Source organism: Agarivorans aestuarii (assembly GCF_019670125.1).
Taxonomy (GTDB): domain Bacteria; phylum Pseudomonadota; class Gammaproteobacteria; order Enterobacterales; family Celerinatantimonadaceae; genus Agarivorans; species Agarivorans aestuarii.
Window position 1 is genome coordinate 4,545,343 of the sequence record NZ_AP023033.1, and the last position, 115,343, is coordinate 4,660,685.

At 44.6% G+C, this 115,343-nt stretch carries 102 protein-coding genes and 1 pseudogene (2 of these 103 only partly in view); 34 read left to right on the forward strand and 69 right to left on the reverse strand.

Translation table 11 applies throughout. The features are described 5' to 3' along the window. Nucleotides 1-171, reverse strand: partial view of a ribonuclease PH gene (gene rph / locus K5609_RS21035; protein ID WP_220719797.1) — the beginning only. The gene continues 546 nt to the left of window position 1, outside the view; only the first 171 of its 717 coding nucleotides appear in the window; it begins with the start codon at nucleotides 169-171; its stop codon lies off the left edge, out of view. 126 nt (nucleotides 172-297) lie between these two features. On the opposite strand from rph, the gene K5609_RS21040 reads away from it, so the two are divergent. Next, entirely contained in the window at nucleotides 298-1,158 is an 861-nt protein-coding gene (locus tag K5609_RS21040) for a YicC/YloC family endoribonuclease (RefSeq protein WP_221075336.1), read from the forward strand. A 168-nt stretch (nucleotides 1,159-1,326) separates the two neighbouring features. Then, nucleotides 1,327-1,686, forward strand: a complete 360-nt coding sequence (locus K5609_RS21045; RefSeq protein WP_221075337.1) for a DUF6172 family protein — start codon at nucleotides 1,327-1,329, stop codon at nucleotides 1,684-1,686. A 136-nt stretch (nucleotides 1,687-1,822) separates the two neighbouring features. On the opposite strand, the gene pulA is transcribed toward K5609_RS21045, so the two are convergent. Continuing rightward, complete coding sequence (gene pulA, locus K5609_RS21050; protein WP_221075338.1) at nucleotides 1,823-9,016, reverse strand: pullulanase-type alpha-1,6-glucosidase; 7,194 nt, start codon at nucleotides 9,014-9,016, stop codon at nucleotides 1,823-1,825. A gap of 365 nt (nucleotides 9,017-9,381) precedes the next feature. Here pulA and K5609_RS21055 point away from each other — a divergent pair, with 365 nt between their 5' ends. Further along, nucleotides 9,382-10,149, forward strand: a complete 768-nt coding sequence (locus tag K5609_RS21055; RefSeq protein ID WP_221075339.1) for an endonuclease — start codon at nucleotides 9,382-9,384, stop codon at nucleotides 10,147-10,149. A gap of 136 nt (nucleotides 10,150-10,285) precedes the next feature. Then, complete coding sequence (locus K5609_RS21060; protein WP_221075340.1) at nucleotides 10,286-11,551, forward strand: GGDEF domain-containing protein; 1,266 nt, start codon at nucleotides 10,286-10,288, stop codon at nucleotides 11,549-11,551. An 11-nt stretch (nucleotides 11,552-11,562) separates the two neighbouring features. On the opposite strand, the gene K5609_RS21065 is transcribed toward K5609_RS21060, so the two are convergent. Together K5609_RS21065 and K5609_RS21070 are read right to left on the reverse strand one after the other, a co-directional pair. After that, the gene (locus tag K5609_RS21065) at nucleotides 11,563-13,116 is read right to left on the reverse strand and encodes a M14 family zinc carboxypeptidase (protein ID WP_221075341.1); all 1,554 of its coding nucleotides are present in this window, start codon (nucleotides 13,114-13,116) and stop codon (nucleotides 11,563-11,565) included. Between the two features lie 151 nt (nucleotides 13,117-13,267). Further along, entirely contained in the window at nucleotides 13,268-14,095 is an 828-nt protein-coding gene (locus K5609_RS21070) for a mechanosensitive ion channel family protein (RefSeq protein WP_221075342.1), read from the reverse strand. A gap of 250 nt (nucleotides 14,096-14,345) precedes the next feature. Between K5609_RS21070 and K5609_RS21075 the strand changes: the two genes are divergently transcribed. Together K5609_RS21075 and K5609_RS21080 are read left to right on the forward strand one after the other, a co-directional pair. Continuing rightward, nucleotides 14,346-15,050, forward strand: a complete 705-nt coding sequence (locus tag K5609_RS21075; RefSeq protein ID WP_221075343.1) for a PEP-CTERM sorting domain-containing protein — start codon at nucleotides 14,346-14,348, stop codon at nucleotides 15,048-15,050. Nucleotides 15,051-15,150: 100 nt separating this feature from the next. After that, entirely contained in the window at nucleotides 15,151-15,696 is a 546-nt protein-coding gene (locus K5609_RS21080) for a phage tail protein (RefSeq protein WP_221075344.1), read from the forward strand. A gap of 91 nt (nucleotides 15,697-15,787) precedes the next feature. On the opposite strand, the gene K5609_RS21085 is transcribed toward K5609_RS21080, so the two are convergent. The 7 genes from K5609_RS21085 to K5609_RS21115 form a co-directional block, all read right to left on the reverse strand. After that, on the reverse strand, nucleotides 15,788-16,750 hold the full coding sequence (locus K5609_RS21085; protein WP_221075345.1) for an SMP-30/gluconolactonase/LRE family protein: 963 nt from the start codon (nucleotides 16,748-16,750) through the stop codon (nucleotides 15,788-15,790). Further along, nucleotides 16,750-17,781, reverse strand: a complete 1,032-nt coding sequence (locus K5609_RS21090) for a Gfo/Idh/MocA family protein (protein WP_221075346.1) — start codon at nucleotides 17,779-17,781, stop codon at nucleotides 16,750-16,752. Before K5609_RS21090 ends, K5609_RS21085 begins: the two co-directional genes overlap by 1 nt. A gap of 2 nt (nucleotides 17,782-17,783) precedes the next feature. Continuing rightward, the gene (locus K5609_RS21095; RefSeq protein ID WP_215426324.1) at nucleotides 17,784-19,313 is read right to left on the reverse strand and encodes a tripartite tricarboxylate transporter permease; all 1,530 of its coding nucleotides are present in this window, start codon (nucleotides 19,311-19,313) and stop codon (nucleotides 17,784-17,786) included. 31 nt (nucleotides 19,314-19,344) lie between these two features. After that, a complete protein-coding gene (locus K5609_RS21100) occupies nucleotides 19,345-20,127 on the reverse strand; it encodes a tripartite tricarboxylate transporter TctB family protein (protein ID WP_221075347.1) in 783 nt (260 codons plus the stop codon). A 104-nt stretch (nucleotides 20,128-20,231) separates the two neighbouring features. After that, nucleotides 20,232-21,260 carry a Bug family tripartite tricarboxylate transporter substrate binding protein gene (locus K5609_RS21105; RefSeq protein ID WP_221075348.1) on the reverse strand — a complete coding sequence of 343 codons (1,029 nt, stop codon included), beginning with the start codon at nucleotides 21,258-21,260 and terminating at the stop codon, nucleotides 20,232-20,234. A gap of 102 nt (nucleotides 21,261-21,362) precedes the next feature. Next, nucleotides 21,363-22,466 (reverse strand): isocitrate/isopropylmalate dehydrogenase family protein, encoded by a 1,104-nt coding sequence (locus tag K5609_RS21110; RefSeq protein ID WP_246611912.1) that lies wholly within the window; start codon nucleotides 22,464-22,466, stop codon nucleotides 21,363-21,365. Nucleotides 22,467-22,678: 212 nt separating this feature from the next. Then, nucleotides 22,679-23,359: a GntR family transcriptional regulator gene (locus tag K5609_RS21115; protein ID WP_016400179.1), complete on the reverse strand. Its 681-nt coding sequence runs from the start codon at nucleotides 23,357-23,359 to the stop codon at nucleotides 22,679-22,681. Nucleotides 23,360-23,496: 137 nt separating this feature from the next. On the opposite strand from K5609_RS21115, the gene otnK reads away from it, so the two are divergent. From otnK to K5609_RS21135, 4 genes are all read left to right on the forward strand, one after another. Next, nucleotides 23,497-24,771: a 3-oxo-tetronate kinase gene (otnK, locus tag K5609_RS21120; RefSeq protein WP_221075350.1), complete on the forward strand. Its 1,275-nt coding sequence runs from the start codon at nucleotides 23,497-23,499 to the stop codon at nucleotides 24,769-24,771. After that, on the forward strand, nucleotides 24,768-25,418 hold the full coding sequence (locus K5609_RS21125) for a class II aldolase/adducin family protein (RefSeq protein ID WP_221075351.1): 651 nt from the start codon (nucleotides 24,768-24,770) through the stop codon (nucleotides 25,416-25,418). The genes otnK and K5609_RS21125 overlap by 4 nt, the downstream gene beginning before the upstream one ends. A 22-nt stretch (nucleotides 25,419-25,440) precedes the next feature. Then, nucleotides 25,441-25,728 (forward strand): putative quinol monooxygenase, encoded by a 288-nt coding sequence (locus tag K5609_RS21130; protein WP_221075352.1) that lies wholly within the window; start codon nucleotides 25,441-25,443, stop codon nucleotides 25,726-25,728. Between the two features lie 84 nt (nucleotides 25,729-25,812). Next, nucleotides 25,813-27,018: a winged helix-turn-helix domain-containing protein gene (locus tag K5609_RS21135; protein ID WP_246611913.1), complete on the forward strand. Its 1,206-nt coding sequence runs from the start codon at nucleotides 25,813-25,815 to the stop codon at nucleotides 27,016-27,018. Here K5609_RS21135 and K5609_RS21140 read toward each other — a convergent pair. From K5609_RS21140 to K5609_RS21165, 6 genes are all read right to left on the reverse strand, one after another. Further along, on the reverse strand, nucleotides 27,001-28,485 hold the full coding sequence (locus K5609_RS21140; protein ID WP_221075353.1) for a porin family protein: 1,485 nt from the start codon (nucleotides 28,483-28,485) through the stop codon (nucleotides 27,001-27,003). The genes K5609_RS21135 and K5609_RS21140 overlap by 18 nt on opposite strands. Before the next feature lie 92 nt (nucleotides 28,486-28,577). Then, nucleotides 28,578-28,997: a DUF2141 domain-containing protein gene (locus K5609_RS21145; protein ID WP_221075354.1), complete on the reverse strand. Its 420-nt coding sequence runs from the start codon at nucleotides 28,995-28,997 to the stop codon at nucleotides 28,578-28,580. A gap of 275 nt (nucleotides 28,998-29,272) precedes the next feature. Next, the gene (gene glmS, locus K5609_RS21150) at nucleotides 29,273-31,105 is read right to left on the reverse strand and encodes a glutamine--fructose-6-phosphate transaminase (isomerizing) (protein WP_221075355.1); all 1,833 of its coding nucleotides are present in this window, start codon (nucleotides 31,103-31,105) and stop codon (nucleotides 29,273-29,275) included. Between the two features lie 22 nt (nucleotides 31,106-31,127). Next, complete coding sequence (locus K5609_RS21155; RefSeq protein ID WP_221075356.1) at nucleotides 31,128-31,892, reverse strand: DeoR/GlpR family DNA-binding transcription regulator; 765 nt, start codon at nucleotides 31,890-31,892, stop codon at nucleotides 31,128-31,130. 77 nt (nucleotides 31,893-31,969) lie between these two features. After that, the gene (locus tag K5609_RS21160; protein ID WP_221075357.1) at nucleotides 31,970-32,830 is read right to left on the reverse strand and encodes a sterol desaturase family protein; all 861 of its coding nucleotides are present in this window, start codon (nucleotides 32,828-32,830) and stop codon (nucleotides 31,970-31,972) included. An 18-nt stretch (nucleotides 32,831-32,848) separates the two neighbouring features. Continuing rightward, nucleotides 32,849-33,892, reverse strand: a complete 1,044-nt coding sequence (locus K5609_RS21165; RefSeq protein WP_221075358.1) for a DUF2804 domain-containing protein — start codon at nucleotides 33,890-33,892, stop codon at nucleotides 32,849-32,851. A 358-nt stretch (nucleotides 33,893-34,250) separates the two neighbouring features. On the opposite strand from K5609_RS21165, the gene K5609_RS21170 reads away from it, so the two are divergent. From K5609_RS21170 to K5609_RS21185, 4 genes are all read left to right on the forward strand, one after another. Further along, nucleotides 34,251-35,609 (forward strand): MFS transporter, encoded by a 1,359-nt coding sequence (locus K5609_RS21170; RefSeq protein ID WP_221075359.1) that lies wholly within the window; start codon nucleotides 34,251-34,253, stop codon nucleotides 35,607-35,609. Between the two features lie 132 nt (nucleotides 35,610-35,741). Beyond that, a complete protein-coding gene (locus K5609_RS21175) occupies nucleotides 35,742-35,936 on the forward strand; it encodes a hypothetical protein (RefSeq protein WP_221075360.1) in 195 nt (64 codons plus the stop codon). 126 nt (nucleotides 35,937-36,062) lie between these two features. Next, the gene (locus K5609_RS21180) at nucleotides 36,063-36,458 is read left to right on the forward strand and encodes an SET domain-containing protein (RefSeq protein WP_221075361.1); all 396 of its coding nucleotides are present in this window, start codon (nucleotides 36,063-36,065) and stop codon (nucleotides 36,456-36,458) included. Between the two features lie 32 nt (nucleotides 36,459-36,490). Further along, nucleotides 36,491-37,990, forward strand: coding sequence for a hypothetical protein (locus tag K5609_RS21185; protein WP_221075362.1), 1,500 nt, complete (start codon nucleotides 36,491-36,493; stop codon nucleotides 37,988-37,990). A 47-nt stretch (nucleotides 37,991-38,037) separates the two neighbouring features. Here K5609_RS21185 and K5609_RS21190 read toward each other — a convergent pair whose 3' ends face one another. From K5609_RS21190 to K5609_RS21215, 6 genes are all read right to left on the reverse strand, one after another. Continuing rightward, complete coding sequence (locus tag K5609_RS21190; protein ID WP_221075363.1) at nucleotides 38,038-38,535, reverse strand: YehS family protein; 498 nt, start codon at nucleotides 38,533-38,535, stop codon at nucleotides 38,038-38,040. A gap of 192 nt (nucleotides 38,536-38,727) precedes the next feature. After that, entirely contained in the window at nucleotides 38,728-41,445 is a 2,718-nt protein-coding gene (locus K5609_RS21195) for a hypothetical protein (protein ID WP_221075364.1), read from the reverse strand. A gap of 248 nt (nucleotides 41,446-41,693) precedes the next feature. After that, nucleotides 41,694-42,698 carry an ABC transporter substrate-binding protein gene (locus K5609_RS21200; protein ID WP_221075365.1) on the reverse strand — a complete coding sequence of 335 codons (1,005 nt, stop codon included), beginning with the start codon at nucleotides 42,696-42,698 and terminating at the stop codon, nucleotides 41,694-41,696. Nucleotides 42,699-42,769: 71 nt separating this feature from the next. Then, nucleotides 42,770-43,741 carry a glutathione S-transferase family protein gene (locus K5609_RS21205; protein WP_221075366.1) on the reverse strand — a complete coding sequence of 324 codons (972 nt, stop codon included), beginning with the start codon at nucleotides 43,739-43,741 and terminating at the stop codon, nucleotides 42,770-42,772. A gap of 10 nt (nucleotides 43,742-43,751) precedes the next feature. Further along, nucleotides 43,752-44,591, reverse strand: coding sequence for a pirin family protein (locus tag K5609_RS21210; protein ID WP_221075367.1), 840 nt, complete (start codon nucleotides 44,589-44,591; stop codon nucleotides 43,752-43,754). A gap of 8 nt (nucleotides 44,592-44,599) precedes the next feature. Next, nucleotides 44,600-44,986, reverse strand: coding sequence for a DoxX family protein (locus K5609_RS21215; RefSeq protein WP_343212498.1), 387 nt, complete (start codon nucleotides 44,984-44,986; stop codon nucleotides 44,600-44,602). 143 nt (nucleotides 44,987-45,129) lie between these two features. Between K5609_RS21215 and K5609_RS21220 the strand changes: the two genes are divergently transcribed. The 4 genes from K5609_RS21220 (at nucleotide 45,130) to K5609_RS21235 (ending at nucleotide 48,436) form a co-directional block, all read left to right on the forward strand. Then, entirely contained in the window at nucleotides 45,130-46,068 is a 939-nt protein-coding gene (locus tag K5609_RS21220; RefSeq protein ID WP_221077329.1) for a LysR family transcriptional regulator, read from the forward strand. A gap of 191 nt (nucleotides 46,069-46,259) precedes the next feature. Beyond that, nucleotides 46,260-47,195 carry an SPFH domain-containing protein gene (locus K5609_RS21225; protein WP_221075368.1) on the forward strand — a complete coding sequence of 312 codons (936 nt, stop codon included), beginning with the start codon at nucleotides 46,260-46,262 and terminating at the stop codon, nucleotides 47,193-47,195. 4 nt (nucleotides 47,196-47,199) lie between these two features. Further along, complete coding sequence (locus tag K5609_RS21230; protein WP_221075369.1) at nucleotides 47,200-47,670, forward strand: NfeD family protein; 471 nt, start codon at nucleotides 47,200-47,202, stop codon at nucleotides 47,668-47,670. Between the two features lie 271 nt (nucleotides 47,671-47,941). Next, on the forward strand, nucleotides 47,942-48,436 hold the full coding sequence (locus K5609_RS21235) for an LEA/WHy family protein (protein ID WP_221075370.1): 495 nt from the start codon (nucleotides 47,942-47,944) through the stop codon (nucleotides 48,434-48,436). Nucleotides 48,437-48,466: 30 nt separating this feature from the next. Here the strand turns inward: K5609_RS21235 and K5609_RS21240 are convergent, their stop codons facing one another. After that, nucleotides 48,467-48,754: a peptidylprolyl isomerase gene (locus tag K5609_RS21240; protein ID WP_016400208.1), complete on the reverse strand. Its 288-nt coding sequence runs from the start codon at nucleotides 48,752-48,754 to the stop codon at nucleotides 48,467-48,469. Nucleotides 48,755-48,939: 185 nt separating this feature from the next. Here K5609_RS21240 and K5609_RS21245 point away from each other — a divergent pair, with 185 nt between their 5' ends. Continuing rightward, nucleotides 48,940-50,241 (forward strand): GGDEF domain-containing protein, encoded by a 1,302-nt coding sequence (locus tag K5609_RS21245; RefSeq protein WP_221075371.1) that lies wholly within the window; start codon nucleotides 48,940-48,942, stop codon nucleotides 50,239-50,241. Here K5609_RS21245 and ung read toward each other — a convergent pair. Next, nucleotides 50,238-50,891, reverse strand: a complete 654-nt coding sequence (gene ung, locus K5609_RS21250; protein WP_221075372.1) for a uracil-DNA glycosylase — start codon at nucleotides 50,889-50,891, stop codon at nucleotides 50,238-50,240. The two genes, K5609_RS21245 and ung, sit on opposite strands and share 4 nt — an antisense overlap. A gap of 70 nt (nucleotides 50,892-50,961) precedes the next feature. Then, on the reverse strand, nucleotides 50,962-51,741 hold the full coding sequence (gene ppk2, locus K5609_RS21255) for a polyphosphate kinase 2 (protein ID WP_221075373.1): 780 nt from the start codon (nucleotides 51,739-51,741) through the stop codon (nucleotides 50,962-50,964). Nucleotides 51,742-51,995: 254 nt separating this feature from the next. Here ppk2 and gmk point away from each other — a divergent pair, with 254 nt between their 5' ends. The 5 genes from gmk to K5609_RS21280 all read left to right on the forward strand — a co-directional run bounded on the left by gmk (nucleotide 51,996) and on the right by K5609_RS21280 (nucleotide 57,657). Beyond that, entirely contained in the window at nucleotides 51,996-52,622 is a 627-nt protein-coding gene (gene gmk, locus K5609_RS21260; protein ID WP_221075374.1) for a guanylate kinase, read from the forward strand. Between the two features lie 73 nt (nucleotides 52,623-52,695). Then, nucleotides 52,696-52,971, forward strand: coding sequence for a DNA-directed RNA polymerase subunit omega (gene rpoZ / locus K5609_RS21265; RefSeq protein WP_137673491.1), 276 nt, complete (start codon nucleotides 52,696-52,698; stop codon nucleotides 52,969-52,971). Between the two features lie 105 nt (nucleotides 52,972-53,076). Next, complete coding sequence (spoT, locus tag K5609_RS21270; protein WP_221075375.1) at nucleotides 53,077-55,191, forward strand: bifunctional GTP diphosphokinase/guanosine-3',5'-bis pyrophosphate 3'-pyrophosphohydrolase; 2,115 nt, start codon at nucleotides 53,077-53,079, stop codon at nucleotides 55,189-55,191. A gap of 10 nt (nucleotides 55,192-55,201) precedes the next feature. After that, nucleotides 55,202-55,915, forward strand: coding sequence for a tRNA (guanosine(18)-2'-O)-methyltransferase TrmH (gene trmH, locus K5609_RS21275; RefSeq protein ID WP_221075376.1), 714 nt, complete (start codon nucleotides 55,202-55,204; stop codon nucleotides 55,913-55,915). A 122-nt stretch (nucleotides 55,916-56,037) separates the two neighbouring features. After that, entirely contained in the window at nucleotides 56,038-57,657 is a 1,620-nt protein-coding gene (locus K5609_RS21280; RefSeq protein WP_221075377.1) for a methyl-accepting chemotaxis protein, read from the forward strand. A gap of 5 nt (nucleotides 57,658-57,662) precedes the next feature. On the opposite strand, the gene K5609_RS21285 is transcribed toward K5609_RS21280, so the two are convergent. Both K5609_RS21285 and K5609_RS21290 read right to left on the reverse strand, forming a co-directional pair. Then, nucleotides 57,663-57,920 (reverse strand): hypothetical protein, encoded by a 258-nt coding sequence (locus K5609_RS21285; RefSeq protein WP_221075378.1) that lies wholly within the window; start codon nucleotides 57,918-57,920, stop codon nucleotides 57,663-57,665. A 38-nt stretch (nucleotides 57,921-57,958) separates the two neighbouring features. Further along, entirely contained in the window at nucleotides 57,959-58,393 is a 435-nt protein-coding gene (locus K5609_RS21290; RefSeq protein ID WP_221075379.1) for an HIT domain-containing protein, read from the reverse strand. Nucleotides 58,394-58,561: 168 nt separating this feature from the next. On the opposite strand from K5609_RS21290, the gene K5609_RS21295 reads away from it, so the two are divergent. From K5609_RS21295 to K5609_RS21305, 3 genes are all read left to right on the forward strand, one after another. Then, nucleotides 58,562-59,458: an acyltransferase gene (locus tag K5609_RS21295; RefSeq protein ID WP_221075380.1), complete on the forward strand. Its 897-nt coding sequence runs from the start codon at nucleotides 58,562-58,564 to the stop codon at nucleotides 59,456-59,458. Nucleotides 59,459-59,560: 102 nt separating this feature from the next. Continuing rightward, the gene (locus tag K5609_RS21300; RefSeq protein WP_221077330.1) at nucleotides 59,561-61,222 is read left to right on the forward strand and encodes an ABC transporter substrate-binding protein; all 1,662 of its coding nucleotides are present in this window, start codon (nucleotides 59,561-59,563) and stop codon (nucleotides 61,220-61,222) included. Continuing rightward, nucleotides 61,210-61,950, forward strand: a complete 741-nt coding sequence (locus K5609_RS21305) for a substrate-binding periplasmic protein (RefSeq protein WP_221075381.1) — start codon at nucleotides 61,210-61,212, stop codon at nucleotides 61,948-61,950. Before K5609_RS21300 ends, K5609_RS21305 begins: the two co-directional genes overlap by 13 nt. A gap of 47 nt (nucleotides 61,951-61,997) precedes the next feature. Here K5609_RS21305 and K5609_RS21310 read toward each other — a convergent pair whose 3' ends face one another. The 8 genes from K5609_RS21310 to K5609_RS21345 form a co-directional block, all read right to left on the reverse strand. Continuing rightward, nucleotides 61,998-62,603, reverse strand: a complete 606-nt coding sequence (locus tag K5609_RS21310) for a thiol:disulfide interchange protein DsbA/DsbL (RefSeq protein WP_221075382.1) — start codon at nucleotides 62,601-62,603, stop codon at nucleotides 61,998-62,000. 100 nt (nucleotides 62,604-62,703) lie between these two features. Beyond that, nucleotides 62,704-64,359 carry an AMP-binding protein gene (locus K5609_RS21315; RefSeq protein WP_221075383.1) on the reverse strand — a complete coding sequence of 552 codons (1,656 nt, stop codon included), beginning with the start codon at nucleotides 64,357-64,359 and terminating at the stop codon, nucleotides 62,704-62,706. A 113-nt stretch (nucleotides 64,360-64,472) separates the two neighbouring features. Continuing rightward, nucleotides 64,473-64,943, reverse strand: coding sequence for a CYTH domain-containing protein (locus K5609_RS21320; protein WP_221075384.1), 471 nt, complete (start codon nucleotides 64,941-64,943; stop codon nucleotides 64,473-64,475). A gap of 8 nt (nucleotides 64,944-64,951) precedes the next feature. Further along, the gene (locus K5609_RS21325; RefSeq protein ID WP_221075385.1) at nucleotides 64,952-65,923 is read right to left on the reverse strand and encodes a serine/threonine protein kinase; all 972 of its coding nucleotides are present in this window, start codon (nucleotides 65,921-65,923) and stop codon (nucleotides 64,952-64,954) included. A 65-nt stretch (nucleotides 65,924-65,988) separates the two neighbouring features. Next, a complete protein-coding gene (locus K5609_RS21330; RefSeq protein WP_221075386.1) occupies nucleotides 65,989-66,390 on the reverse strand; it encodes an MAPEG family protein in 402 nt (133 codons plus the stop codon). 21 nt (nucleotides 66,391-66,411) lie between these two features. Continuing rightward, on the reverse strand, nucleotides 66,412-67,821 hold the full coding sequence (gene ccoG, locus K5609_RS21335; RefSeq protein ID WP_221075387.1) for a cytochrome c oxidase accessory protein CcoG: 1,410 nt from the start codon (nucleotides 67,819-67,821) through the stop codon (nucleotides 66,412-66,414). 91 nt (nucleotides 67,822-67,912) lie between these two features. Further along, complete coding sequence (locus K5609_RS21340; RefSeq protein ID WP_040306803.1) at nucleotides 67,913-68,179, reverse strand: YihD family protein; 267 nt, start codon at nucleotides 68,177-68,179, stop codon at nucleotides 67,913-67,915. A gap of 5 nt (nucleotides 68,180-68,184) precedes the next feature. Continuing rightward, complete coding sequence (locus K5609_RS21345; protein ID WP_246612012.1) at nucleotides 68,185-69,321, reverse strand: GGDEF domain-containing protein; 1,137 nt, start codon at nucleotides 69,319-69,321, stop codon at nucleotides 68,185-68,187. A 297-nt stretch (nucleotides 69,322-69,618) separates the two neighbouring features. Between K5609_RS21345 and pgi the strand changes: the two genes are divergently transcribed. Next, complete coding sequence (gene pgi / locus K5609_RS21350; protein ID WP_221075389.1) at nucleotides 69,619-71,271, forward strand: glucose-6-phosphate isomerase; 1,653 nt, start codon at nucleotides 69,619-69,621, stop codon at nucleotides 71,269-71,271. A gap of 75 nt (nucleotides 71,272-71,346) precedes the next feature. On the opposite strand, the gene alr is transcribed toward pgi, so the two are convergent. Further along, nucleotides 71,347-72,462 carry an alanine racemase gene (gene alr / locus K5609_RS21355; protein ID WP_221075390.1) on the reverse strand — a complete coding sequence of 372 codons (1,116 nt, stop codon included), beginning with the start codon at nucleotides 72,460-72,462 and terminating at the stop codon, nucleotides 71,347-71,349. Between the two features lie 466 nt (nucleotides 72,463-72,928). Between alr and K5609_RS21360 the strand changes: the two genes are divergently transcribed. Continuing rightward, nucleotides 72,929-75,298 (forward strand): DNA polymerase II, encoded by a 2,370-nt coding sequence (locus K5609_RS21360; RefSeq protein WP_221075391.1) that lies wholly within the window; start codon nucleotides 72,929-72,931, stop codon nucleotides 75,296-75,298. Here K5609_RS21360 and K5609_RS21365 read toward each other — a convergent pair whose 3' ends face one another. The 4 genes from K5609_RS21365 to K5609_RS21380 all read right to left on the reverse strand — a co-directional run bounded on the left by K5609_RS21365 (nucleotide 75,299) and on the right by K5609_RS21380 (nucleotide 79,432). Beyond that, nucleotides 75,299-75,457 carry a hypothetical protein gene (locus K5609_RS21365; RefSeq protein WP_221075392.1) on the reverse strand — a complete coding sequence of 53 codons (159 nt, stop codon included), beginning with the start codon at nucleotides 75,455-75,457 and terminating at the stop codon, nucleotides 75,299-75,301. Nucleotides 75,458-75,846: 389 nt separating this feature from the next. Continuing rightward, complete coding sequence (gene glgX, locus K5609_RS21370; RefSeq protein WP_221075393.1) at nucleotides 75,847-77,931, reverse strand: glycogen debranching protein GlgX; 2,085 nt, start codon at nucleotides 77,929-77,931, stop codon at nucleotides 75,847-75,849. Nucleotides 77,932-78,047: 116 nt separating this feature from the next. Beyond that, nucleotides 78,048-78,230: a hypothetical protein gene (locus K5609_RS21375; protein WP_221075394.1), complete on the reverse strand. Its 183-nt coding sequence runs from the start codon at nucleotides 78,228-78,230 to the stop codon at nucleotides 78,048-78,050. 80 nt (nucleotides 78,231-78,310) lie between these two features. Beyond that, nucleotides 78,311-79,432: a 1-acyl-sn-glycerol-3-phosphate acyltransferase gene (locus K5609_RS21380; protein WP_221075395.1), complete on the reverse strand. Its 1,122-nt coding sequence runs from the start codon at nucleotides 79,430-79,432 to the stop codon at nucleotides 78,311-78,313. A gap of 170 nt (nucleotides 79,433-79,602) precedes the next feature. On the opposite strand from K5609_RS21380, the gene K5609_RS21385 reads away from it, so the two are divergent. Then, complete coding sequence (locus tag K5609_RS21385) at nucleotides 79,603-80,964, forward strand: MATE family efflux transporter (RefSeq protein ID WP_221075396.1); 1,362 nt, start codon at nucleotides 79,603-79,605, stop codon at nucleotides 80,962-80,964. 1,881 nt (nucleotides 80,965-82,845) lie between these two features. Here the strand turns inward: K5609_RS21385 and K5609_RS21390 are convergent. Both K5609_RS21390 and nadE read right to left on the reverse strand, forming a co-directional pair. After that, entirely contained in the window at nucleotides 82,846-83,466 is a 621-nt protein-coding gene (locus K5609_RS21390) for a trimeric intracellular cation channel family protein (RefSeq protein ID WP_221075397.1), read from the reverse strand. Between the two features lie 119 nt (nucleotides 83,467-83,585). After that, nucleotides 83,586-84,416, reverse strand: a complete 831-nt coding sequence (gene nadE / locus K5609_RS21395; RefSeq protein WP_221075398.1) for an ammonia-dependent NAD(+) synthetase — start codon at nucleotides 84,414-84,416, stop codon at nucleotides 83,586-83,588. Nucleotides 84,417-84,562: 146 nt separating this feature from the next. On the opposite strand from nadE, the gene pyk reads away from it, so the two are divergent. Continuing rightward, on the forward strand, nucleotides 84,563-85,999 hold the full coding sequence (pyk, locus tag K5609_RS21400; RefSeq protein ID WP_221075399.1) for a pyruvate kinase: 1,437 nt from the start codon (nucleotides 84,563-84,565) through the stop codon (nucleotides 85,997-85,999). 11 nt (nucleotides 86,000-86,010) lie between these two features. Here the strand turns inward: pyk and K5609_RS21405 are convergent, their stop codons facing one another. Both K5609_RS21405 and K5609_RS21410 read right to left on the reverse strand, forming a co-directional pair. Next, nucleotides 86,011-86,691: a DUF2786 domain-containing protein gene (locus tag K5609_RS21405; RefSeq protein WP_221075400.1), complete on the reverse strand. Its 681-nt coding sequence runs from the start codon at nucleotides 86,689-86,691 to the stop codon at nucleotides 86,011-86,013. A gap of 412 nt (nucleotides 86,692-87,103) precedes the next feature. Continuing rightward, nucleotides 87,104-88,795: a mechanosensitive ion channel family protein gene (locus tag K5609_RS21410; protein ID WP_221075401.1), complete on the reverse strand. Its 1,692-nt coding sequence runs from the start codon at nucleotides 88,793-88,795 to the stop codon at nucleotides 87,104-87,106. Nucleotides 88,796-89,010: 215 nt separating this feature from the next. On the opposite strand from K5609_RS21410, the gene K5609_RS21415 reads away from it, so the two are divergent. Then, nucleotides 89,011-89,838, forward strand: a complete 828-nt coding sequence (locus K5609_RS21415) for a porin family protein (RefSeq protein ID WP_221075402.1) — start codon at nucleotides 89,011-89,013, stop codon at nucleotides 89,836-89,838. 71 nt (nucleotides 89,839-89,909) lie between these two features. Here K5609_RS21415 and trpB read toward each other — a convergent pair whose 3' ends face one another. The 19 genes from trpB to K5609_RS21510 form a co-directional block, all read right to left on the reverse strand. Continuing rightward, nucleotides 89,910-91,133, reverse strand: coding sequence for a tryptophan synthase subunit beta (gene trpB, locus K5609_RS21420; protein WP_221075403.1), 1,224 nt, complete (start codon nucleotides 91,131-91,133; stop codon nucleotides 89,910-89,912). Nucleotides 91,134-91,250: 117 nt separating this feature from the next. Beyond that, nucleotides 91,251-92,612 (reverse strand): bifunctional UDP-N-acetylglucosamine diphosphorylase/glucosamine-1-phosphate N-acetyltransferase GlmU, encoded by a 1,362-nt coding sequence (glmU, locus tag K5609_RS21425; RefSeq protein ID WP_221075404.1) that lies wholly within the window; start codon nucleotides 92,610-92,612, stop codon nucleotides 91,251-91,253. 92 nt (nucleotides 92,613-92,704) lie between these two features. Beyond that, nucleotides 92,705-94,144, reverse strand: a complete 1,440-nt coding sequence (gene viaA, locus K5609_RS21430) for an ATPase RavA stimulator ViaA (protein WP_221075405.1) — start codon at nucleotides 94,142-94,144, stop codon at nucleotides 92,705-92,707. 9 nt (nucleotides 94,145-94,153) lie between these two features. Continuing rightward, nucleotides 94,154-95,803 carry an ATPase RavA domain-containing protein gene (locus K5609_RS21435; protein WP_221075406.1) on the reverse strand — a complete coding sequence of 550 codons (1,650 nt, stop codon included), beginning with the start codon at nucleotides 95,801-95,803 and terminating at the stop codon, nucleotides 94,154-94,156. Nucleotides 95,804-95,963: 160 nt separating this feature from the next. Continuing rightward, a complete protein-coding gene (locus K5609_RS21440; RefSeq protein ID WP_163134288.1) occupies nucleotides 95,964-96,389 on the reverse strand; it encodes a F0F1 ATP synthase subunit epsilon in 426 nt (141 codons plus the stop codon). A 31-nt stretch (nucleotides 96,390-96,420) separates the two neighbouring features. Then, complete coding sequence (gene atpD / locus K5609_RS21445) at nucleotides 96,421-97,797, reverse strand: F0F1 ATP synthase subunit beta (protein ID WP_137673525.1); 1,377 nt, start codon at nucleotides 97,795-97,797, stop codon at nucleotides 96,421-96,423. 37 nt (nucleotides 97,798-97,834) lie between these two features. After that, nucleotides 97,835-98,698 carry a F0F1 ATP synthase subunit gamma gene (atpG, locus tag K5609_RS21450; protein WP_137673526.1) on the reverse strand — a complete coding sequence of 288 codons (864 nt, stop codon included), beginning with the start codon at nucleotides 98,696-98,698 and terminating at the stop codon, nucleotides 97,835-97,837. Between the two features lie 29 nt (nucleotides 98,699-98,727). After that, entirely contained in the window at nucleotides 98,728-100,269 is a 1,542-nt protein-coding gene (atpA, locus tag K5609_RS21455) for a F0F1 ATP synthase subunit alpha (protein WP_221075407.1), read from the reverse strand. 14 nt (nucleotides 100,270-100,283) lie between these two features. Beyond that, nucleotides 100,284-100,814 (reverse strand): F0F1 ATP synthase subunit delta, encoded by a 531-nt coding sequence (atpH, locus tag K5609_RS21460; RefSeq protein ID WP_221075408.1) that lies wholly within the window; start codon nucleotides 100,812-100,814, stop codon nucleotides 100,284-100,286. Between the two features lie 19 nt (nucleotides 100,815-100,833). Beyond that, nucleotides 100,834-101,307: a F0F1 ATP synthase subunit B gene (gene atpF / locus K5609_RS21465; protein WP_163134293.1), complete on the reverse strand. Its 474-nt coding sequence runs from the start codon at nucleotides 101,305-101,307 to the stop codon at nucleotides 100,834-100,836. 34 nt (nucleotides 101,308-101,341) lie between these two features. Continuing rightward, nucleotides 101,342-101,596 carry a F0F1 ATP synthase subunit C gene (gene atpE, locus K5609_RS21470; RefSeq protein ID WP_137673530.1) on the reverse strand — a complete coding sequence of 85 codons (255 nt, stop codon included), beginning with the start codon at nucleotides 101,594-101,596 and terminating at the stop codon, nucleotides 101,342-101,344. Nucleotides 101,597-101,647: 51 nt separating this feature from the next. Continuing rightward, complete coding sequence (atpB, locus tag K5609_RS21475; RefSeq protein ID WP_163134294.1) at nucleotides 101,648-102,460, reverse strand: F0F1 ATP synthase subunit A; 813 nt, start codon at nucleotides 102,458-102,460, stop codon at nucleotides 101,648-101,650. Further along, the gene (locus K5609_RS21480; RefSeq protein WP_163134295.1) at nucleotides 102,450-102,854 is read right to left on the reverse strand and encodes an ATP synthase subunit I; all 405 of its coding nucleotides are present in this window, start codon (nucleotides 102,852-102,854) and stop codon (nucleotides 102,450-102,452) included. The genes atpB and K5609_RS21480 overlap by 11 nt, the downstream gene beginning before the upstream one ends. Before the next feature lie 262 nt (nucleotides 102,855-103,116). Then, entirely contained in the window at nucleotides 103,117-104,037 is a 921-nt protein-coding gene (locus tag K5609_RS21485) for a ParB/RepB/Spo0J family partition protein (protein ID WP_221075409.1), read from the reverse strand. A 17-nt stretch (nucleotides 104,038-104,054) separates the two neighbouring features. Continuing rightward, nucleotides 104,055-104,846 carry a ParA family protein gene (locus tag K5609_RS21490; RefSeq protein WP_221075410.1) on the reverse strand — a complete coding sequence of 264 codons (792 nt, stop codon included), beginning with the start codon at nucleotides 104,844-104,846 and terminating at the stop codon, nucleotides 104,055-104,057. 11 nt (nucleotides 104,847-104,857) lie between these two features. Continuing rightward, the gene (gene rsmG / locus K5609_RS21495; protein WP_221075411.1) at nucleotides 104,858-105,484 is read right to left on the reverse strand and encodes a 16S rRNA (guanine(527)-N(7))-methyltransferase RsmG; all 627 of its coding nucleotides are present in this window, start codon (nucleotides 105,482-105,484) and stop codon (nucleotides 104,858-104,860) included. A 9-nt stretch (nucleotides 105,485-105,493) separates the two neighbouring features. Next, the gene (mnmG, locus tag K5609_RS21500) at nucleotides 105,494-107,383 is read right to left on the reverse strand and encodes a tRNA uridine-5-carboxymethylaminomethyl(34) synthesis enzyme MnmG (RefSeq protein ID WP_221075412.1); all 1,890 of its coding nucleotides are present in this window, start codon (nucleotides 107,381-107,383) and stop codon (nucleotides 105,494-105,496) included. 367 nt (nucleotides 107,384-107,750) lie between these two features. Beyond that, nucleotides 107,751-108,194, reverse strand: a complete 444-nt coding sequence (mioC, locus tag K5609_RS21505; RefSeq protein ID WP_221075413.1) for an FMN-binding protein MioC — start codon at nucleotides 108,192-108,194, stop codon at nucleotides 107,751-107,753. Between the two features lie 196 nt (nucleotides 108,195-108,390). Then, a complete protein-coding gene (locus K5609_RS21510; protein WP_221075414.1) occupies nucleotides 108,391-109,269 on the reverse strand; it encodes a LysR family transcriptional regulator in 879 nt (292 codons plus the stop codon). A gap of 155 nt (nucleotides 109,270-109,424) precedes the next feature. Here K5609_RS21510 and K5609_RS21515 point away from each other — a divergent pair, with 155 nt between their 5' ends. Further along, nucleotides 109,425-110,147 carry an oligogalacturonate-specific porin KdgM family protein gene (locus K5609_RS21515; RefSeq protein WP_221075415.1) on the forward strand — a complete coding sequence of 241 codons (723 nt, stop codon included), beginning with the start codon at nucleotides 109,425-109,427 and terminating at the stop codon, nucleotides 110,145-110,147. Nucleotides 110,148-110,206: 59 nt separating this feature from the next. Here K5609_RS21515 and K5609_RS21520 read toward each other — a convergent pair whose 3' ends face one another. From K5609_RS21520 to pdxY, 4 genes are all read right to left on the reverse strand, one after another. Further along, complete coding sequence (locus K5609_RS21520; RefSeq protein ID WP_221075416.1) at nucleotides 110,207-111,211, reverse strand: cytochrome d ubiquinol oxidase subunit II; 1,005 nt, start codon at nucleotides 111,209-111,211, stop codon at nucleotides 110,207-110,209. Continuing rightward, nucleotides 111,208-112,599, reverse strand: a complete 1,392-nt coding sequence (locus K5609_RS21525) for a cytochrome ubiquinol oxidase subunit I (RefSeq protein WP_221075417.1) — start codon at nucleotides 112,597-112,599, stop codon at nucleotides 111,208-111,210. The genes K5609_RS21520 and K5609_RS21525 overlap by 4 nt, the downstream gene beginning before the upstream one ends. 30 nt (nucleotides 112,600-112,629) lie before the next feature. Further along, nucleotides 112,630-113,190: a GbsR/MarR family transcriptional regulator gene (locus K5609_RS21530; protein ID WP_016400271.1), complete on the reverse strand. Its 561-nt coding sequence runs from the start codon at nucleotides 113,188-113,190 to the stop codon at nucleotides 112,630-112,632. A gap of 515 nt (nucleotides 113,191-113,705) precedes the next feature. Further along, nucleotides 113,706-114,611 (reverse strand): pyridoxal kinase, encoded by a 906-nt coding sequence (pdxY, locus tag K5609_RS21535; protein ID WP_221075418.1) that lies wholly within the window; start codon nucleotides 114,609-114,611, stop codon nucleotides 113,706-113,708. Nucleotides 114,612-114,967: 356 nt separating this feature from the next. On the opposite strand from pdxY, the pseudogene K5609_RS21540 reads away from it, so the two are divergent. Continuing rightward, nucleotides 114,968-115,275: pseudogene (locus K5609_RS21540) on the forward strand (hypothetical protein); the annotation flags it as partial. Here the strand turns inward: K5609_RS21540 and K5609_RS21545 are convergent. After that, on the reverse strand, nucleotides 115,232-115,343 hold the end of the coding sequence (locus K5609_RS21545) for a hypothetical protein (protein WP_221075419.1). The gene runs 260 nt beyond the window's last position; 112 of the gene's 372 nt are visible here — the last part of the coding sequence; the start codon falls outside the window, past its right edge — the gene reads right to left on this strand; its stop codon occupies nucleotides 115,232-115,234. The pseudogene K5609_RS21540 and the gene K5609_RS21545 sit on opposite strands and share 44 nt — an antisense overlap.

Here is a 115,343-nt window from a genome sequence, read left to right on the forward strand (position 1 = left end):
ACCTTGGCCTTTACCTTTTAAGAAACGTGGCACACCATCGTCTACCGAGGCATTACATAGCACTTTAGTATCGCCAAACTCGACCAAAACAGAACCCTCGGCGTGCGCCGTGTAGTTTCGAGTAATAGTAATTGGACGCATTTGTTCAACAGCTCTTCCGTTCGGACGCATGGTAATAACCCTGTAATTTAAAATTCGCGGCTATTATATAGGCTTTTATCGCACTTGGTCACGCCTAGACTGACTAAGCGCCCAATAGCCGCTATAATCGAGCAAATTTATTAAGGGCATTCAACTATGATCCACAGCATGACAGGCTACGCACGCCACCAACTTAAAGGCGATTGGGGCAGTGCAACATGGGAAATTCGCAGCGTAAACCAACGTTACCTAGAAACTTACTGGCGCATGCCAGAACAGTTTCGCTCCCTAGAGCCTGTGCTGCGTGACAAAATCCGCAAGGCCCTACAGCGCGGTAAAGTTGAATGCAACCTACGTTTTGAGGCCGACCAAGCCAGCCGCGGCGAACTGCAGTTAAATAAAGCCTTAGCCGAGCAACTTATTCAAAATGCCGAATGGGTACAGCAGCAAGCGGGCGGGCAAATTAACCCAGTAGACATACTGCGCTGGCCTGGCGTAATGGAAACTCCCGAGCAAGACGCCGACGCCATTAGCAAAGAGCTACTCGCAGGCTGGCAAGAAGCGCTAACGGCGTTTATCGAAAGCCGTGCCAGCGAAGGGGCAAATACCGCGGTAATGATTACCACCCGCCTTGATAAAATTACCGAGCAAGTGGCCTTTGTACGTGAGCAAATGCCAGCCGTTATGCAATGGCAACGCGAGCGCTTAAAAACCCGCCTAGCCGATGTGATTGACGAGCTAGACCCACAGCGCATCGAGCAAGAAATGATTATGGTAGCGCAGAAAATTGATGTGGCTGAAGAGTTAGATCGCCTAGATTCACACGTAAGCGAAACGCAAAAAATCCTTAAAAAAGGCGGCGCCTGCGGCCGACGCCTCGATTTTATGATGCAAGAGTTTAACCGCGAAGCAAACACCCTAGCGTCTAAATCGATTAACGCCGAGATTACTCAAGCAGCTGTAGAGCTTAAAGTGCTAATCGAGCAAATGAGAGAACAGATCCAAAACCTCGAATAAACTAATTATAGTCATAGCCTCAAAGCCTCTTACTCAAAGAGGCTTTGTTGCTTTCAACCTCGGCTATGCTGAGCTTTTGCAAACAATCTCGATTAAACCTTGCTCTATAGCCTAGAATCATTACAGTGTGCCTCCCTTTGCTACTTTCGGCAGTTTTCTAGGATTATTATGAAAAAGACTTATCCGCTTACTCACCCCAAGCTTAAATTGGCGCGCATTGTTGAAGCCGCTAAGTATGATGCTAAAAAATATATTCGCCGCGAGAAGAACAAAACCTTGCCTGCCGGAGCCGATTTTTGGGCCTTTGACTGTAAGTACGGTCCTACCCAAGAAGAAGCTGAAGAGATCCACGTTTCACAAATTAATGCTTGCATGGATAAAGCCGAGCAGCAGCAATTGCCATCGTTTTACTTAGAGATTATGGCAAAACCTGCCAATCGCCCAGAAAGGCCAGATGTGGAAGAATCGTCAAACCTTGACGATATCATCGCTAACGCAGAGCAAGAGCTAGATAAAGACGCCGAGTAAAATTCGGCTCTCTAGAAACCAGAAATGCGATGTTTAGTGCTTATATACGGTTAAACACAGACGCTGATACCACTGCCGTTATTGCAAATAAAAAAGCCGCTTTAAAAGCGGCTTTTTAGTTTTTACACGCTAAGTACTAACGCACTGTTAGGCTTATTGCCGCAGGGTCAGAGGCATCTAACACAAAGTCATAGCTACCTGCCGCTGCTGGGGTAAAGCTTAAGTTTGCTCCACCGTCGAACAGTTGCAGCGGTAACTCTGGGTTTACCAGAGTCTCGGTACCGCCACCAAGATTGATGCTAGTCCAATCAGGATCGGCTAACTTGAACAAGTAAGTTTGCGCGTCTAACTGCACAGTAATCTCGTATTTACCGCTGCCGTGATAAAGCATTTGGCTATCTGGGCCTGCGGCCCAGCCATTCATATCACCACGCAGGTAAACCGGCGTATATTGGTAAGGAGCATAAGCTAGATCAGCTTCTACAATCAGTACCGGATTAGCAGGGTCATCGGCTTGTAAAATAAACACTAATGGAGTGGCTTCTCCAAGTGTAATACTTAGGTTACCACCGCCAGAAACAAGTGTTTTAAAGCTTGCAGCCTCCAACTCAGCGCCATCTACGCCCGCACCAAAATTGAGGTTTGCCCAATTAGCATCAGCTAACTTGAACTCAGTAGTTCCAGCAGGGAAGGTCACGCTAACATCGTAGGTATCTGCACCTTTAAATTCAAAGGCGAGGCTAGTATCCCAGCCATTCAAATCGCCGCGTAGGTATACGGTTTCGCTGTAAGGCTGAGCAGGCTCTTCGCCACCCACTAATAGGAACTTCGCTTCAAATGGCGCTAGCTCTATCTCAACAATTCCAGCAGCAAATGCGTATTGCTCATTGCTTTGCAGATCTTGGAAAGTATTGTGATTACCCAATCCCATGTACTCAGGTGGCAATACTGCCAATTGAGTTGTCGCGGTCATGTTAGCAATATAGAGAACTTGCTGTTCACCATGGCTCTTCACATCGGCGTATAGTTCGCCAACGCTCAACACACTCAGGCGTTCACCTTGGCTAAGCGCAGGATAACTTGCGCGAAGCTGCATAAGTTCGGCGATATAGTCGCGAAGCTCAGCTTGTTGGGCATTAGCGGTGAAAGCTTCACCGCCTTGCTCGCTGGCTAATCCTTCCACTTTACCGCTAGAACGAGATACGTGGTCATCACACAAACCTGCAATTGCTCCAACGCCGCCGTCACTGGCACAATCTAACCGTTCTGCAAAGTTAGCCACTTCATCACCAATCTCATCACCGTAATACAAGGTAATAGGGCCAGTGTACGCAGCTAAGAAGGCGTAAGCGGCTTTGTGACGTTGCCAGTACTCGGCATCACTAGGCTCGGCGATACCTGCACGTTGCAGTAAATCGCCAAAGCGAACTACATCGTGGTTGGTAATCATTAAGTTAGGGATGGCGTGCTCTGGGTATACTGCATGGGTGTCAAATATACCTGCAAGTGTAGAGGCATCTGTAAAGAAGAAGCCGTCTTCTTGAGCAGCAAAGTTTTGCACTACGCGGTAACGACCAGGGAAGTCGAAGGCGCTACATAAACCGTGTTGCTCATTGGTTCCGTAGCCTGTTTCGGCAATTTGGTCTTCGCCTGACCAGATTTCTGCAACCATGTAACCCAGTGGGTTAACGGTTTCGCCATTCATCTGGTAGCTTACGCCTTGCGAAGCTTCAGCCACTGCTTGGCGGATCTCGCCCCACGCACCTACCGGTACTTGATAGGCTTGGTCTAAACGCCAACCGTCAATTTTTAGCTCTTCGATCCAGAACTTGGCGACTTCTTTAAAGAAGGCCAAATCTTCTGGATACTCAGATCGACGGCCAAGGCTACCTTGTGCTGGCCCTGTTTCGGTAACTGCTAGGCCGTTTGGCGATGCGTAGTCTTGGGCATTTGATTTAAAGTGACCAAATACACCATCGAAGAATACATACATGCCGCGGGCGTGAGCTTCATCAACCAAGGTTTTAGCTAACTGCATATCACCAAAATTAGGGTCGATATTGAAGTAGTTAGTAGCAAAGTAACCTGTTGCATCTAAGCGATCTATCCAGTGCTCTTGGCCGTCAACCGCTACTGTCTCAAACACAGGCGTAAGCCAAACGGCATTCATACCCAGTGATTGAATGTAATCTAACGAATCGATAATGCCTTGCAAGTCACCTTTATGATGGCTGCTGCCATAACCAGTGCCGTAATCTGCATTACTGTCACCGTCGATAAAGGCTTCGGTCATTACTTGGTAAATGCGCAAGTCGTTGAACTTAGCTTGGTCTTCGGCAGCACATTGGAAGGCAAGATAGTCATACTCTGGCTCTTCGCTATAACCTTGGAACGCTAGTTGGCGAGTAGCATATTCGCGACCATCGGCAATAACCGCAACAGCACGCTCAGGGTAGTTAGTGAGGTTGAGTTGTAAATCAGCCTCTACCACCTTGTTTAACCCGCCATCACGAATGATGTAGTTGAAACAACCGTCTAGCGTGGCTAGGTCTACTTCCCAGTAAGGGCCGTATTCATCAACACCCGCGGGTGCGATGCTTTGATCGGCCCAGTCTAGTGTCATGCTTGGATCGGCTGCACTACAGCTGGCATCATTCCAAATGTACAGTGACCAACTAGCGTATTTAGTGGCAGGGTCAGCCACTGGCGATTCGGCATCAACAAAGCTAATTACCGCTTTTCCATCGGCCACTACTGGCTCTGGGATCTCGGTTTTAACCGTGCCAATTTCACACACATTTAAAGTGGCTTGGTCACCCGATACGTCTAAGTTAAAGGCGTAGCGACCTTCACTAAGGGTAATGCTGTTATTGCTTAAGCCTGCGTCACCACTTACTGCTAGGTACTCAACATCGGTTTCAAGCTCAATCAAGCTGTCGTCTTCCACCACAAAATACTGGGTGCCCCAATCGTCGGTGGCCAGCTTGAACATGAAGGTGCCGCTAAAGTCAGCAACCGCCTGATAAAGACCATTACCTTTATGACTAAAGGCGTAGGCCGCGTCCCAAGCCCAATCTGAGTTTTCACCACGAATGGCTAAGGCTTCAGCAAGTGGACCGTCTTCCTCCACGGTAGCTCGCTCGCTACACACTGCGCCAACATCTGCAAAACTTACCGATAGACTAGGTGCTGCAATATCAGACGCGTTAAGCGTAAAGGTATAATCTGATGATGCAGCTACGCTTAAACTTAGGTTGTCGTTGCTACCCGGCTGCAGGGCTACGCTTTCGCCACCAGCCACTAAAGCTAAACCACCGCCCAAGTTAACCGTACTCCAATCGGCACTGGCTAACTTAAAGCCATAATCACCCGCAGCAAGATTAAGGGTTTGGCTGTAAATACCACCGCCAATGTAGCTAAATGGTAAGTTCTCACCCCAACCATTCATGTCACCGCGCAGTAATACCGCTGTATCGCCATAGGGTGCTTCTTCAACTTGGGAAGTAATGCTTACCGTTGCGATGCTTGGATCAGCCTTGTCTACGGCAAAGCTGATCAAGTATTGGCCATCTTCTGCAATGTTCACACTTAGGTTGTCAGCACCGGTAACGATTGGCAACGAACCTTGAGCAACCACAGCACTAAAGCCACCGTAGTTAACCCCTTGCCCGCCCCAATCTGCATCGGCAAATTTGAACTCGTAGCTGCCTGCCACCAAATCAACCAAAGCGCGGTATTCACCGTCGTAGACGTACTCTAGAGGGTTGTCGGTAGACCAGCCATTCATGCCACCACGCAGGTACACTACGGTGTCACCAAAGGTAGGTTGGGCTGGGTCGTACTTATCAGTAACCGGAATACCCACACCTTGCTCATTACCTTGCGGCAGAACAAATACTACGGTGCTGTAGGCAGGTAGGTTAATCGCAGTGCCGTTAACACTTGCCGAGGCGAGTACAGAATCAACAGACTGAACCTGGCTAGGGTGTAACTCTAAACCGGCAATGCCAGTATCAAAACCAACAAGATCAGCTCCCGCGTTAAAGGCAATTAAGATAGCGTCGTAGTTAGGGTCAAGATCTTCAAGCCCTGCGCCATCGTTCACCGACATAAGAATTAGACCCGGCGTTTGAGCGCTACCCATGTTGTGGTAATCCACACGAGTATTAATCGCCTCTGCGCTACCCAAACCAATTAATGGTGTGGCGTTACGTAGTGCTAGGTACTCATTAAACACCGCTTTAGCTTGGGCAATATCTCCAGCTGCTACATCGGTGCTTGGGTCAGCGATAATCTGGCCAATTAGTGGGTAGTTACCATCAAGACCATCTTTGCCGTAGCGTGGAAGCCCCACATTCCAGTTATTGTCTTGAGCAGTGAAATCTACCTTGTTGTACCAATCACCCGAGTCGTAGCTGTCTCGCTCCATAGATTTAGAACGAAGAACATCTGAGCCCATGTGAATAAATGGTACGCCTTGGCCTAATAGCGGGAAGCTCAAAGCAAAGCTTTGCGCACGCACGCGATCGCTAGGGCTCATACCGCTTGGCAATTTGTACTGGTTAATGTCCCACAGTGTTTGGTTGTCGTGCTTAGACACGTAAGACACAGCCTCTAAAGGTGAAGCTGTGTAACCGGTAGGCTGACCGTTGTAGTCAACCTCGCTGCCTAATACCACTTGGTCATTCGCATCTATGAGTTTAAAGCTAGACAACAAGCCAGCCAGCTCTACCCGTGCAATGTCGGTATGCTGCAGCAATACTAGCTTGGTGGCATCATCGCTGGCATTTAGCTCATTGGGATCATGGAATAAACCATTGGCCAAACCTTGAGAACCGCGAATCGCTTCGGCGCTATCAAATGGGCTGCCGCCACGAACTACGTCGCGCATCCGATCGGAGAATGAACCAATGCCGGTTCCAGCTAAGTTAAGCTGGGTTGCTTGAACAAAACGAGCATCGTTTTGTACTTCACCAAAATTCCAACCTTCACCGTAGAAGTAGTTGTCTGGATCTGCCGCTTTAACCGCCGCTAACGATTCTTCCATGGCCGCTAAAGGCTGATGACCCATGAGGTCAAAGCGGAAGGCATCGATGCCGTAATCACGCGTCCAAATCACCAAAGTGTCTTTCATCAACTTGGCCATCATGGCGTGTTCGGTGGCAGTATTGTCACAACAGGTAGAGGTTTCTACCGCACCAGTAATGGCATTGCGACGCTGGTAATAACCAGGAACCACTTTATCCAGCACCGATTTATCGTTTAGGCCAGAGGCATTAGTGTGGTTATACACTACGTCCATGGCTACTCGTAAACCCATTTCGTGCACCGACTGCACCATGGCGCGGAATTCTTTAATTCGCGCAAAACCATCTGGGTTACTGGCATAGCTGCCTTCAGGTGCACCAAAGTGAAATGGGTCGTAACCCCAGTTAAAGCCGTCTAACCAGCGTAATGAGTCAACAATGTCGTCGGCACATTGGGTGCTAGGGTCACAGGCTTCTAATAAGTCGGCAATTACCGCACCATTAGATTCAACGCCACACAAGGCATTGTCTGGCTGAATACTACATAACTTTCCTACAGTGTCGCTAATTTCAACACGGCGCTTCTCGTCTTCTTCAACGGTGGCAATGTCAAAAGCAGGCAACAAGTGTAGGTGAGTAAGGCCAGCTTGTTTTAACTCGGCAAGGTGCTGCATTGGCGCAGAATCTAGCTCAGTAAAGGCTAGGTACTTACCGCGGTTCTCTTCACTGGTAGAAACATCATGAGCACTAAAGTCACGTACGTGGGCTTCGTAAATGCTCATGTTAGTCATCGGCAGCTCGGGCACTACGTGAGAATCCCAACCGGCTGGCTTGGTTTTACGGTGCTCTAAATCAACAACTTGCGAATACAGAGAGTTAGTCGCCAAACTTAGCGAGTAGGGGTCGGTTACCTCTAGCGTTTCTACTTCACCAGAAGCTGGGTGATAAACCTCTACCACGTAGCGATAATATTGGCCGTGTTTAACTCGCGTATCAACCAACCAAGTACCTAAGTCTGCTTGCCACTCCATTGAGTAAGCACGCTTGGCTTTTTTACGTTTGTTGTAAGTTTGCAGAGTTACCGATTGAGCCGTTGGTGCCCAAAGTTGGAATTGATAACCTTTTTGACTAGGGCTTACGCCTAGCTGAACAGCATCATCATTGGCCGCGGCATATAAGCTATCTAACGCGCCAGCAAACTGCACCTCGGTAGTTTTATACACATAACCTTCGGCGGTAAGCGCCATGGCTACCACTTCGCCTTTCAGCAAGCTCTTTAGGTCTGCATCATCTGGTAGTTGATAAGCAGAGCTAAAGTCTAGGTGAGGGAAGGCGGCTTGTGCTTCATCACTCACTTGACCCGGCTCTAACATCACCATTTGGTAAGCACCGTCTACGGTGCCATCACTGTTTACCGTAAAGCTACCATCGGCAGAGGAGTACAAACGTACATAATCTGCAGCAATGGCATCTGCCCACACCAAGGTATTTGCATCAACCAAGTGGGCCGAGGCATTAATAATGCCCAAACCAGGAGGGTTAGTATTCCAAGCCTCTTCGCGGCTATCAAATACTTGGCTATTACCTTGAATAACGCTCACGCTGCGATCGGTGAACTGGTCAAAAGAAATAGCTAGATCGGCATCAATTAACTTAGAAAGGCTGCCATCACGAATAATCACGTTGGCACAGCCAGACTCTTTATTTAAATCCACTTCCCAATATGGACCATATTGATCATAACCTGCTGGTACCAGAGATTGATCGGCCCATTCGGCATTTAGTGCCGACTCAGCAATCGCATCACAAGCAGCGTTGTTCCATAAATGAAGCGACCACGAGGCGTAATCCGCAGCAGCATCTTCACGAGTGGCCGCTGCCGGGTCAATATAGTTCAAACGCAGCTGATTTGGGCCAGCAAGTACTAACTCGGTTGGCGGCGTTAAATCAATATTTGGATTAGCCACCGGTGGGAAATGCGGCTCCCAAGGCTTGTCGACACAGGTAACAACCAGCTGCATGTAGTCTTGTTCGGCCATCACGTCTTGTTCGGGGGTAACCGCACAAGATTGTGTCATCGGCTCGTCAACAACCGCAACGGTAAAGGCTTGCTCCGCTGGTAATTTAGTTTTAAATACAAAAGGACCATCTTGAGTGATGGCCAATGGTTTTTTCTCGTTTAACTGCAGGCTTAACTTGCCGTTTAAGCCCTCAACTTCTCCACCAACGTTATAACACGCCGTTAGGAGAAGCGATCCAGCCACTACTGCTGAATGCTTTGTCCACCCGCTGAATATAATCATCTACAACATATCCTTGTTGTGTTTGGTTTGCTGCCAGTAAGTCTTCCTACTACTTAATGGGCTCTGGCAGATTAGCTGCCCTAACAAGGGCAAAACGGCACAAAGATAGTTCAGCCAGAGTGAGTTTTTTGTGACCTAACGCGCCCTTTGAAACTTTGCAAAAAAGCCAGAAAATCAGCTAAATACGCCCAAGCTAGGCGGTGCTTGATAGAAAACGCTTTCAAAGCCAAGTAAGTTTTTTACTTTTTTTATCAATAAATCTTCAGTAATCAAACAAAGCTGAACACAATTATTGATAGTTAGCTGTACATCCTAGCCGCATGCTAAATTTTGGGCTGTTTTTTACGGTTATTTATAAGATTAAGATGTACTTAAAAACAGCCCTCCCTAGCCTTGGTCGCTGTGCCTTATTGCTTGTTTTGGTTTTGCCTATGCTGGCAACTGCCGCCGGCAATCAAAACATTGAATCGTTTACCACCGCCAAGCGTTTATTACTGCAACAGGTATACGCGGAGCCAAGTACCCGTAAAACACTGTATTGCGAGGCTAAATTTGACGAGAAAAAGAACGTCACACTTCCATCCGGCTTTGCCACTGGTAAGTATCTCAATCGACTAAGACGTTACGAAACAGAGCATGTAGTACCTGCAGAAAACTTTGGCCGTAGCTTTGTAGAATGGCGTGAAGGCCATCCACAATGTGTGAATAGCAAAGGAAAAACATACAAAGGTAGGCGCTGCGCAGAGAAAACCAATGCTGAATACCGCTTAATGCAAGCCGACATGTATAACCTTTACCCAGCTATTGGTGCGGTAAATGCGGCGCGCTCTAACTACAACTTCACCATGCTAAGCACCCAGACTTCCAGCTTTGGAACTTGCGACATGCGTATAGAGAAGCGCAAAGTACAGCCTCCAGAAGCAGCACGAGGCCCTATAGCACGCAGTTATTTGTACATGGATGCGACGTATAAGCGATTTAACATGAGCAGTAGTCAGCGCAAATTAATGCAAGCCTGGGACAGCCAATACCCAGTTAGCGCCCAAGAGTGTCTTAGAGCGAACCGCATAGCGCGCAGCCAGCAAAATACCAACCAGATTTTTAAGTCGCGCTGTGAGCCATTAAATAACTAAACGCCAAATCTGTGCTGCTGGTAAGGCTAGCCCTTAGAGATAATCTCATAAATGCGTAGTACAACCCTTTATAAAGCATGGATTTAGTGAATAATACCAAGGTAAAGTTTTTGTTCTGTCCACGCTAAAGCACACTATGAATCAGCAACAACGCGACATTTATTACCCAGTACTATTTCTGATCTCTTTGGGATTGGTGCTTTGGCAGTACCTAGGCATGGAGCGACACCTTAATTACTCACTAAACGAAGAATCCCCCATTTCTCTTTCTACTCAGCTCGCCGATGGTCGTGCTGGCAAAGGCTTGTTATTGCGCCAACAAAACAAAGCCACGCTGTTTTGCAATATCTCCGATAGCCAGCAATCTGATGCCTGTGCTTTGCAATTAAAGTTAGTGGAAAATAATCAAGAGGGTATAACTCTGGCCAACTTTGAAAACATCCAACTAAATCTATCTTTTCAAAGCACCGCACCAGATTCCATTTGGCTACAGGTGTTTACTCAACACAATGCAAAACATTTACACCTACACCAACAAAGCATTTTGCCCAAGCAAGGGCGCGCCAGTTACAGCATTGATGTAGATAGCTTATATCAACCCTCTTGGTGGCAGTTTGCTCAGGGTGAAAATCAGCACTCGCAGCAAGATGCTAGGATCACCTACATTAGCTTGCTCACTGGTGACAATACTAAGGATAAAAACATCGAGTTATCACTCCATTCAGTCCAATTTTCTGGCAAATGGTTGCAAGCCAAAGATTTATATTTGGCCTTATTGGGGATTTGGTTAGTCAGTATTACTTACGCCTTTTTTAGCGTAACTCGTGGGGTAAAAGAGCAGCACCAGCAATCAAACAAACACGCGCTAGAACTAAACAAAATAAACAGCTACTTAAGCATTGAGCGCGATAACTACGAGTTTATGGCCAAAACCGATCCGCTAACCAGCTGCTTTAATCGGGCCGGTTTGAGCAGTATTTTTGGCGATATCATTATCGAATACGCTGAAATTGGCATGCCAGCCAGTATCGTTCTGTTCGACATAGACCACTTCAAAAAAATCAATGACCAATACGGCCACGACGAAGGCGACAAAGTGCTGGTTAACTTAGCAAACTTGGTGCGTCAACAAATCCGCGAGGGCGACTACTTGGCCCGCTGGGGCGGCGAAGAATTTTTAGTAGTATGCGCCCACACTCGCTTGAAAGGCGCTTGCGCCCTGGCAGAGCACCTGCGTAAAAGTATCGAAAACACCATACTAAGTGAGGAAACCCGCATAACCAGCTCATTTGGCGTAGCCGAAATCAACTCTGGCTTCTTAGATCAATGGATAAAACGTGCCGACGAAGCGCTATATCAAGCCAAAGAAAGTGGCCGCAATAAGGTAGTTGCGGCAAATTAATCGCCAACCGCTTACAAAGGATTATCTGGGCAGTTTCCGCTAATATACAAAGGTACGCCAATGCTGGGCTCTATGGGTATTAACACGGCGCCATTGGTGGCTTGTGGCCCCCAATATTCTACCGGTAAGCTTGCTTGTAAGCCTTGTGCTAAGGGGTAATCACAAAAGCCGTTGCCATCGTCTGGCGCATTGTCGCTGTAGTTGGCTAAAGTGGCGAGCGCTTCAAATAAGGCCACTCGATTTATCCAAATTTGTTTGCTCAGAAAGCTTGGGTCCGGTAGGCCTGGATTAACGCCAATTTGTGGCTGACCAAGATGCACAGCTGTAACGTCGGCACGTAAATCTTGTACAAAATTTACTGTCTCCCAACCTCCTGCCGCCGCTCCAATGTGTTGATAATTTGCTGTCGCGCCGCTGCTAATATTTCCGGCACCAAGTTGCACCTGAGAAAAGCGCCCGGTTGAACCTACAAATACCCGGTCGATTTTTTTCATCACTTTCACCGCCAAGCTTTGCGCTAAAAACTGTTGCGGTGAGCCCGGAAGTGCATCGGCAAAGGGGCTTAACAATCTAAAGTTATGGGCGGTTTGGCCATGTAAGCAGTTAACGGTGGGTAACTGCCCCAATACTTGGGCTGGTTTGATGGAGGTAAAATCTAATTGGCAGTCAGTTTTTTGTAAGTCGCCGTGTAAATCTAGAACAACCTCGGGCTGAAAGGCTAAGGCTGCGGCAACCATGGCTTGGCTTTCTAACGGGCGAATGGGTTTATCTAAAGTCACATGATGATAGCGGTTTAAATCGTAACCTCGGCCGACAATGCCCACAAAGTCTGCTTCTGAATTCTCGGCAAAGGCGCCGCCTGCCATGGGATCAACATTTTGGCGAATGAGCGCACAGTCATTATCGATCACCGTTCCCGGAATAGGATTCAAACTGCAATTATCTGGATCCGGTTCGCCGCCATCAGGGTTGGCACGCAATAAAACCAGCAGATCTAAGTTAGCTAAAATGGTTTTAGTTTTGCGGCCAAAACCGATGCTTAACCAACGAACAATGCTCAGGGCTGCTTCGGTACCCGCCGGCTCATTGCCATGTTGCTGGGTAATCACCATTACTCGAGTACCATTAGGATTGCCCATGCGAATAGCCAACAGATCACGGCCTTGAGTGGATGCACCGACACGCTCAGGGTTAACATTGCCACGCCCACCATCATTAACGGTACACACAACAGCTTGACGAATACTGTCGGTTTCAACTTGCTCACCACACACCTGATAATTGATGTTTAAATTTGCAGGAAGGGCTTGGTCAATATTTAACAAGCCACCGTTGTTTCCGTTAATAATCAACGGTCCTGTTTGCATTTTCACTCTAGAAAAGTAGGGCAAGTAACTCAGCTGAAATTGCAAATCTTGATAACGAGACAATTGCCAATAATCTTGGCTATTTGATTGCCAGTGTAACTGTGGGGAGGCGCTAATTGAGGCACTAGCTAGCCCCCCAATCAACAAAGCCCAAAGCTTACTTTTACTTAACATCCATATCACTTCTCGCATGTTCATTGATCATCCCTGATTTTTTGATGCTGGCTGTATAGTCAACATCTTGTCAAAAATTAATCATAGAGCCATACGAGATTAATGAGAACTAAGTTAGTAAGTTCTTCTAGGCTATTTACTGTATTTTATCCTTTGCACTAAATCACTTAGCAGATTAGTCACCCGATAGCATACGCACTTCGCGTTGTGGAAAAGGTATTTGCACACCCGCTTGTTGCAAGGCATTAAACACCGCCAGATTGGCGGCAAACTTAGTTTGATGAAATAACGGTGTTGGCACCCAAAAGCGATAACTAATATTAATGCCGCTATCGGCAAAGGCATCAATACCTACCTTGGTAGCAGGGGCTTGCTGAACCTCGGCAATAGCCGCCAAGGTCTCTTCGATTAGGCTAATAACTTGCTCTGGATTGCTGCCATAAGCTACCGCTACCTCGCCTTCAACCAAACTATTTTGCTCGGTGTTCTTAAGTATTTCGCCCACGATGTGGCGATTGGGAATGGTCACCCGCTCGTTATCTTCATTAATTAGCACCGTGGTGGCTAAATTAATTTCTTCAACAATGCCGGTGTAGCCCTTTACGGTGATGGTGTTTTTAAGCACAAACGGTCGCGTGAGAATAATTGCTAAGCCCGCGCCATAATTAGACAAAGTGCCCTGAATCGCCAAGCCAGCACCTAGAGAAATAGCACCTAAAGCGGCCACAAAGGGGGTAATGCTAATACCCAGTTTGCCTAAGGCAATGATCACCGTAATGCTAATTAACAGCACTTTCACCACATTGGCAATGAAGTTGGCGAGGGTGATGTCTAAACCTTTGTGCTCTAGGGTATTAAATAACCACTTAGCGACTTTGCCGGCAAACCATAAACCCAGTAGCACAATGATAATTGCACCCACTAGTTGGAAGCTGTATCTCACTAAAAAGTCGACAATGGTTTGGTATACCGATTCAAGTTGGGCGAGTTCTTGGTCAATCATTTAGCATTCCTTGCTGCAAGCATTCTTAACTATGGTAATAGCACAGTAAAACCGACTATTTAACTAAGTTTACTGCCTAAACCGGAAATATTCCCCCTCTTTGAATAGCAAATAATTTTGTCAGTAAAATTTACAACTCAAACAGGCTTGAAATGGTTAGCTTCTATACAACAAAGACTTAGTGATATGGAACATTTTATGCAACTTGATAATGTTGCCAATAATGGTGGCATTGATAAGGATTGTTAAAATGAAACCCCACTCTATTAACAGATTAATTACACGCTCGGTCGTATCGCTGTCTTTGCTTAGCCCAATAGCTAATGCAGGAGTGATTGATATTACCCTTGGCAACGGCAGCTCAGGCTTAGTAGATGAAGGCATATATGCCTTTGCTACAAGCATTTTCCCAACACAAAGTGGCCAAGCTGCGCCCTTCAACGCCATTATCGGGCACGAGATACTCACGAACCCAGCCAATACCAGCTGGTCATTTAATTACGCAGCCATTGCCGACACAATCGTGAGCGCCACCTTTAGCTTTGGCATATGGGATATTGACTCAGCCTCGTCAGGTAGCCAGCTTGATGCTTTTTCTCTAGATGGTAATGATTTAACCAGCGAACTTGATAATCGCTTTGAGGCCGGAGGAGGTTCACTCGACCTGCAATATGACGTATATAGCTTTGATTTAGACGCGAGCTTTTTTGCCGATCTCAGTGATGGCTTGTTTACTGCCGATTTAGATATTGGCGGTACTGGCTTATCAACCAATGCACTAACTGCAGAAGTCACCGAGTCAGACAACAATCGTTATGGCTTAATTTATTCAAACTTAGTGATTAATACCGAAGATAGCAGCCAACCACCAAACCCGGTTCCGGAGCCTAGCAGCATATTGTTATTTGTTGCAGCACTATTAGGCCTTAAACGATACCGCCAAGCGCAGTCTTAAACCCAATTAACACAGGCAGAGGTAGTTAATACCTCAGCTACACCTGCGCGTATTTTAAGTAGTGGGTAGGTGCAAGCAAACACTCAGGAGAACATTTATTATGGAAGCTTATATAGGCCAGGTTATTATTTTTGCGGGAAATTACGCACCACGAGATTGGGAATTTTGTCATGGTCAAATTTTGGCGATTTCAAGCAATCAAGCTTTGTTTGCAATTATAGGAACAATTTATGGCGGTGATGGAAGAACCAGCTTTGCATTACCCGACTTAAGAGGGCGCACGCCTATTAGTGCTGGCCAAGGACAAAGCTTGCCTCAGTATCCACTAGGTCAGCATGGTGGAGCAGAAAGTCACATTCTTAATGAAAGCCAAATGCCTAGCCATAACCACCAAGTTACCGTTAAAGCTAAATGCCTTAATGGCCCAGGTAATGCCCAAACTCCAGTGGGCGCCATTTGGGCTAACGATGCGAGTGCATCCTCAATTTCCTATTCCAATAGCGCAGCCAATGCCGACATGGGAGCGAGTGCTATCGAAATTAGTCAACAGAATAAAGGGAGTAACTTAGCCGTTAACAACATGCAGCCGTACTTAGCACTTAACTACATCATTTGCGTAAATGGCTTGTTTCCCTCAAGGAGCTAAGCACTAATCGCACTTATCGACACCACGCGGAAGCCAAAGTTGTAAGGTTGAAGTACCGCGAACTTCCTTTTACCCGAGCGCTTGTTACGCCCTACTTAAAACGCCAATGTGCAGGTTTAATCCCTATAATATCTGTTTTAATTTTAGTGATGCTGTTGCCCAATAAACATCCTAAAAGAATGCCATCCTTGGCAAACGCGAGAGATGAAATATTACGAAGCAGCTTAGCCGGGTTGCCATCTAAATGCGGCCTTCCCATAACATCATCCTGAAAGGCTTGTTCAACCCACCTTAGGTGCTCATCGTCGGAGTCTTCTAACCATATTTGCTGCTCACCATTTGGACTAACTCGAATCACCCGATTACTCACAATGCTGGTTACCCACAAGTTGCCACTAATATCCATGGTTAATCCATCAGGAAAGGTCGCGGCAGAGAACTGGGTAATGACTTGTGCTTGGAGCAGCTGGTCATCTACGATTTGATACTTAATCAGCTCGCGAGAGAAGGTTGCATTTACATATAGCTCTGTCCCTTCGGGGTTTACCCAAAGCTCATTGGTGTAGCCCAAACCGTCGGCAACAATGCGAGCACCTTGCTCATCTACCAGCACAATAAAACCGTCATCGCAGCTTTTACGATAAGCATCGGCTCTAGGTTGAGTGCGAGTGCTCACGGTAATCCAAATGCGTCCTTGATGGTCTAGATAAACAAAATTAGTGGGAGGCAGCGCCACGCCATCCACCTCCAGCAGCCAATCATAAATTGCATTGTCTCTAGTGAGTTTAAATACTCCGCCTTGTTCGGCCCCTAAATGCGCAATAAGAAAGCTGCCGTCGGCTAGCATGGCAAAGCCATTGGTTTGCAAAGGGCCAAATTCTGGGTGCGCTCCTCCCCAATAACTTTGCTCACCATTTGCTGCGATACGACTTACTCCGCCTCTAAAATCCGAGACAAATACATCGCCAAAAACATTGGTTAATACGCATTCTGGCCGAGTTAGCTGCTGGCCCAGCTTAACTAAGGGCTGGTTAAATAGGTTAATTTGCGACATTAAATACTCACTCGCTTTTGTTGTTGATGAGACTGATAAATTGCATTCTCAATTTCGATATTTCGCAAATACTGCTGAGCGAGATTCTCTAGCTCGGCTCCGTCCTGATAGTGCGCCACCACATGCTCAATAAGCTGATAAACACAATCTCCACCAAAATTTTTCGCTTGCCATGAGTAATCAATTTGTTGCTCGTTATTGTCGCCAAAGTTGCGCAGAAAAATATTGGCATCACCATCTAAACGCAGGCTAGCTTGGCCACCTTCGATCAGCATTTCTCCCATAGTGGTGCGCTTATTGTCAGCCTTATGGTCAAGTAAGCGATTGCCATCAAACACTGCTTGTAGCTGGCCTGCTAAACCAAACACAATCAGGCCAGCGTCTTCGCCTGCAATAACCGGATTACACTTACGCAAACTGGCATAAACGTTTTCCACTTCACCAAACAAGTAACGAAAAGTATCTACTAAGTGAATCGCCGTTTCGTGCACTAAAAACTTTTCCATTTGCTGAAAGTAAGGTTGGCGCTCTAAGTAAGCTTCCGGCCCTTGGCCATCGCCGGGGCGCAGATTAAATTGCACATTGAGTAGCCGCCCAAGCACTTTGTCATCAAGCAACTGTTTAATTTTTCGATACCATGGCATAAACCTAAAATTCTCGTGCACAATTAACTTGATACCGGCTTGTTCCGCCATAGCGGTGAGCTGTTTCGCTTGCGCCAAAGACTCACCAAAAGGCTTTTGAATAATCGCATCAACGCCAGCTTCACAAACAATTTCTAGCTGTTGGAGGTGAGTATGTGGCGGAGTGATAATGTCTACAATATCTGGCTGAGTTTGCTCAATAAGCTGCGCTAAGTTGTTACTTTGCTGAGCAATGCCATAACGTTTGCCAATCTCATTTGCGGCCTCTATGTGGCGATTGCAATTTCCCACCACCTCAGCACCAACTACCCGCTGCCAAGCCTCATAATGAAACTGGCTAAAGTAGCCCGCACCCACCGCCACAACTTTAAGGTTTTTAGAGCTCATGGTTAGCCTCCCACGGCTGGTTTAAATCGGCTAAACAAACGCTGAGTGCAACGCTTTACGGGGCCAAATTGTGATAACAAGAAATACAAAATAAACAACACCAAAATTAAACACACTGGCCGTTGCAACATTGGCAAAAAACTACCGTCGGAGATCATCAAGGCACGGCGTAAGCTTTCATCAGCCATTCCACCTAACACCAAGCCAATCACAAGCGGTGAGATGGGGAACTTATTCTCGCTCAACACAAAAGCCACAATGCCCACCGGTAACATTAAATACAGGTTGAACAAATTAAGACCCAAGGCGTAAGAGCCCAAAATACATAACACCCCAACAACCGGTATAAACAGAGGGCTAGGGATGCTTAAAATCTTTATCACTTGTTTAGCTAGCAGCATACCGTTTGCCCACATAGCAAACGAAGCCATCACCATAATGGCGGTGATTTCTAGTAAAAATCCGGGGTGTTCCGCTTCAATAGTAGGGCCCGGAACCACTCCATGTAACAACAATGCACCCAATAACATCGCTGCAGGCGGGCTACCCGGAATACCCAGAGTAAGCAATGGGATCAGCGCCCCACCAATGCTGGCATTGTTCGCGGTTTCAGAAGAAACCAAACCCGCTGCACTGCCTTTACCAAACTCCTCTTGTTGCTGTTTAGTGGAGGTGTTTTTTGCGGTGCTATACGAAACCCAACCGGCAATATCTTCACCTACACCAGGTACCGAGCCAATGCCAACACCAATCATTGAAGAACGAACGATATGTTTAATATTGCGCGCAATGGTGCGGAAATCTGGCAAAATTCGACCAAATTTTTCTGCTTTTCGCAGAGTTTGTTTCTCGGCTAGCACCCTAATAATTTGTGGTATAGCAAAAGCACCGATTAACACTGGCACAATCTCCAAACCGCTATCTAGCTGGCTTTGCTCAAAGGTATAACGGGGATAAAACTGCAGGGTATCGCGGCCGATGGTGGCCATAAACAAGCCAATAAATCCGGCTATCCAACCCTTAACCACCAAATCACTGCTGGTTAAGGTGCCGCTAATTACAATGCCAAATAACGCCAGTAAGAAGAACTCCCAAGAGGTAAATTGCAAGGCAAAACTGGCAATAAGTGGCGATAATACCACCAAACAAATAAGCCCAATTACCGTACCAATTAGCGAAGCGGTAGTGGTTAAACCTAAGGCTCGCCCGCCATCACCTTTTAGCGCTAAAGGGTAACCGTCCATGGCGGTTGCTGCAGCAGCAGGCGTACCAGGAATATTGATTAAAATTGCTGGGTACGAGCCACCATAAATCGCCCCCACATACATGCCCAATAGCGATATTAGCGCGGTACTAGTATCCAGGTTGTAGGTAAGTGTTGTCAGTAAGGCCACGCCCAAAGTAGCAGTTAAGCCTGGCATAGAGCCAAATAAAATGCCGAGCAAGCTTGAGCCAAACAATACCAACAAGTTACTTGGCCTTGTACAAAGCTCAAACAAAATTCCAAAAAAATGTGCAAACTGGTCCATCATTATTGTTGTCCTATTTAGCCTGCAGAGGCCGCTACAAAGCTAAAATTTCATACCAGATATATTCCATTAATTTGATGACCGAGCCATATTCCACCGGCATAGGCACCTGTAATAGAAAGTTGAAAGAAAACACCAGTAACAGGGGTACAGCTAGCGCTGTTATTAGAATGTGATGACGTTTTTGTTGACTCACAGGACTTAGCCATAGCAACAGTAAACACACTACAATTGTGATGATCGCGCCAGCATCACAGGCAAGTATTAGTGGCTCATCGACCGTTGCTTCCATAGCCAACCAATAAAACTGCGGGACAAACATCCAACGCATCGCCAATATAAATATACTCAAGGCCAAGTTGGTTTGAATAATCACGTTTTTTAGCTTGTTGTTGTCCACATAAAATCGCAAACATAGGCTTAGCAAGAACATTACAGTCGCTAAGTAAAAATCTAATGAAGGAATGTATAAGTAGATATAAAGAGACAGTGCAGCAATCACATACCAGCGATCTCGATTTATCACTTTGCGATGATCACCAATCCAGCGGCTCAGCTTAAAAAACTCACTATCACCGGCACTTTTAATCGCATTAATCAGCAATATGCTACTGGCAATGCTTAGCACCAACAGCAAAATAAACGGGAACAAGGCTGGCGAAACATACCAGCGGCTATCTACCCCGCCGAAACTACCACTCATAGGAAAAGACAAGGTTTCCCAAGCTAAATAGGCGCACAGAGCCAATAGTACAACCGACACCTTAAAGTCAGTTTGGCGTAAACGAGTGGCACCTTCAGGATTATTGCGATTCATTTGGTATACCTAAGAAAGTATTGAAAACCAAGTATAGTCAAATACTTAAATGTCACTATTGGTGCTCTCTTCCCCGTGGGCAAGAGAGCAATGCCAGTACAAACTTAAATTTTAGGAATACCAAATTGGCTGGGTTCAACTTTAGCCGAACCTAACTCCCACAAGGTCCACGAGAAATTAGATTCAAGCTTAGAGAAAATATCTTTAGCCTGCGCGCCATGTGCGCCACTGAGCGAATAGAGGTTTTTATCGGCCCATTGCTTGACGGTGTCTGAGGCCATGGCCGCTTCAAACGCTTCACCTAACTTAGCTTTTACTTCTGCCGGTGCATCATCTCGCACTGCAAAGCCAATGGCTTGGCTAATCGGTAAGTAGTCAGACAAGCTAGCATAACTGCTAAATGCCGAAGGAATCGTGCCTACATCAGGAATGGTAAAATCTTGCTCAACCAACATCGCTAAGGGGCGTAATTGGCCGGCGCGCAATAATGCTGCTTGCTCTGCAGCAGAGGTAACCACAACGGTGATTTCTCCAGTAGCCGCCGCAGTTTGCGAAGGAGCAGAGCCAGGGTAAGGAACAAACTTCAATGCCGCACCGGTGCCTTTTTCTAGCGCTAACAAATTAAGGTGATGAATTGAACCCGCGCCACCAGCACCCGCTCTAATTGAGCCAGGTTGCTGCTTAGCCGCATCAATTAACTCTTGCAGACTATTGTAAGGGGAGCTAGCACTCACCGAGATAAGATCGGGTGAACCGCCAACAATAAAGGGAGACCACACATTAAAGCGCTGATCCCAACCACCATTTACCGCCGCGGTAACGTTTGACTCGGATAAGCCCACTAGGTTGTAGCCATCAGCTTTCTTGCTAAACACACTGCTCATGCCAATCGAACCAGCCACCCCGCCAGTTTTATTCGTCACCTTAATGCTCACATCCAAGGCTTTGGCCATTTCAGCCATAATCATTCTGTTAATACTGTCGGTACCACCACCAGCACCCCACACCACGGTATTTGTAATGGTGCGAGACGGATAGGTTTTTGCCGCCATAACCGGCTGACTGATACTCGCCAGCACTAAGGTGGCGCTTGCCGCAAATAATGCGATTTTAGATTTATAATTAGCTTTCATGTTATGCCCTCTTCAGAATCATAGATTGTTTCTGCTTAATCGACATTCAAGGCTGATTACTACGCAGATTTGAACGTGAATTAGTTCTTTATTTTTATAAACTTAAAGTAACGCCAAACTACTAAATACTTTATTGGTGATGACTTCTGTACCATCGCTGCCGCCTAACTCATATGGCAGAATTTCTCCACTGGCATAAGCCAGCTCAATGGCCTTATCGATAAACCTTCCAGCCTGTTGAATATCGCTATTTTGGTGTTGCAAACCCAGCCAGTTCAGCATCATCGCCGCCGACATAAACATCGCGGTGGGGTTGGCTTTGCCTTGACCAATAATATCCGGGGCGCTGCCGTGACAAGGTTGAAACACCGCATGTCGCTCGCCAATATCTGCCGATGGCGCCATGCCCATGCCTCCCATTAGCCCAGCACCTAAATCCGACAATATGTCGCCAAACATATTCTCGGTAACCATCACATCAAACTGCCAAGGCTGGCGCACCAACTGCAATGCAGCAGCATCAACATATATATGTGAAGCCGCTAAACTAGGGTGATTGGCGGCAACCTCATCAAAGATTTGTCGCATGTAATAAAACGAGCCCAATACGTTGGCTTTATCTACACAAGTTACTTCGCCCTTGTAACCTAAACCCTTGCGCTGCTTGGCTAAGCTAAAGGCAAACTCAAACAGCCGCTCACAGCCTTTACGGCTAATTTTTTGGGTGTCTGTGGCAAACTCTTCCTTGCCACTACCGTTAATGCTAAAGCTTTCTCGACTCGCAAATAGGCCTTCGGTACTCTCTCTTATCAATACAAAATCCAGCTGCTTACCGCGGGCGTCTTCCAACGGTAGCGGAATACCGGGCAAGGTTTTTACCGGGCGAACGCCAGCAAATAAATCTAAGGTTTCACGCAGTTCTAACTGGGGAGCAATTTCACGGCCATCGGGATAACGAATACTTGGCATGCCCATACACGCCAACAAGGTCGCGTCAGAATTTTTGGCGTGCTCCATGGCCTGCTCAGGAAGTGCAATGCCGTGTTGTTGGTAGTAGTTCGCACCTGCTTCAAAGCTGGTGAAGTTAAGCTTTAGCCCACCAACTTTATCAATTGCCGCCTGGATCAACGCTAAGCACGCAGGGGTAATTTCTATACCTATGCCATCGCCAGGAAACACGGTAATTTCAAATATCTGTTTGCTCATAAGCTGCATTCACTCCTTGTGAATTGGGCAAGTGAAGTTTCTGCCAACAATCAATGTATACATTAATTTGTACATAAATGTATACCGATGGTTTGCTTTGTCAACATTTAATTAACAAATATTTGACCAGCGAATAATGAAGCACAGCTACTGCAGCCATTAAAAAAGCCGCTAGAAGCGGCTTGGAATAACGAGCAACCCAGTGGGTCAACTTAGATATTGGCTAAACGCAGTTTTTCTAACAGGGCGACCATGGCTTTGCCGCCTTTAATCCTATGCTCACGATGAATATCGGCTGCTTTAATTGGGTCTCGTTCGCGAATAGCCTGCACCACTTCACTATGATCTTTGGTTGAATCATGTGGCGTATCACGCAGGTGCAAGGTAACAAAGCGTACTCGGTGTGCCTGCCCCCAAAACTGTAATACCACATCTTTTAGCCGTTGGTTGTCGGTGAGATCCAATAGAGTGTGGTGAAATTCTTCATCCGCTTCGGCCCAAGCTTCTAAGTTATCCTGCTGCAGAGCCTCGGCCATTCTTGCAGTAGTTTTTTCTAAACGTTGTAATTGTTGCTCGCTTAACCCCTTGCTCGCCAAGGTGCCAATCGCTTGCGACTCTAAAGCGGTGAGAATTTCGTAGATATCACGCATATCATCAGGAGAAATAGGCTTAACCCGAATACCATGGCGCGGCTGAATCTCAATTAAACCTTCCCGCTCTAAGCGCACGCAAGCTTCCCTCACTGGAGTTCGACTAATATTCAAACGCTCTACCAATACCTTTTCTAGGTATTGAGTTCCCACTTTAAACTCATTGTTCAAAATTAACTCGCGCAAGGTTTGATAAGCCACCTGAGCGAGCGGTAGGTCTTGGCGTTTGGTAGTTACAGACATCGATTTACTCTTCCAGTAAGTGATTAGTTAGAGCCAAATTCTCTATTGATTTTGGGATTATTACACAAATTAATGTATACATTAAGTTATTCATCAATCTATACTGCGATTAGTTTTTGTACTTAAGGGATTAAGCAATGGCAACAAAACCGCTACTCGGCGTTATTGCTGATGACTTCACCGGCGCCTCCGACATGGCCAGCTTTTTAGTGAAAGGTGGCATGAGCTGCATTCAAATCAATAACTTAGCCAGCATTCACAAGCAAACCCTTAATAGTGACGCGATTGTGCTAGCCTTAAAAACCCGCACCGTAGCGGTGGAACAAGCGCTCGAGCAAAGCCTGCAAGCCTTAGATTTTTTGCTTGAACAGGGCTGCCAATACTTCTACTTCAAATATTGCTCCACCTTTGACTCCACGGCAAAAGGTAACATTGGCCCAGTCATCGATGCCCTGTTAGCGCGACTAAACTTAGCTCAAGCGATTATTTGCCCAGCCTTACCAGCGAATGGCAGAACCGTTTATCAGGGGCATTTGTTTGTTTATCAGCAATTGCTTAGTGATAGCCCATTAAAAGACCACCCGCTCACGCCAATGGACGATTCGCGGGTAGCCGAGCTACTTAGGCCACAAGTTTCCACTGCTTATCAGCAAGCCATTGAACACCTAAGTATTGATGATTTAAATGCAAAGCAACTAAACCCAAGCCAGCAACAGGCACGTTACTTAATTTGTGACTGCATCAATCAACAACATTTATCGCAAATAGCTCAACTCATCGCCCAACAACCAGCAATGCTGCTAACTGGCGGTTCTGGCTTAGCTGAATACATGGCGCAGCTATTAACAGCGCGAGGACACTCGCTTTCCCAGCAACATCAGTGCGCGGTAAAACCCTTACTTCAACCGGTGCTGATAATTGCAGGCTCATGCTCCAAGGCAACCCGAGAACAAATTGCCGAGGCCAACGCTTTACCGCAATTTTGTGTTGATCCCGTGAAGCTGGCCAAAGGTGAACTTAAGCTAAAACACATATTGGACTGGATACACCAGCAACAGGCTCCAGCAGTATTGGTTTACTCCTCGCAAGCACCAGAACAAGTAAGCCAAACTCAACAGTTACTGGGCCAGCAAAACATTGCAGAGAAAATTGAGAACCTACTAGCGCAAACGGCGGTGCAATCTAAAGCCAGCAATATTGTAGTAGCAGGCGGCGAGACCTCTGGCGCAGTGGTAAGCGCCTTGAACATAAGCAGTTTTAACATAGGGCCATCCATTTGCCCGGGCGTTCCAATTATGCAATCTAACGATCAGCGTGCTATTAGCCTTGCCTTAAAGTCTGGCAACTTTGGCGACAAACACTTCTTTAACCAAGCCTTGAGCTTAATTCAACAATTGGGAGCGCAAGCATGAACCACGCCCAGCAACTGGAGCAGGCCAAACATTGCATTATTAAGTTCGGACTATCAATTTTTCAACGCGGGCTTACCGGCGGCGCCTCCGCCAATATGAGCATTGCCCTAGACCAAGGTTTTGTAGTCACTCCGACTAATTCATGTTTTGGCTTTCTTGAATACGACGACTTATCGGTTTTGGATGCCAAGGGAGATTTAGTGAGTGGCAAGCCCGCATCTAAGGAGTTTTTGCTGCATCAATGTTTTTATCAACAGCAGCCCGCCATGCGCTGCGTGCTGCATCTGCACAGCACTTACGCCACGGCAGTGTCCTGCTTAAAAGGCTTAAACAAAAGTGACGCAATCCCTGCGCTTACTCCTTATTTGCGCATGCGTTTAGGAGCAATTGCTATGGTTGATTATCATCCTCCGGGCAGCACCGGTTTGGTGGATGCCCTAAAGCAACAAGCAGCTAATTACCGTGGCGTATTAATGGCCAATCACGGGCCAATAGTAGCCGCCGATAGCCCGGAAAAAGCGCTGTATGCCATGGAAGAGCTCGAAGAAAGCTGCAAACTACAACTCTTGCTGGGCCAACAGCAAGTAAATTACTTAAACCAACAGCAAGTCGAGTACTTACAAAACGCCTACAAGGGTAAGTTATAAATCAACCATCAGGAGATCAACCATGTACGTGATCACTGTGCTGTTCTCAATTAAACCAGCTTATTTAGACAAGTTCTTGCCAGAGATGCTGGCCAATGCAGCCACCTCTTTGAAACAAGAACCAGGCTGCTTGCAGTTTGATGTGTGCCAATCAACAGAGAACACCAATCAGGTTTATCTCTACGAGGTTTACCAACACCAACAAGCCTTTGACGATCACCTAAACTCAGTTCACTTTTTGTCTTTCAACGAAACCACCAAAAACTGGATAGAAGACAAGCAAATAAGCAGCTACCTTCAGCTAAAATAAACCAAGGCTAGCGCTTGGTTTGCCATAGCTTAGCAACGTAAGGCAGGCTAAGCTGTTGCTATTATTACCACTTAAGCGTTGCCAATGACCGAAAAGCTCTCCCTGCAACAAGCCAGAAAACTGGTTTTACACTCTCAGTGCTTGCCATTTGCTAAAACCAAAGGCTCGGCGCTTGACGCCAGCCTAGCGGCGATAGAACAGCTAGGTTACGTGCAAATAGACACTATATCGGTAATTCAGCGCGCTCATCACCATACTTTGTGGTGCCGCAACCCTCGCTATCAGTTAAGTCATCTCGATACCCTAATGCGTAAGCACCAAGTATTTGAATACTGGTCTCATGCAGCAGCGTATTTACCGATGCGAGATTACCGCTTTAGCTTGCTACGTAAACAGGCTTTTGCCAATGGCCAACAAAAGCACTGGTATCAAAAAAACCACGGCTTAATGGATGCGGTGTTAAAGCGAATTGCCGATGAAGGCCCACTCATGGCCAAAGACTTTGAGCATCAGGGAAAAAAGACTGCTGATTGGGCAAGCAAGCCGGCAAAACAAGCCTTGGAATGTTTGTTTATGCAAGGCGACTTAATGGTGCCTTATCGCCATAACTTTCATAAGGTTTATCAACTTACCGAAAAAGTATTGCCAAGCAATACAGATACCCGCATTCCTAGCCAGCAAGAATACTGCAGACACTTAATCCAGCGCTACTTAAGTGCTAACGGCATTGGTCTGGTAAGCGAGATGAGTTATTTACTTAAGAACCTGAAAGGCCCCTTGAATCATTGTTTAAATGACATGTTATTAAACGGTGAGGTCATTAAAGTAGCGGTTGCTGGGCAAACTTATTACGCGCTAGAAAACAGCTTAAGCTTACTCAACAAACCGCTGGCTCGCAGCAAACTAAAGATTTTGTCGCCCTTCGACAACCTAGTAATTCAACGTAAACGTCTGCAGCAGCTGTTTAACTTCGATTATCTTATCGAATGCTATGTGCCAAAAGCGAAGCGCCAATACGGCTATTTTTGTTTACCTATTTTGTGGGAAGGCCAACTAGTCGCAAGAATGGATTGCAAAGCCGAGCGCCAAACTCGCACCTTGCACATTTACAACTTGGTATTGGAGCCAAGCATTAAAGACATAACCAAGTTTAGCGAGGCTTTAAGCAAAGAACTTAACGTTTTTATGCAGTTTAACCTATGTGAACAAGTGGCTGTTCATCAAGTACAACCAAAGTCAGCGCTGCCAAGCATAAGCGCTCAGCTAAGCGAACTAAAACCTACGATTTAAACCAGCAATAAACTGGCGGCGATCGCCACCAAAACCTACATATTCAAACATGGCTGACCAATAGGCATTAAAGTTGAAGTTAGCGCCCACTAACCCCTGCCATTTATCGGTATTTTCTTGGCGAATTTTGTAGTCGATAGAGAGATCGGTGCCGGGAATTGGCTGGTTACCGTCGATGCGTAATTCACTATCCAAATAACTTACGCCGCCATATACCGCTAAGCTGCGGTCATCCTCAAACTGGAACAATTTGCCAGCCCGCGGCACAGCGCTAAACACAATGCCGTCGCTGTTGGTTCTGTCCATATCGGCATAGGTAAAGGTGAGCGGTACTGCCAAAAAGTAAGAGCGCCAGCCGCCGGCTAATACCGTACCGACACTATAGCTATAGCCGTCTACGTCTACATTCACATTAAACGGCACCGTTTCTTTACCTTCTAATACGCGACAAGCAGGGTGGCTAATAATGCCGGAACAATCTATTTCTAACTGCTCCAGTAAATCATCACCGTTTAGCGCAAAATTGACGTTGGCTTCGCCGGTAATTCGGCCAAAGGTGCCAAACACATTCATAAAAGGAAATATCCAAGCGTCCACTTTAATCTGTGGCGTTTGGGTGTGATTATCATTATCGCTAAAGGCAACAAAATCGATGGGTACATTGGCACCACTGCCACCAGCACCCACTTCCAACTCATCGAGATCCATGTGCTGGTAGGTATCAACATAGATAAAACTAATGCCAATAGGCAAGGGAAGATCGTAGCCCAAATCAATCACTCGCTGCCCATAAAATGGCAATACCCGGTCCCATTTTCGTGGCGAGTGCTCAGTTTGGCTGCCTGGTGATTTAGTATCACGCATGGGTAAAGTGGTTTTGTTTAAGCCGCTATCGGTAAGTTCTTCATTGCGCGATAAATTCACCAATACCGCAGAGCCCGAAACATTAGCTCCGCTATCGTTCACCACGTATGCTGGAATGTTGTGTTGGTTCACTTCTATGGTACTAGCATAGGTTTGGCCGCTTTCCCCCAAACGCCATTCGGCCGACACGCCAGTGCCCCAACCACCTTGAGTAAAGGCGTCTATACTCTGCTGATCTTCGAACAAGCCAATAATGTAATAGGAGCTTAAACCCAGGCCCACGCCTACATCGTAGCGCTCCACGTCCATATAGGTAATGCTGTCGTCTTGCTTATTGTAAAGCGCACCCAAGCCGCTGGACTTTCCTAACACTGGTACCTTAAAGCTAGATAGCTCAGAGGAGAAGTAGCCTTCGGCTTGGTCGAGTTCTTGCTGTAGGTCGGGATTTAGTGCTACCAAGCGCTCAATAGCCGTTTTGGCTTGTTGCTCAACTTGCTGTCGCACAGCCTCTCGCTCACCGCTTGGAATCACGGTTTTGCTAGAACAAGCAGCCAAGGTAAACAGAGCAAATATGCCAAGGCAAAAACCTAGAGGATTTCTCATTACTATCCTTGTTGCGTTGAAGCTGCATCCTGCAGCCCAATTTAGTGAAGAGGCGATCTGCTAATCGCTATGAATCAACAATAAGCAATTGCTCAAATTTCTTCAATTTTAATTCGAATTACCTGCTCTTGCCCAGATAGTTTAATTTTAGCGTCTTGGTAGCTTGGAGGGCCAAATTTCCCCTTGGGGTTGTTACTCATTCCTGTTGGCTCTTTGGGAATGCCAAACCAGTTGGTATCGAGAACTCCGTTAGCATTTTTATCATGATAAACGTTTATCGCACACTCGGCTGGGAGGGGCTCACTCACGCTAATGCGTAACTCACCGTTAGCCACATTTTTTACTGGCACGGTTTTACTAAAAATAGGCAGCTTTAAATAGCTTTCACTAGAGTCCCATACTCTAAGCACTATTTGCCCTTGGCTTGAGCTAATTCCTTGCACATCTACATGCACTGGTGCCGCAAGCGCATACCAGGGCAGCAACACGAGAAGGCAAATTAAGATTTTCATAAAGCTCCATATTGGTGGTTACTTAAAGATAGTAAAGCTTATTTGGCCATCTCTCCCGCTATTTGTTTTTGTTGCACCCAACTACGCACCGCTTGATGTACCAAACCTTGAGATGCTTGGCTACGCCAAATTACGGCTGACGGTATGCTTTATTACACACTAAAATTGAAGCTAAAAGACAACTAGCTTCTAATAAAAAAGGCCGCTTCAAAAAGCGGCCTTTACTGCTTAAAACTTAATTACCCTTCAACACGAAAGTGTTTAAGCATTTGATTTTATTCAACCGTTACAGATTTAGCTAAGTTCCTTGGTTGGTCTACGTCGGTGCCTTTAATCAGGGCTACGTGGTAAGACAATAGCTGCATTGGCAAGGTGTACACAATAGGCGCAATTAGCTCATCGACATGTGGAACATTAATCACTCGCATGGTTTCGTCGCTTTCAAACTTGGCGTCTTTATCAGCGAACACATACAAAATACCGCCACGGGCACGTACTTCTTCCACGTTTGATTTAAGCTTTTCTAACAGCTCGTTGTTAGGTGCCACCACAATAATTGGCATTTCAGCATCAATTAACGCGAGTGGACCATGCTTTAACTCGCCCGCGGCGTAAGCTTCAGCGTGAATGTAAGAAATCTCTTTTAGCTTAAGCGCACCTTCCATGGCAATTGGGTATTGGGTACCGCGACCAAGGAATAAGCTGTGGTGCTTGTCGGCAAAATCTTCGGCTAGCTCTTCAATGGCACCGTCTAGCGTTAAAGCTTGTTCAATCTTGGCAGGTAGCGATTGCAGAGCACCCACAATGCGTGCTTCCAAGTCTGCTGATACATCTTTATTACGACCAATCGCCGCAACCAACATTAACAAACCAGCTAGCTGAACTGTAAAGGCTTTGGTTGAAGCTACGCCAATTTCGGTGCCAGCTTTCATCAAGTAAGCCATGTCTGATTCGCGTACTAAAGATGAACCCTCAACGTTACAAATGGTTAAGCTAGAGGTATAGCCCTGTTCTTTCGCTAAGCGCAAGGCCGCTAGTGTATCGGCTGTTTCACCACTTTGCGAAAGGGTAACCAGCAAGCTATTTTTAGGCGTAAATGACCTGCGGTAACGAAACTCTGAGGCAATCTCTACGTTACATGGAATGCCTGCCAACTCTTCAAACCAATAACGAGCTACCATGCCAGAGTTATAAGAAGTACCACAGGCAATAATTTGCACGTGCTCAATGGTAGGTAAAATCTCTGCGGCTTTAGGGCCAAAGGCACTATCGAGCACTTTGCCAGCTTGTAAACGACCTTCTAAAGTACGTTGAATCGCAATTGGCTGCTCGTAAGTTTCTTTAAGCATGTAGTGGCGATATTGACCTTTGTCGCCAGCATCGTGAGAGGCAGTAGACTCGCTAATTTCGCGCTCTACTGGCTCACCATTTTCATCAAAAATGCTAACACCTTGGCGAGTTACTTCGGCAACGTCACCTTCTTCTAAGAAGGCAAAACGGCGAGTTACCGGTAGTAATGCTAGTTGGTCAGATGCAATGAAGTTTTCGCCAACACCATAACCAATAACTAATGGGCTGCCAGAGCGTGCTACCACTAAACGGCTTGGATCGCGTTTATCGGCAATCACCATGCCGTAGGCACCTTCTAACTCGGCCACTGCAGATTGCACCGCTTCTACCAAACTTTGGTGATGTTTAATCTTGTGTTCGACCAAGTGAACAATGACTTCGGTGTCGGTATCTGAGGCAAAGGTGTAGCCTTTGGCAATAAGCTGCTCACGAAGCTCAGCGTGATTTTCGATGATGCCATTGTGCACAACAGCAATGGTTTCACAAGAAACATGTGGGTGAGCATTACGCTCACTAGGCTCGCCGTGGGTGGCCCAACGGGTATGCGCAATACCGGTGCCGCCAAGTACAGGGTTGCCTCCTAAGGCATCGGCGAGTTCTTGTACTTTACCTAAACGGCGCACTCGGCTTAATTCGCCATCGGCAGTGATGGTTGCTACACCCGATGAGTCGTAACCACGGTATTCTAGGCGGCGTAGTCCCTCAACCAAAATATCTGCTACATCACGCTGAGCTACCGCTCCTACAATTCCACACATAGTTATTTCCTTGTCGATAAAGTTATTGGGCTATTACCACATTAACGCCCTGAGCACGGATTTGCTCAGCCACGCTAGGCTCTAGCTGATTGTCTGTTACTAAAGTTGAGATCTTCGACCATGCCAACTCTAGGTTATGAATTTTTCTGCCAATTTTATTGGACTCGGCCAGTACCACGACTTCGCGGGCAACCTCAGCCATCACTTGGCTTAAACCGACTAGTTCATTAAAGGTAGTCGATCCGCGTGCCACATCGATACCGTCTGCGCCAATAAACAATTGGTCGAAATCGTAAGCACGCAATACTTGTTCTGCCACTTGGCCCTGAAACGCTTCTGAGTGAGTATCCCAGGTGCCACCGGTCATCAAAAGTGTTGGCTCGTTTTCTAGTTCGCGTAAAGCGCCAGCAATACTTAAAGAATTAGTCATTACCACCAAACCTTCTTTCTCAGATAGCTCTGGCAGTAGCGCTGCGGTAGTGCTGCCACTGTCGATAATTATCCGATTATGATCACGAATTAGCCCGGCAGCAGACTTGGCAATTGCTTGCTTTTGCTCGGACACTTGCTCGTCGTGCGGTTCGTTGATCAATTCCTTAGGGATAGGCACTGCGCCGCCGTAACGTCTTAGCAACAAGCCATTAGCTTCTAGACTAGCTAAATCCTTTCGAATCGTAACTTCTGAGGTTTCAAAAGCGTGAGCAAGTTCATCAACCTTTACTTCACCATGTTCGGCGAGGCGATCTAAGATAAGGCGACGGCGCTGCTGAGTGTTTCGTTTGATCATAATGCCATTAGCTAAGTTTCGAATCGAAACTTATTATAGTTAAGCGAAACTTAAGATCAAGCCGAGTTGTTAAAAAGTTAGTCTTTGGTTTGCTTTGCGGGCGGGGCAAACAATAATCGCCAGCGCTGAGCGATGCTTAAACCCGGAGCACTAGCCTGCTTAAACATACTTTGCCACTCACTAAAGGTAACCACCAAGGGGTTAAAACTGTTCACTGGTTGAGTAATGCCGTAGTCAACGGTTTCAAGTTCTGGCTCAAAACTGCCAAACAGCCTGTCCCAGATAATTAATACCCCTGCATAGTTTTTATCAATATATTGCGGGTTGCGCCCATGGTGTACGCGGTGATGAGATGGAGTGTTAAGTATCCATTCCAAGGGGCCCAACTTCTTAACTGCTTGAGTATGAACAAAAAATTGCAAACCCAAGTTAAGCAGTACAACAAACACTACCCAATGCGGCGCAAACCCAATAATTACCAGCGGTAACCAAAATAGCCACATTCCCGCTAGAGGGTACATTAAGCTTTGGCGAAAGGCGGTGCTAAAATTCATATTCTCGGAACTATGGTGAACCACATGGGCAGCCCACATCCAGCGCACTCGATGACTGGCACGGTGAAACCAGTAATAGCAAAAGTCTTGAGCGATAAACAAAGCAATAAAGCTGACTACACCCATGTTTATCTCAAACAAGCGCCAGCCAAACAGGCTTAAGTAAATTTGGCTAAGCAGCAAGCCCATTAAAATATCACTGAGTTGATGCATGCCCGCTAGTGCAAAATTGCATAGGAGTTCTTTGGCCTGATACTGAGCTGACGATGGCAGCTTCTGCCGCACATTTCCCCAATACCACTCTAGCCCCATGCATAACAAAAACAGCGGTGCTAAGACCATCAGTAAATATTCGGGGTGAGTGATGAGTATGGCAAAGTCCATTTGCATTCCTTAACTTAGCTACCAGCGAGCAAAGTGGTCTTCAGTTAAACCGAGTACCTGATCTAGCTGGTGTGTTTGACCAAGTTCATCAATTAAACTGCCGCTAAAATGTCCGATATATTGGCGAAAGTTGCTCTTGAGCAGCAGCAAATTGAGCCGTTCTTGACGACTATTTAGTGGGGTAAACTGCAGGTTAACCCGGCCGTCTTCTGAGTAGATATGCCAAATTTGAGGCTGGCTGCAGCTTTCGTTTGCCAAGCTACGCTTAAAGACGAAATGCACAGGACCAAGTAATTGCTTGTGATCGTTAACCCATAGGGCATTTTCATTGCAGCCGGTTTCGTTAACGCCAGCGGCTAGGTTTAAGCCAATGGTGGTTTGATTTAGGCGAGTTGAGAAGCTAGCCCAACGCCAACAGGTTTCTCGGCGCATATAACCCGCAGAGAAATCATAGCCGCCAAGGGCTGAGTTAAGGTCTTGCACTTTAGCGTTAATCTGCAAATGCCCGGCCACCGGCAAAGCATTATGTTTTTGAGTGTAGGTCCAACCGGAATATCCTGTAGGGCTGCACATGGCCATGCACTGCTGTTGGTTGGCTGGTGCCAGTTGTAAATCGGCTTCTAAAAAAGGCGTATTGGCAGTGAGCTGCCATTGTCCTTCGGAAATATGCAATTGCAGCGAGTGCTTACCCTTTATAAAGGCCAAGCTGTTAACCGGGCTTGGCTGAGTGCCGTAGCCCACACCACAGGGTTTTAGCCAAGTACACTCTTGCAGGGTTTGGCTAGCAATATGGTAGGCATAACAAAAACCACTGCCAAGGTAGCGAATATCCGCTAGAGCAAAGCCAAGGATATAGTCATCACTCTTAATGCTGACAAACTGAAACTGCTTATAATGAAAATGCCTGGCCCAAGCCGAGGCAGGTTTGTCCATGGTATTGGTATAAGCAAAATGCGCTAAGCCCAACTGGCTAACTGGGCCATTAAAATGACCAAGGCTGAGTTCTCCATTCGCCGCGATTAAGCTACCAGGAGCTGAAATAAGTTGTTGGGAGTTTTGCATTTACCAAACCTTTATTGGTTACATTTCATTAACATTTATTAGCTAAGCAGAGTTTGAGTAAATATTCTAAAAAGGTTTGATTGCTTTGTGAGCCAGCTTGCAAGAAATCAGCTGATACAGAGAAAATGCCGAAACAAGCCTCCAATAAAAACCCCATATACAGAATATCAATTCAAACAACCAATAAAAACCAGCCAAAAACACCTTAAAATGTGATTATGAAAACATTTTCACCCAATAATGTGACACGAATCACCGAAATTTTGTGGAACAAATCACTTTTTGTGTTCACAATCTCGGCAGCTTTAAAATCATCTGGTTAGACCAGATTAAACCCTTCTCACCATCAGGTAAGTTCATGAATACAAACAAACCAAAATTACACTTTTGGCAAATCTGGAACATGAGTTTCGGTTTCCTTGGGATTCAATTTGGCTTCGGTTTGCAAAATGCTAACGTAAGCCGAATTTTTGAAACCCTAGGCGCTAGCATCGATCAAATCCCAATTTTGTGGTTAGCAGCGCCAGTAACTGGATTACTTATTCAGCCGATTATCGGTTATATGAGTGACAGAACATGGAATGGTTTAGGTCGTCGTCGTCCCTACTTTTTAGCTGGCGCGATCATGTCTTCTCTCGCATTAATCATTATGCCTAACTCGCCTTATCTTTGGATGGCAGCAGGCATGTTGTGGATACTAGATGCCTCGATTAACGTTTCAATGGAACCGTTTCGCGCTTTAGTTGCTGATAACCTTCCATCTGAACAGCGCACTCAAGGCTTTGCAGTGCAAACCTTCTTTATTGGTGTAGGTTCGGTAATTGCGTCTGCCATGCCGTATGTGCTGGCGAACTGGTTCGGTATTGCCAACACAGCTCCTGAAGGTGTTATCCCGCCATCGGTTAAAATCTCATTTTATGCTGGTGCCGTGGTATTTTTTGGCGCTGTTTTATGGACCGTTCTCAAAACCAAAGAATACAGCCCAGAAGAAATGGAGCGCTTTGAAGGCACAGAGCCAGAGCAGGACCAAGAAACAAGCGAAGGCTTTGCCGAAGTGTGGGCCGATGTGAAGAAAATGCCTACAACCATGCGCCAATTAGCCGTTGTGCAGTTCTTCTCATGGTTTGCTCTGTTTGCCATGTGGATCTACACCACATCGGCGGTAACTAGCAGCGTTTACGGCGCCACAGATACCTCTTCTGCCCTTTATAACGAAGGTGCAGACTGGGTAGGCTTATGTTTTGCCATGTATAACGGTGTTAGTGCTTTGGCTGCCTTTGCGCTACCTTGGTTAGCTGCACGCAGCAGTCGAAAAGTAGTGCACGCCCTATGTTTAACCTTGGGCGGCGTAAGCTTAGCCGGCATGTACTTTATTAACGATCCAAAAATGTTAATGCTTAACATGGTAGGTATTGGTTTTGCTTGGGCGAGTATTTTATGTATGCCTTACGCCATTTTAGCGGGTTCTTTACCTAGCAAAAAAATGGGCTTTTTTATGGGCGTGTTTAACTTCTTCATTGTTATTCCACAAATTTTGGCGGCCGGTATCTTAGGTTACTTCACTCGCGAATTCTTTGGTGGCGACTCAATGATGGCCTTGGTATTGGGCGGGGCCTCTATGGTAATTGCAGCACTGGTTACACTAACCGTAACCGACCGCGATGACCCACAGCTAGCAAACCAAGACGCCGAGTTAAGCCAAGCGCAAACCGCATAAATAAGCGGTAGATTAAAAAGGGTGAGCTAAGACTCGCCCTTTTTTTATTTGAGGAAAACTCACCCTATCATCGATCGAAACGTATCGCTGCTACGTTTTATAAGCTGAACCCTTAATCAAGGAGCGAGCATCATGAGCCAACATGTTTTCAAAGTAGGTATGCGTTGTATTTACGACAAGGGGCAAGCCCTCGTTGACACCTTAGATGACAAAAACAATGTAGCGCTGGTTCGCGATCAACATACCGGTAATCTACATACCCGCGCCTACAATGATTTGTATCCCGATGATGACCAATTTCACAGCGAAAGCGATACTTACTACTAAGCCTGTATTCAAAAAACAAAACAGCGCCCAACAAGGCGCTTTTTTTTTGATAATAAGCGCAGACTAAACATAGTAAACAACGGTATATTGCTGGAATAACTAAACTTTTAGAGCCATTCAGCAAAAATGATGCAACAAAGTGCTTATCCCATAGTAGACAACCTACTATTTTCTGAGATTCGCCCCAGCACCATTCACGGTGATGGTTTATTTGCCACCAACAGCATTAATGCCAACAGCATATTGGGGATTCTTGACGGACAATTAGTGCCGTGGGATGAGCAATTTTCCACAGCATTTGAATGGAATGCGATAAGCGAAACCCAATTACTTATTCGCCCTTTGCGCACTAAATACAGCTACATAAACCATAGCCGTAGCCCCAACTTACAACTTGAATACCACCCACTGCGGGTCACCGCCCTTAAAGATATTAAAGCTGGCGAAGAGCTCACTTTAGATTATCGCAAAGAACCTTTACCAAAAGCTTACCAACAAGGCCACGGAAGCGGCTATTTGTAGTAACCTCATTTTACAAGGATAAGTAGTAGCGTATGCGCGACCACATCGACTTTTATTGTTATCAACCCCTGCTTATACATGATGAGCATTGGATCAACTTCCTATCTAAAATCAATCGAGTAGCTCGTAAAAACCAAGGTGCCAGCACACTGCGATCAAGCAACTGGTCAAGCATGAGTGAGCACCTTACTCAGCAAGGCATAAGTAATAGTGACCATTGGCTGAGTAGCTATACCAAAGAAACTCAAGGGCAATTCCTCGATTTACTGGTTTGCAACCTCAGCCAACAGCAACACATTAACTTACTGCAAAAAGACCTGGTGACTTACCACCAAGATCAGTCGGAAATATTCCAATACTACAACCTAGACCCAGACCATAGCTCAATGAAGTTGATGTTAGTAAACCGCAGTGTATTTATGTTGGTATTTCACATTCGTTTACAACGAAAAGCTGATAAAACGCCACCTGCAGAGCTCCTTAAATCAGTCCCCTTTGCCCTACGTGCAATGGTGGAAGACCAGCGAAGTGGCAGTTGGAGCCAGCACGCCAGAGAAACGGCCATACGAAATACTCAAATTGCGGTTGCTAAGCTAACAGGGCAGTCTTCCAAACTGGCGAGTGTAAGTATTAAACCGCATACCGGCCATGTATTGGTTGATTTTGGCAGTGAGGTTAACGAAGGCGAAAAAGCGGTGGTAAAACAAATCCACGAGCAAGAAGAGATCAACTTCAACATTGCCTCCGAGATTGACCTAATTAATGATCACCCAGGCTCATTTGCCCATTTTGGTTGGAGCTATTCCACGGTTTACGGATTGCCAAAAGAAAAATCCACCATGTGTTTACCCTTTATGCTGTATCTACAAGCTTGCTGGTTCTTGGCGGGCTTTTTTAAAGAGTATCTATTGGACTCGATGATTAAACTGTCTGACGACCTAAGTAGCAACGAGTTAAAGAAACAATCTCGCCAGTTTGATTCTTTGGTGATGGCGCATGAGATTTCACTCATCAAACACTCTCAATACAAAGGCGCACTAAAACCTTGGCAGTTTGATGCCTTTGAATGGGTGGAAAGATACTGGCAATTAGGCGAAACCTTTGAGCAGCTAAAAAGCTCAATGGCCACTAATAAAGAGTTTGTTGAACGCAAAATATCTTACAATATTCAAAACATTGAACAGCGCCAATCCTTCATTCTATTTGTGATAACGCTGATTCAGATGCTCACCATCGTAAGCTTTTTTAAAGACTATTTTGACCTGTTGGATTCAACCAACTTGCCCAATAAGTTTTCCTTTGTAGAAAACGAAACCTTCGATGTGTTTAACCTATACCTACCGCTGTTTTTAGTTGGTATTAACCTCTGCTTTATTACCTATATCTATCGTCGCTTGTTAGCCGAAAAGTGGCGGGAATTTCGTGAAGCATTCCAACTGAAACGCTTAATAGCTTGGTTCAAAACAAAGGGAAATAAGACCCGACAACAAGAAGAAGCATCAAGGTTTAATCAGCTAGAAAATGACGCGTAAATACCAAAAAGCCGAGCTAAGCTCGGCTTTTTTTATTTATCTGAAGACTATTCTTCATCCCACTCAAAGTCGGGTGCTTCGTCTGGGTTGGCGCGATATTTAAGCTGCATGCCATGCAAGAAGTTACGCATGATTTGATCTTTACATAAACGGTAATGCTTATGGTCTGGCTTGCGGAAAAATGCACTTAACTCATGTTTGCTTAGTTGAAAACCAGTTAGACCCAATACCTCTAGCATGTCTTCTGCTTTGAGGTTTAAAGCAATTTTTAGCTTCATCAAAATAAGATTATTGTTTAGGCGCTTTTCTGGCTCAGGCTGAGGGCCTTCACGTTTACCGCGTTTTTCGTTGATTAAGCCGTTAAGAAAAACTGCTAGGGTTCTATCGTTAAGATTGCGATAAGCAGCGTCATCATCTTTTTTCAACCAATCGCTCACCTCGGCACGGCTTACTGTTAGCTCAGCTTGCGCAAAAATGGCAATCATCTTGTTATCGTTAAAGTTAAAGCAATAGCGAAGACGACGAAGAATATCGTTATTAGTCATGGATTAGTCCCAAGTAAAATAAAACCCACAGCCCAGAGGCTGAAAAACCAGCAGGATTCTACGCTATCCAGCAACAAGTAGATAGCGCCCCAACCGCTTATTTATTGAGCGTAGTCAAAGCCGCTCTAAGCTGCCCTTTTTAGGGCAATAAAAAACGGCCCTAAAGGCCGTTTATTGTTAAGAGCGTCAACCCTATGGTAAAGCGGGTACGTCGCTGTCACTAATGAGCGTTCGAATATCTGTCCATACTTCACCTTCATCTTCGCTCATGTACGGGAAGTCTTCTGTCCAAGTACTTTGTTGAGAGAAAATTTTGACAGCCATTTCTACACCATCACTGGCAATAATGGTGACTTGGTCTTCTACTGTTAAGCCAAACAAAGTTTCAGCATTGAGGCGTAAGCTTAATACACCCTCATCAGAAACTTGCCACTCCATTGGTATGCTAAATTCTTCGGCTAACTCGCGAAATTCACCGCTATACCAGCCAGCGGTACTGCTTTCGGTATCTCCGAAGATATAGTAAGACTCTTCATCATCATCAGTTGCAGCCAAGGCATTGCCCATTAAGGAGTCTGCACTAAACTTCGCACTGCGACCGCCAATTGTTTCAATGCATTCAACTACAGCATCCACGTAGTCGCTGATTACTTTTTCGGTGCCTTCAAACGGCACTTCGTTCTCATCATCCCAATCGGAATCACCGGTAGTGCAATAGTCCACACCTGCGTTACGCTCAAACACTTTGCCTTTGTAGTACCATGCTTCGGTGCCTATATCAGCTTCATTAGAGAATACTGCTACCGATACCTCATCTACTTCATCAAAGGCTTCTACAATCACCACCAAATCGTAGTCGTTTTCACTGTACATCAACTTAATGAAATCTTGGTCGGTAAGACTGTAGCTCAACTCGCCACTTAGCAAACCAGCTTTGTAGAAATTTACGCTTCCATCTTGATTAAACTCGTAAGCTCTGGTGGTTCCATCACTACCTCTAACACGAACAATGCGCTCTTCGTATAAGTCAGGAAATGCTTGTTGCGCTGAAATATAGTTACAAGTATTGAAGAAGTTCACAAACTCTTGCTCAGTAAAGGTTTCTTGTATTTCCTCAACATCACAGGTATCTCGGTCAAGTGCGGCCCCAATATCTTGAATAGCTTGCTGGTTAAATAAGTAGAATGCAGGCATTCCAGCCATTTCTACATTACCGCGACGCACCAAACCCTCGGCTACGGTATAAAAAATCTCTAAGTCATCAATCTCAGCACCATAAGCAACTAAGGCGATTGGTAGGCTTACTCTAACTAATTCCTGCCCGTTTACCGTTTGCACAGACCAAGTGGTACTAAAGGCGAGCTTTTCTGTAGTTTGATCGTTATGGAAAATCTTATAGAAGTTAACGGTATTAGCTTCATCCTCTACGAACTCAGCTAAAACACTGGTATTACCCGACTGCGTCGGCGTCATCCAAACACCTTGCATGCTGTAATCATTGGCTTCAGCTGGCTCTGCTGAAAACAGTGCCGACAAAGCTGTTGGAGCACCTTCTTCCGCACCGCCGCCCATATTGCGATAGATACGATTACAAAATTCACCTTCTTGGTCGTCACAGCCCCAATTGAAGATTCGGTATCTATCTTCAGCAAGATTCTCAGAACCAAGGTAAGCTGTTGCGCCTTCACTAAAGGTCGCACTGCTTGGAATTAACAGCAATAGCTCGCTGGCGTCTTCGGTTGCCGCAAAGGCTCGTACAGAGCTGCCTGCCAAATCAATTTGTTTTAAGCTTGCCTCTCGATCAAGGCTAGTATCCGATTGCAAACCGGCATTGGTTAGCACAGCGGTAGTTTCTGTAGCACTGCGGAATAAGGGCATATCAAAATCTTCTAGCCAGCCTTCACTCCCCAATATCCAGCGGTCTACATCATATTGAGTGGTGTCTACATTATCGATAGTGCCCGAGTAACTTTCTTCAGGTGTAGTTAAATCTAGCGCCTCACCGCTACCAGCATCCCAAAAATAAACTTGCTCAGAAGTAGTCACGCCATCAAAGCTCATTTTTCCTGCTTCAAACTCTAAGTCGCCATCATATTTGTCGGCATATACCCACCACACACCTTGTTGCAGAACTTCGGCTACATTGGTGTCGGCGGCTTCGGTTTCGGTTTCAATACGATCAACAACATTGTCGGCAAGCTCCAAAATCGCCGGGTCTTCCAAAATGTCTTCTAAAGTAAAATCATTGCCTGAATCAATAATCGCTTGATTGATTTCTTCTCGTACTTCTTCAATCACACTGGCCACTAATTGTTGGGCAATGTCTACATTGCTGGCTAGTTCATCACCAGACGGCACTGCCGAGGCAAACTCCCCCCAGTCACTGCCAGAGGTACTGGCAGCGGCAATTTGTTCCACTACTGCACGGTAGGCGGCTGTTGAGCTTAAATCTACTTGGAACTCCTCTGAGGTAGTTGGCGCAAACAGATTATCACTAGGTAGTGGCTGATTAAGCTGCAGGGCTGGTGTTCCATCAAGGTCAATCAGTACAACACAATCTAAACGCTCACCACCTGGTAAAGTAATCACGTAGGTGCCGTCGGGCTCTCTAGACCACTGGTCATCGGCTAGCTCGACGGTTTCAATCACATTACCGTCTGCATCAATAATCGCCACTGCGAAGTTGTCTTTTTCTAAGTTATCTACGCTGTCGGCATAGGCCTTAGAGAATAAACTAAATCCGCCAGTGCTTACTGTCACTAAACTGGGTGGGGCATCTACGCTAATAGAAAATGCGGTGGTTGGACCGGGCGCAGGAGCAGGATCTGGTGTACCAGAATCACTTGAACCGCCACAGGCATAAAGCAAACTTGTTGTACATAAAACAGCTAATTTGCTGAGTCTTTTCATAGTTAAGTTCCCTTTTACTATTAGTACAATGGATGAATTGGTATTCACATTGATAAAGAATTTTGCTTTTAGATGCTGAAACGACATAACAAGCAATGGATAAGCTAAGCCCTTAAGCGCCCGTTAAAACAGATCACAAAAATAAAACATAATATCAAACAGCCATTAACACAAGCTGAACAATTGGTCAGAGTTCACTAACTTGGATTTTTTATTCCAATAGCTAAACTAATTGTGAAGCAACGGGCTTATTCAACAAAGTTGGCTTTATTGGCCATTTTTCTCGGCAGGGTCAAGCGATGGCGTTCTAACTGGCTGCGGCTAAACAAGTAGCGGCCTTTTTCAGCGGTTTTAGGCCCAAGGGTGTGCGGCTCTACATCGGTCGTTAATATGGTGTGGGCCAACTCGCCGGCAATGCGTCCTTGCTCGTAACCAAACAGTACTAAGCCGCCAATGGTTTTATCTTTGCCCACGGCAAAATCCCAAAAGCCGAAGGGGGGAACAGGTGTATGCTGTGACGACCATTCAATCACCTCGCTAGCCTCTACATACTTATTCTTGCTGTCTCTTAGGGTGTGGTAAAGGCCAAACGCTATGGCATCATAACCTTGCTGTTTAGCGCTACTCACCGCTTGCTGCCACTCATCCCAACGGCTAATAAGGCGTAAATCAAGCTTAACTCCAGACACTGATAGCTGAGTTTCACCACCAAACTCCTCTTCAAGAACCGTTTTAGCCGTGGTGCCGTCATCAAATAAAATCAGCATTCGATTAAGCCCCTCAGGAAACATTGGCTTAATGCTAGAGATTGAACGCTTGATTAAGGGACGCTCCAAAACACCGGTAATATTGTGCCGCTGATGAACGTGATAACGGCGAGGATTATTATTAATGCCTAAGTACACCACCGGCAGCAAGGTTTTGGCAAACCGCGAACCGAGGTACTTTAGCGCATTATCGTCACCTAGTATCACCAGATCGGGTTTCACATCTAAGTAGCGCTGCCAAGCTAATTCTCCGCGACTGCGATGGCGTGAACTGGGGATCCGTTTAGTGTCCATTTCAAAGTAAGTGAGTTGATAGTTCTCGCCAAGCACCGACTCTAGGCCTTTTATGTAGCTTTTATCCCATGCGTATTCTTGGTGATAGCTTTCTATCACCAAAATCTTTTGCTTGGATAGTCCCTCAAGGGGCATAACCAGCAATAAAAACCCACAGAGTAATCGACCTAAAACATTCACTAACTGTCTCATTTTTAAACGCTTAGGCTAAGTATAGTCAATGCCACTTTAAGGCACTGACTATTCTCTAGATCTTGCTTAACTTAGCCGCGAAGGTGGGGTTTGTCTAAGTGTAAAATGGGCCCAACAGGCACTACACCAGTGGGATTGATGGTGCTGTGACTTTCATAGTAGTGACGCTTAATATGATCGAAATGGATAGTTTCTGCCACGCCATCGATTTGATAAAGCTCACGCATGTAGGCATCTAGGTTGGCGTAATCGACAATCCGTTTCAAATTACATTTAAAGTGGCCAACATACACCGCATCAAAGCGGATCAAAGTGGTGAATAAACGCCAATCTGCCTCGGTGAGTTGTTCACCCAATAAATAACGACTGTTTGACAAAGTTTGCTCTAAAAAATCTAAGCTCTCAAACAAGGGGAATACGGCTTCTTCGTAGGCTTCTTGGCTAGTTGCAAACCCCGCTTTATACACGCCATTGTTTACGTTGTTGTAAACGCGCTGATTAATCACATCAATCTCTTCGCGCAGTGCTTCTGGGTAATAGTCACCGGGCTTAGCGCCAAGTTGGTCAAAGGCTGAGTTGAACATACGGATGATGTCGGCAGACTCGTTAGACACTATGGTCTGCTGTTGCTTGTCCCATAAAATGGGCACCGTCACTCGACCAGAGTAGTTAGCATCAGCTGCGGTATACACTTGATGCAAATACTCAGCACTATTGATGGGGTCGCTCACCACGCCTTCACCGGGAGCAAAGGTCCAACCATGTTCGCCCATAAACCAATGCACCACCGAATAATCAATCATCTCTTCCAAGCCTTTTAGCTTGCGAAATATCATGGTGCGATTAGCCCAAGGGCAAGCGTGGGACACATAAAGATGATAACGCCCTGCTTCGGCTTTAAATCCCGCTTTACCGCTGGGCCCAGCGCTACCGTCTGCAGTTACCCAGTTGCGAAACTGCGATTCGCTGCGCACAAAGCGACCTTTACTTTGTTTGGTGTCGTACCACTTGTCTTGCCACTTCCCATCTACTAACAGTCCCATGGTATTACTCCTAAAATTTGTTATTTTGAAAATCGTCAAATGCTTGTAATACTTGTTCGCGGGTATTCATCACAAATGGGCCACCCCAAGCAATGGGCTCGTTAAGGGGCTCGCCCGTTACAACTAGCACGCGGCTAGCATGCGCGCTTTGCAGTAACAGTTGTTCGCCTTCGCTAAGCACGCCCAAGTGATAAGCAGTAATAGCCTGCGGGTTATCGGCAACCGTTACTTCCCCCTCAATCACGTAAACAAAACCATGATGATGAGAAGGTAAATCTAGATTAACCTTTGCCCCTGCCACCAAACTAATATCTAAAAAGCTAGCTGCAGTGTGGCTAGTTTGCACCGCGCCAACTGTTCCGTTAGCCAGCTCTCCGGCAACTACTCTTATTACGTTGCCTCGCTCATCTTGGCTCAGTGGTATTTGCTCGGCGCTCAGCTCTTGATAATCTGGCGCCGACATTTTGTGCTCTGCAGCCAGGTTAACCCATAGTTGAAAACCTTTAAGTAGGCCGTCTTGTTGCTCGGGCATTTCTGAGTGAATCACCCCGCGTCCAGCATTCATCCATTGCACGCCACCAGCTTCAATCACACTTTCGTGGCCTGCATTATCTTTATGGCGCATCCGGCCATTAAGAATATAGGTGACCGTTTGAAAACCGCGATGCGGATGCTCTGGAAAACCCGCTAAATAGTCATCGGGTTTATCTGACTCAAAGCAATCTAACATCAAAAAAGGGTCTAGGTGGCGCAGCTGGTTATTGCCCAGCATGCGGGTAAGTTTTACGCCGGCGCCGTCACTGGTGGCCTGACCGGCCACCACTTTTTGTAGTTGTTTTAAACTAGTCATCTTTAGTCCTATGCACTGCGTTTATCGAGTGAATATGCGCCGCCACCATGGGCAACCAATAATAAGAATCCACCGGCAATAGCTATGTTTTTCATCAACATAATCATTTGCATTTGATCGCCTGGGTTAAAGTGGAATAACAGACCCGACAGCAAACTAAAACCAGCTAATAAAAATGCCACAGGGCGAGTCTTCCAGCCCACTAATATCGCCAAACCACCAAGCAGTTCTATGGCAATCACCAAGGGTAATAGCGCACCCGGAACGCCCATGGCTTCCATATAACCCTGAGTCCCGGCGTAGCCAGCAATTTTTCCGTAACCAGAGAGGATAAAAATCAGCGCTAAAAATACTCGTGCTGTAGGTTGGCTGAGTTGTTGTAGTAAATTCATCATTGTGTTCTCCGTCTGTTTATTTGGCTCAATGCCATTACTTGTGAACAGATTAATGTTGTTATGAAGAACGATAAACCGTGCACTTGGCAAATCATTGTTCCTATAATGGCAACAATAGTAGCTAGCGAACATGGAGCACTGTGATGGGACAGCTGGAAGAGATGCAAATTTTTGTGCGGGTGGTTGAGGCAGGTAGTATTAGCCGAGCCGCTGAGCAACTAGGGGTGGCTAAATCGGTGGTGAGTCGGCGTTTAAGTGCCTTGGAAAAGCGCCTAGGCAGCAACCTAATGCAGCGTACCACTCGTCGCCTTAGCTTAAGTGATGCAGGCCAGCAGTTTTATCAACGCAGCCTAGGCATAATTGACGAAGTTGATCAGCTTAACCAAGACGCCAGTTGCCAAGAACAAACCTTAACTGGCAGCTTACATATTGCGGTGCCCTTATCCTTTGGCCAAGCGCACTTAAGCAGCGCTTTTGATGCCTTTATGCAGCTGCACCCACAACTTAAACTTAAAGTAAGCCTAGCTGACAGCCAACATGATTTAGTGGCCGAAGGTATAGATTTGGCACTGCGCATTGCCGAACTAAAAGACTCTAGCCTAAAAGCAAAAAAAATCACCCCTATCAATTTTGCCTTAGTGGCCTCGCCGGCCTACCTTGCCAAACATGGCCGTCCCACCAAACCTGAACAACTAAGCCAACACCAAGTGCTGCATTACAGCTTACGTGGTAGTGCTAGTTGGCAACTAAGTGATAATAAAGGGCGTGTTCATCAAGTAGCCTACCAACCACATATTAGCGCCAACAACGGTGATTTTTTGCAAGACTTAGCTATCGCCGGACATGGCATTGCCCATACGCCTAGTTTTATTGCTTGGCAGGCTATTGCAAAAGGAGAGCTAGAAATAGTGCTGCCCGAGTATAAACTACCCGCATTGCACGCTTGGGCGGTTTATCCCAATACCCGCTACTTGCCACACCGCAGCCGAGTAATGATAGATTTTTTAGCCCAGCGTTTTGGTTTAAACCCTTATTGGGATCAAGCCTTAAGCCAGCACTTAAATACTAAGCCAACAAATTAATTGGTATTTAATTGTAAGCAGCCAACAGTAATCACTTATCTGTCAAAAAGCGCTGTATTCTCTGGGCTTTTTATGATTACCTTGCTGCTAAATAAAAGGTCCCTAACAAATTGTATAGGTGACATATAAGCTTTGCAGCGTAACGATATATTCGCGTTTTAGATTCGTTTTTAACTGGTAAGGAAAGTGTTATGCCTATGGTTTTTGATTATCTACTCACCGTACAAGTTGCGCTGCTAATTTTTGCAGTTTTTGTACTTAAATCTTCGATTAAATTTGTACCACAAAACTCGGCTTGGGTAGTTGAGCGTTTTGGTAAATACCAATCAACCAAAGAAGCGGGAATTAACTTTTTAATCCCCATTGTTGACCAAGTATCGGCTCGCCGTTCACTAAAAGAGCAAGCCTTTGATGTACCAAGCCAAGCGGCAATTACTAAAGATAACATCTCCTTATCGGTAGATGGCGTATTGTACTTCCGTGTATTAGACCCATACAAAGCCACCTACGGCGTAGAAGACTACGTATTTGCGGTAACTCAGTTGGCGCAAACCACCATGCGTTCAGAGATTGGTAAAATTGAACTGGACAAAACCTTTGAAGAACGTGATGCGCTTAATGCCAAAATTGTTGCGCAAATTAACGAAGCATCAGCCTCTTGGGGCGTTGCAGTACTACGTTATGAAATTAAAGACATTACCCCACCCTCTTCAATTATGGATTCGATGGAATCGCAAATGCGTGCCGAGCGTGAACGTCGCGCTAAAATCCTAGAGTCTGAGGGCGAAAAGGCTGCGGCAATCAACATTGCCGAAGGTCAAAAACAAGCGCGTGTATTGCAGGCTGAAGCTGAAAAACGCGAGCAAGTACTTAGCGCAGAAGGTGAAGCAGAAGCGATTATTGCAGTTGCCGATGCACAGGCTCAAGCCTTAACCACGGTTGGTCAATCAGCCGCTACAGCAGAAGGGCAAAAAGCGGTTCAGCTGGATCTTGCAACTAAAGCGATTGAAGCTAAACACGCCATTGCTAAAGAATCGAGTGTGGTATTGTTGCCCGACAGCAGCACCGAAGCGGGCTCTTTAGTTGCTCAAGCCACCACCATTTTAAATACCCTAAATAGAGGCTAGCCCTATGGCAGAACTGTTTGCTAACCACATTCCTCAGTTAATGATTGCCTCCGGCATCATCTTGCTCGCCATTGAAGTGGTGATCATCGGTTTTGCCACCTTCATCTTGTTTTTTATTGGCTTGTCCTTAGTCATTACTGGCTCATTGGTTTGGTTAAATGTACTCCCAGAAACCTGGAATAGTATTCTGTTAGCCAACGCCGTTATGAGCAGCTTACTGGCCGGGGGATTGTGGAAGCCGATGCGTAAGCTACAAAATAGTGCTGATAACAAACAAGTAAGCAGCGACTTTGATGGTCACCGTTTTTTTTGCGAACAAGACATCGATAAACGTGGTTTAAGCAGCTATAAGCACTCTGGCATTAGCTGGACCTTAAAAAGTGAGCAAACCATTGCTGCAGGTAGCGAAGTAGAAGTGATTCGCGCTGAAGTAGGCACCTTTTGGGTGGAAGCCGTAGAACCAAGTAATACTTAGAGTATTCGTTTCACAAGCCAGCGTTCTGCTGGCTTGTTCATTTTTCTAATACCAACCACACTAAGTGATCAGAAATAACGCAGCAAAAATACTCGAGAAAAAGGCAGAATTTTTCGATAAGCACTTATTCTACAATCAAAAATCCCAACGCGGTTATCGAGTATTTTAACCAGATAAAATGAGCAGTTACTTGGTACGATTGGTATAACAATGCAAAGCCAAACAGATTGTGCTTAACTAGCTGTAGTTTCTTTCTCTTAGGTTTCTCATCATGCGCCAAGCACTTATTAAAACCTTTATTCTATCTGCCAGTTTATGGCTTATCGCCTGTAGCAGCATGGTTCCTAACGACCCACCTAAAGTAAACTTGGTATCGGTAGTGCCTACAGCAGGTGACAGCATGACACCGAGCTTCGATATTAATTTACGGGTGGTTAACCCCAATAAACAAGCGCTCAGCCTAGCTGGGGCGGTATATACCTTGTCACTCAACGGCCACGAAATCGTCACTGGGGCCACCAGCGATTTACCCGAAGTGCCCGGTTATGGCGAGGCCAACTTTACCTTGCCAGCCCAAGCCAATTTAATTGCTACCTTCCGACTATTAAGCTCGTTTGTCGCCTTAAAAAGCCCTGAACTAGATTATAAAGTAGATGTAAAACTGGACATCGGCAGCTTGTGGCCAGCGGTAAACCTGACTGAGAAAGGCACATTTAAGTTAGAAGATCTTGGCCAGCAAATAGGCTCAAGTGTTCAGGCACTATAAAGTAAGCGCTGATAGGGCTGTAGCAAGGTTTTAGCTCCAGCGCTCATTCACTTTAATTAAATGAAAACCAAACTGTGTTTTAACTGGCCCTATTACTTCGTTTAAGGGGCCAGAGAACACCGCTTTATCAAAGCTTTTCACCATATCACCTTTAGCAAACTCGCCTAAATCGCCACCTTGCTTAGCAGAAGGGCATGACGAAAAACGTAACGCCATCGCCTCAAAGCTAGAGCCTTTGTTTAACTTTTCTAGTATTTCCAAGGCTTTTTTTTCTGAACTAACAATAATGTGTTGAGCTCGCGCCTGTGCTTTTGCCATTGCGACCTCTTGAGTTTTTGCTTGTTATACACCGAACAGCAAATCAACCAAAGCTCCTGCCTAAAATTAGCAAAAAAACATAAGACAAAAGTAAAGATGCCCAAATAGCTCACATTTATTTGTCTCCAAGCAGGCTATATTTTTAGCAAGAAACAAAAGTATTTACTCACCTTTCACAGGTATAAATGGAACGATATTCATCTTCTTGGACTTGGCTGCGCAATTTTCTTTTAGCCCTTACCGTGCTAGTGCTTGTGGCTGCCCAATGGATACCTGCCAAGCGCCTTCAGATCTACCCCAGTGAAAACATGCTAGTGGATTTGTACTCCGATAAAGGACAAGGCGGCAACTCTAGTGCATATTGGCTAACCAGCAACCAAAAGTTTGTCTGTAACCTAGAAAGCAGCCATTTGCCGGCAAAGTATTGCGGAATAAGCATCAAATTCCACAAGCCAACTGACGCGGGTACCTCAGACAAATACGCGTCCCTAGAAAACATAGATTTAAGTGACTATAAACAATTAGTGGTGGACGCAGATTTCGAAGGACCTGCTAGCGAACTACGCTTCTTTATGCGCAGCACCGAAGCAACCAGCGGCCACGATCTGTCTGATGCAAAATTTATGTTCACCTACTTTGAGAAACAAGAACTGGCGGAGCAAGAAGCGAAAGCTCAATTTAACCAATTCTCTATTCCGGCGTGGTGGCTAAATCGTTATTACCAATCACGCGATGACTTCACTTTAGACTTCTCTAAAGTTAAAGAAATATCCTTTGATATTCCTTCCACCTCGTCGGATGGCGAATACACCATCACCGTGAATAAGGTTGAAGCTGAAGGGAAGTGGATCAGCAACGAAAGCTTATATGCCACTATCATTGCCGTATGGCTTGTTTATTTTACTGCCGAGTTGATTCGCTATGTGCTGCATCAGAAAAAGAACTTAACTCAGTCTATTCATACTCTTGAGAAAGATGTAGACGAACTCAAACACACCGCCAGTAACGACCAACTTACCGGCGTACTTAACCGCCGAGGTCTATTAGACGCTCTAGAAGAGAAACCAATAAGCAACAATAACTACTACTTATTCGTTTTTGATATCGACCACTTTAAACATATTAACGATAGCTATGGCCACAACAACGGTGATGCCGTGCTGCGCTTTTTTGCTCGCCAATTAAGCTCGGTGATTCGCAGCCAAGATTTATTTGCTCGCTGGGGCGGTGAAGAGTTTGTTTTACTTTCTGAACAGCAGCATGAAATAGATGCTTATAACTTTGCCGAGCGCTTGCGCAAACTGATCCACCAACAAGATTTCTTGCTGTCGTTTGAGGGCAAGCAACAACACATTAAGTTGAGCATGAGCATAGGCTTAACCCTAGTCGATAAAGATGAAGCCTTTAACGTTGCCTTTAATCGTGCCGACAGCGCCCTTTATTTAGCCAAAGATAAAGGCCGCAATCGCACCCAACTCGCCAGTTAAAGCTGCCAATCAATAGCGGCTTTTCCTTGCTGTTCTAGAAGCTGGTTAGTTTTAGAAAAATGACCGCAGCCTAAAAAGCCGCGATGGGCAGACAAGGGCGAGGGGTGTACCGAACATAACAAATGGTGTTTGTTAGCATCAATCACTTGGCCTTTCTTTTGCGCATGGGCGCCCCACAACAAGAACACCACACCATCACAATGTTGGCTTATGTAACTAATTACAGCCTCGGTAAAGGTTTCCCAGCCATATTTTGCATGTGAATGAGCTTTAGCTTGCTCAACGGTAAGCACCGTATTTAGTAACAACACCCCTTGCTTGGCCCAGGCACTTAAATTGCCATGCTCCGGAATCACAAAGCCGTCGATGTCGGTGGCAAGTTCTTTGTAGATATTGCGCAGCGATGGAGGAATTTTTACGCCTTCTGGCACACTAAAACTTAAACCATGGGCTTGGCCTTCTCCGTGGTAAGGGTCTTGACCAAGAATCACCACTTTAAGCTGATCCATCGGGCAACTGTCGAAGGCGCTAAATACCTGAGCGTCTGGTGGGTAAATCACCTTAGCAGCGCGTTGTGCAGCGACCTTATCGATTAAACGCGGGTAATAATCAAGCTGCTGTTGTTCAGCAAACAGACTTTGCCAATTCATCTAAATATCAAACCTAATAGCGGACACGTTAGCCCGCTATTATAGCCACAACCTCACGATTTGGAGTTAGCTAATATTGCTCGGGCACAAAGCTTTGCTCGTTAATCGGTACCCGCACGTAATCTTTCTTATCAATGGCAGGTAAGGTGATTGGTACATGCTCGAGATCTTGATAATCGATCTGCGATAAAAAGTGGCTAATGCAGTTAAGTCGCGCCGCTTTTTTGTTGTCGGAATTCACCACCCACCAAGGCGAATGCTTGGTATCGGTATAAGCAAACATTTCATCCTTGGCTTGTGAGTAAGCCACCCAACGCGAGCGAGACTCCAAATCCATAGGGCTAAATTTCCAACGCTTAAGCGGGTTATTGATGCGCTCTAAAAAGCGCTTTTCCTGCTCTTCATCAGACACCGAGAACCAATACTTAATCAAGATGGTGCCAGAGCGGATCAACATTTTTTCGAATTCAGGGCAGGCGCGTAAAAAATCTTGATGCTGTTCATCACTACAAAAGCCCATCACCTTTTCTACCCCCGCTCGGTTGTACCAAGAGCGGTCAAACAAAACAATTTCTCCAGCGGCGGGCAAATGCGTAACATAACGCTGAAAGTACCACTGCGTTTTTTCACGCTCGTTGGGCGCAGGCAACGCTGCAATGCGACATACCCGAGGATTTAGCTTTTCAGCAATCCGTTTAATCACGCCACCTTTACCGGCTGCATCGCGCCCCTCAAATATCACCACCACTTTAAGACCTTTTGCTACCACCCATTGCTGCAGTTTAACTAGCTCTGTTTGCAATTCTTCTAAGCGTTTTTCATAGCTCTTTTTATCAATTTTACCCGCCATAAACGAACTCACCTTTAATGTTGATAAACACACTTGGGCAGCGTGCCAATTAAAAACAAAAACGAATCAATACAATGAGTTAAATTTAGCAGTAAAACCAATAGTTGCCACAAAACTGCAGGCTAGAATTGCTAAGTTGAGCAAAAATAACAAGATTAACTAAACTACAGGTGTAAATTACAAGCGCTGACTCTTTAAAAAAAACCACAAAATGGTAACCTTAGGCGCCTTTATACATTCGCTTAGAATTCAACATGGCAATCATCGGTACTTTATACATCGTTTCAGCGCCCAGCGGCGCCGGCAAATCCAGCATGATCAATGCGTATCTTTCACGCCACCGTGCATATCCTGCTCAAGTATCGGTTTCTCACACCACCAGAGCGTCACGCCCCGGTGAAATAGACGGTAACCATTACCATTTTGTTAGTCATGATGAATTTAAGAAGTTAATCAACGAACAAGCTTTTTTTGAATATGCCGAAGTGTTTGGCAATTTCTACGGCACCTCTCGTTACACGATTGAAAAGACCCTTGCCGATGGCATTGATGTGTTTTTAGATATAGATTGGCAAGGTGCTCGTCAGGTAAAACAAATGATGCCTGAGGCGGTATCGGTATTCATTTTACCGCCAAGCCGCGAAGAATTAGAAAACCGTTTGCACATGCGTGGCCAAGATAGCCCCGACGTTATTAAGAAACGCATGGACGAAGCAGAAAGTGAAATGTCTCATTATAATGAGTACGACTACCTAATCATTAACAGTAATTTTGACGAAGCCTTAAGCGAGCTTACTGCCATTATTACTGGACAAAGATTACAAACCCGTCAGCAAGCGGCTAAACATCGCGGCTTGTTAGATGAACTTTTATCGAAATAATCACGCTAAGTCCTAGTAAATCTTCATAAGATCGGCTAGGATCTTGCGTCATTTTTAGTCAACGGAGCTGTGCATGGCACGAGTAACAGTAGAAGATGCAGTAGAACAAGTCGGCAATCGCTTTGATCTTGTCCTTATCGCCGCACGTCGCGCGCGTCAGATCGCAGTAGAAGGCAAAGACCCTCTAGTTGAAGTAGATAACGACAAACCAACCGTTATCGCTTTGCGTGAAATTGAAGAAGGTTTGATCACCACCGAAACAATGGATGCTCAAGACCGTCAGGAACGTCAGGAACGTGAAGCCGCCGAATTGGCAGCCGTTGCCGCTATCGCCGATAAACGCATCTAATTCGTCCCCGTCTATAAAATTACCGTGCTGGGTTTACTCTGCACGGTAAAACTCCCATAATTCAATCATATCTATTTCTGCGCTCCTCCGCTGATGAGGTAATGTTTGTATTTATTCGAAAGCCTGCGTGAAGTCGCCTCTAGCTATCTAAGTGAAGAACACGTAAACCTATTACGTGATGCCTATATTTTGGGCAAAGACGCCCATGAAGGACAATTCCGTTCAAGCGGTGAGCCTTATATTACCCACCCTTTGGCGGTGGCCCGTATCCTTGGCGAACTAAAGCTTGATAATCAAACCCTTGTGGCGGCTGTTCTGCACGACACAATTGAAGACACTCCGGTTACTTACGAACAACTTCAAGAACAGTTTGGCACCGAAATCGCCGACTTAGTTGAAGGCGTGAGCAAGCTAGATAAAATTAAGTTTCGCGACAAAAAAGAAGCCCAGGTAGAAAATTTTCGCAAAATGATGATGGCGATGGTGCAAGACATCCGCGTTATCCTTATTAAACTGGCCGACCGCACCCACAATATGCGCACCCTGGGTTCTTTACGCCCAGATAAGCGCCGCCGCATTGCCCGCGAAACCTTGGAGATTTACGCACCAATTGCCAACCGCTTGGGTATTCACAGCATTAAAAACGAATTGGAAGAACTGGGCTTTGAAGCCTTATATCCAATGCGTTATCGAGTACTCAAAGAGTCAGTAAAAAATGCCCGTGGTAACCGTAAAGAGTTAATCAACGGTATTCACCAAGAGCTGCAGGGTCGCATTGAAGAAGCCGATATCGAAGCATCGGTAAGTGGCCGCGAAAAAAATCTCTATAGCATTTACAAAAAGATGGTGAACAAAGAGCTGCAATTCCATGAAGTAATGGATATTTACGCCTTTCGCATCATTGTAGACAGCCTAGATACTTGTTATCGGGTATTAGGCTTGAGCCACAGCTTGTACAAGCCACGTCCCGGCCGATTTAAAGACTATGTCGCCATTCCTAAGGCCAACGGCTACCAAAGCTTACACACCTCCTTAGTGGGTCCACACGGCGTTCCTGTGGAAGTACAGATACGTACCGAACATATGGATCAAATGGCCGACAAGGGTGTGGCAGCTCATTGGTCTTACAAACAGGCTGGCGAAAGCCCGGGCACCACCGCGCAAATTCGTGCCCAGCGCTGGATGCAAAGTTTGTTAGAACTACAGCAAAGTGCTGGATCTTCCTTCGAATTTATCGAAAACGTAAAAACCGATCTATTCCCAGACGAGATTTACGTATTTACCCCTGAGGGTAAAATTATTGAATTACCCGCTGGCGCCACCCCGGTAGACTTTGCCTACGCGGTGCATACAGATGTAGGCCATGCCTGTGTGGGCGCGCGGGTTAATCGCCATCCCTTCCCGCTAAGTAAAGCGCTAAGCAATGGTAAAACCGTTGAAATTATTACTGCACCGGGGGCTCGCCCTAACGCCGCGTGGCTAAATTTTGTGGTAACCGGCAAGGCTCGCGGAAAAATTCGCCAGCTACTTAAAAACCAGCGCCGTGAAGAATCAGTTAACCTTGGCCGCCGCTTACTTAATCATGCCTTGGGCAGCGTTAAGTTAGACCAGATTAATCCAGAATCGTTAAAGCAGGTGCTTAAGGATCTTAAAGCCGAATCACTTGAAGACTTGCTAGCCGAAATTGGTTTAGGCAATGCCATGAGCATTGTGGTGGCGCGCCGCCTATTAGGTAATACCGATGAGCTAAGCAATGTAGAAGGCAAAGGCAATATTGCCATTCAAGGCGCCGAAGGCTTATTGCTCACCTACGCCAACTGTTGTCGCCCGATACCCGGTGATCCGGTGGTTGCCCACATTAGCCAAGGTAAAGGCTTGGTGGTGCACATGGAAGCCTGTAAAAACATTAGCGGCTACCAAAAAGAACCTGATCGCTACATCAATGTTGATTGGTCTAAAGATGCCGCCGAAGAAGCCGAATACAAAACCGAAATGCGCATAGATATGGTTAACCACCAAGGCATACTTGCTAGCCTAACCAGTGTGGTTGCCTCTACAGGCGCTAACATTGTGAATATTGTTACCGAAGAAAAAGAAGGTCGGGTATATACCGTTGACCTACTGGTAACCACACATAGCCGTATTCACCTTGCCGATATCATGCGGAAAATTCGCGTAATGCCAGAAGTATTACGTGTAGTCCGCTTACGTAATAAATAACGAGAACACCATGACTCCTGAACGCTATCAACGCATTCGTGCAATGTTAGATGCTCGCCAAACCGACCTCACCGTGTGCATGGAAAATGTGCACAAACCACATAACTTGTCGGCCATTGTGCGTACCTGTGATGCCGTGGGTGTAGACCACGTGCATGCAGTATGGGAAAACTACCAAGATGAAATCCGTCGCGGCACTGCCACTGGCAGCCAAAACTGGGTAAAGGTACATAACCACGAGAACATTGACGACGCAGTAGCGGCAATGCGTAATAGCGGGATGCAAGTTCTCGCTACTAATTTATCTGATAGTGCGGTGGATTTTCGTGAAATAGACTACACCAAACCTACCGCCATCTTAATGGGACAAGAGAAGTATGGCATTTCTGATAAAGCGCTTTCTCTTGCCGACCAAGACATTATTATTCCCATGGTAGGCATGGTGCAATCACTGAATGTTTCTGTCGCCAGCGCACTGATTTTGTATGAAGCACAACGCCAACGTGAAATTGCCGGCATGTACCAAGCACCAAGCATGGTTGATAAAACAGAGCAAAACCGCATCTTGTTTGAAGGTGGCCACCCTATTTTTTCCGAAGCCTGTAAACGTAAGGGTTTGCCAATTCCTCAAGTAGATGATGAAGGGCAAATTGTGGCAAGCGATGAGTGGTGGGCAAAAATGCAGATGAATAAAGATGCTTGGGACAAGTTAGATCAGGAATAAATCACAAAATTAGAGTAATTGCTTTAATTTTGAGTTTTTTCCGCCTAAATACTTGATCTTAATTAATCCCAAAACCTCAATATTAACTGAACATAGTTTTACTCCACTACAGAAGTAAGACTATGTTCAACAAAATCAAAACTCCGCAACTCTTTCTGTTAAGTTCACTACTGGTGTTAATGGTGGTGAGCATTCAGGCTTGGAACAATACCCAGCAAATTAAACAGACCTTATACCAAGGTTATCAAACCCAACTCGCTGCCAACTTAGATCTGGCCACCAGCTTGGTTAAACACTACCAACAACAAGAGCAACATCTTGGTAGCGAACAAGCCCAACAGCAAGCCTTAGCGGCCTTGGCTGAACTGCGTTATCAAGGTAACGAATACTTTTGGGTGAACGATTTAAACCTTAAGCTTCTAATGCACCCCATTCGTCCCAGCAGCATTGGTAAAGACATGATCCAGGTGCGTGACGCAAAAGGCTTAGCCCACTGGCAAGCAATGCGCGATACCGTAAATCAGCAGGGCGAAGGCGCTGTGCAATATCACTTTTTGCACCCTCAAACCCAAGTCATGCATGCCAAACTGTCTTACGTAAAAAAGGTGGAAGGCTGGAATTGGATCATTGGAACTGGCGTTTACATCGACCAAATAGACAGCCAACTTAATAGCATCTATTTCTACACATTGGTGCGTTTGGCATTCGCCTTCGGCTTATTTGGCTTAATCGCGTGGCTAGTTAGCCGCAGCTTGGCCAGTCAAATGCAAGAGTTAGATAGCGCCATTAAAGGCCTAGCCAAAGGTAACTACCAACAAGCTATTAAGGTGAGTGGGCGCAATGAGTTTTCTAATATTGGCCAGCAGCTTGAAAGCCTACGTCTGCAAACACAAGGTTTACTGCAAGATGTAAAACACTCAAGTGATAGCCTATTAGATGCTAACAAAGATCTGGCATCGGCCACCCTTACTACTCACAGTAATACCCAAAGACAGTTCTCAGAAATAGACCAAATAGCCTCAGCGATGACCGAAATGAACTGCACGGTAGAAGAAGTAGCCAACAACAGTGCTGAGACGGCCGAAGCCTCTAAGCAAGCCTTGGAGCTAGCAGGCGCTAGCTTAAAGCAACAGCTAAACACAGTTAAAAGCTTAAGCGCACTGTCGGAGCAAATGGCCTCGGCTAAACCTGCGGTTGCAGAACTACGAGATTGTAGCCAAAACATTGGCTCGGTGATTGATGTGATTAACGCAATTTCTGAACAGACCAACTTATTGGCCTTAAACGCAGCCATTGAGGCCGCCCGAGCCGGTGAGCAAGGCCGAGGTTTTGCGGTGGTCGCAGACGAAGTGCGTAACTTAGCTTCACGAACTCAACAATCTACTGAAGAGATCATGCAAACCATTGCGCAACTACAGCAAGTATCGCTCACTGTAGAAACCGAAATTGTTACCACTACTGAAGGTTTGGCGCAGCAGGCTGAGCAAGCTCAACAAAATATTCTACAAATTGAAAAAATTGAAAATATGGTGGGCAATTTAGAGCAGCGTAACCAACAAACCGCAGTGGCCACCGAGCAGCAGCGTTTAGCGAGTGACGAAATTAACCAAAATGTGCTCACACTACGTGATGGCAGCGAAGCTAACGCCGGTGCAGCGGAGCAAGGTAAACAAGTACATAGCCACTTATCTGGCGTAGCAGAGGCCTTGAGTATTCACCTCAAAAACCTCCGCTTTAACTAAGTTAGCTACTCAGCCAGAACGGGTTCTTCCTTTCTGGCTTTAGCAAACTTAAACTCATAATCATCGGCAAAGGGTGAGTTGAAGCCCCACTCAAGCGGCTCACCCACTTGCTTATCCACCCAAATGATTGGGGTAACCAAAAAGCGCGGCGCTTCAAAACGAATGCCGTTTTCTTCTGCTTCATAGAGTGAACTGTTGGTTTCACACCTTACGGTCACCATCACCATCACGATGATAAATAACCACTTCCAAAAACCGTCCATAGTTTTTCCTACTGTAAATTTGCGACTAAATTACCGTTTTAATACTCAGCAACAACTTGAAAATGTGGCTGTAAAGCCTGTTGTAACTGAGCTATTTGTTGTTGTTTTTGTTGCTCACTATAAGGTTTGGCAGGAAGCTTGCCCCATATAGGCTGTGGCCACAAAGCATCGTTGTGAAAACGCACAATATGATGCACATGCAGCTGCGGCACCATATTACCAATAGCCGCCAAGTTTAGTTTATCACCTTTATAAAGGGCCATTACCGCTTCACTTAAGCGCTTAGATTCTCGCCAAAACTGCGCTTGTTGGCAACTATCTAATTGATATATATCACCAATATCATTTTGCATTGGCACCAGTGCTAACCAAGGAAATTGGCTGTCGTTAATCAACAGAACCCGCGATAACTCAAAATCACCCAGCCAAATGCCATCCTTTTCTAGTTGAGGATGTAACTTAAATTCGCTCATTTTATTCTCCCTTGCGGCCTTAAACTGCAGCCAACTGACAGATACTATACAGTGGTCGGCGTTTCGCTTATCAAAAAAAGTGCTAGAATGGCGCCAACCATAATTTAAGCTGATTTAAATCTCAATAACTACCAGCCCTTGGCTGTTTAAAGAGCTATATCGACCACTATGTTACGTTTTTTCCCAGCATCCTTGTTAATGATTCTTTCTGCCAGTTTAGCCATTATAAATACCGCTATGGTGGGCTCTTTAATCATTGTGTGTGGCATCATTAAACTGTTGTTACCTAAAGGGCTTTATCCTTGGGTGGGTAAACTAACTAACTTTTTAATGTGGTGTTGGAGCGAAATGAATCGCGCCATATTTCGCTTAGTAAACAACACCGAGTTTGTGATCGAAGATAATAGCCAGCTCAGCAAAAAAAGTTGGTACTTGATGATTTGTAATCATCAAAGCTGGGCCGATATCGTATTACTGTGCATGTTGTTTGGCTCTCGCATTCCCATGCCCAAGTTTTTTCTCAAGCAACAGCTTTTGTATGTGCCTTTTGTTGGTCTAGCTTGCTGGGCTTTAGACATGCCCTTTATGCGCCGATACTCGCGCCAATACTTGCTCAAACATCCAGAAAAGCGCGGTAAAGATCTAGAATCAACCAAACGCTCTTGTGAGAAGTTTAAAACCAACCCAACAACAGTCATCAATTTTGTAGAAGGGACCCGCTTTACTCACCAAAAGCAGCAACAATCCCACTCTAACTATCAACACTTATTACCACCCAAAGCGCTGGGTATTGCTTACACCTTATCGGCTTTGGGCGAACAATTTGACCAGATTATTGATGTAACCTTGGCCTATCCCGGCACCACCGAAACACTTCCGCCTTTTAAGGCCTTATTATCAGGTAAGCTCGATAAGGTAGTGGTGAAAATCGATACCATAGCAATTAACCAAGAGTTACGCGGCGACTACCTGCAAGATAAACAATTTAAGCGCCACTTTAAGCTTTGGCTCGATGATACTTGGCAAACTAAAGATCAATATCTACAAAGCGTACTAAAAGACTAACCCTGTTCACAATATCCAAGGCAAGATCCTGACAGCCTGATTTTACTGCTATTTTTATAGGAGTAAAAACAACGGAGAAACGTGTTGCGGCGATCGCTTTGGATGCTTTATTGGCTAGTAGGCAGCTGCTGGGCAGAGGATTTTAGCCCTTGGCTAGAAGAATTCCAGCCGTCTAGCCTAAGCCAACAGCAACAAATCGAAGAGCTACGTTGGTTTAAACAAGCCGCTCAACCCTATCAAGGCATTACTATTCGCGCTATTTCAGAGCGCATTAATACTCACTGGTACGAAGCCACCGTTATTGCCCCCTTGTTTTACCAACTCACGGGTATCAAAGTTATCCATGAGATCAGCGGTGAAGACGACGTAGTAAAAAAGCTACAAAGCCAAATGGACTTGGGCATTAACTATTACGATATCTATGTCAGTGACAGTGATTTAATTGGTGGTCACTTTCGTTCTCGCAACATCGTTAACTTAAGCCAGTTTATGCAACACCAAGGAAAAGACGTCACCTTACCCAGCCTAGATATCGATGATTTTATTGGCTTAGCCTTTACTACTGGTCCTTACGGTGATTTATTGCAACTCCCCGACCAGCAATTCGCCAACCTTTATTGGTACCGCCAAGACTGGTTTAAGCGCCCCGAGCTTCAGCAGCAATTTCAAACCATTTATGGCTACCCATTAGCTGTGCCAGTGAACTGGTCGGCCTATGAAGACATCGCCGAATTTTTTACCGAGCACGTAAAAGAAATAGATGGGCAAAAAGTATATGGCCATATGGATTATGGTAAACGTGACCCTTCGCTAGGCTGGCGAATATCCGATGCTTGGCTTTCTATGGCAGGCATGGGTGATGTAGGTTTGCCCAACGGCGTGCCTGTGGATGAATGGGGCATACGTCGCCATGGTTGTCGCCCAGTGGGCGCAAGCATGAGGCGTGGCGGCGCCCTCGATTCTCCCGCTGCCATCTATGCCATTCAAAAGTATGTAGACTGGTTAAAACGTTATGCCCCTCCAGAAGCACAAAAGATGACCTTTAGCCAAGCTGGGGCCGAAATAGCCAAAGGCCACATAGCGCAACAAATTTTTTGGTATACCGCCTTTACTGCAGATTTAAGCCAACCAGACTTAGCCGTTACCGATAAAGATGGCTTACCCTTATGGCGAGTAGCCCCTTCACCACGTGGTGCTTACTGGCAACCCGGCATGAAGTCGGGCTACCAAGATGTGGGGGCTTGGACACTGGTTAAATCAACCCCTTTAAAGCGCCAACAAGCCGCATGGTTATACGCTCAATTTAATGTCGCCAAAACGGTTTCTCTGCGTAAAACCATGGTGGGTTTAACCCCTATTCGCCAAAGCGATGTGATGTCTAAACCATTTAGTGAGCGCTCAGCAGAGTTAGGCGGCTTGGTAGAATTTTACCAAAGCAATGCGCGTAACGAATGGACGCCCACCGGGCTAAATGTGCCCAATTATCCAGCTTTATCTTCGCTGTGGTGGCAATACATTGGCCGCGCTAGCGACCATGGAGAAGCAGTTCCCCAGATAATGAAAGAATTGGCACAAAGCATGGATTTAGCACTAGCTAAAATTGGTAAAGACAACCCTGGCCCGTGCAGCCCTAAACTCATCTCAGCGCAACAAGCCTCATTATGGCTGGCTCATCCCGGCTCTCCCAAACCCAAGCTGGAAAACGAAAAACCGCCGGGTAAAACCTTAAACTACTCAGAGTTAATTAAACAATGGCAACCTTAAAAGCCAGCTGCTTAAGTGCCAGCCTAGCCTTAAGCTTGCCAGCGCAAGGTGTTGAGCTGGTGTTTAATACCTATTTAGACCCGCCTTATGTCATCCAAAACCAAAGAGGGCTAGCAGGGGTTAATATAGAAGTTTATGAATTGCTAAAAAAACACAGCAAGTTAGACATAAATATCCGCTTACTACCATTAAAACGCGCTTATTTGATGGCGCTCGAGTCGCCCAATAACTGCGTTTTTGCAATAGAGCGCAGCCAAGCAAGAGAGAGCTCATTTAACTGGATAAGCCCCATGTATATTAGCCGTTATGCGATCTACCAACCGCAACAACGCATTACACCCTTAAGCAGCGTTGCAGATCTACAACAGCTAAAAATTGGTAGTTATTTAGGTAGTGGGATTGGCGAGTATTTAGAAAGCCTGGGGGTTGAAGTTGATTTGGCTAAAACCAACCTTAACAGCGCTAAAAAGCTACAACGCCAGCGCACCCAAGCTTGGGCTAGCGATATATTGTCCTCTGCCTATGTGCATTACCATTATTCTTTAGGTATTCAAAAACAAGGGTTTGATTTTTACAGTTCGCTACGCGCCATCGCGTGTAACAAAGACAGCGATGCTGGCGCTTTACAAAAACTGCAAACCAGCCTTAATCAACTACAAAAAAGCGGAAAAATAAGCAAGATATTGGCGTCCTACGAACAACAATATCAAGTAGATTTGGGTTTATAAAAACAAAAAAAGCAGCCAATTGGCTGCTTTTTTATCAATATAAGAGACTAGCCCTTTAAGTTAACCAAGTAGCTAACTAACTCATTTAGCTCTTCAATTGATTTTACCGAACCAGTGTTAACTTGGTACTTACCATTAACCACTAAGGCCGGCACACCGCGAATTTTATAGTTCATGGTGTTCTTTTCCATTTGCGAAACCATGCCATTCACAACAAAGCTGCTGGCTGCGCTATCAAATTTCTTACCATCAACACCGTTTGCAACAAAGATGCTGCGAAGATCATCACGGCTGGTGAAGTTTTGGCGTTTGTTATGGATAGAATCAAAGATAGCGTTGCTAATTGCAGGCTCTACTTCTAGCATTTCGGCTGCAGCGAAAGCGCGAACCATTTCTTCACCCATTTGGCCGCCAATAAAGCTTACGTGGTTCTTTTTGAACGCTACGCCTTCTGGTAAGGATTTTTTAATACTCTCTGCTACTGGTTCAAACTTAAAACAGTGTGGGCAGTAGTACGAGAAAAACTCGATAACTTCTGGTTTAGCGGTAGCAGTTTGCTTAATCACATCGTAATGCGTGCCTTCTTTAAAGTCAGCCGCTATTGCCATTGGCAAAGTAAGCATTGCCATTAAACCAATCAGTAGTTTTTTCATCACTCGGTATTTCCTTCCAGTGAACTTTATAAAAAACCGAGCATAATGATTAGCACCAGCTCGGTCAATCGTTGACTATGTTGTTGACACAAATTTACGTTTACCAAGATCCCATTTCAAACATTACAGTGGTATCTACATCTTGATGTATTAATACCGAATAATGTTGTTCAATTTGGTTACGTCTAATTTTTAAAGTAGGGGTAAGCAGGGCGTTATCTACGTTCCAATCCTCATTTACCACCACCACATGCGACAACTTGGCATGACTTTCTAATTGCTCATTCACCCTTTTAAGGGTGCGATTTAAGCTGGCTTCAATTTGGGCTTGCGAATGCTGTTTCATTTCAGCCGCTAACACCACCAAAGCACAAGGCTGCGTGAGGGCGCTGCCCACCACACATACCTGCTCAACCATCGAATTTTCAGCCAAGCTCTGTTCAATAGGAACGGGGGCTACATATTTTCCTTTCGCCGTTTTAAAACTTTCTTTTAAACGGCCAATAATTTTAACGTAGCCATCATTATCTATTTCACCCTTATCTCCTGTATGCAACCAGCCATCAACGATGGACTCCTCAGTGAGATCAGCATGTTTGTAGTAGCCCTGCATCATGCCTTCGCCCTTAGCAAGAATCTCTCCTTGCTCAGAGATTTTTATTTCTACGCCAGGACCCGCTTTTCCGATGGTGCCAATTTTGTCGCTTCGAAAAGGTACATTTAAGGTGCCGTAAGCTAGGTTCTCGGTCATGCCCCAAGCTTCAGAAATATTTAAGCCAATGCTTTGATACCAATGCAATAATGAAGGTGCTACCGGAGCACTGCCACAACCTAAAATTCGCGCCTTATTTAAACCCAGAGCCTTTTTAATTTTGAGCTTAATTAAACTAGAAACCAGCGGAATAGATAACAATAACTTGAGTTTTTTCGGTGGCAGTTTTTCAAATACACCTTGTTGGAAGCGCGCCCACAAACGAGGCACCGAAATAAACAAAGTAGGTTGTACGCTACGCAAGTTATCTGGGAAGGTATCTAAGGATTCAACAAACGACACACTAAATTGACCGCTAAAAATGCTGGTACCTTGAATGTAAACTCGCTCAGTAATATGCGCCAAGGGTAAGTACGACATAACCCGATCTTCACTACCAGCTTGCAACACATCAATGAGCTGTTCACAGGCATAACGATAAGCCTCAAAGCTAATCTCGGCGCCTTTAGGGTCACCGGTACTGCCCGAGGTATAGATAATCGTCATGATGTCTTTTGCATCCCACAGATGATTTTTCTCAATCACCGGCATTTCCTTCAACCAATCACTCCATTGAATGTGGCAAGGCATGGTGGGATAGGGCATCGCAACGGTTTTTAGGCCGATAGGTACAGCCGAGGCTTGCTTGCCCCATTCGTCTAACTTACCCACAAACAACAGCTTAGCTTCGCTATGTTGAAGTACAAAAGAGATGGTATCCACACTCGCGGTGGAATAAATAGGAATGCTTACACAGCCAGCCATCATGATTGCCAAATCGGCAATAAACCATTCGGCACTATTTTTGGCTAAAATGGCCACTTTGTCGCCGGGCTCTAGGCCTTGAGACAACAAGCCTTGAGCAATTTGGCCGGCTTCGCGCGCTACTACTGCCCAAGTTTTCTCATGATATACGCCATCAATAGGCTGACGTAGGTAAACGCGCTGCGGATCCTGCTTTTGCCAATGCATTAATGCATCAACGGGGGTGACAAAGTTTGTCATTCACAACCTCGTTACAAGTTATTCACCTTTTATATCAATCCTATACGGCTAGGCGCAGGATGCCAGTACAAATCGAAAATAAGCCGAAGTAATGTGAACAAACACTCTGTTTATCACCAGTTTTTGAAAGGATTTAAGCTAAGTTGAGAGTTATAGTATTTAGCTTGCCCTGTGACCTCTTGCCCCAGCCAGTCGGGCTTTGCAAAGCTTTCTTGCTCGCTGCTCAGCTCTACTTCGGCAACAATTAAGCCGAGGTTATCTCCAGCAAATACATCCACTTCAAATACATGTTGTGCAACAGGCACTAAGTAGCGAACTTTATCAATGGCGCCAGGCTCACACAGCGCTAATAGCTGTTCGGCTTCACTCAGGGGAATTTCTTTCTCCCATTCATAGCGGCTTAAACCCGACTGATTACTTTTACCTTTAATGGTAAGAAAACCCTGCTCACCGCGAACACGCACTCGTACCGTGCGTTGTTTATCACTGTTTAAGTAAGCCTGTACAATCCGGGCTTGTTCGCTAGCTTGCTTAACAAATGCATCGCTGTTAACCAAAAACTTGCGTTCAATTTCTACACTCATAACTGTCCTCAGTAACCGGGAGTTAATGATAATGGCGCATGCTGCAGAGCCGAAAGCTGCTCTTTAAGCGCGAGTATTTGGTCTTCCCAATAACGTTGCGAATTAAACCAAGGAAAGGCGCGTTGAAAGGCTGCATCTTGCCAGCGCCTTGCTAACCAGCCCATGTAGTGAATCATTCGCATAGCACGCAGCGGCTCGATTAAGGCCAACTCACTGCTATCAAATTCACAAAAGGCCTCATAGCCTTCTAATAGAACTTCTAATTGCAGGCGGCGCTCATTGTCATCTCCAGCCAGCATCATCCATAGATCTTGCACAGCAGGGCCATTACGCGCGTCATCTAAGTCCACTAGCATCGGACCATCACGCCACAATATGTTGCTAGGGTGGCAATCACCGTGTAAACGAATAATGGTTTTAGGTTTATAGGCCGCCTTTGCCGCCTCGGCTACCTGTTCTGCCACAGTAAAAAATGGCAGCGCCAAGCCCTCGGGTAGCCAATCACGTAATAACTCCAACGGCTGATCCAGCATCTCTTCGGTATTAATCGATAAACGGTGCTCAAACAGTTTGCTGCCCACTTTCTGGTGCATGCGCCCTAGGTATTGGCCAACACGCTCGATTTGGTCGAGGTTATCTACCTCAAAACCGCGCCCACCAACACTAGGGAAAATGGTAAACAACCAACCTTGATAATCAAACAAGCTGCGACCATCTCGCACTAGCGGTGCCACAATCGGCACATCTACTTCTGCCATCGATAAACTAAATTGATGTTCTTCGAGAATCTGTGCTTGGCTCCAACGCTCTGGCCGATAAAACTTCACCACATAACGCAGCCCATCTTCGGCTTGAAATTGATAAACCCGGTTCTCGTAAGAGTTTAAAGCCAACAAACCACTACTAGGGAAAATACCTTGAGATTCAATAGCATCAAGAATAGTGTCGGGATGTAAATCGGCAAATAGAAAGGCGCTCATGGCTCGGCAGTTTTACTAGAGGTTATCGGCGCAGTGTAGCAGTAAAACAAGTTCCCTAGCCAGCGCTAAGCAGGTAGCTGATGAAAGGCTTGAACCACAATATAAATACAGCTTAACCAAGCCACCAGCATTAGCAACGAACGCAAGGTAGCAAAGCCAAATACGTATACCCAAGGGTGCAACAAGCGAGTAGCGGTAAATAACAAAGCGGCATATTGAATACGGCTAAAATCAAGCCCTGCAAGATGGGCTATTAGCAAACTGCCCGCAAACAAAGCTAAGGCTTCCCAAGCATTTTGTTGAGAAGCATAGATGCGTTGACCAACACTGTTTAACAATTGGGATTGTTGGCGGGGATCTTGGTTATCTATAGTGCCTAACTGGCGCTTTCGCGCTGCCGAACCAAGTGCTGCCAGCAAATAAGGCAGCACTAACAGCAACGTAAAACACACCAGTACCAATTTCAAGCTCTATTCTCCAACACCCTGTTAACCGCCACTAATAAAGCGACTAGCTTGGATAAACTGGTCATCGCCACTTTCTAGTACAAACTCAATATCGGTGATCGAACGAGGCAACAAGTAAGGGTCACTCGCCAGTGAAATAGGCAAACTAAACACTTCGCCACCTTTTACTGTGACAATTTGCTGGCCTATCCATTCTACTTCTTCCAAACCACGCACACTTAAGTGGAACTGACGCGCTTCAGAGGATTTGTTAATCACCTTTAAGGTGTAGGTATTTTCTACCAAACCTTCAGAAGTTTCGTTGTACAAAGAAGATCGATCACGCAGCACATCTAACTGCATCGGCTTCACGTTAAGCAAGGTGAATACAAAAGCGACCAGCATGGCGCTTAACACCACTCCATAACCGATCAGCTTAGGCCGCAGTACATCGGTTTTTTGCCCCGCCAAGTTATGCTCGGTGGTGTAGCGAATCAAACCTTTCGGGTAGTTCATGCGCTCCATGGTTTGGTCACAGGCATCAATACAAGCACCACAGTTAATACACTCGTATTGCAAACCTTCGCGAATATCAATGCCTGCAGGGCACACCTGCACACATAAATCACAATCTACACAATCACCCAAACCTAAGGCTTTATGGTCTGAATTACGTTTACGTGGGCCACGGCTTTCGCCACGCTCGGTATCGTAGCCAACAATAAAGGTATCTTTATCAAACATGGCCGACTGAAAACGCGCATAGGGGCACATGTGAGTACATACAATGGTGCGCATCCAACCTGCGTTGGCATAAGTTGCTACGGTAAAGAAAATCACCGAGAAGTTAACCGCACCGCTGGCATTTAGCGTAAAGAAGTCCCACCACAGCTGCTTAACGGGCACAAAATAAGCGGCAAACGACAAAGCGGTAAATACCGACACCGCAATCCATGCAGTGTGTTTGGCTGTTTTTCGCCAAATTTTGTTAAAGCTCCAGGGCGATTTATCTAGCTTTTTACGCTTATTGGCGCTGCCTTCAATCTTTTCTTCAAACCAGATAAAGATAAAGGTCCACACCGTTTGCGGACACAAATAACCACACCAAACGCGGCCTAAAAAGGTGGTAATAAAAAACAAAGCAAAGGCGGCAATAATGAAGAACCAAGCCAATAATAATAAATCTTGCGGCCACAGGGTTAAGCTAAAAAAGTGATACTGACGCGCCCCCATATCTAGCAAAATTGCTTGGCGATCGCCGTAAGGAATAAACGGCACAATCACAAAAGCCGCGATAAAAAACCAGCCCATGTACTTACGCAAGCGTTGAAATACACCTTTTTGCTCACGCACATAAATTTGTTCTTGGGGGTTGTAACGATCTACCGGAGCACGTTTTTTAGCCGCGCGAGGTTTGGGGCTAACGTCTTTAACAGGAATACGTTCACTCATCACTCAATCCTTATGAGAGGAGGCACTGATGTGACTAATGCCTTTGCTTAAGCAAAAACGGCAATTGCAGACGCAATTGCCACTTAAGAAATTAAACTTTTACGCCACGTGCTTTTAATAAGGCGGTTTTAAAATCATCCTCGCAATCTTTTGCGATGCCAGGAATCATCTCGTCTTTACCAATTGTAAGCATTTTAAGTTGGTAAATAAGCACGTCATCGGTCAGTTCACTCAAGGGTTTATTGTTCCCAGCTTGGTCGGCTATTTGAGTGATAATTTCTACTAAGTTAAGCTCCGGTTGTTGTTTCCAAACCGGTGTGAGTAAATCGATTAATTCTTCAATACGATGCAACTGCATACTCATTATACTTCTCCACGGGCGGCCACTACAGCTTGGTTTCTACCTAACTGCTTGGCTCTATATAGTGCCTTATCGGCTTTATCTACGATCTCTTTGGTGCTTTGCTGAGCCACTGGAATTAAACAAGAAATACCAATGCTCACGGTCACATAACTGGCTGCGGTCGAATACTCATGACGCAATTTAGCCTCGGCCATTAGTGTTCTAACTCTTGCAGCAACTTGCAATGCGCCTTTGGTATCGGTGTTGGGCAATACCATTACAAACTCTTCACCGCCATAACGGGCAACAATGTCGTCTTCACGTTGCAGTGCTTGGGTAAACAAACTAGCAACTTTGCTTAAACATTGATCGCCAGCAACGTGACCGTAATGATCGTTATAAGGCTTGAAGAAATCAACATCGATCAGCAATAAACTTAAAGAAGTATTCGCCCTGCTACTTAAACGCCAATGTAAGGCCAGCGTTTGCTCAAATATAGCCCTATTATACAGGCCGGTAAGTGCATCGCGCTCACTTTGGTGGCGCATAAGGGCGTGGCTGTCTGCCAGCTCTAAAGCCTTCACTTTATTAAGCGCACCTTCGGAGAAGCTCGCTTTCACCAAATGTTCTGCCCGGCGCAACACTATGTTGAGTACACCCCAGCTAAGTAACAATACCAAACAAGCCACCCATTCGGTTCGACTAGCGCCTATTACCGAGACCAACAAGGCCAACAACAGCGGAATGCTAAAACCGTTAAAACTACGAATGCTTAATAAATTGGGTACCACGACTAAGGACAATAAAGCCCCCACCAGCATTACCAACAACAAACGCTCGGAAGCAGGTAAAACCGGCATAAATAGCAGAATACCTACCGCCCAAAGCACTCCAGAACTGGTAGCCAAACTAAAGTAACGCGTAAGTTGCGGCGCCGGGACAAAATCGTCAATCACTTCGCTTTGAATACGCGCAAAAAAGTAAAACACGGCCGATAAAGCCAACATGCAAAACAGCCACAGCAAATGCAGGCTTGAAGAAAGGCTAGGCGCAAACAAACACCACCAAATAAGGCTATACGCAGCGGTCATTAATGCCACCAAGCGGCCATTACTTAGCAAATAACGGGCGTTTTCGGTGTTTACTTGTAACTGCACGTTGCGCAAAAACAGATCCCTTGCTGGTGAGAGGCGAGTAATTTGTGGGCATTGTAGCAACAAGTGGAATGGCGAGAACAGAAAAACACTTTGATAAAAGATGGATAAATCGCAAACTCGCGCGCAGTTTCACTACAAATTCATCAAACTTAACTAAAATAAGCTGCAAGCTTTTAAACAATATTGATCTGATTGCTTGCGTCCTTTTTCCTAGAAAGGGTAAAGTGCTACCCGCAAGTGCTGGTCAATAAACTTGCAACTCGGTCAACTAGGTAAAGCATCTAAGGAACAAGGTCAATGCTGGACAATATCAATCCAACAACTACACAGGCTTGGAAAGCGTTACAAGCGCATTTTGAAGCACAAAAAGAGGTTAAACTTAGCGAGCTATTCGCCGCTGACGCAGACCGTTTCAACCGCTTCTCGGTAGAGTTTAACGAGCAAATCTTACTGGATTACTCTAAAAACCTAATCACCGAAGAAACCATGCAGCAATTAGTTGCCCTAGCTAAAGAAACCAAGCTAGATAGCGCAATTAAAGCCATGTTCTCTGGTGAGAAAATCAACCAAACAGAAGGTCGCTCGGTACTTCACACCGCGCTACGCAATCGCAGCAATACCCCAGTAATGGTAGACGGCGAAGACGTAATGCCTGCAGTTAATGCAGTACTAGAGAAAATGAAAGGCTTCTGTGAAAAAGTACATTCTGGCGAATGGAAAGGTTACACCGGTAAAGCCATTGAAAGCATTGTAAACATTGGTATTGGTGGTTCAGACCTAGGCCCAGTAATGATTACTGAAGCCTTAGGCGCATACAAAGTAGAGCACATTAACACCTACTTCGTATCTAACGTAGACGGCACTCACATTGCCGAAACCCTAAAACAAGTAGACCCAGAAACTACCTTGTTCTTAGTGGCGTCTAAAACCTTCACTACTCAAGAAACCATGACCAACGCCCACAGCGCGCGCGATTGGTTCCTAGCAGCAGCTGGCGACCAAGCTCATGTAGCTAAACACTTCGCAGCACTGTCGACTAACGCTAAATCTGTTGCTGAGTTTGGTATTGATACCGACAATATGTTTGAGTTTTGGGATTGGGTAGGCGGTCGTTACTCTTCTTGGTCAGCCATTGGTTTGTCGATTGCCCTTACGGTTGGCTACGACAACTTTATTGAACTGCTAGACGGCGCACACGCCATGGACCAACACTTTGCTAGCGCAGAGTTAGAGCAAAACCTACCGGTTATTCTTGGTTTGCTTGGCATTTGGTACAACAACTTCTTTGGTGCAGAAAGCGTATCTATTTTACCTTACGACCAATACATGCACCGCTTTGCTGCTTACTTCCAGCAAGGTGACATGGAGTCTAACGGTAAAAATGTAGACCGTAACGGCAATCCAGTTGATTACCAAACTGGCCCAATTATTTGGGGCGAACCTGGTACCAACGGCCAACACGCCTTCTACCAACTTATTCACCAAGGCACTAAGCTGATCCCATGTGACTTTATTGCACCTGCAACTAGCCACAATCCATTATCGGATCACCACGCTAAGTTAATGTCTAACTTCTTTGCCCAAACCGAAGCCTTAGCTTTTGGTAAGTCACGCGAAACCGTAGAAGCAGAATTAGTAGCAGCGGGTAAATCAGCAGAAGAAGTAGCAGAACTAGCGCCATTTAAAGTGTTCACCGGTAACAAACCTACCAACTCTATCTTGGTTAAGAAAATCACTCCAAGTTCATTGGGTGCCATGGTTGCTATGTACGAACACAAAATCTTTGTACAAGGCATTATCTGGAACATCTTCAGCTTCGACCAATGGGGCGTAGAACTAGGTAAACAGCTAGCTAACCAAATTTTGCCAGAGTTAAAAGACGGCAGCGAAGTAAGCAGCCACGACAGCTCAACCAATGGTTTAATTAATACCTTTAAAGCGTGGAGCTAAGTCTAAAGCTTAAGCTTCCGTTTTAAACGCAAAGAGCTGGCCTAGGTCAGCTCTTTTATTTGCAGCTATCAATTTCTACTCTAGATAACTACGCTGATTCATTAAACCTGCCATTAGATTTATTTCGGTATGTACGCTATCAAACTCACCAGCCAATTCTTCGAGGCTGATGCTCTCGTCGCCTTGCTGACCCAGTAGCACCACGTCATCGCCCCAGGCAACAGGCTGTTTAAGCTGAGTGATATCTATGGTGGTAATGTTTAGAGATACTCGGCCAATCACCGGACAACGTTGGCCATTTATCAATACTTGGCCTTTATTAAATAACGCTCGCGGATAACCTTCGCCAAAACCCACCGGAATACTGGCAATACGACTATTAAAGCGAGTGGTAAATTTACTGCCGTAACCAATAGATGTGCCTGCAGGAACATCTCTTACTTCCATAACACTGGTATGCATATCCATTACGGTTTGCAGCTCGGCGGGTTGCTCAAAACATTGACTGGTTTGCGCGCCGTAACAGGCGGCCCCAATGCGCACTAAATCAGCACGCTGATCCTTTAATCTTATGCTGGCAGCACTGTTGTGTGAGTGGCATAAAACATCAGCAGGCAAATATTGGCTTAGCTGCTGCTTTAACTGGGTAAATTGAGCAAGCTGGGCTTCGGTTTGCGCTAAGTCTTGATCATCGGCACTGGCAAAGTGGGTCATTAACCCCACTACTTGTAGCCCAGCTAATTGGCATACCTGTTTTATCGCCTCTAGCTGTTCAACAAAAAAGCCGCTTCTGCCCATACCCGTATCTATTTTTATATGTACGGGAATAGGTCGCTGCCTGCGTAACCCAAGCTGATGTAAATACTCAGCCACTTCTAGGGAACCCACCTGTTCTTCAAGGTTTAGTAAGCTGGCGGATTCATCGTACTCTTGCTTAAGGGCGCTGCGTAATCTAATTAGTGGAATGTTGGGGAGTAACTGGCGAACGGTGCGTGCTTCATCATTACTGCAAATACCTATGGCATCTGCGCCGGCTTCAGCGGCAACTGGAGCTAACTCAGCTAAACCGTGGCCATAAGCGTCTGACTTCATCACCACACAGAGTTTGGTTGGAGAGACAGCCTGTTTCAAAAAGCGAATATTTTGCGCGAATCTTTCGGGGTAGATATTTACAGCTACATGATTTTGCAAACTTTATACGAATAAGAGCAATGCTCTTAGCTCTCCTTGCTTAGTTAACCAACAATAAAAGTAATGAGAAACAGTGACAATAAAGTTCAAGCTTTCCATAAAAAGCTTTCAACTCTAAATAATATAATTCCAACACTAAGCATTATAATGACGAAAAACAGTTTAACATTCAAGCAAAACATATGAAAACCACCCTAAATAACCAATAAACCTGCATTAGGCATGCTGTACTTCGGGATATATAATTAGAATTAAAATAATTACAACTCTAACTATATTGGTGTGATTAATCAGAGAACAAGCTAGCTTTACCGCACTTACCCGCTCACAAAGAATGATTTTTCCCAATAAACTTAGGTAAAGTTGCCATTGATAGATACCTCACCGCTAGTAAGCATGGGCGCTCCCCAAATTACGCCGCTTAATTAGCGATAGGGTAGGGCTTTGTGCTAAGTTGCCAAGCATAATGCAGTACCGAGGGCTTACAGTGCCAAGCCAGCAGCGGCAAGGACAAGGTTTTTTACTCACCGCCAATAGTTACGATCGTCAAGGTCGGGCTTGTATTCAGCTTTGGTTAGCCAGTGACCAAGGCCCGGTGTGTTTAGAGGTTAGTGACCAGCTGCCGGTATTTTTTGTGTTAAGTAGTGAACTAGATGCCGTGCTTGAAATTGTTGGCGAGCACTTGCTTAAGCACCAAGGCGTAGCGTTAAACACCTTCCAGCACCAGCCGATTACTGCCTTGTACTTTGCCAGTATCGATGCGCATTACCGCGCCGCACAAAACTTACAGCAAGCCGGATTAAGCTGCTTTGAACACGACATAAAGTTACATGAGCGCTTTCTTACCGAACGTTTTTGTTATGGCAGCATGGCTTTTGCGGGCAGCCAAGGTAGTAATCCACGTTACCCCGCTTGGCAACAAGCCAAAATAAAAACGGCCCAATATACACCTAAGCTTTCGGTGCTATCGCTAGACATAGAGTGCAGTGAAAAAGGCCAACTTTACTCGATTGGATTATACGGTGAGCACTTTCAGCAAGTGCTTATGATTGGCAGTGAACAAGCCGCTGATACGCCAATAACCTGGCTGGCCAATGAATATGCCTTACTAAAACAGCTTGAGCTAGTAATAGAAAAAGTCGACCCGGACATCATAATTGGTTGGAATGTCATCAATTTTGATTTTAGATTGCTGGTTAAACGCGCCGCTTTGCATGGGATAAAACTGGCCTTAGGCCGCCAACAAGGCGTGGCGCGTTGGCGCGAGCGAAGCGATAACGAGCAAACAGGTTTTATTAGCATTCCTGGGCGTGTAGTAGTGGACGGCATAGACGCACTAAAATCAGCCACTTATCACTTCGATAGTTTTAGCTTGGAAAACGTTGCCCAGCAACTGCTTAAGCGCGGAAAGTTGGTAGACGAAGTGCATGATCGTATGGCTGAGATTAACCACAACTTTGCTCACAACAAGCCCCAGCTTGCCGCCTACAACCTCGAAGACTGTAAGTTAGTGTTAGACATCTTCCAGCATACGCAAATCCTTGAATACCTATGTTTGCGCAGCCAACTTACTGGCTTAATGCTGGATAGAAGTGGTGGCTCGGTGGCTGCCTTTACCAATGTTTATTTGCCTAAATTGCACCGAGCTGGCTATGTAGCGCCAAACCTTACACGAGACTTTATCGCCGATAGCCCCGGCGGTTATGTGATGAGCTCTAAGCCAGGCTTGTATAACAATGTGCTGGTACTCGATTTTAAGAGCCTGTATCCCTCTATCATTCGTACCTTTAAAATTGACCCGCTGGGCTTAATTGAAGGGCTAGCGAGCCCCGACAATGCCATTGAAGGCTTTAGAGGTGGAGTATTTAGCCGCGATAAACATTTTTTACCAGAGATCATTAATCAGCTTTGGTTGCAACGCGATCAAGCCAAGGCCGACCATGACAGCGCTCGCTCGCAGGCAATCAAAATTTTAATGAATAGCTTTTATGGAGTGCTAGGCTCTACTGGTTGTCGCTTTCACGATCCCCGCTTAGCCAGCTCAATCACTATGCGCGGCCACCAGCTAATGCAAGAAACAGCAGAGTGGATCAGTGAGCAAGGCCATGAAGTGATTTATGGTGACACTGACTCCACCTTTGTGTGGCTAAATCAAGTTTTGAACGCAGAGCAAGCCAAACAAATAGGCCAACAACTGGCGCAAGGTATAAATCAATATTGGCAGCACAAGCTAGCCTCAGAAATGCAGTTAGATAGTCACCTAGAAATTGAGTTTGAGACTCATTTTTCTCGCTTTTTAATGCCAACCATTCGCGGCTCAGAAACCGGCAGTAAAAAGCGTTATGCAGGTTTAACCAACGATAAGCAGTTAGTCATAAAAGGTTTAGAAACGGTACGTTCCGATTGGACAGAGATGGCGAAGATATTTCAAACCGGTTTGCTCGAGCGAGTATTTTCTGACCAAGACCCACGCCAGTTTGTTCTAGATACCGTCGATAAGCTAATGGCCGGTGAGTACGACCAGCAAGTTATTTACCGTAAGCGTTTACGCCGCAAGTTAGCCGAGTACGTGAAGAATGTGCCACCACAGGTGCGAGCAGCGCGGCTCGCCGACGAACATAACCAAGCCCTAGGTAAACCACTGCAATATCAAAATAAAGGCAGCATTGCCTATTGGATGACCATAAATGGGCCTGAGCCGCTAACTAACCGAGTTAGCCAAATCGACTATCAGCATTATTTAGACAAACAACTACAGCCGATTGCCGATGCTATTTTGCCCTTCATTGATTTGGATTTTGAGCAAATAACCTCTGCGCAATTAGGTTTGTTTTAACTAAAGATTAGCGCGACTAGATACCGGACTACCAACAGATTGCAATGGGTCGGCCTCTACGGCTACGCCTACAAAGAGCATCAACAAAATTGACGCAATCATGCTACGAATGACCAAAGTTCGTCGGCGAATGTTTTTGATAAGTTTATCTGAATTCAACACAGGCTCACTTAGTTGTTGTAATAGCCACAAGATCAATTAACTAAGAGTATGCTCTAGTGTTTCGGGTTAAATTGACTAATTACGAACACAACAAGTTTTCTGAATTCAGCATAAAAACCCAACCTAGCTCACTTTTATCAAACAAAAGTCCATAACTTATTAAAATAATGAAACTTTCGTTAGATACTAGCCTCAAACTAGCAAATCATAATGGCAACAAGTCACACGGATGGAGGCAAAGAGGGCAACACAATGGCGTTTTTTTCGATGGGTGTAAGAGTACTATTATTGGTATTAATGTTGGGTAGCGTGTTTAGCTATTCACACACTACCCATTCTTCATGGGCAAAGTTTTATTGCCCTGCACAAACTAGTAAGGCAGCGAGTTAAACTCTCTCACTACGTTTTTCAATTTGTGGGTTAGCCACAAATACCATTACCGAACGTGCAGCCACTTTAACCGAGCCTGTTTCTAACATGGGCGCGGTTTTAAAGTCATAAACATCTTCTGGCGGTTTGGCTGCGGTATTAACAAGCTTAAACCAATGTCCTTCAATGCATGGCACTTCAAACTCTAACTCTTCCCAGTAGGAGTTAAACACCATGTATAAGCGGTCTTTTGAGTAAGGGTCTAATAAAGTAACCGCAATAGAGTGACTATGTTCAGACCAATCGGGCTGACCTTGATGCACACCATGCCATTCGATATTGGCATCATGAATCACATCCGACAGGCTCAAGTGGATCTTCTCTTCAAGCACATCGTCATAACGACGTAACTTAATCATCTCTTGAACAAAGCGCAGTAAGTTTTGGTTTTTGTCCACTAATGTCCAGTCAAACCAGGATAACTCGTTATCTTGGCAGTAAGCATTGTTATTACCGTTTTGAGTGCGTTTTACTTCATCGCCCATGGTAATCATTGGCGTACCTAAAGAGAGCAACAAAGTAGCGAAGAAGTTCTTCATTTGCTGTTCACGCAGATCGTTGATTTTTGGGTTTAGGGTTGGCCCCTCTACACCGTGGTTATAACTAATGTTGTGGTTATCACCATCACGGTTGTTTTCACCATTTTCTAGGTTGTGCTTATCGTTGTAGCTGACTAAATCGTTTAAGGTGAAACCATCGTGCGCAGTCACTAAATTAATAGAACGCTGAGGCGAATGGTTTTCTTTATAATAAATGTCTGGGCTACCCAATAAGCGCGACGCAAATTTGCCAGTAACACCTGAATCACCACGGAAGAACGAACGTACATCATCTCGGAATTTACCATTCCATTCGTTCCAGCGGTCACCAACAAATTCACCTACTTGGTAAAGGCCCGCTGCGTCCCAAGCTTCAGCAATAATTTTAGTGCCAGCCAATGAAGGATCTGAATCAATCGACCATAGCAGTGGTGGCTCTTTCATTACATGACCCTTAGAGTCACGCGCTAGTACCGAGGCTAAATCAAAGCGGAAGCCATCTACGTGCATTTCGTTTACCCAAAAACGCAGTGCGTCACGGATCATACGGCGCATTACCGAGTGGTTAGCATTACAAGTATTGCCGCAACCCGAGTAGTTACTGTACCAACGCTTTTCGTTTTCTAGCATGTAGTAGGTATCGTTTTGCAAGCCCTTCATGCTAAGTGTTGGACCGTCGTGGCCGCCTTCTGCCGTGTGGTTAAACACCACATCCAATATCACTTCAATGCCGGCTTTGTGCAGCTCGCGCACCATGGTTCTAAATTCATTAAAGGCACCACAGACACTTTTGTCGGAGCTATAAGCAGTATGTGGCGAGAAAAAGTTAATTGGGCTGTAACCCCAATAGTTCTGCTTACCTAAAGGGGCATCTTGCAAATCGAACTGCTGTACTGGCATTAATTCCACGGCAGTTATACCTAGTTCTTTTAGGTAAGGAATTTTTTCAATAACACCTGCGTAAGTGCCTCGCTTATGCTCTGCTACACCAGACGATGAGTGCTTGGTAAAACCCGCTACATGCATTTCGTAAATAACAGTATCTTGCAGTGAGCGTTTAATTGGGTGAGTGCCTTGCCAATCAAAACCACGTAAATCTACCACTGCACCTTTAATACATTGATTGGTATTTACATGACCGTGACGTGACGCGACCTGACGCAAATAGTTATCTGGGAAGTGGGTCATTTTGGCGTATGGGTCGAGCAATACCTTACTTGGGTCAAAACGCAAACCGCGCTCTGGTTGCCAAGGACCGTCTACTTGAAAGCCGTAGAGCGTTCCTACGTCTAGGTCTTCAACAAAAATATGCCAGTAATGGTCGGTTTTGTTGGTATTTGGATCTAAAGGGAACTCGGCAAAAGGCTTACGAGAGTTAACTTCTTTAAATAATAGAAGGGTAACTCCCGTGGCATTTTTAGAGAAAATACTAAAGTTAACGCCCTTACCTTGATAAGTGGCGCCGAGTGGAAATGAAACACCCGCTTGAGTTTTTGTGGCCATATACTGTGCTGTCTTATTTTTGCTATGAACTGAGATGAAAAGCCTATTAGTTGGCTCTTTCCCTATAGTTTATCAGTAACAGCCTATTACACAGTAAGTTTATTAACAGAAAATGACTAAAATTTAGCCGAAATTGAGTGTGAACGACCACTGGCTTGACGTTTTCTGCGGCAATGCTGAGCACCAAGTTGATCAAGTTCAGCAACTTCGTCAGGCAACATTAACGACAGTAGTTGCTCTAGTTTGCCTTGATCAGACAAGACGTTGGAGATGGTTTGGCTAGTTTTTGTACGGAACATATCATACCCCTAAATATTTATACCTACTTAGGGGTATGCAGCTACAATGCCAAGGCTATATAAAGTATTTAATCTTTATATTATTCAGACAGTTGCTGCCTAGCACGAATTGGGTTTGCGTACATTTCATACAGCTGAGATCGGACCTCTGCACTAATATCGCCAGTCTTCGCTTCAAAATAGCGCTTTGCTTCAGCTAATTCGTTAGCAGGAATTTCTTCTGGGATAGCATCACCAAGGGCAATCCAGTTGGTAGGCATAAGCTGGTAGTTACCAATAATCGCTTTATCTAAAGCTTCAGCCACGTCTTTAGCATTTTCATATTCGCCAGCCAGTGGTTCTGCAAAATGCACATGCACTCGACCTTTTTGACCCACAATACCGCGCGATATACTGTAAATATCTTCATGCTCTTGTTTTTGGTATTCACCATGCTGGCTTTGCGATACTAACTCATTCGCTTTAGCCACATCGCAAGGATCAAACTCATAAGAAATAGACACCGGAACAATGTTTAGCTCTTTAATGTAATCAGCAAAGTCTTGTTGCTTAGATTTGTTTAAGGCCAACATAGAAATAAGCGCAGAATTAGTAATATCTAAGCCGTCTTTGGCGCGTCCTTCTCGTTGAGCAATCCAAATATGGTCGCCAGTGCTCGCCAGAGTGTGTTGAATATAAGCGGATAACTCTTTTAGATTAGCCAACTTTTCACGTTTAGCATTGGCTGAGCGCTTAACAATAAAGCTGCGGTTAAGGCGCATTAAGTCAGACACCCAAGGCTTGCTTAATAAGTTATCACCAATGGCAATTTGCACCGTGTCTTGGCCATTTACATGCAGCAAGTAGTTTACAAAAGCTGGGTCGAGGGCAATATCTCGGTGATTTGAGATAAACAAATGCGGCTTAGATAAATCTAGGCTGTCTAAACCACTAGAGCTTAGTTGTGAGGTGGTTGTTTTGATCATGTGCGCCATGTAGCGCTCGACCATTACTTGAAAGTCGTAAACGCTTTTTACGTTTCTTACTTTAAATTTAAGTACTTGGCGCAAGGCAAAAGACGTTAGCGAGAGAAAGGCTCCACTGGCTTTAGGGTAACGAAACTTAATTAAAGTAGTGATAAATTCGGGATCATTAATGAGGCGTTGCAGTGTACTTTTTACTTCAGAATCTTGATAAGGGCGAATACTGTCAAACTGAGACATAACTTCTCTCGCTATTAAGGAAGCCGCAATTTACCGTTTTCTGCTCTTAAAAACAACAATAATGATTAAAATTTAAACAACTATTAGCAGTTTTTAAGGCTTAATGCGGATTCTTTCGCTTAGCCTTTGAGCCACGTATACTGGAGCCTCGATTTCCCAGCTGCAAGTTAATGGAACAACAACGCCAATATTTGCTTGATGCCCCCATCACGCCGCTTATTATCAATAAGGCGAGTCCAACTTTAGTTGGCATTTTTGCGATCATCTTTTTTAACCTTGTTGATACCTTTTTTGTTGCCATGCTCGGCACCGATGCGTTGGCTGGCGTATCTTTTACTTTTCCCATTACCTTTGCCATCACCAGTGTTGCTATGGGCTTAGGCATTGGCTTGTCGTCCCATGTAGGACGGCTACTGGGGGCTCGTCAACATCAACAGGCCGCCCAACTCACTAGCCATAGTTTATTGTTTAGCCTACTGCTAATTATCGCTATTGCCGGCTTGGGTTATTTCAGCATTTATCCTCTTTTCAGCCACTTAGGCGCCGAATTACCAGTAATGCCCTATATTGAGCAATATATGCAAATTTGGTATCTCTCGGTTCCGCTATTAGTGATACCCATGGTGGGCAATAGCGCCATAAGGGCCAGTGGCGACAGTAAAACCCCCAGTATAGTGATGCTGGTTGCTGGTATCGTAAATGGCATATTGGACCCAATTTTTATTTTTGGCTGGGGGCCTGTGCCGGCCATGGGGGTGCAAGGAGCCGCTTTAGCCACTGCAGTAGCTTGGGCACTCACCTTTAGTGTTGCTGTTTACCTACTGAGTTTTAAATTAAAACTACTACGCTTTGAAGCTTGCTCTATTAAACAGCTTCTCGCCTCTTGGAAAAAGTTGCTTAGCATCGCCATTCCGGCGGTGTTTTCTCAGCTGCTTACTCCCATAGCCACCACCATAACCTTGGTGATTTTGGCCAGTGCCGGCACAGCAACCGTTGCCGCCTATGGCTTTGCCACACGGGTAGAAGCCTTACTATTTATTGGTGTAATGGCGATTAACTCGGTGATTCCGATGTTAGTTGGGCAAAATGTTGGGGCTGGCAAAGCACAGCGCGCCCAGCAAATCGTTCATCATGCCATTAGGCTAGCGGTGGTTTGGCAACTGTTGCTCGCTATCGCAATGTACGCCTTAGCCCCTTTAGTGAGCTATAGCTTTAATCACGATGCAGAAGTGGCTGAGCTTAGCCAATATTACTTACAACTAGTACCTTTTTGCTACGGCATGATGGCTGTGCCCTTATTGCTAGCTCAAACCTTAAACGCCTTAGCTAAGCCACTGTTAGCAATGGCGATAAACTTAATTCGCTTGTTTGGTTTTATGTTACCGGCCATTTATATCGGCGCGATGTGGGGAAGCAGCAAAGTAATATTTTTAGCGATTATTATTGCCCATACCTTGGCGGGCTTGGCGAGCTTAATCATATTGATTTGCTTGATGAGCAAAAACAGCTGGTGGCAACATTCGCAATCTTAGTTTCGCAGAAATGAAAAAAGGCGACACAAATGTGTCGCCTTTTAAGTAGTCATATTGCTCTTATCCGTGAACAGTAATTGCTCCTTGCAATCCTTTTGACTGTTGCACACCAATCCTTAGCGTTTCCTCTTCCCAGTTCCTTTGAGCTTTCCTTTAGCCTTCTATGGCATAAATGTTCATCCTAAACACTTGCTCTCTCCGTCCTGGAGGTATCCTTTAACTTCATCCTGAAAGTTTGAGGTATTTTGCTTTCTAGCACTCCTGTGCTGACATCCTAATGTTTATCTTCCTTGATAAACGTGCTCTTCCTAAGCAATGCTTCCTAATACCTTGGCATCTTGCCCTGACTCTTCCTAAGCCTTGGCTCGTCCTGATGGTTAATACTTTACGCCGATCACTTGTTAATCCCAGTAGCCAAAACTAAATAATTTCAGTTTTAACCATTAAAAAATAAGTATAAATACATAAGAAACTGAAATATAAAGATTTAAATTAACACAGGCTTATTAACTAACTGACATTACCCGCTGCAGCTCGGGCGGATCTCTCACACAGGCCATGGCAGATAAAGAAACTACCAGATCGAGATTAATAATATAAAAACCCAACTAATTACAGGTTATCCATTAAAAGTTCTGCTGATAGGCAATAAACCCTAACAGTAAATAGCAGGCAAAGAAAAAGGGCGACACATACGTGTCGCCCTCTTAGTAGTCATATCGCTCTATTCCATGAACGTTAATTGCTCCCTGCAATCCTTTTTGACTGTTTCACACTATTCCTTAGCGTTTCCTCTTCCCAGTTCCTTTGGGCTGTCCTTTAGCCTTCTATGGCATAAGCGTTCATCCTAAACACTTGCTCTCTCCGTCCTGGAGGTATCCCTATACTTCGTCCTGAAGCTATTTGGTATTTTGCTTTCTAGCAATCCTATGCTGACATCCAAACTCATCTACCTTGATAAGCCTGCTCATCCTGAGCGCTGCGTCCTAAATACCTCGGCGTCCTGCCTAATTCTTCCTGAATCTTCGTTCGTCCTGATGGTTGATACTTTACGCTCATCCCAACTAAAGCCCAGTAGGCCAGAAACAAAAACATCTAAACAAAACTATTACTTAAGAGGTAAAAAACAATAAACTATTGAATAATAAATATAATTTATTAACAGCACTGACAAACAAAGAGATTTATCGGTCTAATAGAATGGTCGATCTCTCACACGGTCTTTAGTCGATCACCAAATATGCAACTAAAGTGAGCAGCCTTTAAATTGCTATTTATCTACATAAACCCTGTTAAGAAGAATATAAATCTAAGTGAATAGCTTTTAGCTTAATGATAAAGCTAAATAGGCGAACAAAATTCAAACAATAAAAAACCCAGCACTTGGCTGGGCTTAGAAAAAGGTCGGGGCGACACTTTCGTGTCGCCCCTAGTAGTCATATCGCTCAAATCCGTGAACGGGTAGTTGCTCCCTGCAATCCTTTTTGACTGTGTTACTACGTCCTGTAGTTATCCTTTTCTCAAATCCTTTGAGCTGTCCTTTAGCCTTCTATGGCATAACCGGTCTTCCATACCAGTTGCACGTCTCCTTCCTAGGAGGTGTCCCTTGCTACTTCCTGTAGCTGTTCCTTTTTAGCTCCTGCTACGTTTCTCATCCTGATAAACGTCAGTGCCTCCGTGCACAAACAACTATACGGAATCTAAGTTTGAGAAAAAGCCGCATTAGCAAAAAACTTTCAATTTTTTACTTACAAATTCTTACAAAAACCATAAGAGACTAATTTAAAAGGAAATTTACTTTTAACAACTGTAAGCAAAGCTGCTTTTAACGCACAAGCTTGTAAGAGATATCTCACACCACCCATCGGCATTTATCGCTAACTAACGATTTTTAGCAAGCTTAGGTAGTGATAAATGGTAGCGAATAGCCACTAAGCGAATAACTAAAGCGGTCAAAATACAAGCACTTGTAGCAATAGTGACCGAAAACTCCAAGTACAAGGCGGCCACCCAAACTAAGCCACCTACAATACAAGCAGTGGCATACACCTCTCGTTGAAGTACTAAAGGAACTTGATTGGCCAGCACATCGCGGATCATTCCTCCGCCACAGGCGGTAATTACTCCCATGGTAACGGCCACAATCATTGGCGCACCAAATTGATAGGCTTTATCGGCACCAATCGCCATAAATACCGCCATACCTATCGCATCTGCGACCGGCAGTAACCAACGAGGAGGAGTTGGAAAGTTATTAAGCAATAATACAGAGGATAAACTGGCCACTAAAATCACCCATAGGTACAAGCCATTCTCAACCCAAAACACCGGGCTAGCACCTAAAGCCATATCGCGGATAGTACCGCCGCCAATGGCAGTAACACAGGCAAGCACTAAGGCACCAAATAAATCCATTCGGCGACGACTGGCTATCAATACCCCGGAAATAGCAAAGATTGCGGTACCAAATAAATCGAGACTAAATATGATGCTGTTGCCCAAGGCGAGTTCCTCTAAAAATTCGGCTGCAATTAGACAACATCTGCGCTTAGCAATACAAGACGCAGATCAAACAAAGCCGAAGCCTGGCGGCTTCGGCTCAAGGTATTTAAGCAACAAGCTTAATCGTAGATTGTTGGAATTGCCTGACGCTTATGTTGGGTGCGTTGGTATATACCAATCAGCTTTTGCTCAACCGCATCGGCAACACTCTTACCTTCTAAGAAGTCATCAATTTGGTCATAAGTAACGCCTAGTGCTACTTCATCAGGCAGCTGTGGGCGGTCTTCTTCAAGATCGGCCGTTGGCGCTTTACCAATTAGCTTTTCAGGCGCACCTAAGTAATCGGCTACTTGGCGAACTTGGCGTTTGTTTAAACCAAAGATGGGCACTAAGTCACAGGCACCATCACCATGCTTGGTGTAAAAACCCGTTAAGTTTTCAGCTGAATGATCGGTTCCAATAACCAGTCCACCACTTAAGCCAGCTATTTCATACTGGGCAATCATACGCATACGGGCTTTAACATTGCCTTTGGCAAAATCTACCGCAGCTTGAGCAGGTAAATCTAAACCAGCAGCCACCAAACTTTCGCTAGCACTAGTATGCAAGCCTTCGGTACCTGCTTTGATATTAGTGGTAACAACATGTGAGGGTTTAATAAACCCTAAAGCTAGTTGTGCGTCGGCTTCATCTTTTTGCTCACCAAAAGGTAAGCGCATGGCAATAAAGCGGTAATCTTGACTATCACTCTCATTGTTAAGTTGTTCTACCGCTAATTGCGCTAAGCGACCAGTGGTTGTTGAATCAACACCGCCACTAATACCAAGTACTAGTGTTTTTAAACCAGCTTGTTTTAAACGCGCTTTTATAAAGTCGATTCGACGTTTAACTTCAAACTCTGGATCAATTTCTGGCAAAACCTTCATTTCTGCCAAGATTGCCTGTTTCATTCTGTCACCCCACAGCAAATAATATCCCTAATGCGCAATGTACTTGAGAGACAAAAAAAAACCAAGGGACAAGCTGGTTTACATATACTTAAATCAGCATCAGCGAATTCAAGCAAACATCTCATCAATTTTTAAGGATTAGCAACATGTTAAGACGTACTAAAATAGTCACAACTTTAGGCCCCGCCACCGACCGAGACGATGTATTGGAACAACTGATATTGAGTGGTGCAAATATGGTGCGCCTTAACTTCTCTCATGGAACCGCAGAAGATCATTTGGCACGCGCAGCCAAAGTGAGAGAGTTAGCCAGCAAACATAAACTACACATTGCGATACTGGGTGACTTACAAGGTCCTAAAATTCGGGTATCTACTTTTAAAGATGGCAAAGTTAATTTAGTTGTTGGTGACAGCTTTATTTTAGACAGTGAGTTAGACAAAGGCTTAGGCGACGAAAAACAAGTTGGCCTAGATTACAAACACCTGCCTAAAGATGTAGAGCCTGGTGATATCTTATTGCTCGATGACGGCCGCATTCAACTTAAAGTAACCGCGGTAAAAGACAGCCAAGTAACTACCGAGGTAACCATTGGCGGTATTTTGTCGAACAACAAAGGCATAAACAAACTGGGTGGTGGTTTATCCGCAGCAGCCCTTACCGATAAAGATAAAGCCGATATTATTACCGCAGCCAAAATTGAAGTGGACTACTTAGCGGTGTCTTTCCCAAATAGTGGCGAAGACATGCACTATGCCCGTCGTTTAACCCAACAAGCAGGTTTAGCCACAAAATTGGTTGCTAAGGTAGAACGCGCCGAAACAGTAGCAAGCGAAGAAGCGATGATCGATATTATTAAAGCCTCTGATGCGGTAATGGTTGCACGTGGTGATTTAGGGGTAGAAATTGGCGATGCCGAATTAGTGGGTGTACAAAAAACCCTTATTCGCCTCACTCGAAAATACAATCGAGCAGTAATTACCGCCACTCAGATGATGGAATCGATGATTAGCGCACCAATGCCAACCCGTGCTGAGGTTATGGATGTAGCCAACGCCGTGCTAGACGGTACCGATGCTGTGATGCTTTCTGGCGAAACCGCCGCAGGCCAATACCCTATTGAAACAGTACAAGCGATGGCCAGCGTATGTTTAGGGGCAGAAAAACAACGCAGCATTAACGTGTCGAAATACCGCATTAACGATACCTTCGAGAGTATTTCTGAAACGGTAGCCATGAGCACCATGTTTGCTGCCAACCACATGAAGGGCATGAAGGCTATTATTGCGTTAACTGAGTCCGGCAGCACACCACTGTTAATGTCTCGCTTAAGTAGTGGCTTGCCAATATTCTCATTGTCTCGTCATGCCAATACCTTAAGCCGCTGTGCTTTGTATCGCGGTGTATACCCAATTCACTTTGATGAGAGCAGCGAAGATATTATTAAAGTATCAAAAATAGCGATAGAACAGCTGAAAGAACAAGGTTACTTGAGCAAAGGCGACTTGGTTATATTGACCCACGGTGACGTATTCGACCAAACCGGTCATACCAATACCAGTAAGATCCTAAAGGTAAGCTAAGTATTTATACTCTAGCTAAGTAGAGAAGCCGCTCTAGCGCCTTCTACAGGCCGATTAACTGACAGTTTTCGGCCTTTTTTCATGCCGGTTTGAAAGTCTGGTGTCAGCTGTCCCATCGAGGCTTTAATCTTGGCTTTAAAGGTTTCGCGATCTAGCTTTTCAAACATCTCATCTAGGTAGTCGTCCATATGCTCGTTACGACCATTGGTTGTGAGATCTGGCAGCTTTTCCAAAGCACCTTCTAACCAACCAGCAGTAAACGAAGTAACCCGGCGAGCCACTGTTACATTGTCGGTGCCAGAGCCGGCGAAACTATTTCTAAAAGAACCCACTTGTTGGTTCATTTCGCGGTAAACAATATCAAAAGCAAAAGCAGCAAATACCGCGCGGTCGGCATGTCCTACAAACTCGGCGCGTTTTAAACCTTTGTGATTAACCAGTACAGCCTCAACTCCAAAGCGGCTATTAATGCCGCGGATAATGCGCAGAATATTTTCACTTACGTTGGCAGGTAGCAGGGTTTGGGTAGAGGTTTTACCCATTTGAATAAGCTCAATATCAGCTTGTTCGAGACCGTGTTTAAGCATAAGCCGATGGGCCATGCGAATAGCTTGAGCAGCCTCATGTATATTTGAGGAGTTACCCAACTCTAAACATTTGGCTATTTTTTCTAGGGCGCGTTTACGACTCACGAACTGCAACAACCTCTGCTCAAAAATGAAGCGCTATTTTACTTATTTTAGCCAATTTTTCCAGTTATTCAGCGGCGGTAGCCAGAATCAAAAACAACAAAGGCTTGGAAATAAAAACCAAGCCTTTGATTTTGTAGTTAATGTTTTAGGGTCTGTTGCTCTTTGGTGTTGAAATTTTGTTCGAGATAAGCGGGCTTTAATCGCGGCGAGCACTTAGAAGCCTAGTGGGCTAAGCAAAAAGTGCTTAACAAAGAGTAAAGTTCGCTTATCCGAACCCTTCGGGCAGAATTTATTAGCCATTTATTCAGCCTTAGCGAGTGATTATTAAGCCCACTTAACTGCACACTCACTGCCTTGCCTAAATGGCTATTTATTGCTGCAAAAACCATCAGCAAAGATCAACAGACCCTAGCTATTTCTCAATTTGCGCTGCTTCGCTAGTGGCAGGATAAAAATGCACATCGCGCTGTGGGAATGGAATAGAGATACCGTCTCGGTCGAAGCGCATTTTCACTTCGCGGGTAATATCCCAATATACATCCCAATAATCATCGGTTTTAACCCAAGGGCGAACAATGAAATCAACTGAAGATTCGTTGAGTACATGCAACTTCACCGTTGGCTCTGGTTCTGGCAATACCATTGGGTGTTTTTCTAGCAGTTCATTTAATACCGCTTCAGCTTTTTCAATATCGTCTGAGTAACCAATACCAAATACCAAGTCCACCCGACGCAGTTTTTGTGCAGTAACATTTTTAATAACGTCACCCCAAATTTTGCTATTGGGTATAACCAAAGTTTGGTTATCGATGGTAAGAATAGTGGTAGACACAAGGTTCATGCTTTTCACCTTACCAAATACCCCACCGCCCACTTCTACCATGTCACCTACATCGTAAGGGCGATAGATAAGAATCATCAAACCAGCGGCAAAGTTACCTAGAGTATCTTGCAAAGCAAAACCAATAATGAAACCGGCCACACCTAAACCAGCCAGAATAGGTGCCAGCGAAATTCCCACTTGGGCAAGCGCAAACAGTATTCCTATAATAATGACCACTCTCGCTACTGAGGAGATAATCATATCTTTCATTAAAGATGAAAGGTTTAATTTGGAAGAGTCCAAACTCTTGGTTATTAGCTTACGCACTAAGCGCGATAGGGAGCGGAAAATATAGTAAATAGCCACCAGCAAAAATACCTTGAAGATCCATTCGCCACCGTGTTCTACAAAGTATTCAGATAAACGTTCTAACCAACGTTTTGCTATGCCACCTAAAATGTTTACATCCAGAACATCGGTTGTAATTTGGCCACCCAGCTTAAGCAAGGTTTGCTGGTAGAACGACGCGTTAAAGCCCAACTGAGTAAGCAAATCCACGGTTAGTTTGAAGCTTTCTCCGGCAACCGCAAGCTGCTCGGTAACAACCGCTAGTTGGTCTTTAAGGCTTTGATCATCTGGCGTAATTTTAATTAGCTTGCCTAGTTCTTCGCGCTTTTTACCAACTAAGCCCACCATGCCAGAGAAAGACTCGGCGCGGGTATATAGTCGGTCAATCAAATACTCTTTTTCAGTATCAACACTAAAACCTAAAGCTTGCTGATTAGAAATTTGCTGCACCATGGCAGTATAAATAAGGTCTGAGCTAGCAAGGTGTTCGATATAGAGTTGGAAAGCTTTAATGCCATCAGCTTCTTCTTCGGCGTAAGCCTTATTAAACTCAAGCTGCTGCTTTTCGATACCATTAACTAAATCTTGGTTATTTTGGGCAATAATTTGCTCAACTTCAGCCAACACTTGCTCATCGGCTAAGCCTAAGGCCTTTTGCTCAATTAAATACTGAGACAGCTGATTGATGGTTTCAAAAGCATGTAAATGGCGTTCTAACAAACGGTGAGATATAGCCGCCTGCTCAATGCTTGAGACTTGGTCGATATTGGCTTTTATTTTTTCGATTCGCTGTTGCTGGCGCTGGTATTTATCCAACAACAAAGTAGCTTGGTCACTCCCAGAATCGACTGCCATAACCGAAGTTATTGGAGCACAGACTAACAATGCTGCTAAGCCCAGAGCACCACAATAACGCGTTAATTCCTTTAACATCACTTTCTCCAACCAACAAAGTAGTAAATAAGCTGTACATGCAGACTAACTGAACGGTTTAAAATAAATCAAACCGCCCCTTAAGAATAGTGGCTTGTTTATATTTTACTATCAGATTTAAGTGCTTATACTAACTAATAGCTCACAATGAAGTGATAAATTGTAGAACAGCGCATCTGTAGCTCTGTTTTAGTACTGCGATACAAGGATAGTATATGAATACCAAGCAGTGGCTCCCTCTTGCTGCCCTAGTAGCAAGCTTTAGTTCTACCAGTTTTGCCGGTGAATGGGTGATAAAAGCCGGTGGCTTTTGGGCGCAAACTGATTCATCTATATCAACTAAGGCATTTGATGGTAGTGACCTAAAACTGGACTTTGAAGACACACTCAACCTTGAAGAATCTCAGTTTCTTCCTTTCTTCGAAGTCGGCTATAAGTTTAATGAACGTCATATTGTATATGCCGATTGGCGTCGCTTACATCGACAGGCTACTACCAAATCAACCTTTGGTTACACCCTTCCTAATAATCCTGATAAAGGTATTCTGGTAGGCGCATCTATTAATACCCGCATGGACATTGACATTCTACGTGCTGGCTACGGCTACTCTTTTTACAAAACCGATCGTGCCGAAATAGGTGGTTCTTTAGGTTTGCACGTTATGTTCATTGAAATGGGCTTTAGCGGTGAAATAGCCGGTTGTGTTGATGATAACGGAAGCATTACCTGTGATAGCGCCAATACCGACGGCGAAGTAGTTGATGAGTCAACCACTGCTCCATTGCCAGATATAGGGCTATGGGCAGATTACGACTTATCGGAAGATTGGACAATTGGCGCACATACTCAGTTCTTCTATATATCTATAGATAATACTAGTGGTTACTTAGCCGATTTAAACGCCTCTATCTCTTACCATATCAACCCAAATTGGGATGTTGAGCTAGGTTATAACTACTACCTAGTTGAAGCTGAATGGAATGAAACCACTTTAAAATATAACTACCGCGGGCCAATGCTCAACGTAGCTTATAAGTTCTAAACAAGCTTTCCCAAGCTAAAAAAGGCCACAGGTTTTCACTTGTAGCCTTTTTGTTTACCAAGTTTTACTGCTTATATCAGCGATTCTATTCCGTATTCTTTACCGTACTTCTCTACTACAAAGTCGATGTCTTTATCGCCTCGGCCTGACAAGTTAATCAGAATAGAGCCCTTACTACCTTGCTTAGCCAAATTGATAGCGTGAGCTACAGCATGAGCAGATTCGATTGCTGGGATAATGCCTTCTAAACGCGAGAGCTCAAAAAAAGCGTCAATGGCTTCTTTGTCGCTGACTACACCATATTGAACCCGGCCTAAGTCTTTTAAGTAGGCATGCTGTGGCCCAACCGAAGGATAATCTAAGCCACTAGCTACTGAGTAAACTTGCTCAGGCTCTCCTTGCTCATCTTTAAGCATGTAGGAATGGAAACCATGCATAGTGCCAGGTTCACCCTTGGTTAAAGTAGCTGCATGTTCACCCACTTCTTCTAAACTGCGACCGGCAGGTTCACAACCATGCATAGCTACCGCTTCATCTTCTAAAAAGGCACTAAACAGCCCCATAGCGTTAGAGCCACCACCAACACAAGCCACTAAATTGTCTGGTAGAGCTCCAGTCATTGCTTGGAACTGCTCACGCGCTTCTATGCCAATAATTGATTGGAAGTCTCGCACCATCATCGGGAAGGGGTGAGGCCCAACCACCGAACCAATGGCATAAAGCTGGCTATGAGGATCGGCCATGTAAGCTTGAAAAGCGCTATCTACAGCTTCTTTTAAGGTTTTTCTACCGTGAGTAGCGGGGATAACATTGGCACCTAAAATACGCATTCTCACAACGTTAGGATGCTCTTTAGCAATATCCACTTCACCCATGTGAATATCACATTCTAACCCTAACAATGCAGCAGCGGTTGCTAACGCAACCCCATGCTGACCAGCGCCGGTTTCGGCAATAACTTTGGTTTTGCCCATTTTTTTAGCCAGTAGCACTTCACCTAAACAGTGATTAATCTTATGCGCGCCTGTATGGTTTAGGTCTTCACGTTTTAAATAAATATCGCAGCCATAGGTTTGCGATAAATGCTCGGCGTGGAAAATTGGGCTAGGGCGACCCACATAGTCTTGATACAAACGAGTAAGCTCTTTTACAAACTCTGGATCTTGGCGAATTTCTAAGTAAGCCTGATTAATATCATTCATTACTGTTTGAAGTTCTGGCGGAATAAAGCTTCCACCATATTCGCCAAAATAACCTTCGCTGTTTGGCAGCGGGTGTTCAAACTGTTTGTTCATGGTCTGTCCCTAAAGCAAAACTCTAGTTATACCTAATAAAAGTAGGGATTTATGTGAAAACAGTCGCTAAAACAAAAAAAGCGGCCAAAGGCCGCTTTTTATAAACAATTCAAATAATTAAGATTTCTTAACTGGACGTTGCCAACCTTTAATACTGCGCTGCTTGGTTCTAGATATTGCCAATACTTCAGCTTCCACATCGCTAGTAATTGTAGAGCCAGCACCTACAGTTGCATTCTTACCCACGGTAACTGGAGCAACTAACTGAGTATCGCTACCAATAAAGGCACCATCTTCAATCACAGTTTGGAATTTATTAACACCATCGTAATTACAGGTAATAGTGCCAGCACCAATATTCACTTTTTCACCTACCGTAGTATCACCTAAATAAGTTAAGTGACCAGCTTTAGAGCCTTTACCTAGCGTAGACTTCTTCATTTCTACAAAGTTACCTACATGAGCATCTTGCTCCAGCTTGGCTCCAGGGCGAAGGCGAGCAAATGGACCAGCGGAAGCATCTGCCGCTAAGCTAGCTTGTTCAATAATACTGTTAGCTTTAATGGTGACCTTATCGCCAATCTCACAATCAATCAAAATAGCGTTAGCTTCGATAGTCACATTGTTACCAACGGTAACTTTGCCCTTAATAATCACGTTGATATCGATGAAACAGTCGCTACCAATGCTTAACTCTCCACGCAAATCAAAGCGATTAGCATCGGCGAGGCTTACACCATCACGTAATAGTTGTTCTGCTTGGCCTTTTTGATAGGCGCGCTCTAAACCATTAAGTTGAACGCGATCATTCACCCCTTGTACTTCTACGATAGAGTCAGGCTGAACTGCTTGAACCACATTACCTTCTTTTGTGGCCATTTCTATAATATCGGTAACGTAGTACTCGCCCTGAGCATTGTCATTGCTTAGTTTCGCTAACCAGCGGTTAAAGTCATTACTATTGGCAACCAATACACCGGTATTCACTTCTTTAATTGCTAACTGCTCAGCGGTTGCATCTTTGTGCTCTACAATCGCCGCGACACTGCCGTTTTCACGCACAATTCGCCCATAGCCTGTTGGGTCATCTTGATCTACGGTGAGTAAACCAATACCGCTTTCTGGCAGGGCTTCAATTAAACGTTGTATGGTTTGTTCGCTGATTAACGGCGTATCACCGTATAACATCACTACTGCTTGGTTTGGCGCGAAATGAGGAGCAGCTTGCTGCATTGCGTGGCCAGTGCCTAACTGTTCAGCTTGTTCAACCCAGTTTAGACTTGGGTCATTGATTTGCTGCTGGATTAAATCGCCGCCGTGACCGTAAATCAAGTGAATAGCTTCTGGCTTTAGTTTTTTAGCGGTATCGATGACATGCTGCACCATTGGTTTATCTGCTAGTTTATGCAATACCTTCGGCAAAGTTGAACGCATCCTTGTTCCTTTACCGGCAGCCAAAATAACAACACTGAAGTTCATTTTGTTTCCTTATTACAGGTTAATTTTCCCAATCAACCAAGATGATTTTCGACAACTTAAACAAGTGTAAGCGAAACGCATCAGCTTTGGAATTATCGTTTAAATAAGCGTTGTATTGGCGAGCGAGTGTAATCCCATAGATGATCAAATACCTGCATCAGTTCAGGGTTGCCGTAGCTAGATAAGTTAAGTGCGTGGAATCGATTTTTTTGCGCTTTTAATAGCTCAATTGTCTCTAACAGCTCGCTAGGTGGAGCAGGGGCGATAAAATCTGACAATACCACTAAATCTGCGTTTTGGTATTTGTCTTCTGTCATTTGCTTAATCGCTTGCTGGAGCGCTACGGCCATATCGGTGCCACCATGAAAACTGTAAGACAGAAAATTAAGAACTTCTCTTAAGCCATCTTTTTTGGTGAGTTCGTAAGTGATGAGCTCTGTTGAAAACATAATTACATAACAGTCACGCTGCTCAGCTAAGGCTATTTGCATTAAGCCATAGGCTAGGGCTTTAGCACACTTCTCAGGGAAGCCTTGCATAGAGCCAGAGCTATCAATGGCTAAAATGAATGGGCCCTTATCCAGCATGGTCTCGTCAGCGGCTTTTTTGTAGGTTTTCACCTTACGCAATTTGCGCTGCTTGCCCTGCATTTGATAGTTCATTAGCTGGTGGTCGACTAAGTGTTTATAAAAAATAACCTCTAACTCTGGGTAGGCTAGGAACATAGTTTCATTCGGCAAGAGCTTGGCTAAATCGTCACCTTCGTGCACCCCAACTATGTCGTCGGTAACTTGTTCTAATTGCTCCTCAACCAATTGAGGTTCTTCAACCGGGGCATTGCTAGCATTAGGGTCACTCACTTGGTCGGCCATTCTGCCTAATTGCTCGGCAATTTTTTGCAGGCCTTTTTGCGATTTAAGAAACACTGCAAACTGCTTAAGCAAGTTAACTTCACTTTTGCGCAACTTGGCAGCGGCCATATCCCACAAGCGACCGAGTTTATTTGGGTCGCCTGATTCAGTCATTTCAGGCATGGCTTGCAGGGTCTCAACCCGTTGATAAAGATCGGCCAGCAAGGCTTGCTTATGCTGTTTCATTTCATCTACTTGAGCTTGATTTAACTCTTTAGCAATACTTTCGAACCACTGATTACAAAAGTAGCTTTGAAACATAGGACTATAACGATGATGAGGATGGGCGGCCAATTCACTGGCCTTGCCATAAAAGCTGGAACAAACACTTAGCTGGATGAGTAAGTCATCTAGTTGCTGACTAAACCCTGCACTGTCTAATTCTATAGAACGCTGATACAAGGCAATTTCTTCAGCAAACTTTTCTTCGATAGTAATTTGACCAAGTTGAGCACGAATTTGGTTTTTCCACTTGCTCACTTGGTTTTTCATGGAACTTTGAATACCAGGACTAGACTCTGCAATCATCATAAGCTGCGGGCGCATCATCACCTCGCGAACGGCTTCATCAAGCAATCCCGATTCCGCTAACATTACACCAAACTGCAGGCTGTCTATCACGCTTATAGCCTAGTTAAAAAAGTCATTAATATTGCGCATCCTGTAGGCTTGTTTATCCAATAATGTAGCCACGCCAGACACCATTAACTCAACCTCCATTAAACTAGCTTCTATCGCCTCTGGTAGTTGCTGGGAGATAAAGTTATGGGGCAATGCTCCATGAAATTGAGTTCGACTACGTTTTAGCTCATATTCAGCTTGTTTAATACTAGCCAATACCGCATCAATTTGCTGTTGCCAGCTAGCCACCAAGCTTTCATCAAGGCCTTGCTGCTTGGCAATGCCCAGCAACAATGGACGATTAGCTAAATCTTTAATCACTAGCTGGTGGTTAATATCAACATCAAAGCGTAGCTGACATAACTCGGAACCCTCGTTAATCCGCCCTAACATTTCACAATTACCGCTTTTGATTTTCTTGGAAAACTCGTTGGCATCCACATAGACCCAACGCGTTTCGCCTTTGTCTTTTTCACTCACCGACAAATTACTTTGCAATACCACCAGCTTAAATAGCTCGCCACCGTGTTTATTGGGGAAACGCTTAGCGCTACCAAAATCATATTTATATTGGTCCTTTCTTAGACCAGAATCATGGGAGAACTGAACGGTGAGCTGCTCACAAATATCATCTACGGTGGCGCTATAATGACGTTCTGCACCTTCTGCCAACTCTTTTAGCTTAAGCTGGTCAAAAGCATGGTTGACCGCATAATCTTGCATGCAGGTTTGAATAAACTGTCGGTCGTCTAGGTTGTGCCAGAGACAGTCTTGTAGCAACAATAAATCCAGCGGATTAATTTCTGAACGACCATTAAAAAAGGCACTGGTTTGCAGTAAATGAACAGACTTCTTCCAGCGGCGATCCGACACATAAAGGTCGCTAACAATGCTGCCTTCACCCGCTAAGGGTAAACCTTGCTCAACCAAGTTTTTAATCAGGTACATTTTTTCAAACACACTGTCACTCATAGTGACTTGGCCAAGCTGTGCTTGCCATGTTTGATACTCTTCATCACTAATAACTAAGTTTTCTGGAATATCTTGCAAGCTTTGGTTATCAAGTAATAAGGCTTTAAAATTGTCTTTTTGCTGAATTCTATTTACAAATACCCGCAGTAACATCCGGTCATATAGCGCTTCTAAGCCGCCATCTTCTTGCGGCAGTTCATTTGAAGCCGAAATAAGTAAACGCATTGGCACTGGTAAATTTTCGTAGCTATTACGAAAGGTGCGCTCATTCACAACCGTAAGTAAAGTGTTGAGAATAGCCGGACCGGCTTTCCAAATTTCATCAAGAAAAACAATATGCGCTGTAGGCAAGTAGCCTTCGGTTAAGCGGACATATTTACCATTGTCTTTAAGCTCTTGGATCGACAATGGACCAAATACTTCTTCGGGCGTAGAAAAACGCGTCATTAAGTAGTCGAAAAAACTTTGGCTTTTAAAGGCTTTAACCAAGCGTTTGGCAATCATGCTTTTTGCAATACCCGGCGGACCTAGTAGAAAAACACTTTCTCCGGCTAAGGCTGCGAGAAGACACAGCTTGAAGCTTTCTTCACGTTCATAAATACCTGCCGACAAGGCTTTAATCAGGCTTTGAATACGCTCCGAGAGCAAGGCTTTGTTTGCCTGATTTAATGGCGCAATAGTAGCCATAATCATCCTTTGCTTGTTGGCCAATTAACCGCGCGTTAAGGCCATATTTTTATTAGTGTTTAATGGTAGCGGCTTCGTGGCTACTTTTCGTTGATATCAACATCATTTTTTACAAACAAAAAAGGCGCTCTGAGAGCGCCTTTTTATTATCAAACTAAACTTATCGGACATTTTTCCCGAGGATTTCGATAACTTGAAGTTGAGCCATTGCTTTCGCTAGTTCAACTTGAGCTCTCGCAAAATCCACATCGCTGTTTGGATTGCTAATGCTTTCCTCAGCTGCCTGTTTAGCTTGCTGGGCTTTGGCTTTATCGAGCTCGTTGCCTCGAATCGCGGTATCAGCTAGAACGGTTACATTTCCTGGTTGTACTTCCAAGAAACCACCAGAGATGTATATCACCTCTTCGTGACCGTGCTGTTTTACCATGCGAACCATACCAGGCTTAATTGGAGTTAGTAGTGGAGCATGACCATGCAATACTCCCAACTCACCCTCTTCACCGGTTACTCGTAAATGTTCAACGCGACCCGAGAAAATCTTCTCTTCGGCGCTAACCACGTCCAAGTGAACTGTCATCGCTGCCATTTCAGCCTCCTGTTACGCCAATTGGCGAAGCTTACATATTTTTGGCGCGCTCAAGCACGTCATCAATATCGCCTGCATACAAGAACGCTTGCTCTGGAATATCGTCGTAATCGCCAGCCAATAGGCCTTTAAAGCTACGGATAGTATCTTTAAGCGGGATAAGTTTACCTGGGTTACCAGTGAAAACTTCGGCTACGTGATAATCTTGAGTTAAGAATTTCTCAATCTTACGCGCACGAGCTACGGTTTGTTTGTCTTCTTCAGACAATTCATCCATACCTAGAATCGCAATAATATCTTTCAATTCTTTATAACGTTGTAGTACACCTTGAACACCACGAGCAATGTCGTAGTGCTCTTGACCAACCACTAATGGATCTAACTGACGAGAGTTTGAATCCAATGGGTCAATAGCAGGGTATAGGCCCATAGCAGCAATGTTACGGTTTAGAGTAACGGTTGCGTCTAAGTGAGCGAAAGTGGTTGCTGGAGATGGATCAGTCAAGTCATCCGCAGGTACATATACCGCCTGAATCGAAGTAATCGAACCAGTTTTAGTAGATGTAATACGTTCTTGAAGAACACCCATTTCTTCAGCCAATGTTGGCTGATAACCTACCGCTGATGGCATACGACCTAACAGTGCAGATACTTCGGTTCCGGCTAAGGTATAACGGTAGATGTTGTCGATGAACAACAATACGTCTTTACCTTCGTCACGGAACTTCTCAGCCATAGTCAAACCAGTTAACGCTACGCGTAAACGGTTTCCTGGTGGCTCGTTCATCTGACCGTAAACCATGGCTACTTTATCTAGTACCCCGGCTTCTTCCATCTCGTAGTAGAAATCGTTACCTTCACGAGTACGCTCACCAACACCAGCAAACACAGATAAACCTGAGTGTGCTTTAGCGATGTTGTTGATTAACTCCATCATGTTTACGGTTTTACCTACACCGGCACCACCAAACAGACCAATTTTACCACCCTTAGCGAATGGACAAATCAAGTCGATAACTTTAACGCCCGTTTCTAACAATTCGTTAGACGTAGCTTGCTCTTCGTAAGAAGGAGCAGCACGGTGAATTTTGTAGCGCTCTTCAGTCTCAATTTCACCTTTGTGGTCAATTGTATGACCTAGTACGTTCATAATGCGACCTAGAGTGGCTTCACCCACAGGTACTTTAATCGCGTCACCAGTATCAACCACTTCTAGGCCGCGACGAATACCTTCCGATGCACCCATACAGATACAACGAACTACGCCACCACCAATCTGCTGTTGAACTTCAAGTACGAGATCTTCGCCTTGAACTTCTAGAGCATTGTATACCTTCGGTACACTGTCATGTGGAAATTCAACGTCCACAACAGCGCCAATTACTTGGACGATGTTACCGTTACTCATGTTGATTCCTCTAAATATTTTTGCTTAATGCCTCGCCTTAAACGGCTGCAGCTCCCGCAGAAATTTCGCTCAATTCTTGAGTAATTGCTGCTTGACGTTCTTTGTTGTAAATCAACTGAAGATCGTCAATTAAATTACCCGCATTGTCGGTTGCCGCTTTCATTGCAACCATTCGTGCAGCTTGTTCACAAGCGAGGTTTTCTACCACACCTTGATAAACTTGAGATTCGATATAACGTACCAATAAACCGTCGAGTATCTCTTCGGCACTTGGTTCGTATAAATAATCCCAACTGCGAGACGCAATTTCTGGGTCATCTGCTTTAGGCAGCGGCAATAATTGGTCCATTGTTGGTTCTTGTACCATGGTGTTAACAAAATGGTTATACACCACATAAATGCGATCCAATTTGCCTTCATCGTAGGCTTCAAGCATCACTTTTACGGTACCGATTAGCTCTTCAACGGTTGGGTTATCACCCAAGCCTGAGTTTTGAGCTACCACATTGCCACCGTGGTTATTAAAAAATGCGGTTGCTTTTCCGCCAATAACGGCTAAATCAGCTTCAACACCTTTATCTTTCCACTGCTGCATGTCTGTAACAACTTTCTTAAACAAGTTAATGTTTAAGCCGCCACACAGACCGCGGTCAGTAGACACCACGATGTAACCAACACGCTTAGCTTCTCGTTCTACAGCATACGGATGCTTATATTCGAGTTTACCAAGCGCGATATGACCAATTACTTTGCGCATAGCTACTGCGTAGGGGCGGCTGCTTTCCATGCTGTCCTGAGAACGACGCATTTTACTCGCTGCAACCATCTCCATCGCTTTGGTAATTTTTTGAGTGTTTTTAACACTGCCAATCTTACCTTTAATTTCTTTAGCGCCGGCCATATCTATTCGCTCCTATTCGTCAGGGTTGATTACCAAGATTGCGTAGATTTAAAGCTTTCTAACAAGCCTTTAATCGAAGCGTCAATCTCGTCGTTGTAATCGCCTTTCTCGTTAATAGACGCCAATAGATCGGCATACTCATTGTTAGCGTAAGCTAACAATGCGGTTTCAAAATCAACAATTTTGTTAATTTCTATATCCGTTAAGAAACCTTTTTCCGCTGCGTATAGACCTAAGGCCTGTTCAGCTACAGATAATGGGCTGAATTGCTTCTGCTTCATTAACTCTGTTACTTTTTGGCCGTGGTCTAACTGCTTACGGGTTGCATCATCTAAGTCAGATGCAAACTGAGCAAATGCCGCTAATTCGCGGTATTGCGCCAGTGCGGTACGAATACCACCAGACAGTTTCTTAATAATCTTAGTTTGTGCAGCACCACCAACACGAGATACCGAAATACCTGGGTCAACCGCCGGACGAGTACCAGAGTTAAACAACTGGCCTGTTAGGAAGATTTGACCATCGGTAATCGAAATTACGTTGGTAGGTACGAATGCAGATACGTCACCGGCTTGAGTTTCAATAATCGGCAATGCCGTTAATGAACCTGATTTGCCTTTAACTTCACCTTTAGTGAACTCTTCTACGTATTTCTCGTTAACTTGAGACGCACGCTCTAGTAGACGAGAGTGAAGGTAGAAAACGTCACCAGGGTATGCTTCACGACCAGGAGGTCGACGTAATAGCAATGAAATTTGACGATAAGCAACAGCTTGCTTAGATAAATCATCATAGATGATTAACGCGTCTTCACCGCGGTCACGGAAGTATTCACCCATAGTACAACCCGCGTAAGGCGCTAGGTATTGTAATGCGGCTGAATCAGAAGCAGATGCTGCAACAATAGTGGTGTATTCCATTGCGCCATATTCTTCTAACTTACGAACAACGTTCGCGATAGTTGAAGCTTTTTGGCCAATAGCAACGTACACACACTTAATGCCAGAGCTTTTCTGGTTAATGATAGTATCTACAGCAATAGCTGTTTTACCAATCTGACGGTCACCAATAATCAACTCACGCTGACCACGGCCGATTGGAATCATAGAGTCAATCGCTTTAATACCTGTTTGCACAGGTTTGTCTACCGATTTACGTTCCATTACGCCAGGAGCAATTACTTCGATTGGCGAGAAGCCATCGTTGTCTACTGCGCCTTTACCATCAATTGGCTCACCCAGTGTATTAAGTACACGTCCGAGTAGGCCACGACCTACTGGAACTTCCAAAATACGACCAGAACTTTTAACTTTATCACCCTCTGCTAAATCAGCATAAGGGCCCATTACTACAGCACCAACAGAGTCACGCTCTAGGTTAAGTGCGATAGCATAACGGCTACCAGGAAGCTCAATCATCTCGCCTTGCATTACATCGGCAAGACCATTAATTCGAATAATACCATCGCTTACAGAAACGATAGTACCTTCGTTACGAGCTTCACTGACAACTTCGAACTGTTCAATTCTTTGCTTGATCAGTTCACTTATTTCAGTGGAATTCAGTTGCATACTCTATTCCCCAATTACGCTTGCAGTGCGTCGGATAGTTTTGCCAATTGCCCTTTTACAGAGCTATCAATCACTAAATCACCAGCGTGAATAATCACTCCAGCCATTAATGAGGCATCAACACTACAGTTAAGCTTCACTTTGCGTGATAAACGCTGTTCCAAGGAAGCACTAATTTGCGCTTGCTGCGCGGCATCTAGTTCAGAAGCAGAAATAACATCAGCTGTTATCTCTTTAGCCAATTCGGCTTTGTACTCTAAGAACAGAGCTAACACAGCAGGCAACGCGTCTAAACGTGCATTTTCAGCCATCAACTTTATTAAGTTAAGGCCGTGCTCGTTAAGCTGCTCAGCACATACGGTGGTAAATAAGTTTACCAAGGTAGTTGCTGATTCCTTTTTCAGTTGCACAGAAACGTGCTCGTTAGCTGCCACTTCGGCAACAAACGCTAACATTTCAGTCCACTCATCTAAGGCTTTGTGCTCAACGGCAAAATCAAACGCAGCTTTAGCGTAGGGACGAGCAATGGTGGTTAAATCAGCCATAAGCTCTACCTTTTATCCCTTATTTCAGCTCAGCGACTAGCTTATCAACAATATGCTTGTTGGCTTCTTTGTCGATTGAACGCTCAAGAATTTTCTCAGCGCCAGCGATGGCTAAAGCAGCTACTTGTGCACGTAACTCTTCACGAGCTCGATTACGTTCTGCTTCAACTTCAGCATTACCTTGAGCAAGAATTTTTTCACGCTCTTGGTTAGCCAGCTCTTTTGCTTCGTCGATGATTTGAATTTTGCGCTTATTAGCTTGCTCAACAATCACAGCAGCTTCCGATTTAGCATCTTTCATTTGCTCTGAAGCTTTAGCTTGAGCTAACTGAAGATCTTTACCGGCACGTTCAGCGTCAGCTAAACCATCCGCAATTTTCTTTTGACGAGCTTCAATCGCATCGATTAATGGTGGCCATACGTACTTAACGCAGAACCAACAAAAAATCGCGAACGATATCGCTTGTCCAAACATGGTTGCATTGATATTCACAACGACACCTCCCTATTTGTTAGGAATCGAAGGATTAACCTAACAAGGCAACAAACGGGTTAGCGAATACGAAGAATAACGCGATACCCACAGCAATCATTGAGATCGCATCTAGTAGACCAGCAATAATAAACATTTTAGTTTGTAGTGCAGGGGCTAGCTCAGGCTGACGGGCTGATGCTTCTAATAATTTACCACCTAAAAGTGCAAAACCGATAGCAGTACCAAGAGCGGCCATGCTCAGCATGATTGCAACAGCGATAATAGTAAAACCAACAACAGTTTCCATGAATTTCTCCAAAAGTATTTATTAGGTTAAAACAGTTTTTATTAAACTTAATTAGTGATCTTCATGGGCTAAGGCTAGATAAACTATCGTTAGCATCATGAAAATAAACGCCTGAAGCACAATGACCAAAATATGGAAAATTGCCCATGGAACAGAAAGAGTCCATTGAGCCCATAAAGGAACAAGTGCGGCAATAAGAATAAAGATCAATTCACCTGCATACAGGTTACCGAACAGACGCAAAGCGAGTGAGAAAGGCTTAGCCAATAATGTGACCGATTCCAACAAGAAGTTGAAAGGTATCATTGACCAGTGATTAAAAGGATTAAGCGTAAGCTCTTTTGTAAACCCTTTCAGTCCTTTTACTTTAATACTGTAGAAAATGATTAAAGCAAACACAGCAATAGACATGCCTAATGTGATGTTTAAATCAGTTGTCGGTACAATTTTAAAGTACTCAGCGCCCATAAGTCCGGCGACGTGGGGTATAAAGTCAACAGGGACTAGATCCATCAAGTTCATGAGGAAAATCCACACGAAGATGGTTAAGCCGATTGGCGCAATAACACGGTCGGTGCGATGGAAAGCGTCACGAACGGCTCCATCAACAAACTCAACCATCATTTCAACAAAACATTGAAACTTGCCAGGTACGCCAGTTGTTGCTTTTTGCCCTGCCTTATAAAAAAGAAATAAGAACAAAGCACCCAAGCCAACTGAAAACAGGAGTGAATCAATGTGCCAAGTCCAGAACCCTGCATCCTTACAAGCGTAATTAAATGCCAGACCGCCATCGGCCATACACATTTGAGCGTTTGTCAGGTGGTGCTGGATATAGCCTGAAACGTTACCTTCAGCAGCCATTTATCATCCTATTTTTGTTACTAAGAAAAATAGAGGCAGTCCATTGCGTTAATGTACTAAGTATAAAACCAAGTAATAGGGCCAATGGCTCTACATTAAACAAGGCAAATACCAGTATAAACATGATGGCTGTAAGAGATAGTTTTACGACCTCTCCGAGATAAAAACTTAATACTACGTATTTTTGATGTCTAGCACCGACAAACATAAATGCCATTAGTGTAAACAAGGCATTGGGTAGTAAGAAGATCAAACCTCCGATTAACACCGAAAGAGCAATATCTTTATCGAAAAAGAAACCACTCTTTAGCGTTAGCAGTGCGACAAACCCTGTCTGAAAGATAACAAAATATAACGCCTTTAGGCGTACTTCTGTTGTTAAAGACCCAGACATTCTCGACCTCTACTAGTTTTTACATTTAACCCATTACCTAAAACTAGGTAAAAAGGGCTTGCGAAAAAGCCTAATGATTATACGTCGAACGCGCACTTTTGCAATCAGAAGCAAAGCTGAAGTCACCAATTTGTAACAGCTTACATCAACAAATAGCGGTTATTGTTAATTTTTATGTTACAAATCAGCGATTTTGGTCATTTTTTGGTGAATGTTAGGTAATCAAGATCAAAGAAATACAGCTGAGATTAGTTTATAAAAACTACAGAGTCTCGTCAGAATCGATGAAGAGCGCCAAAATAGCATCTAATTCGTCCAGGTTTGCGTAGTCAATAACCAACTTTCCCTGACCTTTTTTGTTTTGCTGGATTTTTACACCAGCACCTAAGCGTTCGCTTATTCTTTGCTCTAATCTGTTAATATCTGGATCAACTTTAGCGGGTTGTTTAGGCGCTTTTGGGTTTAAAACCGCCTTAACCAGTTTTTCAGTATCACGAACCGTTAAGCCTTTGGCTGCGACATTGCGAGCAGTTTCGGCTTGGGTTTCACCATTAAGCGCTAACAGAGCACGGGCATGTCCCATTTCTATATCACCATGCTCTAATAAGATTTTCACATCATTATCAAGGCTATTTAGGCGCAGTAAGTTAGTCACGGTAGTACGAGATTTCCCCACTGCTTCAGCTACTTGCTGATGAGTAAGCTCAAACTCATTCATTAAACGGTCTAGGGCAACCGCTTCTTCCATGGCGTTGAGATCTTCACGTTGAATATTTTCAATTAAGGCGATAGCAACGGCGTTTTCGTCGCTCACATTTTTAATTAAACATGGCACGTCGTGCAGATGAATTTGCTGAGAAGCTCGCCAGCGACGTTCGCCAGCAATAATTTCGAATTGGTTTTCACCCACTTCGCGCACCACGATAGGTTGAATAACACCTTGTGCTTCAATTGAGTGGGCCAGTTCTTCAAGCGCTTCTGCCGACATGTCTTTACGCGGTTGGTATTTACCAGGGCGTAGCCATTCAATTGGCAACTTGCGTAAATCACCGCGGTTTTCGTCAACGGTTTGCTGATTAGTATCGGCTTTAGTGTCCTCTTCAACTTGACGTTGACGAGCGTTATTACTGGTACTGAGTAATAAATCTAATCCTTTACCTAATCCACGTTTTCTCGCTGACATGTCTTTATCCGTATTCATTAATCTACGACCACCGCTTGCGCTTCTTCTTCATGGCGGCGAATGATTTCACCCGCTAAAGCGAGGTAAGCCTTAGAACCATTTGACGTTTTATCATAATACATGGCTGGCTTACCAAAGCTAGGGGCTTCGGCTAAACGCACATTTCTTGGGATCACAGTCCGATAGACTTTTTTGCCAAAGTGCTGCTTAAGTTGGTCACTCACATCTGAAGAAAGTCGATTACGTGGGTCAAACATGGTGCGTAGGATCCCCTCAACCTTAAGCTCGGGGTTCACCACAGAAGCCAGCTTACTAATGGTATCAACCAAAGCCGTTAAACCTTCTAGCGCGTAATACTCACATTGCATTGGTACTAATACGCTATCGGCTGCCGCCATTGCATTAACCGTAAGCATGTTGAGTGATGGCGGGCAGTCAATAAAGATATAATCGTAGTAGTCGCGCACTGGCGCTAAGGCGTTACGTAAACGCACTTCGCGGGCAAAAAATTCCATCAATTTTATTTCAGCTGCAGTTACGTCTGAGTTAGCGGCAACTAAATCAAAAAATCCACTGGTATCTTTAACTGTAACTTGATCGATAGGTTCTTCATCGATCAGCAGTTCATAGGCTGTTTTTGGAACGTCGTATTTATCAACACCACTGCCCATAGTGGCATTGCCTTGTGGGTCTAGGTCAATCAACAATACTTTGCGTTTAGTGGCCGCCATAGACGCCGCTAAATTTACGCTGGTTGTAGTTTTACCTACGCCACCTTTCTGGTTGGCAACCGCAATTACTCTACCCACAATATTTTCGCCTAAGGGTTATTTTTATCAATAATAACTAGATGTCGCTGACCTTCAAGTTCGGGAACACTTAAACTCTCGATACTGTGCAGTTTTAAGCCATCAGGTAGGTTTTCTAGCTCTTGTTCAGGCACTAAGCCTTTTAAAGCATAGAATTTACCATTATTTGCGGGTAGGTGAGAACACCAGTTAAGCATATCGTCTAAAGATGCGAAGGCTCTGCTTATTACGCCATCAAAATCGAGGTTTTGTTGGTAGTTTTCTACCCGACTTTGCACCGCGGTAACATTGTCGAGCTTTAGCAAATGACAAACTTGGCGAATAAAGGTAATCCGCTTACCTAAGCTATCAAGCAATACAAATTGTTTATCGGGATTAATAATGGCCAAAGGTAGACCAGGTAAACCTGGGCCAGTGCCAACATCAATGAAACGCTTGCCCTGTAAGTAAGGACTAACTACTAAGCTATCGAGAATATGTTTTACCATCATCTCCATAGGATCTCTTACCGAGGTAAGGTTATAAGCTTTATTCCATTTATCCAGTTGCTCAACCAAACTAACCAGTTGAAAGATTTGCAGCTCGCTGAGCTGCAAAGAAGTTTGAGCCAATAGGCTCTGTAAGCGAGATTTTAACACCCGATCATCCTAAGCTGACTTGCGCGCCAAGTCGTGTTTTTTCAAATATACCAATAGCAATGATACCGCAGCTGGGGTTATCCCTGAAATACGTGCTGCTTTACCTATGGTTTCTGGTCTGGCATTGCTTAACTTTGCAACAACCTCATTGGATAGGCCGCTAATTTTAGAGAAATCTAAGTCTAAAGGTAGCAAAGTATTTTCATGCTTTTGGGTTTTCTTAATTTCTTCTAATTGACGTTTAATATAGCCGTCGTATTTGATCTGGATTTCAACTTGCTCAGCAGCTGCTGGCAAATCTAGCCCAGGCCCAAAACCTTCAATTTCCATTAATTGTTGGTAATTAAGCTCTGGTCTGCGGATCAATTCTTCTAGAGAATGCTCGCGAGTAATAGGATTTTTCAACAATGGGTTGAGTTGATCTAATTGACTAGAGTTAGTGTGAACCCAAGTGTCTTTCAAACGCTGGCGCTCTAGCTCAACCGCTTCAACTTTTTTGTTAAACAATTGCCAGCGATGCTCATCAACTAAACCAAGCTTATGACCTTGCTCGGTTAAACGCATATCGGCGTTATCTTCCCGCAGCAATAAACGATATTCGGCGCGGCTGGTGAACATGCGGTAAGGTTCTTTAGTGCCTAAGGTTGCTAGATCATCGATCAATACACCCATGTAAGCTTGGTCACGGCGTGGCGCCCAAGCTTCTTTGCCCTGTGCATACAAAGCGGCGTTAGAACCAGCAATTAAACCTTGTGCACCTGCTTCTTCATAACCGGTTGTGCCATTAATTTGCCCAGCAAAGAACAAACCTTTTAGGTATTTGTTTTCAAGGCTTTGTTTTAGATCGCGTGGGTCAAAGAAATCATATTCAATGGCATAACCAGGGCGAGTGATATGAGCATTTTCTAAGCCTTTCATCGAGTGAACTAATTCAACCTGCACATCAAACGGTAGGCTGGTAGAAATACCATTTGGATACACTTCGTGGGTGGTTAAGCCTTCTGGTTCAATAAAGATTTGGTGTGAATTTTTATCAGCAAAGCGAGTCACTTTATCTTCGATAGATGGACAATAACGCGGCCCAATACCTTCAATTACACCAGTAAACATTGGGCTTCGGTCTAGACCATTGCGAATAATGTCATGGGTAGATTCATTGGTATGAGTGATATAACAAGGGATCTGTTGCGGATGATCGCTTTGTTTACCAATAAACGAAAATACCGGTGTTGGTGTATCACCAGGTTGTGGCTGCATTTGACTAAAATCGATACTGCGCGCATCAATTCGGGGTGGAGTACCGGTTTTTAAGCGATCAACACGTAATGGCAATTCACGTAAGCGTTGTGCAAGCGCGATTGATGGTGGATCGCCTGCACGACCACCAGCATGATTGTTTAAGCCAATGTGAATCATGCCACCAAGGAAAGTACCAACAGTAAGCACTACGCTACGTGCACGTAACTGTAAGCCCATTTGAGTAACCACCCCTACGACTTGATCATTTTCTACGATCAAGTCGTCACAGGCTTGCTGAAAGATGGTTAGGTTGGCTTGGTTTTCTAAGCGTTCACGGATAGCTGCCCGATAAAGTACTCGATCGGCTTGAGCACGGGTTGCACGAACGGCTGGTCCTTTAGATGAGTTTAGGGTTCTAAATTGGATCCCCGATAGGTCTGCAGCTTGCGCCATTAGGCCGCCTAAGGCATCAATTTCTTTTACTAAGTGACCTTTACCAATACCACCAATGGCTGGGTTACAAGACATTTGACCTAAGGTCTCAATGTTATGAGTAAGCAACAAGGTATTTTGACCCATGCGTGCAGCTGCCGCTGCTGCTTCAGTACCGGCATGACCACCGCCGATCACTATTACGTCATATTGTTGTTTATAGAACATTTGCTATTACCTCGAACCAGCCTAATCCCAAAAGGGTGCGACATTTTACTGGTTAAGTGGCGATAAGGGAATGCTTAGATCAGAATTAGATCAGCACTAGATCTCTTATAAATATATATAAGATCTTTTTTTAAAGATCTTTTATTAGATCTACTATTAGTAACGAGCTGATCTGTAGATAAGTGATTTTTTAGCTTTATGATCATCAACTTAATTAAGATCAGATCTTGTTAATGAAGGGCGATCTAAGCAGGGGAAAAACTGGGATCTAAATTACTGTTTATCCACAGGTAGAATTAGGTATAAGCTTATCCATAGGAATAACTATGTTAAATTAATAGCTAATCCCTATGGTTATCCACAATGTTTAGTTCACATTTAGTTCATTTTTCCAGCTTTCTAACCAGCTAGCTGCTGGCTCTTCAGGCACTGGTTCTAGATCCACATCTATTTCTAAGCGTTCTTTTAGCTTTTTGGCACCCAATTTATTTAAGGTTTGGTCAAGATCCTTACCTGCACCACAAAAGGTATCGTAGCTGCTACTTCCAATGGCTACTACGCTATAAGAAACCGCTGAAAGATCTGGTTGCTGTTCAAGTAAGTATTGAAAAAAGGGCTGCAAGTTATCAGGTACATCTCCTGCACCATGAGTAGAGCTACAAATAAGCCAAAAAGCCGGTTGTTTAAGTTCGCTAAATTCAGCATCTAGGTGAATTTTCACTTGGTGCTGTTCTTTTAACAGAGCTTCTAGCTCATCTGCTACGTATTCAGCCGAACCGAGGGTTGATCCAACAATAATTTCTATATCCACTTACGATCCTTTTAATGTTGACTGTTTTAGCCATTGTAACGTGATCTTAAGTGCTTTAACTAGCTGCGAGTTTGCTGTGATCTAGTTGTTGATAGTTTCACGTGAAACCTCCGCAAAATTCCAACAAACCACCAGCTATAGTAATGATCCCAATTATTGGGTGTGAATAACACTTGTGCACAAATCGCGTATGTCACTAATTCGGTTTGTTTCTAAACTCTGCTTTACATAGGTTTATTATGGCTTGTTGAGCTGGCGACATACTGCCCTGTTTACTATAAATGAGTCCTAGTTGTTCATTCGCTATCGCATCGTTGTGCGCCACTACCACCAGATCACCCGATTGGATATAGGGGCTGAGTTGCTGTTGTTGACCTACAAATACCCCAACCCCGCGCAGGCAAAGCTCAATCGCTAGTGAGTGATGCTCCACCGCTATTTGCCGTTGTACGGTATCAGGATCCCACAATTGGGTATTGGTAGAGGAGAGCACGGTTATCCAAGTATGGCTAAGTACTTGCTGAAGCGTGGTTGAGCTTGCCGATGCCAGCTGATGACTTGGTGAACATACCGCTACTACTGGCATTTCACATAAAGGTTCTACGGTAAATTGATTGGGGAAAGCATCTCGGTAAAAGCAAATAGCTAAATCTAATGATGGCTGTTGTTGCCAGTTGAGTAGCTGCTCATCGCGGCGTTGGTAAATATGTAAATCTACTTGCGGATAGGCTTGGTTAAATTGACTAAGCACTTTTGCTATAGCGCTATCTTGCAAATAAGCACTTACTCCAAGGTTTAATCTTAAACAGTCCAGGTTGGCAATTTGCTCTACCTGTTCGTTTAGGTGCTGTTTTGCACTTAGTAACTGCTCACACAAGGGCAGCATTTTTAAACCTTGGGCGCTTAATACTGGCTTATGACCATTGCGGGTAAACAATTCTATATTCCAATCAATTTCTAGGTGGGTTATCCATTGGCTCAGTTGAGCTCGGTTCTTTTGCATCTTTTTAGCGGCTGCAGTAATACTGCCCAGCTGATGACTTAATACAAATGCTTGAATCGCTTGAAGGTTCATATTTACTTCTCTGTGTTAGTAAAAGCTAACAGACTCTGATTTGTTAGCCTTGTGCTATCTCTTCATCATAGCGGCGATGGACAGTTTTAAGAGTATGTAACTGGTACTCAATGATGCACGGATGTTTTAGTAATCACCTACTGAAAGGTTCCAAAATGAAAAAAATTATCGTCGCTTCAACCGTTTCACTTGCCTTGTTTAGCCAACTTGCATCGGCTAACGCAATTCGCGGTGAAGTCGCTGCAGAAAGTAATCGCAATGGTCCTCACCTTGGTATTTTAAAAGGTGGCTATGAGTTTGATACAGACTACGGCCAATTTGGTTTTGATGTTGAAGCTAAAAGCCGTTTAGGTGGCAAGCCTTACGGTGAAAATCAGCATGAGTCTGGTTTACATGAAGCTACTTTTGCCGCTGATTATACTTACAAGTTTGGTAATGCTTACGTTCAACCTCGCGTTGAATATACACGTAACGTAGCCAACGATGCTAATACTGGAAAGTTTGCCTTAAAAGGCGGTTATAACTTTGATAATGGTATTTTTGTCGCTGCGCGCTACCGTTATGAGGATACTCAAAACAATGGTTTTAGTAAGACCGAATTGGGTGATGTGAAAACCAACCGAACTGATTTAACCGCTGGTTGGGCTGGTGATATTGTGGGTGTGTCTTTTAACTACATTAATAAAGACGCCAATGCAGAACACCAAACTAACAACCTGAAAATCAATGAACTAGAGACTAAGATTTTCCTAACTAATTTAGGAAGCTACCAGCCTTATGTTCAATACACTCAGAAAAACTTTGATAGTACCGGTTACAACAGTACGCCACTTAAAGATGATAGCCAGATTAAACTTGGCGTAAGCATGAAGTTTTAAGCGAACAAAAGAAGAGCGCCTAATGGCGCTCTTTTAATGGGGTGAGTTGTTAGCAATTCTTAGTGGTAATTAAGTGAAGTAGCTTTGCCTCTAAATACCCAGTAAGAGAAGGCTGTGTAGGCCAAAATTACCGGCACTACCACTAGTGCACCGACTAAAATTACAACCAGTGACTCTGGTGCTGATGCTGCCTCCCAAATATCCATTTGTCCGGGCACAACATCCGGGAAGAAGCTAAAGCCTAGTGCGCTAAAACATAGCAAAAATATCAGCATCACTAAGCTAAAGGGCACCCAGCAGTGGCGATCATTTTCTTTAGGTAAACGGCCCAACAAAAAGTCGTTAAACAAAAATGCCGCAAAACACAAAGCTGGGATCAACAATACAAACATCACTAATGGAAAATCAAACCAGCGATCAAATACTCCTGGGTTCACTAAAGGGTTAACAATAGATACCGCTATTACTCCCATGAAACAAAAACGTCCGGTGGTTTTTGTCCAGGCAACAGCACGTTGCTGTAAGTTGTCTTCGGTTTTCATTACTAGCCAAGCTGCGCCAATGTAACTGTATGCTGCGGTAACCCCTAAGCCACTAAGTAAGCCAAATAAATGGGTGCTTATGCCACCTTCAAAACCCATCACATACAAACCAAGCATGTAGCCCTGCGCCAAGGTGGTGAGTATTGAACCGGCTTTAAAGGTTCTGTCCCAAGCTAACTTATGGTCCACTGCTGCTTTGGCTCTAAAGTCAAAAGCTACGCCACGCATAATAAGTCCGATCAGCATAATTGCGACTGGAATATACAAGTGGTAGAGCACGATGCTATGCGCTGCTGGAAAGGCAATGAGCATGATGCCAACTGCCAGTACTAACCAGGTTTCGTTAGCATCCCAAAACGGACCAATAGAGGCAATCATAGTATCGCGCTGCGCTTCGTCGGCTTCGCCCATTGGCAGTAATATGCCTACTCCCAAATCGTAGCCATCAAGTATTGCGTAGATAAGAACAGAAAGTCCCATTAAACCGATGAATATTACCGGTAACCAGTAGGCGTCCATCATGCTTTAGCACTCCCTTCAACGTTGTCTTGTGGCTGATTAACATTGGTTAAGTTGCCGTCGGGTTTGGGTTCGTTGGTTTCAAACTCTTCTTCTTTTACGGCTTTACGTGCCATCAAAAATACCGTGTGAATATAGGCCACTAATAAGAAGCTATACACAATTAGATACATGGCTAAAGAAAATGCCACGTTGGAAGCGGGTAGGCTGGTTACAGCATCTTCGGTTCTTAGCACTCCGGTTACTAACCAGGGTTGGCGGCCTATTTCGGTTACATACCAGCCGGCAAGGGTGGCTACCCAACCCGAGAAGGTTGTACCTACCAATACTTTTAGCATCCAGTTTGGCATTTTGCCTTTGCGTACCATGTGGTAGCTACCAAACCAGCTTAAAGCGAGCATTAATAAACCTAAGCCCACCATTACTCTAAAGCTCCAAAACACTGGTGCTACTGGCGGGTGCTCGTTTTCAAATTCGTTTAAGCCTTTAATTTCACCGTTTAAATCGTGGGTAAGAATAAGGCTGGCCAAGTTAGGAATGCCAATGGCATATTTGTTGGTCTTAGTTTCTTCGTCTGGTAATGCAAACAATAATAATGGAGCACCTTTTTCGGTTTCCCAAACACCTTCAATCGCTGCAATTTTAGCTGGCTGGTGTTCTAAGGTATTTAAACCGTGATAATCACCCACTAAGGCTTGAGTAGGCGCAAGTACTGCCGCCACCAGCAAACTAATTTTTAGGGTTAAGCGAGGGGCTTTTTTTACATCGCCTTTCAAAATTCGATAAGCAGAAATACCCGCGATAAAGAAAGAAGCCGTTAAGCCAGAGGCGATAAGCATGTGGGTTAAGCGATAGGGAAACGAAGGATTAAATACAATGGCAAACCAATCGGTAGGGAAGGCAACACCATCTCGCATTTCAAAACCCGCTGGAGTTTGCATCCAAGAGTCTAAGGCTAAAATCCAAAATGCCGACAAGCTAGTACCAATGGCTACCAATATGGTAGATAAAGTATGTACCTTGTTAGGTACGCGCTTAATACCGAACAACATAATGCCCAAGAAGGTGGCTTCTAAGAAAAAGGCGGTGAGTACTTCGTAACCGAGTAAGGGACCAGCAATATTACCTACGGTTTCCATATAACCTGGCCAGTTGGTACCAAACTGGAATGACATAGTAATGCCACTTACTACGCCAATTGCGAAAGAAAGCGCAAATACCTTCACCCAAAATCGGTAAGCACGCATCCACACGGGATTGCCTGTCATGTCGTGGCGAACTTTAAAAAAAACTAGGAACCAACACATCGCAATGGTGATGGTGGGAAACAGGATGTGAAAGCTGATATTGGCAGCAAACTGTATCCTTGAGAGCATTAGGGCATCAAGCATGGTTAAGCCTCGTTAAGGTTGATAATCTCATTAGCTGGCGGCAGATCCTTTGTTACCAACGATTTTGTCTTTTAACTCTAAAATTCTGCTAATACCTGAGCCCATTTTCATTAAACTCTGTAGTTTGTCGGGATTCATAGTATTAAGTGCGTATGACCACTGAGTGATTAACTCTAAGAGATCGTGGATCTCTTCCATTTTTTGCTGAGTAAACTGGTCTGCTTCGTTTTCTGGTTCTTCCAATAAATTAGAACGTAGTAAAGACAGGGTTGGGTCAACTTCGCGCTTACTGCGTTCTTCAAATACAGTTCTCGCCATATCCCAAATGGACCCGGCGGCAGTAAAAAATTCTCGGCGTTGACCTGCTTGGTGGCTTAGCTTTACTAAGCGCCAAGACTGTAATTCTTTTAAACCCATGCTGACGTTGCCGCGGCTAATGCCCAGCTGTTGCATAATTTGTTCGGCGTGCAAAGGCTCTTTATTAATCACTAACAAAGCCAATATTTGGCCAACCGTTCGGTTAAAACCCCAACGGCTGCCCATTTCGCCAAAATGAAGAACAAAAGCTTGGCTCTTCTCTGATAATTGCACGCGCTAAATCCTTTTATTGAACTTTCAGAAAACAGTGAAACTTTAATTGAAAATTGATTTAAGTCAATATTTTTAGCGATAATTGATGGGGAGTGATGAAACTGTGAGGTGGGTTTAGCTTAGTTTGAGGATGGAGCAAGAAGGCAATATAAACCTGACAATTGCTTTATGTTTATTGGCTGATTATCAGGTTTAATTGATTTTACTTGTTGGTATGTAGAGATAGTAAGTAGTTACTTATTACTTTCCGATACAGAAAGTGAAGATGCCCATAAACACAGGTGTGGTTGCACACTTGGGGGACCGATTGGGGACCAAACTGATAAATGTGTTCTTAACCCAGTGCACTTTCCTTATAGAATATAGTCGTTTGTTGCACTTCCTCAATAGATTTTTGCCATGTTTAATGGTTTAGCTGTAAAACCTATAAATAACCATTATCCGGTGTTTTTAGTTCTGCTAATGGTTATTTTTGACTTTAGTTCGCTATAGAGCTTTGGTAAGGCCTGAGAATCCTAAACACTTTCTAGGTTCTCAAAATACTGCTGCTCGAAGTCCGCAGGAGACCCTACTTTGACCACATCAAAATTGTAAGTAGGTTCTACGAATTCATATTGACCACTTATGATTTGTAATTCATATTTTCCATTCTCTTTTGTATCTTGGAGTACACCGTAAACTGCATTACATGCATGATTAAACGACTCTAGAGTAGACATATTTCTTACCAAACAAGCCGTAAAAATAGCTGAAAGTAAGTTGCCGATACCATGCACCTTTTTTTCAAAGGTTATCTTAGGAAGGCGTGCTAGGTGACATGAGTTAGAAGTAGCAAGAAGCGTGTTATAAGTATCGGTTTTACTCGCTTCAAAGTGTTTCAATAGAACTATCTTAGGCCCCATATCTAGCATCTTTTTGCAAGCAGTAACCGCATCGTGTAACGAACCAATGCTGAGCCCGGTTAGATTACTTAGTTCATATTGAGTCAGTACCAATACGTCCGAGGTTGGCACCAAACATTGCGCTACAGTCTCTGTCTTACTGTCGTATAAACCCTGAACCTCCTCAATCGAATCTAACTCTGGCTCGCAAATATATAAGGCACTTGGGTTTCGTTCCTTAATCAAAGCTACAGCATCAGCAACTGCCCTGTATTGATGTTCACACACTTGATACCCGGACAGTACCGCACCACATTCATTTAGCTTTCCACTCTCAAGGAGCCCTTGCATCAATGAACGTATATCATCTGAGTCAAGTTTATGCTCTGTCCAACCTCGCTCAAGCTCTGAATTGCTTGAGAATTGAGCAGTATGAATAGGCCATACCTCCATGCCCATCTTCTGCATTGGGAATATAGCTGAACTGCTACCCGCGTACCCACTCACGAAGTGGGACTGAATAGAAATGATACTTTTCATAAGTTGTCCTTAGAATTTGGTTAGTTTCTTGATTCATTTTTACTTTGTTGAGTGCATCATATGGTCAGGTCTCTCTAACACTAAATAGCTTTTGTAGGATCAAATCATCATATGATTAATAAATGCAAAGCGATGGGTGGCATATGATGAAAGCGACTCTTAAATTTTCAATACCTGGCGTACTGTAACGGTATGATTTAACTGATGACTTTGTTAGAGGTGAAATTGCTTAAACTAACAAGGTCAACATGCCAAAAGAAAGTTAACTTCTGAGTTGAAATGAAGTTGTGCAGAGCTAGCCTTTATACATGGCTATAAACTAAAAGATGTCGCTGCTGAGATGAGGGTAGGTTTATCCTCATCTCAGCAGTTGGGTTAGCGAATTAAGGAAAGTGCAAACCGGGGTCTCATTTAAAGCGAGTGCCCTATCTGAGTGGAAACACGATTACAACTGGAAGCAACCCCACAGCTCGTTAAAGGGGGTAATAACCAATAGACAGGATTGCTGAGATAGCTGATCAAACTCCTCTGTATGAGGAGTTTGATCAGCATTATCAGGTTAGAAAGATTTCAAGAGCTGAATTATAAACTCGACCTTCAGCTCAGAAAAATGAAATACTCTAATGAACAACTTTTATATCAGCGTAGCGTTGAAGTTTCATAACTGCTGTACGTTCCCACAAGCTGCTTCCATTCATAACAATCTCTACCACTTGATGTTCGTCGCAAAAT

Coding starts and splice junctions, on each gene's coding strand:
- K5609_RS21520 (WP_221075416.1), bottom strand. CDS start 111,211: ATGATGGACGCCTACTGGTTACCGGTAATATTCATCGGTTTAATGGGA.
- K5609_RS21215 (WP_343212498.1), bottom strand. CDS start 44,986: ATGATGAATTTACTACAACAACTCAGCCAACCTACAGCACGAGTATTT.
- K5609_RS21200 (WP_221075365.1), bottom strand. CDS start 42,698: ATGAGACAGTTAGTGAATGTTTTAGGTCGATTACTCTGTGGGTTTTTA.
- atpH (WP_221075408.1), bottom strand. CDS start 100,814: ATGGCTGATTTAACCACCATTGCTCGTCCCTACGCTAAAGCTGCGTTT.
- K5609_RS21090 (WP_221075346.1), bottom strand. CDS start 17,781: ATGAGCTCTAAAAACCTTAAAGTTGTGGCGGTGGGTGCGGGCTACTTT.
- ccoG (WP_221075387.1), bottom strand. CDS start 67,821: ATGAGTGAACGTATTCCTGTTAAAGACGTTAGCCCCAAACCTCGCGCG.
- K5609_RS21070 (WP_221075342.1), bottom strand. CDS start 14,095: ATGATTGACCAAGAACTCGCCCAACTTGAATCGGTATACCAAACCATT.
- trpB (WP_221075403.1), bottom strand. CDS start 91,133: ATGAACAAACAGTTTGAACACCCGCTGCCAAACAGCGAAGGTTATTTT.
- K5609_RS21165 (WP_221075358.1), bottom strand. CDS start 33,892: ATGCAAAACTCCCAACAACTTATTTCAGCTCCTGGTAGCTTAATCGCG.
- K5609_RS21510 (WP_221075414.1), bottom strand. CDS start 109,269: ATGAACCTTCAAGCGATTCAAGCATTTGTATTAAGTCATCAGCTGGGC.
- K5609_RS21175 (WP_221075360.1), top strand. CDS start 35,742: ATGAGCCAACATGTTTTCAAAGTAGGTATGCGTTGTATTTACGACAAG.
- K5609_RS21060 (WP_221075340.1), top strand. CDS start 10,286: ATGAATCAGCAACAACGCGACATTTATTACCCAGTACTATTTCTGATC.
- K5609_RS21300 (WP_221077330.1), top strand. CDS start 59,561: ATGCTTTATTGGCTAGTAGGCAGCTGCTGGGCAGAGGATTTTAGCCCT.
- glgX (WP_221075393.1), bottom strand. CDS start 77,931: ATGGCCACAAAAACTCAAGCGGGTGTTTCATTTCCACTCGGCGCCACT.
- glmU (WP_221075404.1), bottom strand. CDS start 92,612: ATGAACTTCAGTGTTGTTATTTTGGCTGCCGGTAAAGGAACAAGGATG.
- pgi (WP_221075389.1), top strand. CDS start 69,619: ATGCTGGACAATATCAATCCAACAACTACACAGGCTTGGAAAGCGTTA.
- K5609_RS21525 (WP_221075417.1), bottom strand. CDS start 112,599: ATGCTTGATGCCCTAATGCTCTCAAGGATACAGTTTGCTGCCAATATC.
- K5609_RS21100 (WP_221075347.1), bottom strand. CDS start 20,127: ATGAATCGCAATAATCCTGAAGGTGCCACTCGTTTACGCCAAACTGAC.
- nadE (WP_221075398.1), bottom strand. CDS start 84,416: ATGAAACAGGCAATCTTGGCAGAAATGAAGGTTTTGCCAGAAATTGAT.
- K5609_RS21115 (WP_016400179.1), bottom strand. CDS start 23,359: ATGTCTGTAACTACCAAACGCCAAGACCTACCGCTCGCTCAGGTGGCT.
- K5609_RS21185 (WP_221075362.1), top strand. CDS start 36,491: ATGCGCGACCACATCGACTTTTATTGTTATCAACCCCTGCTTATACAT.
- K5609_RS21170 (WP_221075359.1), top strand. CDS start 34,251: ATGAATACAAACAAACCAAAATTACACTTTTGGCAAATCTGGAACATG.
- otnK (WP_221075350.1), top strand. CDS start 23,497: ATGGCAACAAAACCGCTACTCGGCGTTATTGCTGATGACTTCACCGGC.
- K5609_RS21340 (WP_040306803.1), bottom strand. CDS start 68,179: ATGCAGTTGCATCGTATTGAAGAATTAATCGATTTACTCACACCGGTT.
- K5609_RS21220 (WP_221077329.1), top strand. CDS start 45,130: ATGGGACAGCTGGAAGAGATGCAAATTTTTGTGCGGGTGGTTGAGGCA.
- K5609_RS21410 (WP_221075401.1), bottom strand. CDS start 88,795: ATGTTAAAGGAATTAACGCGTTATTGTGGTGCTCTGGGCTTAGCAGCA.
- glmS (WP_221075355.1), bottom strand. CDS start 31,105: ATGTGTGGAATTGTAGGAGCGGTAGCTCAGCGTGATGTAGCAGATATT.
- K5609_RS21190 (WP_221075363.1), bottom strand. CDS start 38,535: ATGACTAATAACGATATTCTTCGTCGTCTTCGCTATTGCTTTAACTTT.
- K5609_RS21145 (WP_221075354.1), bottom strand. CDS start 28,997: ATGAAAATCTTAATTTGCCTTCTCGTGTTGCTGCCCTGGTATGCGCTT.
- K5609_RS21280 (WP_221075377.1), top strand. CDS start 56,038: ATGTTCAACAAAATCAAAACTCCGCAACTCTTTCTGTTAAGTTCACTA.
- K5609_RS21385 (WP_221075396.1), top strand. CDS start 79,603: ATGGAACAACAACGCCAATATTTGCTTGATGCCCCCATCACGCCGCTT.
- K5609_RS21320 (WP_221075384.1), bottom strand. CDS start 64,943: ATGAGTGTAGAAATTGAACGCAAGTTTTTGGTTAACAGCGATGCATTT.
- K5609_RS21415 (WP_221075402.1), top strand. CDS start 89,011: ATGAATACCAAGCAGTGGCTCCCTCTTGCTGCCCTAGTAGCAAGCTTT.
- K5609_RS21515 (WP_221075415.1), top strand. CDS start 109,425: ATGAAAAAAATTATCGTCGCTTCAACCGTTTCACTTGCCTTGTTTAGC.
- mnmG (WP_221075412.1), bottom strand. CDS start 107,383: ATGTTCTATAAACAACAATATGACGTAATAGTGATCGGCGGTGGTCAT.
- K5609_RS21305 (WP_221075381.1), top strand. CDS start 61,210: ATGGCAACCTTAAAAGCCAGCTGCTTAAGTGCCAGCCTAGCCTTAAGC.
- K5609_RS21360 (WP_221075391.1), top strand. CDS start 72,929: ATGCAGTACCGAGGGCTTACAGTGCCAAGCCAGCAGCGGCAAGGACAA.
- K5609_RS21435 (WP_221075406.1), bottom strand. CDS start 95,803: ATGGCTACTATTGCGCCATTAAATCAGGCAAACAAAGCCTTGCTCTCG.
- K5609_RS21045 (WP_221075337.1), top strand. CDS start 1,327: ATGAAAAAGACTTATCCGCTTACTCACCCCAAGCTTAAATTGGCGCGC.
- atpB (WP_163134294.1), bottom strand. CDS start 102,460: ATGGCTGCTGAAGGTAACGTTTCAGGCTATATCCAGCACCACCTGACA.
- K5609_RS21205 (WP_221075366.1), bottom strand. CDS start 43,741: ATGGGACTGTTAGTAGATGGGAAGTGGCAAGACAAGTGGTACGACACC.
- K5609_RS21055 (WP_221075339.1), top strand. CDS start 9,382: ATGTACTTAAAAACAGCCCTCCCTAGCCTTGGTCGCTGTGCCTTATTG.
- K5609_RS21135 (WP_246611913.1), top strand. CDS start 25,813: ATGACCGAAAAGCTCTCCCTGCAACAAGCCAGAAAACTGGTTTTACAC.
- K5609_RS21065 (WP_221075341.1), bottom strand. CDS start 13,116: ATGAACATGCGAGAAGTGATATGGATGTTAAGTAAAAGTAAGCTTTGG.
- K5609_RS21235 (WP_221075370.1), top strand. CDS start 47,942: ATGCGCCAAGCACTTATTAAAACCTTTATTCTATCTGCCAGTTTATGG.
- atpE (WP_137673530.1), bottom strand. CDS start 101,596: ATGGAAACTGTTGTTGGTTTTACTATTATCGCTGTTGCAATCATGCTG.
- rpoZ (WP_137673491.1), top strand. CDS start 52,696: ATGGCACGAGTAACAGTAGAAGATGCAGTAGAACAAGTCGGCAATCGC.
- K5609_RS21110 (WP_246611912.1), bottom strand. CDS start 22,466: ATGAGCAAACAGATATTTGAAATTACCGTGTTTCCTGGCGATGGCATA.
- K5609_RS21155 (WP_221075356.1), bottom strand. CDS start 31,892: ATGATCAAACGAAACACTCAGCAGCGCCGTCGCCTTATCTTAGATCGC.
- atpA (WP_221075407.1), bottom strand. CDS start 100,269: ATGCAACTGAATTCCACTGAAATAAGTGAACTGATCAAGCAAAGAATT.
- K5609_RS21195 (WP_221075364.1), bottom strand. CDS start 41,445: ATGAAAAGACTCAGCAAATTAGCTGTTTTATGTACAACAAGTTTGCTT.
- K5609_RS21290 (WP_221075379.1), bottom strand. CDS start 58,393: ATGAGCGAATTTAAGTTACATCCTCAACTAGAAAAGGATGGCATTTGG.
- K5609_RS21225 (WP_221075368.1), top strand. CDS start 46,260: ATGCCTATGGTTTTTGATTATCTACTCACCGTACAAGTTGCGCTGCTA.
- K5609_RS21040 (WP_221075336.1), top strand. CDS start 298: ATGATCCACAGCATGACAGGCTACGCACGCCACCAACTTAAAGGCGAT.
- atpD (WP_137673525.1), bottom strand. CDS start 97,797: ATGAGTAACGGTAACATCGTCCAAGTAATTGGCGCTGTTGTGGACGTT.
- K5609_RS21375 (WP_221075394.1), bottom strand. CDS start 78,230: ATGTTCCGTACAAAAACTAGCCAAACCATCTCCAACGTCTTGTCTGAT.
- K5609_RS21480 (WP_163134295.1), bottom strand. CDS start 102,854: ATGTCTGGGTCTTTAACAACAGAAGTACGCCTAAAGGCGTTATATTTT.
- K5609_RS21240 (WP_016400208.1), bottom strand. CDS start 48,754: ATGGCAAAAGCACAGGCGCGAGCTCAACACATTATTGTTAGTTCAGAA.
- K5609_RS21105 (WP_221075348.1), bottom strand. CDS start 21,260: ATGAAAGCTAATTATAAATCTAAAATCGCATTATTTGCGGCAAGCGCC.
- K5609_RS21440 (WP_163134288.1), bottom strand. CDS start 96,389: ATGGCAGCGATGACAGTTCACTTGGACGTGGTTAGCGCCGAAGAGAAG.
- K5609_RS21310 (WP_221075382.1), bottom strand. CDS start 62,603: ATGAAAAAACTACTGATTGGTTTAATGGCAATGCTTACTTTGCCAATG.
- K5609_RS21295 (WP_221075380.1), top strand. CDS start 58,562: ATGTTACGTTTTTTCCCAGCATCCTTGTTAATGATTCTTTCTGCCAGT.
- K5609_RS21075 (WP_221075343.1), top strand. CDS start 14,346: ATGAAACCCCACTCTATTAACAGATTAATTACACGCTCGGTCGTATCG.
- K5609_RS21160 (WP_221075357.1), bottom strand. CDS start 32,830: ATGGACTTTGCCATACTCATCACTCACCCCGAATATTTACTGATGGTC.
- K5609_RS21325 (WP_221075385.1), bottom strand. CDS start 65,923: ATGAGCGCCTTTCTATTTGCCGATTTACATCCCGACACTATTCTTGAT.
- gmk (WP_221075374.1), top strand. CDS start 51,996: ATGGCAATCATCGGTACTTTATACATCGTTTCAGCGCCCAGCGGCGCC.
- K5609_RS21380 (WP_221075395.1), bottom strand. CDS start 79,432: ATGTCTCAGTTTGACAGTATTCGCCCTTATCAAGATTCTGAAGTAAAA.
- K5609_RS21210 (WP_221075367.1), bottom strand. CDS start 44,591: ATGACTAGTTTAAAACAACTACAAAAAGTGGTGGCCGGTCAGGCCACC.
- K5609_RS21245 (WP_221075371.1), top strand. CDS start 48,940: ATGGAACGATATTCATCTTCTTGGACTTGGCTGCGCAATTTTCTTTTA.
- ung (WP_221075372.1), bottom strand. CDS start 50,891: ATGAATTGGCAAAGTCTGTTTGCTGAACAACAGCAGCTTGATTATTAC.
- atpG (WP_137673526.1), bottom strand. CDS start 98,698: ATGGCCGGCGCTAAAGAAATTAAAGGTAAGATTGGCAGTGTTAAAAAC.
- trmH (WP_221075376.1), top strand. CDS start 55,202: ATGACTCCTGAACGCTATCAACGCATTCGTGCAATGTTAGATGCTCGC.
- K5609_RS21125 (WP_221075351.1), top strand. CDS start 24,768: ATGAACCACGCCCAGCAACTGGAGCAGGCCAAACATTGCATTATTAAG.
- K5609_RS21130 (WP_221075352.1), top strand. CDS start 25,441: ATGTACGTGATCACTGTGCTGTTCTCAATTAAACCAGCTTATTTAGAC.
- K5609_RS21085 (WP_221075345.1), bottom strand. CDS start 16,750: ATGTCGCAAATTAACCTATTTAACCAGCCCTTAGTTAAGCTGGGCCAG.
- K5609_RS21140 (WP_221075353.1), bottom strand. CDS start 28,485: ATGAGAAATCCTCTAGGTTTTTGCCTTGGCATATTTGCTCTGTTTACC.
- ppk2 (WP_221075373.1), bottom strand. CDS start 51,741: ATGGCGGGTAAAATTGATAAAAAGAGCTATGAAAAACGCTTAGAAGAA.
- K5609_RS21315 (WP_221075383.1), bottom strand. CDS start 64,359: ATGACAAACTTTGTCACCCCCGTTGATGCATTAATGCATTGGCAAAAG.
- pulA (WP_221075338.1), bottom strand. CDS start 9,016: ATGATTATATTCAGCGGGTGGACAAAGCATTCAGCAGTAGTGGCTGGA.
- pyk (WP_221075399.1), top strand. CDS start 84,563: ATGTTAAGACGTACTAAAATAGTCACAACTTTAGGCCCCGCCACCGAC.
- K5609_RS21230 (WP_221075369.1), top strand. CDS start 47,200: ATGGCAGAACTGTTTGCTAACCACATTCCTCAGTTAATGATTGCCTCC.
- K5609_RS21180 (WP_221075361.1), top strand. CDS start 36,063: ATGATGCAACAAAGTGCTTATCCCATAGTAGACAACCTACTATTTTCT.
- K5609_RS21095 (WP_215426324.1), bottom strand. CDS start 19,313: ATGATGGACCAGTTTGCACATTTTTTTGGAATTTTGTTTGAGCTTTGT.
- K5609_RS21080 (WP_221075344.1), top strand. CDS start 15,151: ATGGAAGCTTATATAGGCCAGGTTATTATTTTTGCGGGAAATTACGCA.
- pdxY (WP_221075418.1), bottom strand. CDS start 114,611: ATGAAAAGTATCATTTCTATTCAGTCCCACTTCGTGAGTGGGTACGCG.
- K5609_RS21285 (WP_221075378.1), bottom strand. CDS start 57,920: ATGGACGGTTTTTGGAAGTGGTTATTTATCATCGTGATGGTGATGGTG.
- K5609_RS21485 (WP_221075409.1), bottom strand. CDS start 104,037: ATGTCAGCGAGAAAACGTGGATTAGGTAAAGGATTAGATTTATTACTC.